This window comes from Paenarthrobacter sp. CCNWLY172, assembly GCF_037402035.1.
Taxonomy (GTDB): Bacteria; Actinomycetota; Actinomycetes; order Actinomycetales; family Micrococcaceae; genus Arthrobacter.
On record NZ_JBBEGB010000007.1, the window covers coordinates 229,584 to 330,150 of the forward strand.

Consider the following 100,567-nt stretch of genomic DNA (forward strand, 5'->3'; position numbering starts at 1 on the left):
GGCCAGGAAGCTGCCCACGTCACCTTCATGTTCCTGGTAGTAGGCGTGGAGGGAAACGTAATCCACTTCGTCATAGGTGTGGGTCAGGACCGTCTGCTCCCACGCGCCGAAGGTGGGCATGCTGGAACTGGAACTGCCGCAGGCCACCAACTCAAGCGAGGGATCCACGAACCGCATGGCTTTGGCGGCTTCCTGTGCCAGCCGGCCATACTCGTCGGCGGTCTTGTGGCCAATCTGCCAAGGCCCGTCCAACTCGTTGCCGAGGCACCAGAGCTTGATGTTGAACGGGTCCTTGTGGCCGTTCTTGGCGCGGAGGTCGGACAGGTACGTGCCGCCGGGGTGGTTGGCGTACTCCACAATCTCGCGGGCTGCGTCCACTCCCCTGGTGCCCAAGTTGATGGCTTCCATGATTTCCGTGCCGGCCTGCTTGGACCAGTCCACAAATTCGTGCAGGCCAAACGCGTTGGTCTCTACGGTGTGCCAGGCACCGTCAAGCCTGCGCGGCCTGTTTTCGCGGGGGCCGATGCCGTCTTCCCAGTTGTAGCCCGAAACGAAGTTGCCGCCGGGGTACCGGATGACGGTGGCACCCAGTTCCTTGACGAGTTTCATGACGTCCTGGCGGAAGCCGTTCTCGTCCGCCTCGGGGTGTCCGGGCTCGTAGATGCCGGTGTAGACACAGCGGCCCATGTGCTCCACGAAGGAGCCGAAGAGCCGTCGGGGTACCTCGCCAATGGTGAAGTCGCGATCGAGGGTGATGCGTGCGCGGGACATGTATCTCCTTGGTTGTGTTTCAGGTCTGGTAGTAAGCGGTAGGTGCCGGTCAGGTTCCGGCGAGTCCCGTCGTCGCAACGCCTTTGATGATTTGGCGCTGGAAGAAGAGGAAGACCACAATCAGCGGCAGCGCGGCCAGCAGCGCGGACGCCATGTTCTGCGCGTACTGGATGCCGTAGGCGCTCTTGATGGTCTGCAGGCCCACGGGGAGGGTCAGCAGGTTGCCGTCGTTGGTGGCGATGAACGGCCACAGGAAGTTGTTCCACGCGCCGATGAACACGAAGATCGCGACGGCGGCCAGGATGGGCCGGGACAACGGCAGGATGATTTGTGTAAAGATCCGCAAGCGGCTGGCGCCATCCATCACAGCCGCTTCCTCGAGCTCGCGCGGGATCTGGTCGAAGAACTTCTTCAGCACGAACACCATGGCGGGGTGGATGACCTGCGGCAGGATGATGGCCCACGAGGTATCGATCAGGTTCAGCGCCAGCATCTGGTAGAACAACGGGATGATCAGCACGGGTGGCGGAATGATGATGGACGCGATGATCACGGTCATCAGCACCTTTTTGCCCTTGAAGTCGATCCTCGAGAGCGCGTAGGCCACCAGTGCCGAGATGACCAGGGTGATGGCCGTGATGGCAGCCGAGGTGTAGAGCGAATTCCAGGTCCAGAGCGGGATGTTGCCGTCCTGGAACACCTTGACGAACGCTTCAGGAGTGAATCCCGACGGCGGCAGCCAGGTGACGTCCGGAGCGGCGGCATCCGTCTCGGTCTTGAAAGCGGTCGCCGTGGCCCATGCGAACGGGATCAGCCACAGAACGGCAATAATAGCGGCGACCACGACGGCCGCGATCCTGCCCACCGTCAGCTTCTTGCGGGGTTGGCGGATCTCCGGGCTGTTTGTGGTGGTGCTGGGTGCGGGACGTGTCAGGGTAGGGGTTGCCATTGCTTATGCACTCCTGCGGCGGGTGATGACGAACTGCATGACGGAAACAACCACGATCAGTCCGAAGAAGATGTAGGAGATGGCTGCAGAGTAGCCCAGCCGGTAGCCGGTGAACCCGGTTTCAAAGATGTACTGCACCACGGGGCGGGTGGACCCTGCCGGGCCGCCTGCGGTCATTTGGTAGACCTGATCGAAGATCTTCAGTGACGCCAGGATCTGGAGGAGCACAATCATCACGGTGGTGGGGGTGAGCTGCGGCAGCGTGATGGAGAAGAACTGGCGCCAGGCTCCGGCGCCGTCCAAGGAAGCTGCCTCGTAGTGCTGGGCCGGGATGTTTTGCATGGCGGCCAGGTAGAGCAGGAAGTTGAAGCCCACGGTCCACCAGAGGGTGGCGATGACAATTGCCCACATGGCCACGTTGGGGTCGTTGAGCCAGGCAACCCGAGGGAGGCCGATGCCGGTGAGGAACTCGTTGATCAGGCCAAGCTGCGGGTTGTACATCCAGGTGAAGAACAGCGAAACCACAGTGGAAGCCAGCAGGTAGGGCGCAAAGTAGGAGAGCCGCCACAGCCATTGGGCCGGGAGTCCCACGTTGAGCAGGGCTGCCATGACCAGGGCTACGAGGACCAGGGGCACGGTGCTGATCACCGTGAAGTAGAGGGTGTTGCCCAAGGACCGCCACATGTCTGCGTCGGCCAAGGCCTCGGCGTAGTTGGCGAAACCGATCAGGCTGTCGTTGGCCCCGGTGAGTGACTTGCCCGTGAGGCTCATGTAGAAGCCGTAGAGGATGGGCCAGACGAGGAAAACGAGGAAGAACACCAGGAACGGGGCGGCAAATCCCCAGCCGCTCAGGTTGCTGCGGGTGCGGCTCCCGGGTTTGCGCAGACTCTCCGGCCTCGGCCGGGACAGCGTAGAGGTACTCATTCAAGAACTCCTTTGGTCGCTCGGTACGTGGGCCGGTTAGACCGGGTTGGGACGGGAGAGGAGGGTGTTGGTGCGCTGTTCAAAGGCATCCCATCCGGCGGAGGCCTTGTCCCTGCCCAAGAGGACGTTCTGCACGTTCTCCGCAAAGTAGGTCTGCCAGTCCGAGCCGGAGCCACTGAACCAGGCCTCGGGATCGTAGGCGATGATGTCCGCAGCGTTGGCGTAGTGGATCTGCGGGGTCAGTTCGCGGTACGCCTGGGATTGGACCACGGGCTGGTAGCCGGGGATGTGTCCGGCTTCTGCCCAGGACAGTGATCCCTTCAGGACGTCGGTGACAAACTTGTAGACGTCCCGGCGCTTGTCCTCGTTGACGTTGAGTTGCCGTGGGAGTACGAACGAGTGCGAGTCAGCGTAAGAGGCCGGTGTCCCATACAGCGTGGGAATGGTGGCCGCGTCAACGGGAATGCCGGCCTTCTTCATGGTGGGCAGTTCCCAAACACCGCTAAACAGCATCCCGGAACCGCCACGGGCGAACTCGGCGATACCGGTGCTGATGTCACCGGCCTGGGCTGCGATGGTGTCGTCGAACAGGGAGGCCATGAATTCCAGCGACTCAATGGCCGCGTCCCGGTCCACTTTCATAGGCTGCCCTGGCGTCAGTTCCATGTCCACGCCGTGCTGCTTGTAAAGCGTGTAGAACAAGCGCCACATCTGCGATCCACTGCCCAGATAGCCGAAGGACAGGCCGTGGGCCTTGGTCACTTTCTGCATTTCCAAGGCCATTGCCTTGAACCCGTCCGGCGAGCTCACCTCCTGGAGCAGCCCGTTGCCGCCCAGGACGCCCGCTTTGGCTGCTACGTCCGTGTTGTAGAACATGACGAACGGGTGCGAGTCCAGGGCAATGGAGAAGACCTTGCCGCCATGCTGGCTCTTCTCCCAGATTCTGGGAGCGAAGTCGGATGCCGTCACACCGTTCTCGGCGAGCAGGTCCAGGTCCCAAGGATCAATGAGTCCCCCTGGCGCGTAACCGGGCACCCTGCTGGCGTGCATGATGGCTACCTCAGGAGGGCGGCCTCCCGCCGACGCCATGGCCAGTTTGGTGTAGTAAGGCGGACCCCAGGCCAGGACTGTGGGGTGCACCTTGAAGCCGGGGTTGGCCTGGTTTGCCGCGTTGATCATCGCCTGCATCTTGATCCCGTCACCGCCGGAAAGAAGGTGCCAGAACCCGATGTCCTGGACCTCGGCGGCTTGGGCCGCCCCTCCACAACCCGTGAGGCTGGTGGCCAGGAGTCCCCCGCCAAGGAGGGCCGATCCTGTCAATAACTGTCTCCGGGACAACTGTTTCCCGGTCAAAGATTCAAACTGCTTCACCCGTCACTCCTTTGGATGGGTCCGCTGAAAGGTCACTGCTGCACTGCGGTGTTACTGCGTTGTTACTGCTGCGCTGCATAGCTGCTGCACCGCTTGAAGTCCGGCTCCGGCGCGTCTCCACACTCGGGTATATGGTGGCCCGGGGTGACGCAGGTCTCACATTACATCGATGTAATGAGCGGGGCAAGAGAAAATTGTTAGCGCACACAATTTAGTGCACGGCTCTCGTTTCAGGCCCTGCTGCTGCCCCGCTCCACGATGCTGTAATCCACACTGACAACCCGCTGCCCATGGGCCCTGTCCCCCATGCGCTCCGTCAGCAGACGCAGGGCTTCGCTGGCAATGGTTCGCTTATCAAAGGAAACCGTAGTCAGCGAAGGGACGGCGTAGCGGCCATCGGCAATGTCATCGAAACCCGCGACGGCGATATCTTCGGGTATCCGCAAGCCTCTCTTCCAGAGAACGCTCAGGGCACCAATCGCCATGGAGTCGGTGAAGCAGAAGAGAGCTTCTGGAACAGGGTGCTGATCCAGGTAGGCGTCCAGGGCTTTGGCGGCCGTTTCGGGCGTCCACTTTTCGCAAGGAATCAGCAGTGACTCATCTTTGGGGATACCGAGGATGTCCAAAGCGGCCTCATACCCCTGAGTACGCTGGATAGCTGCCGCAGATCCTCGTCCCTGGGTGGTTCCAAGGACCGCAATGCGCCTCCGCCCGGGCTTGGCCAGTGCCAGCGTCATGTCCCGGGCCGCCGTCAGGCTGTTGACAAAGACCCGATCGGCCAGCTGCTGCGTCACCTCGCCCAGAAGAACCACTGGAGGCAGAGCAACTCCAACCTTGACCGCACTCTCATCCAACACCACGGGGTTGAGGATCAATCCGTCGATCAGGTTGGAGCGTGCCCGCGTCATCAGCTCCTGCTCGCGGTCAGGGTCCGAGCCCGTTTCCTCGATCTGGACAATCCAGCCCTGCTCGTGGGCCACCTCCACAATATGGTGGGCCACCTCCGCCGAGTACGGTGTTGCCAGGTCCGGCAAAGCGAGGGCAATAACCCCTGAGCGGCCATTCCGCAGTCCGCGCGCCGAAAGATTTGGGACGTAGTCGAGCTCCGCCATAGCCTGCTCAACCCTGAGCCGGGTGGGTCCACTGACCGGCACGACGCCGTTCATCACGTTCGAGACTGTCTTGGGCGATACCCCTGCACGGCGCGCCACGTCCTTGACCGTTGCGCGCAATACGCCCCCTAGCTACAGTGTTGACCGGCGATGCGATTGACCGGTTTTCCTTGATGCTACGCGAGTTTTGACCCGTGGATGCAGCGCTCCCGCGCAGGTACCGACCAACGCGGGAGCGTAGGGTGCCATCCCTGACCCGCGGGCGGGCCGCTCTTAGCTAGCTTTCAAAGGCCGCACGGAACGCCGCCAGCGCGGCATCCCCTGATTCCAGGTCGTCTCCCCCGGCGGCCTTCGCCTCGAGGCCTACTACCCCCGCGTATCCGGCCTTCTGAAGAGCATCTGCGACTCCGCGATAGTTGACTTCCCCGGTGCCGGGTTCGCAGCGGCCCGGGACGTCGGCCACCTGTATTTCTCCGACCCAGGGCAACGCGGCCCGGACAAGTTGGATCAGGTTTCCCTCACCGATTTGGGCGTGATACAGGTCCAACATCATCCTGACGTTGGGGTGGTTAACCGCGGAGACCAACGCCAGGGTGTCTTTGGCCCGCGCCAAAGGGATCCCGGGATGGTCCAGAATGGTGTTCAGGTTCTCCAGCGCGAAGGTTACTCCGTGCTTCTCGCCCAGCGCGCCCAGGCGCTCGAGGGTGCTTCGCCCGGTGAGCCACATCTCGCCGGTAGACCGGTGAACCGGTCGGACAGCATGGCCGCCCTCCCCGAGCTCCGCAGGGTGGACCACCATCCGCTCGACACCAAGCTCAAGCGCCACGGGAATCAACTTCTCCGCGGAAGCCAGCACCTCCTCGGCACTACCGGGATCAGTAAGGCTGCCGCCGAAATAGCCGCTCATCGACGAGAACCGGGCTCCTGTTGCTGCCAGGGCCGCGATATCCCGGCCCCGGGTGTCCCACAGCTCCACTTCGAACCCTTGCCCGTGGATCCTCTTCACCCGCTCCGTCAAGGGCAGTTCGCCATAGAGCATTTCAGCGCATACGGCCAAGCGGAAGCTCATGCTTTATCCCCCACAGTGAGCAGCGCGGGCTCCGCCGGGCGCAGTGCGGCAATCGATGCCACATCAACAGGCAGCCCCGTGTGGGCCGAACGGGTGGCAGCCAGGGCAACAGCCAAAGCATTCCGCGCGTCCGCTCCGCCGGCACCTTGGGCCACAGGAGCCTGGGTACCATCGCGGCCAGCCTTCACCGCATCCACAAAGAGGGCGAGTTCAGCCGTGTAGGCATCGTGAAAGAGATCCACGTTCAGGCGGACGGTGGCGGCATTGATGCCGGCAGCAGTGTAGCTCGTGGCCGAGCTGGCCTGCGGGCCACCCGCCGTCACCATACCCGCAGATCCAAATACCTCTCCCCGCACGTCATAGCCGTACAGCGCATTGAAGTTGGCCTCGGCCACGGCAATGGCCCCATTGCTGTAGGTCACGGTGACCACAGCGGTATCCAACAGGCCGCCCTCTTTTGCCTCAGGAGCAACCAGTGCGTCAGCCACGGCATGGACTCGCACTGGGACCGCGCCGGGGTTCAGCCAGTTCAAGGTGTCAAAGTCGTGGATGAGGGTCTCAAGAAAAATGGTGCCCGGCGGAATCCTCTCCGGATTGGCGATCCCGTCCCTGCTGCCCGGGTCCCGTGTCAGGGACCGCAACAACTGCGGGGTTCCCACAACGCCATCATCGATAAGTTGGCGGGCGGCAGCGAAATCTGCAGCGAAGCGGCGGTTGAAACCGAACTGGACCACCACACCCGCGGCCTCTGCTGCTTCCAGTGCCGCGTCAAGTTCTTCCACGGTACGGCCGCCCGGCTTTTCGCAGAAGGCATGCTTTCCTGCACGTGCGGCCGCCGAGATCAGCCCGGAATGAAAGCGGGCCGGCGCGGAGATCAGGACAGCATCCACCTCGGGATCGTTCAGTACATCCTCCGGGTCAGTACTGATCTTGCGGACACCCAGTCGGCCAGCCAGCGTCTGGACGGCGGGGAGGGCCGGATCCACGATGGCCTCCAGCCGGGCATTGGGGATCCGCTGGGCAACGGATTCGGCGTGGAAACTGCCAATCCATCCCGCTCCGATCAGAGCAATACGAACCGGCCGGTCTTCACTGACCTGGTGCTGAAGGTAAACCATGGGAGCTCCTGACGCATGTCTTCTAGATCGTTCTAGTCCGACCATACTGACATGCCGTTCACGTCCCGTCTAGATCGTTCTATACACTGGTTGCAATTGGAGGAAATGTGTCAGAACTGCAGCGCCGCCCCACCCTGATGGACGTAGCCGAGGCGGCTGGCGTCTCGCGGGCCTTGGTTTCCATCGTGATGCGGGGCGCCCCCGGTGCAGCGGAATCCACCCGGCAAAGAGTCCTGCAGGCGGCCAGCGATCTCGGTTATCGGGCAGACTCCCGCGCCAGGCTGCTGCGGAGCAGCAGGACGAAACTCCTGGGCCTCACCTTTTCCAGCTCACAGCCGTTTCACGCTGAAATCGTCGACGCCGCCTACGCCGAGGCGTCCGCCAAGGGATATGAGATAACGCTGAGCGCCGTGGCCGGCGGCAGACCCGAGGCGCGCGCCATCGAGACCTTGTTGGATGTTGGCGCCGAGGCGTTGATCATCATCGCCCCCACCCTCAGCGTGGATGATCTGGCACGGCACGCCCGACAGGTGCCGGTAGTGAGCCTCCTGCGCGAGGATGTGGGCGAGTACGTGGATTCGGTCAGCAGCGATGATCACGCCGGCATCGTACTGGCCGTTGACCATCTGGTGGGTCTGGGTCATCGCCGGATCGTCCACGTGGATGGCGGCGAGGCTGTCTCCTCGGACAAACGCCGGGAGGCGTACCGCACTGAAATGGTCCGGCACGGCCTGCAACCTGTGGTTGTTTCCGGCGGCCCCGGGGAGGAGGACGGCATGAGCGCGGGGCCGATCCTTCAGGCTGATCTGCCAACGGCAGTCATCGCCTTCAACGACAGGTCGGCCCTCGGAATCATGGAAAGCTTCAGGGCTGCGGGAATCAGCATCCCCTCAGATGTATCGGTGCTGGGCTATGACGACAGCAACTTCGCCAAGCTGAGTTACGTCCAGTTATCCTCTGTCAGCCAGGACGCTCCGCTCCTTGCGGCAGCCGCCGTCGGCCGCGCCGTGGACCGGATTGAAGGGGCAAAGTCGCCGGGCAGCGTGGTCCGGACCCCGCACTTGGTCATCCGCAAAACCACGGCCCGAGCTCCTGAAGGAAACAGCGACACCTGACCTAACCCGCAGCTCTTAGTGACAGATCACTGTAAAGTGTCTATATGCCCAGGATCACGGCCGCCACGAATGCTGCCCAACGCGCCGAGACCCAACGGAGGATTCTCACCGCCTTCGGTGAACTCCTCTTCACCCATGGCCTCCCCGGCCTGACCATGACCGACGTCGCCCGGCATGCGGGGGTGGGCCGTACCGCCGTCTACAACTATTACGCGGACATGGAACAACTGCTGATCGCGTACGCCTTGGACGAGACCGAGCGCTTCATTGTTGATCTCCGGGAGTCACTGGCCGCGCTGGAAAACCCCGTGGACAGGCTGGCCCTCTACGTCCGTGCGCAAGTGGAGGACCTCAGCCGCCGCCATCTGCCCCCGGGGCCGGCCATGGCCGCCGTCCTCTCCCCCGGCTCCTTCGCGAAGCTCGCGGACCACGTGGGCGACCTCAACATCCTTCTGCAGGACATCCTTCAAGACGGTGTCCACCAGGGCTACCTCCCTGACGTCGATGTCGCCCAGCTGGCGCGACTCATTCACGGAACGCTGTCTGCCAGCGCCGCACGACGCAACCGAACGCCCGACGGCGAGACTCCCCCAGCGGCCCCGGCCACCGACGTCGAAGTCCGGACGGCTATTGAAGCAAACACGGCCGTCGAGGCGCACACAGCGCAGACGGTGCACTTCATCCAGCTCGGGGCAGGAGCACGCTTCGACGACGACGGCCGGCCGATCCGGTTGGAAGCACCCGTCCACAACGCCCCCATCCACGACGCCCTGGCGGGCTAGCACAGGCGCGCGGCGCTGGTCTTGCTGCGGCCGTTATTGCCCCGCCGGAAGCGTCGGAATGATCGGCCACTTGGAGTTGTCAGCGATACGCAGGTCTTCGCGCGGACACAACAGCTTTCCAGGGGTCTGATCCACCAGTTCGGGCTCCACCAGGCCTTCGTAGCCTGAGGTGAGGATGACATCCACGGACTCGTCCTCACGGTTGTCCTGGAAGTAATCCGTGCCGGCAAGGTTGCGCTGGACGTTGAACGCAGCCGCCTGGCCCTTGACGCCGGAAACTACTACGGCCACTCCGGCGTAGGCGGTCTCGCTGTTGTCCACCGAAGCCACTTTGAAGCCCCGGGCAGTAAATTGCTCAGCCACGGTACCTGCCAGGCCGCCGCGGGAGGTGGCATTGAAGACGTTGAGGTTCACTGTTTCGTTCGGAACGTAGTCGAACGTGGTGGTGGGGCACAGGCTGACGGGGGCTTTACTGGCGATCGCGGTGGGGACTTTGATCACGCCATTCATGATCGCCCAGGCGCCTACGGCCCCGGCAGCGATCACACCCACCAGCAGGACCAGGACAATTCCGTGAAGCAGCCGGCGCCGGAAACGGCTCTTCTGGGCCGCGGCATCCTCGGCAAAGGTGGCCCGGAGCTCCGGGCCGGTGACCACGTGGTGGCCATGGAGCAGCGTCACATCCTTGGGACGCTTACGTTTTTTTGCCGGGGACGCTTCCGGATCGGCGGGACCCGTCCGCCTAGCCATCGATCACCAATACACGTGCGTGAATTGCGGTTCTCTGGTGGAGCGCCGTGCGGACGGCCCGGTGGAGCCCGTCTTCGAGGTACATGACGCCCTGGTACTGGACAACGTGCGGGAACAGGTCGCCAAAGAAGGTTGAGTCCTCAGCCAACAATGCCTCCAAATCCAAGGTCCGTTTGGTGGTTACCAATTCATCGAGGCGGATAGGGCGCGGGGGCAAGGCAGCCCAGTCCCGCGGCGCCGAGTATCCATGGTCAGGGTACGGGCGTCCCTCGCCCACAGCTTTGAAGATCACCCTGCAAGCCTATGGAAGTTGGCGCCCTAACGGAACTTGTGACCCGCGGCACAGGCAGGTTGTAGCCAAAAGGTGACTTCCGGCTTCTGCTCCTACGGCCCCGGACCTGGACGCCCGCAGATCGCCTGACTTGAGCAAGGCCCTGATCTGGTTCCCGGGGGTAGCAAAATAGCCTCTCCACGGGCACGGTAATGGTTACAGCGGCCAAAGACGGTAATGGTTACAGCGGCCAAAGAGGGAATCAAGAAACGTTGAATCGACTGCTGATGCCGTCTAGGTCCAGGCGCGACCTTCCCGCCGCGGCGATCATTCTTCTCACCCTGCAGGGTGCGGGACAACGCCTGGCACCAACCCACCTACCAGCACCGCGGAGCAGACCATGGACCCAGAACAAGCCCGCACAGAGTACTTCGACCTCTTCAACAAGATTCAAGCCCTCGCCCCCGGCGACTGGACAAAAGTCACTCCAGAGGCTCCGGGGGACGTCTGCCATCTGCCTCTGGGCATGGAAGGGACTCAATTCAGCTTCGACAGCATGCACGGCGGCGTTGTTCAAACCCAGCCTTCGGGGGCCAACCGGGACCAGACCACCACTGGCTTTGGCGATGGCAAATTCTCCATGCAGCTTGGAACCAGCAGCTTCGGCACCACGCTCGGCGGCAACACTCGATGCGCTCCGGATCCCGAGGGCAAATTCCAGTAGGAAGCAGTGACCAGCAAGGTCCGCCGGTACTGGCGCGTACTTTCCACGAGTGCCGTCTAAATCCTTCGTGGGGCGTCACAGACGTCATAGCTGTGAGGGTGGCCGCGGGGACTGACAGAATAGGGTCATGACTCAACCGCTCCAAGGTACTGACCGGACCGCTGCCCACGCCACGCCCGCCCTGGCGTTGCTGTTGGATGTCGACGGCCCCATTGCCAGCCCTGTGACGCGCGACGTCAAGCCGGACATCATCGCGGACATGGTGGCGCTGGCCTCGGCGGGCATTCCCGTCATTTTCAACACAGGCCGCTCTGACGCGTTCATCAGCGAGCAGGTCATGGAGCCCATGATCGCCGCCGGAATGCCGGCCAACACCGTCATCCACGCCATCTGCGAGAAGGGTGCTGTGTGGTTCAGTTACACTTCGGAAGGCCCCGGTCCCATCCATGTGGACCACGAACTCGCGGTACCCAAGGCCTACGGCGACGATATCCGCCGATTGGTTGCCGAGGACTACTCGGCGCACATGTTCTTTGACGAGACCAAGCGCGCCATGGTTTCCGTGGAGCAGCACCTGGACGTGGCCAGCGCGGACTACCTGGCCGAACAGAAACTCTTCGACGCCGACGCCCTGGAAATTATGGGACGGCACGGCCTTAACGCGGCGATCCTGGACCACCACGCGCCGGAATCCGATGACACGGCGGACTACCGCCTGGACCCCACCATCATCTCCACGGACATCGAATCCGTCCGCCTCGGCAAAGACCTCGGCGCGAGCCGCGCCGTCGAACTGCTCGCGGCCCAGGGCATTACTCCGCTCTCGTGGCGGACTGTGGGTGATTCCCGCACGGACTATGCCATGGCAGACTGGCTTCACCACAACGATCACGACGTAAAGCACGTGGATGTCCGGCCCGCAGACGGCGTACCGGTGAAGCCCTACACCATCCTGACGGCCTCGGACCTCCAACTGGCGGACGACGTCATCCACGACGAAGCCGGCGGCGCTTTCCTCCGCAGCTGGCGCGAGGCCCTTTCCATCTAACAACCAGCGAGTCCAGTTTCACGCACCGACGATCCCGGAGATACAGCCATCACACAAGCACAGGTCGATCCGATCTACCACGGCAGCCCGTCCATTGAAGAGGACACGATTGCTGAGGCGATCTCGCCTGCCGTCGTCGCGCACCTTAAGCACCGGTCCGACGTCGTCCGTCACCGTGGGCGGTACGCCCTGATCAACGCCGACCTCACCCCGCAACAGGCCATGGTGTCCGATCTCCTGGCTGTCAGGGCGGCATTGGACGCTGCCGGCGTCGATTTCATCCTTGTACGCGGCAATGACGAGAGGCCGGTTGTCGCTGTCGACTGGGAGTCGCGCAAAGAGGTCCGTGAGGCGCTGGTGTCAGCGTTCCGCAACGAGCCCTTCTACTCCATGACAGTGGACGCCAAGAAGAAGACCTCGGTCCTGGTGGCTGACGGCGAGCTGTCCGCCAACCGGAAAGCCCGCATCTTCCGCCTGTACCGCCCGCGTGTCGAAACGGGCGGTGGCCTGTGGTACGGCCCGGCGTTGGGTGTGCAGCTGGAACTGTGGCGGTTTGAAGGCGACCATCTTGAGTTGCCCGTGGAGAACTCGCTGACACGCCGCACCATGCTGCGGCAAGACGCTGTCCGTGGAACCGTCCAGCGGCACGGCCTGACCTGGCCCACCATCGAGAACATGTTCGCGGACCACGCCAGCGACATCGACTTTGATATCGACATGGTTTTCTCGTGGGTGGACGGCAGCGACCCCGAGTACATCGCCAGGCGGCGCGCGCAGCAGGCCGGGGCAGTTCTGGGCGAGGGTGACGACCATGAGGCCCGCTTCCGCCAGATCAATGAACTGAAATACGCGCTGCGTTCGGTGCACATGTTCGCGCCCTGGGTCCGGCGGATCTTCATCGCCACGGACTCCCCCGCCCCGGAGTGGCTGGCCGATCATCCGTCAGTCACGATCGTTCGCAGCGAGGAGTTCTTCGCCGATACCTCAGTCCTGCCCACGCACAACTCGCAGGCCGTAGAATGCCAGCTCCACCACATCGAGGGGCTTTCCGAGCACTTCCTGTACTCCAACGACGACATGTTCTTTGGCCGCCCCGTGGGCCCGGACATGTTCTTCACTCCCGGCGGCATCACCAAGTTCATCGAGGCTGACACCCGGATCGGGTTGGGCGAGAACGACGCCGAACGCAGCGGCTTCGAGAACGCGGCACGCGTCAACCGGAAGCTGCTCTGGGAGCGCTTTGGCCGGATCACCACCCGGCACCTCGAACACACCGCAGCTCCCCTGCGCCGCAGCGTGGTGGCCCGCATGGAGAAAGAATTTCCGGCGGAATTCGCCAAGACCGCCGGGAGCCGTTTCCGCGCTGCGGACAACATCTCGGTCACCAACTCGTTCTACCACTACTACGCACTGCTCACGGGCCGCGCCGTCACGCAGACCAACGCCAAGGTCAGGTACGTGGACTCCACCATGTGGGCAGGCCTGCATTACCTGCCCAAGCTCCTGGCGAAGCGCCACATGGACTTCTTCTGCCTGAACGACGGCAGCTTCCCGGAGGTTGAAGCCAACGAGCGCGCGGACCTGGTGACGGACTTCCTGGAGAAGTACTTCCCGGTTAAGGCGCCTTGGGAGAAGTAGAGACACCCGGAGCAACAAGCGGCATCGACGAGGTGTGCGTGCCAGGCGATGTGTGGGCACCCACCCGCGATTCGTGGGGAATGCGGATGCCGGCTTCAGCCAGCCGACGCTGGACCTCGTCAGCGTCCACGGGCTCGCCCACGGTGACGCCGCCGGACATTGGCACCACCGAATGCACAATCGTGTGCTCGTACACATGGATCATGTTGTACGACTGCGCGCCGTCCCTGCCTCGCTGCGCGCCTGCGCGGACACCAAGGTCCTGCGTGTAGCACGTGGCCGAGGCCACCGATACCGGGATGCCGGCGAAGCCCGCCGTCGTGGAGTAATGCAAGTGTCCACCCAGGATGGTGCGGACGTCAGTATTACGGACGACGGCGGCCAGTGCGGCTTGGCCGCGCAGCTCCACCAAAACAGCGAGGTCCTGGACGCACGGGACTGGAGGGTGGTGCAAGGCAAGGATGGTGCCGTCGGGTGCAGGGGTGGCCAGTTCGGCAGCCAGCCATTCGAGCTGGGACTCTGACAGTTCACCGTAGTGGTGGCCAGGGACGGTGGTGTCCAACGTGATGATGCGGAGCCCGTTGACGAAGTAGCTGCGGTCCACCGGGTCGTGGGGCTTGCTGGCCTCGGAGGCATCCACAAAGGCGGAACGGAAGTTGGCACGGTTGTCGTGGTTGCCCATGGCCCAGATGGCTTTGGCCCCGAGCGCGTCGCAGACTGGTTCGATCATGTCGCGGAGCCGCTTGTAGGCTTCCAGCTCACCCTTGTCCGCGAGGTCTCCGGTGAAAATGATGGCTTCCGGCCTGATCCGGGAGGCGATGATCTGGTCGCAGATTTCCTGGAGCCTGGTGGCACTGTCCACAGAGCCATAGAGCGTGCCCGGACCACCCACCAGGTGCAGATCGCTCAGGTGCAAAAGCACATGACCTGGTTTGGGGTACTCGGCCTCGATGAGCTCCATAGCTTGCCTTAGCGTTTGGTGGGAGACGGCGCCTCCCGTATCAATCCAGTAGGGCCAATCCAACCAGACAACTAGCCAACAACTGGCTAACATCCGGCGGAATGTTGGAAAATTACTTTCCTCCCTTCAGAATTGATGGCTTTACGCCAGCGCCTTTTCCACTGCCTTCACAAGGTCTTCGGAGTCAGGCTCCACTGTGGATGGGAACCTTGCCACGAGATCTCCGCCCCGGTTTATGACGAACTTCTCGAAGTTCCACTTCACCTTGGCAGGCTGGCCGTCCTCATCCTGGGTCAGCTTCGCGAACAGGGGGTGCTGCTGCTTCCCCAGGACGTTCGCTTTGCTGGTCAGCGGGAACGTTACGCCGAAATTCCGCTCACAGAATTCCGCGATCTCCTCATCCGCGCCGGGTTCCTGTCCCCCGAACTGATTGCAGGGAACGCCGAGGATCTCCAGGCCCTGTTCGCGGTATTTGCCGTACAGCTCTTCGAGCCCGGCGTACTGGCGTGTGAAGCCGCACTCGGACGCCACGTTGACCACCAGGACCGCTTTCCCCTCGAACCGGCCGAAGTCCGCTTCTGAGCCATCGTTGAAGGTGAGGGGAATGCTGTACAGGCTGGTCATGGGATTCGCTTCCTGACGACGTCGGCTGGCGGGCTTGCCGCCATCGAGCTTACGGGAGCTGGCTTGGGGGCGCGAAACGCAGACGTGCCGGCGTTTCGCGTGCCCTCGGCGTAGGGACCTTTAGGGCGTCGGAGGAAGGACCAGGGTGGACAACAGCACCACCGTGCCGTTGGGCAGCCGGACCTTGTCCGGTGCTACCAGGACATATCCGGGCGGAAGAACCACCACTGGGAGCGTTGACGGCAATACAGCAACGGGCACCGGAGCAGGCACAGGAGCCACCGGCGCAACGGGAGCCGGAGCCGGAGCCACGGCCTGCGTCACGGCCGGCGCAGCAGGTGCTGGAGCCACCACTACAGGAGCCGGGACTACTGCGGCCGGCGCTGCCGGAGCGGGCGCGGCCGGGGCAACCACCGCAGGTGCCGCCGGCGCTGGTGCCACAGGAGCGGGGGCTGCCGGCGCTGGAGCGGCCGGAGCCGGTACCGCAGGAGGCACGACGGCGGTCGGCGCCGAAGCGTCCGACGACGTCACTGGCGGTGCAACAGTTTTCGTGGCCGGCGCCGTGGTGGTCGGCGAAGGCGTCGGAGTTGGGGTAGCTGTCTGCGTAGGTGCGGCCGTGGGTGAAGCAGTCGGCGTCGCAGTCTGTGTAACGGTCGGCGTAGGCGTTGCAGTCGGGGTCGGAGTCGGCGTCGCCGTCACGGACGGTGAGGCGGTCGCCGTCGGACTCTGCGTTGGCGCCGGCGTCTGCACCGGCGGCGTGGTGGTACCCGGAGTCGTGGTGCCTGGCGTGGTGGTACCCGGAGTCGTGGTGCCTGGCGTGGTGGTACCCGGAGTCGTGGTGGTAGGCGGAACCACCACCGGCAGTGGCTCGTGCTCTTCGTGCTCTCCACCGATGACGGCGCGGTTGGTGCCGTCGGCCACCGGAACGGCCCATTCCGGAGCCGCGGACGTTCCCGTTCCAACGCCGGGCTGGTAGTTGACCATGGAGATGTTCTGCAGCGGATCAATCTGCCGCATGGGCAGGTAGGTCCAGCCGTTGGGATTGGTGTGCAGGCCGTTCACGATTGTCTCGAAGTGGAGATGGCAGCCCGTGGACCAGCCGGTCGTGCCAACCTGGGCGATGACCTCGCCAACCCGGACTGATTGGCCTTTGATGACGCCGATGGCCTGCAGGTGGTTGTAGGTGGTGACCAAGCCGTTGCCGTGTTCGATCTCCACGCGGTTTCCGCCACCCCACAAGTGCCAGCCGACGGCCCGGACCACACCGGCGTCGGCCGCGTAAACGCGCGTTCCGCAGGCGGCGGCGTAATCCTGGCCCCAGTGGAACTCGCCTGCCAAGCCCGTCAGGGGGCTGTAGCGGTAGCCATAGTTGGAACTCAGATTGAGGACCTCTAGGGGTGCGTACAGGGCACCGGTGGGCGGACGGGACAACCCGGCGGAAGCTACCGTGAGGCCTGTGGAACCGTCTTTGCTGACGGTTCGGACCATGGCGCGGTCAAAGTAGACCATGGGCGTTCCGGGAAGTTGTTCCGGAGGTTCGGGCATGGGATCGATGACGAGTGTCTCGGCCTCCGGCGGCACCAGGGTGCCCAATGCCGTCGGTTCAACCACGCCCTGCGCCAAGGAACCGCCCACACCACTGGTGGAAACGGCACTGAGAGGCTGGAACCCGAAGGCGAAAAAGGCCAGGATGGCCAGGCTTCCCGCGATCAGGACGCGATGGAATCCTAATGCTCGGATCAAGTTTATTGCCCGGTCTGAATCATGATGCTTGCCCACAAAACACTCCCCAAAAGCCAGCGGCACCAAACCCCAGCCTGGCGTGCAAGCACCATTGTTGCGGGAATCACAACAGAAATAAAGGCTTCCTGCGTCGTTGCCGAAGAAAGGTTCCATCAGTTTTTGCTCAAGATTCTTGAGCCTGAGGTCAGGCAGCCGTAGGCCTGGCTGCCTTTGGGGAGTTGTAGGACAGGCACGCCTCAGCTAAACAGCAGGCAACTCTGGACGGGCGGACTAGCCGACGAGCCTCTGTACGTTTTCCATGATGGTTTCGCGACGCCGTTTGAGGCTCGGAAGCTTGGACCGGGCCATCTCGGGAGTGAGCGTATGCCAAGTCATGGCCAGTGCACGCACGCTTGCCAGCAGTTCGATGGGTGTGAGATCAGAGCGAAGGTGGCCGGCTTTCTGGGCGCTTTCGATCCGGGAGAGCTTTTCCTGGTGTGAGGTCACCAGGGTTTCAAGGTCCGCCGCCTGGCCGCGTTCAAGGATGTACCAGTTGGTGAGCCTGAGGACATTGGGATCCTTCTGGTAAAGGTCAAAAGCACGGGCCGCGTACGCCGGCAAGTCCAGTGCGTCGAATTCGGTCTCCTCCACTACTGCGACCACCCGTCGGGAGAAGACCTCGTCAAACAACTGTTCCTTGCTGCCGAAATACCGGTACAGCATCGCCTTGTTGGCCAGTGCCTCGTCAGCAATACGGTCCACCCGCGCCCCGGCTATGCCATGGCTGGCAAACTCCTCCTCTGCCGCCTTCAGGATCCGCTGCCTGGTTGCTTCTGCATCTCTCGCCATGCCCTCACCATAGCAAGTAACTGGTTAGTTGACAGCGATGCATTTCAAGAGCATGGTTAAAACCAACCAGTTAGTTACTTAGAAAGGGCCCGGCATGTCAGCAACGCACATGGAAACAACCCCTGCCACGCGATTCTCCAGAACCATAACCTTGGCGGTCATCTTGGGCTGCCAGCTGATGATGGTGTTGGACACGTCCATCGTCACCACGGCACTGCCGCACCTTGAACGCGAACTTGGCTTCAACAGCACAACGCTCTCGTGGGTCCAGAACAGCTATGCGCTGGCGTTCGGAGGGCTGCTGTTGCTGGGCGCCCGCATCGGAGACCTTCTGGGCAGGCGCCGGGTCTTCATGGTTGGCGTAGGAGTGTTTACGTTCGCATCCCTGCTGGCCGGGGTCGCCTTCAACGCCGAGGCCATGATCGGTGCCCGCGTACTCCAAGGCGCCGCATCGGCTTTCGCCATCCCGGCAACCCTGGCGCTCTTGGTGCAGACCTTCCCCCAGCCCGGGGAACGGTCCCAAGCGATCAGCATCTACAGTGCCGTGATCGGGGCCGGGGGCAGCGTGGGCATCATCGTGGGCGGCGTCTTCACAGACCTGCTGTCGTGGCGATGGGGCTTGCTGATCAATGTTCCGATCGGAATTGTCGTCTTGCTGCTGAGCCCACGTTTCCTACCGGAAACCGGAAGGGTCAAAGGCAGTGTAGATATCGCGGGCGCGTTGACAGTTACAGCAGGAATGTCCGCCTTGGTCTATGGCCTCGTGAACGCGGGTGAGGCCGGGTGGGGGAACCTGACGACGATCGTTTCACTCGCGGCAGCCGTGCTCATGCTTCTGGCTTTCGTACTCGTCGAGCGTCATGCCGAGCGGCCCATCACTCCCCTGCGTCTCTTCAAAGACATGACCCGGTCGGGCGCCCATATCATCCGGATTCTGATCGTGGGGGCCATGTTCTCCACCTTCTATTTCCTCAGCCAGTACCTCCAGAATGTGCTGGGCTTCAGCGCGTTCGCGGCCGGAATCGCCTACATTCCGCTCACGCTCCTGTTCTTCCTCATGGTCTACGCGATCAAACCCCTCAGCGCCTTGCTGGGCAAGCCGGCGCTGCTGGTGGCCTCGTTGGTCATCGCCGGCCTGGGCATGCTGTGGCTCAGCTCCATAGGCCCGGGCACCGCGTATTTCCCGGACGTCCTGCTTCCGCTGATCGTGCTCGGAATCGGCCAAGGAACAGCAATCATCCTGCTGACCGAGTTTGGCATGTCAGGCGTGGCGCCTGCGGATAACGGCGCCGCCTCCGGACTGGTCAACACGGCACATCAGCTCGGCGGGTCCATCGGCTTGGCACTGTTGACGGTGGTGTTCGCGGGCTCCGGCGGAACAGCCCAACGGATGGCAGGAGCCGAGGCCTACGGAGCAGTATTCACCTCGGCCACCTGGTTTTACGCCCTGGCCGTCCCCTGCGCTGCACTGATCTACCTCGCCCAACGCAGGGCGGCGGGAAACGCGTCAGCTACCCGACCGTGACCCAACGGGCAGGGAGGGCAGCTCGGTGAGTGACCCGTCATGGTCCAGGCCCAGCACCAAGTCCAGATCAAGGCGGGCCAGGAACCCGTCGTCGTGGCTGACCAGGATGACGGCACCGCGGTAGGCATTCAACGCTTCCACGAGTTGGTCCACACTCTGTATGTCGAGGTTGTTTGTTGGCTCATCGAGAATCAGGACCTGTGGCGGCGGATCGGCAAAGAGAAGCTTGGCCAAGGAGACCCTGAACCGTTCACCGCCGGAGAGAGTCCCAACGGGACGGTAGACGCTATCACCCCGTAACAGGAACCGGGCCAACTGGTTGCGGATTTCCCCGACAGGGACACTTGGTGCGGCCGCCTGGACATTTTCCAAAGTTGTCGCGGCCTCGTCCAGGCCGTCGAGTCGCTGCCGCAAATACCCGGACCGCTCGGTCAGGAGCCAACCACCTGCGGTGCCGGATTCGACGTCGTCATCATCCTCTGTCCACGGTTCCCCGCTGACCAAACGTTCGAGCAAGGTGGTTTTTCCCACCCCGTTGGCGCCGATGATGGCCACCCGTTCCGGTCCTTCCACCACAAAAGCACGATTGGTTCCCCGCAGCTCGGCGATCCGCCGGCTGCGGGGAACATCCGGATCCGGAAGGTTCACGCTGATCCGTTCGTCTTCCCTGATTTTGGAAGAGGCCACATCCAGCGCAGCCTGGGCAGCGTCCACCTTGTCATCCGATCCTGATCGAAGCTTGCCCGCTGACACCTGCGCATCGGAGGCCCGCTGATTCATAAGGATTTTGGAGCCCTTCTTGTTGTCATAGCTGGTTTGACCGGTGCGGGCACGCTGCGCCAGCTTCATCTCAGCTTCCTGGCGCTGGCGCTTCTCAGTCTTCACGGCCTGCTTGGCAGCTTGGGCAGCCTGAACCGCAGCGGCCTGCTGCTCATCAACATACGACCGCCAAGCACTGTACGGACCGCCGAACACTTCGAGTTCTCCACCATGCAGTTCCGCTGTGCTGTCCATGATCTCCAACAGTGTCAGGTCGTGGCTGACCACCACCAGCGTTCCCGGCCACGTGGACAGGAGAGCGGACAGTTTGGTTCTCGCGTCCCGGTCCAGGTTGTTCGTTGGCTCGTCCAAGAGCGTGATTGCCGTCCCCTGAAGCCGGAGCCCCGTGATGGCAACAAGCATCGCTTCGCCTCCCGAAATTTCGCCCACGTTGCGCTCCAAGTCCGCCCCCGAAAAGCCGATATGGCGCAGGGATTTGTCAGCCCGGGCTTCGATATCCCAGTCATCGCCCACCGCATCGAAGTTCTCCACCGAAACGTCACCGGCTTCGATGGCCCGCAATGCTTTCACTTGAGGGCCGATACCCAGCAGGTCCGCCACCGTCGAGTCAGTCACGAGGGTGAGAGTCTGCGGAAGGTATCCGACATCACCGTTGGTCGTGATACTGCCACCCGTAGGGGCAAGGCTCCCGGCAATGAGGCGCAGCAAGGTTGATTTTCCGGCACCGTTGGACCCCACAAGGCCTGTACGGCCCGGTCCGAATGTTCCGGAGATCCCGGCAAGGGCAGTGGTACCGTCGGGCCACTGAAGGCGCACGTCGGTCAGGGTGATGGACGGGTTTTTTGTTGTAGACATGATGTTCCGAAGGCTCCAGTGGTTTCAGCGAATGCGCTGCAACCACCGGCCCACGAGGGCATCAGGGCAAGGTCAGCGCACGGTTGGCGTCGTGAAACCTGTAATGCCCGTCAAAACATCGGCCTAACACTGGGGAATAGAGGACTACAGTCTTGCAAAAGCCCTCAATGAAGGCAACTTGCCTCCCGCAGGCTCCTTCGCCGCCACCGATGCGCACGTCACCACCTTCGTCGTGACGTCCTGGACCGCCAGGCCGATCAGCCGAGGTTTTCCTTGAGCAACGCACGGTGCTCGACGGCGGCAGTTGAGTGGAGTGCGCGGCCGGCGTCCGTCAATTCCAGGAACAGGGAGCGGCGGTCGTCAACGCAGGTTTGGCGCGAGACCAGGCCTGCTTTTTCGAGCCTGTCCACCACCTTGGAGACGGCGCTCTGCGTCATGGGGGTGCGCTCTCCCAGTGCCTTCATCCGGCATGCCGATTCTTCGCTTTCAGCCACGAGATCCAGGATTTCGAACTCGTTAAGGCCAATGTCGAACTTGGCTTCCAGCGCGCGGTCGATAGCTCCCGCGGTTCGGAAGTAGGAGTTCTGGATGCTGCGCCACTGCTCAACCAGTTGACGGTCACGCGTCGTTGCCATGTGCCGATTCTAGTTCATTACGCGATTTGAATCCACGTCATAAAATTCTGCGTCATCCAATGACATGTCATCGTAGTCCTTGTCATTGAATGACACGTCATATAGATTGAGGCGCATGACATCACCCACCACCCTCAAAACTTCCGCCGAGCCACCCTTGGCCTCAGCCGTCCATTGGACCCGGGCGCAGTGGCTGCTGCTGATGGTTGTCTGCACCGTCTTGGCCCTCGACGGGCTGGACGTTTCCATGGTTGGCGTTGCCCTGCCGTCCATTGGACAGGAACTCAATCTCGGAACCGATTCCCTGCAGTGGATCGTTTCCGCCTACGTCCTGGGCTACGGGAGCCTGTTGCTCCTTGGCGGCCGGCTCGCGGACCTGTTGGGCCGCCGTCGCATCTTCCTTATTGCTTTGACCGTTTTCGCCGCGGCGTCGCTCCTGGGCGGACTGGTGGACGACCCCGCCATCCTGATCGCCACCCGGTTCATCAAGGGACTTGCGGCTGCCTTCACCGCGCCCACCGGCTTCTCCATCATCACCACCAACTTCGCGGAGGGACGCGAGCGCAACAAGGCGCTGTCCATCTTCACGACGTTCGGTGCCAGCGGCTTCTCGTTGGGCTTGGTGGTGGGTGGCCTCATGACCAGCCTCAGCTGGCGCTGGACGTTCCTGGTTTCGGTGCCGATCGCGGTGGTGGTTGTCCTCCTGGGCATGAAGTTCATCCCCAAGGACAAGCCCTCCGTTGAGGACAGCGGGCACGACGTTTGGGGCGCCGTCACCCTCGCGCTGGGCATGCTTGGCCTCGTTTACACCTTGGTTTCAGCACCGGAACAGGGCTGGGGATCTGTGGCAACAATCGCCGGATTCGCAGTTTCCGTTGCCGTGCTGGCAGCCTTCGCGGTGATCGAGAACAAGGTCAAGCACCCGCTGATCCGCTTCAGCATCCTTAAAGAAGGCTGGGTGGCACGGGCCAACCTCAGCGCGGTGGGGTTGTTCGGGTCTTACCTGAGCTTCCAGTTCATCGTCACCATGTATCTGCAGGCGGTGCTCGGCTGGACGCCGCTGGGCATGGCGTTGGCCTTGCTGCCCGCCGGGCTCTTGGTTGCGACCAGCGCGCCGTTCGCGGACAAGCTCATCGAAAAGTTCGGCGCTACCCAACTCATCCTCACCGGACTCACAGCCCTGGGATTGGGCTACGTCCTGTTCCTCCGCGTCGGCACCACGCCCAATTACGTGCTGGATATCCTGCCGTCGGTGGTCCTGCTGGGAGTCGGGTTTGCGCTGGCCTTCCCGTCCATCAACGTACAAGCGACCGCCGGGATCAAGGATTCAGAACAGGGACTGGCGGCTGGCCTGATCCAGACCAGCACACAAGTTGGAGCCGCACTGGTTCTGGCAGTCACCACAGCGTTGGTCAGCGGCCACGGCCAAGCCGCCGGAACCGTCAGCGCCCAAGCCATGCTGGAACAGTACCGGCCGGGACTGATCCTTAGTGCCGCCGTCGCCATCGCCGCCCTGCTGGTGGCAGCGGCTCCCTCCCGGCGCCGCATCCGCGCCTGAGTCCCGGGTTTCTGGACAGATAAAGCCCTGATGCATCCGTCATCAGGGCTTTATCTGTCCACAATCTGCTCTGTACACCTCCGCTAAATGGAGGTCTCATGGGATCTATGAGGAATTACCTCACGGAGTACAGGCACGAGCTGCAGCGCACCTTCACGGGAACGTCGGGCACGCCTCCGGAGTGGGTGCCGCGGCTCGCAGACGGGAACGACGCCGGATATCACCTCCCGGGGTCGGCCGTCTGGGCGGTGCACGGCCACGTGGCCACCATCGTGGCGGGCATCCGCGTCCTGCTGATGCAGGCCCTCCATCCCGGCGCGCTCGCTGGCGTCTACGAACACTCCGGCTTCCAGAAGGACCCCTTGGGGCGTCTCGCGAACACCGTGCGGTGGATCTTCACGGTAACGTACGGCTCCACGGAGGCCGCCGAAGCCGCGACCGCCCGGGTCCGGAAGATCCATGAGCGTGTCCGGGGAACCTACCGTGACGGACAGGGCGTGGAGCGCGAATACGCCGCCAACGATCCCGAACTCCTCCGCTGGGTCCACGTCACCTACGCGGACTCCTTCCTCACTGCCAACCGGATCTGGGGCAGGGCCATCCCGGGCGGCCCCGATGCCTACGTCCGCGAATGGGCAGCGGCAGGACGACTCATGGGAGTTCTGGACCCGCCACTCACCGAGGCCCAGGTCCGTGACGAACTGGAGCAGTGGTACGCCTCGGGGATACTCCGGGCCGATGAGCGGCTTGCCGAGACGGTGTCCTTCATCCGCTATCCTCCCCTGAGCCCACTCCTCAAGCCCGGTTACCGCATACTGTTCGCGGCCGCCGTCGCAAGCCTTGAGCCCAAGTACCGGGACTTGCTCGGCCTCCGGCCCGCCAGGCTTGGCCCCGTGCCCTTGCCGGCCATCCTGGCGGCGCGTGGCGTGTTGGGGATGGTCCGATTCGCCCTGGGCTCCCACGGTCCCAGCGAGCAAGCAGCGCTGCGCAGGCTGCAAAGGCTGGGCTATGCGGAGGCCTGAAGTGCCTTTCGCCGAGGGGCTGGCTTTCAACCCTTCGCTCTTCGCCGAGGAGTCAGATCTCAACCCTTTGAGCCTCCCATAAAGGCGAAAGCCAACCCCTCGGCGGGGACCCACGTGGTGTGGACTTCGCCGAGGGGCTGGCTTTCAACCTTTTGGTGCGTGCTTAGTGCCGAGAGGTCACCCCTCGGCGCACAAACTAGATCAGGTGATCCGACAGGTGGTTCGGTGTGCCGAAGCGGTGGGCCGTGATGGAAACGGCCTGCTCGCGGAGGAACGGCAGCATCTCGATCCGGCCTGCCTGGGTCACAGCACCGTGGTAAACAGCCACATCCGGACGGCCGCCCATCGCTGCGCTCAGCGCTGCGAAATCGCCACCGATCAGGCGGATCCGGCCGGCGTCGAAGTTGGCCGCACGGCCCAGCCACGCGGCGTCGTCCTCGATCCGGACGCTGACGCCCAGGTTCGCAAACACGGTCACAACGGCATCAGGAAGTACGACGGCGGAGCTCACCTTGAGGGCCGAGCCCGCCACTGCTCCGGCTGCTGCCACGCGCAGCAGGTCAGCGAGCCGCTCACCTTCGGAGAGGCGGATGGTGACCGGGAGGGAGCGGTAGCGGAAGACGTTGCGCTCTGCGGAGAGGGCGGAGACGTCCTTGCGGGTGCCGAACTCGGATTCCCAGGCTGCGGCGTCGCTGAAGAGCGACTGCTGCAGGGTCTGGAGTTCTTCAGCGGTAACGTCGGCGGACTTTGCAGCAGCGAGGAGCTGAGCGGCTGCGCCCTGGAGCACCGTGCCGCGCTTGGCCTTGGCTTCGGCGGGGAGCCAGCTGCCCAAGCCGATCAGGTAGTTCGGTCCACCGGCCTTGGTTCCGGCACCGACTGCCGACTTCTTCCATCCACCGAACGGCTGGCGCTGCACGATTGCACCGGTGATGCCGCGGTTGACGTACAGGTTTCCGGCCTGGATGGTGTCCAGCCAGACGCCCATTTCAGCGGAGTCCAGGGAGTGCAAGCCGGCGGTGAGGCCGTACTCAATCTCGTTCTGGATGGCGATGGCTTCCTCCAGGGTCTCTGCGGTCATGACACCCAGGACCGGGCCGAAGAACTCGGTCAGGTGGAAGTAGGAGCCACGCTTGACGCCGGAGCGGATGCCCGGGGACCACAAACGGCCGGTTTCGTCGAGGCGCTCGGGCTTGATGGCCCAGGTTTCGCCGTCGCCCAGGGTGGTAAGGGCATTGAGGAGTTTGCCGTTGGCCGGTTCGATGATCGGCCCCATCTGCGTGGTGGCGTCCTCCGGGTAGCCCACGGTCAGGGAGCGTGCGGCGTCGATCAGCTGGTTGTGGAAGCGGGCGCTCTTGGCGACCGAGCCCACCAGGATCACCAGCGATGCGGCGGAGCACTTCTGGCCCGCGTGACCGAACGCCGAGTACACAACGTCCTTGGCAGCGAGGTCCAGGTCAGCGCTCGGGGTGACGATAATGGCGTTCTTTCCGGAGGTCTCCGCGAGCAGCGGCAGGTCCTGGCGGAAGGAGCGGAACAGCTCGGCGGTTTCGTAGCCGCCGGTGAGGATGACGCGGTCAACGCTCGGGTGCGAGACCAGCTGGGTGCCAAGGTCACGCTCTTCGAGCTGCACCAGGGCCAGCACTTCGCGAGGCACGCCGGCTTCCCACAGCGCGTCCACCATGACGGAACCGGAACGGCGGGCCTGCTTTGCAGGCTTGATCACGACGGCGGAGCCTGAGGCGAGCGCTGCGAGCGTCGAGCCTGCGGGGATCGCCACCGGGAAGTTCCACGGCGGGGTCACCACGGTGAGGTTGGCTGGGACGAACGTGGCGCCGTCGACCGTTTCCAGGTCCTTGGCGCGCTCGGCGTAATAGTGCGCGAAGTCGATTGCTTCGCTGACCTCGGGGTCGCCTTGGTCGATGGTCTTCCCGGTCTCCGACGCCATGACTTCCAGGAGTTCAGCACGGCGGGCTTCAAGGATGTCGCCGGCGCGGTGCAGGATCGCTGCACGCTCCGCGGCGGGACGGGCGCCCCATGCCTTGCCGTGTTCCACGGCGGTAGCGATGATCCGGTCCAGCTCGGCGGCGTCGGAGACCTTGGTGGACTCCACGATCTTGTTGCCTGCGGTGGAACCGGGGATGCGCTTGAGGATGTCGCGCCCCCAGGCACGGTTGGCCGGGAGGGCAGGGTCGGTGTCAGGGGTGTTGTGGAAGCCCTCGAGCGGGGCAGGCTCAGCCGGGAGGCGGCGGTCCTGTTTGCGGTTAGGGCCGGGAACTTCGTCCGTCATTCCGGCGAGGGAGTCCAGGAAGCGCTGCTGCTCGCGCTTGAACAGGGCTTCATTTTCGCTCAGTTCGAAAACGGCCGACATGAAGTTTTCCTGGCTGGCGCCCTCTTCGAGGCGGCGGATCAGGTAAGCGATGGCGACGTCGAACTCGCCCGGGTGGACCACCGGCGTGTAGAGCAGGAGGCTGCCGACGTCCTTACGGACTGCGGTGGCCTGGCCGGTTGCCATGCCCAGGAGCATCTCGAATTCGATGGCTTTCGGTCCCTGCTGGGCAATCCCACGCTGCTTGGCGAGCAACCACGCAAAGGCGACATCGAACAGGTTGTGGCCTGCGACGCCGATGCGGACCGCGTCAATGCGCTCCGGAGTGAGGGCGTAGTTGATGACGTTCTTGTAGCTGGTGTCCGAGTCCTGCTTGGTGCCCCACGTGGCCAGCGGCCAGTCATGAAGGGAAGCTTCAACCTGCTCCATGGGAAGGTTGGCGCCCTTGACCACACGTACCTTGATGGGCGCGCCTCCCTGGGCGCGGCGTGCGGTGGCCCATTCCTGCAGTTCCTGCATGGCACCGAGGGCGTCGGGGAGGTATGCCTGGAGGACGATGCCGGCTTCCAGGTTCTTGAACTCCGGCATGTCCAGGATGCGCTTGAACACCGCGATGGTCATGCTGAGATCCTTGTATTCCTCCATGTCCAGGTTGATGAACTTGGGCTTGGGGAAGGACGCGGCAAGACGGTACAGCGGGGTGAGCTTCTCCACCACGTGGTCGACGGCTTCGTCGAAGGCCCACGGGGAGTGCGGTGCCACGGTGGAGGACTCCTTGATGGAAACGTAGTCCACGTCATCGCGGGCCAGGAGTTTCAGGGTGCCTTCCAGGCGACGCTGCGCTTCGTGCTCGCCCAGGACGGCTTCGCCGAGGAGGTTCACATTCAAGTGCACACCGTCCTGGCGGATCTTGGCGATGGCCGGGCCGAGCTTGGCGTCAGTGGCGTCCACGATCAGGTGGCCCACCATTTCGCGGAGCACGCGGCGGGCGATCGGGATAACTACCTGCGGGACGATCGGAGCCATGACGCCACCTACGCGGACCGCGCTGCGCATGTACCACGGGAGGAATTTGGGGACCTTGGGTGCCAACTCTGCGAGTTTACGGCCGGCGACCGACAGGTCCTCGGGGCGGATGACGCCGTCGACGAATCCAACCGTGAAGTCCAGGCCATTGGGGTCTTTCAAAACGCCGGCGAGGCGCTGGGCGGAGACATCCACGGGGATCTTGCCGGCTTCTGTGAGCCAGTGGCGGACCAAGGCGATGGCTTCCTGCGCCAAAGCATCGAACTGTCCGGAATCCTGGCTGCTCGGGGCGGTGGCATCCGGGATGGTGCTGGTCATGGGGGCTCCTTCTGGGACGGAGAAGTTTGTTTGTTTCCATCAGTATGGATCTACAATCACGTTAGGAAAAGCGATCTTTTCTGACGAATATTGATTACCCATCCCGATCTTTTGGAGGCCCCCGTGCTGGACGTCCGCAGGCTGCGTTTGCTGCACGAGTTGAAGATCCGCGGGACCCTCGCGGAGGTGGCCGATGCCATGCAGTACAGCCCATCTTCGGTGTCCCAACAGTTGACTCTCCTGGAGAAGGAAGCCGGCGTGGAATTGCTGCGCAAAGCGGGGCGTCGCGTGCAGCTGACGCCACAGGCAGAGATCCTCGTGGCACACACGGCGGCGCTGCTGGAAACGCTGGAGCGTGCGGAAACCGAGCTCGCCGCCTCGCTTTCCATGGTCACGGGAACGGTTCGCTTGGCCGTCTTCCAGTCCGCGGCCCTGGCCCTGCTGCCGGATTTCCTCACCATCATGCGGCACGAGTATCCCGAGGTGCGCGTGGAAATGACCCAACGCGAGCCCGAGACTGCCCTCTACGAAACATGGGCGCGGGACTTCGACCTTGTGGTGGCCGAGCAATACCCCGGCCACGCTGCTCCGCACCACAGCGGGTTGGACCGCGTCACCCTCACCAGCGACGCCATCCGCCTGGCCACTCCCCCGGTGGGACTCGGCGGCGAAACGGTATCGACGCTCGCGGACACCGCGTTGATGCCGTGGGTCATGGAACCCCGCGGCGCAGCCTCAAGGCACTGGGCAGAGCAAGCCTGCCGGTCCGCGGGCTTCGAACCCGACGTCAGATACGAAACGGCCGATCTCCAAGCGCAGATCCGGCTCATTGAATCCGGGAATGCCGTGGCACTCATGCCGGACCTTGTGTGGACCGGGCGCTCGCGTACCGTTCAACTGCTGGATCTCCCGGCCCTGCCAAAGCGCACCGTGTTCACCTCCACCAGGACAGCAGGCCGCATCCACCCCGCAACCGCAGCCTGCCGCGAAGTGTTGGAAAGGGTGGCGGCGGCGCAGCAGCAGGACGCCGAGCAGCACGCGGACGCGGGCTGAGCCGCGGACGCGGGCTGAGGCCGCGGACGCGGACTAGCTTCAGGAAACGCAAAAGGCCCCAGTCCAAGGACTGGGGCCAACCGCGGAGAATGGGGGATTTGAACCCCCGAGGGCGTTAACCCAACACGCGTTCCAGGCGTGCGCCATAGGCCGCTAGGCGAATTCTCCTTGCTTCCGATTCGAAAGCAGATACTACTGTACCTGAGAATTTCGGCAACGTGTAATCGGGCCGAATGACCACCCCTGGAAGGCCTCGGAAACACGTCCGTTAACGGAAAAATGGACGCCCCCAACGCGCCCATTCTTGCGGTACATCGTTGAGCTGCCGGGTCCGGCCCCTCGCTCCCAGGCCCCGCAGCTCACAATCTTGAGATTGCCCCAATCGGTGTACATACCCATAGTCCGCTGTGATACCGGCTTTTGCAATGGTTGAGACCTGTTTGTAGCCGAAGTTTATTGACAGGATGTTCCCATGACGCAGCTCCACGCCTTGGTCGTTTACGTTCCTGAGACGCATATCGAAGAAGTCCTCCTGGCCATTGGCGACGCCGGCGCCGGGCGGATCGGCAACTACTCCCACTGCGCCTTTACGTCGCCAGGTACTGGCCGCTTCACGCCCCTGCCCGGAGCGCGACCCTCCGTAGGTGAGGTGGGGAATGAGGAGCAGGTGCCGGAAACCCGGGTCGAGTGCGTGGTGGAGGAGGACATGCTCGACGGCGTGGTGCAGGCCCTGCGGGCCGCCCACCCCTACGAGGAACCGGCTTTCATGACGTGGCCGGTGAATGGGTGACGGTGATTCACGCAACCCAGCCACCCGCCGTCGAGCCTTATCCACAGGCCTTCAGGCCGATTCGAACCCCAACCCAAGTTCGGGTAAGCTTGTCGACGGCCCCTCATGTGGCGTCATCCTGTTGAACTCCCCCAGGACCGGAAGGTAGCAAGGGTAGATGGGCTCTGGCGGGTGCATGAGGGGTCACTTATTTAAATGTCAGTCTCTATAGGTAGGTTTCACTTGTGACTGTTACAACTGCCCTGTATCGAAGGTATCGCCCGGACTCTTTCGCGGACGTTATCGGGCAGGAACACGTCACGGAGCCGCTGATGACGGCGCTCCGCAAGAACCGCGTGAACCACGCCTACCTCTTCTCCGGCCCCCGCGGCTGCGGCAAAACCACTTCTGCCCGCATCCTTGCCCGCTGCCTGAACTGCGCCGAGGGACCCACCGACACCCCTTGCGGCAAGTGCCCCAGCTGCATCGAACTTGCACGTGGTGGTTCCGGCTCCCTGGACGTCATCGAGATCGACGCCGCCAGCCACGGTGGCGTTGACGACGCGCGGGATCTCCGCGAACGCGCAACCTTCGCCCCGGTCCGCGACCGCTACAAGATTTTCATCATTGACGAGGCCCACATGGTCACGTCGGCCGGCTTCAACGCGCTTCTGAAGATCGTCGAAGAGCCGCCGGAACATATCAAGTTCATCTTCGCCACCACGGAGCCGGACAAAGTCATCGGGACCATCCGCTCCCGCACGCACCACTACCCCTTCCGGCTGGTGCCACCCGAGCCCCTGATGCAGTACCTCGAGCTTCTCTGCCAACAGGAGAACGTGCCGGTGGCTCCCGGTGTGCTCTCGCTGGTCATCCGCGCCGGTGGCGGCTCGGTCCGCGACACCCTGTCGGTGCTGGATCAGCTCATGGCTGGCGCCGGACCGAATGGCCTGGACTATGAACTCGCTGTGGCCCTGCTCGGCTACACACACGCTTCCTTGCTGGACGACATCGTGGATGCCGTTGCAGCCTCCGACGCCGCGGTGGTCTTCAAGGCCGTGGATCGCGTTATCCAGACCGGGCACGATCCCCGGCGATTCGTTGAAGACCTGCTGGAACGCTTCCGCGACCTCATCATCGTCCAGGCGATGCCCGAGAGCGCACAGGCGATCCTCCGTGGCATGCCCGCGGACCAGATCGCCCGCATGCGCAACCAGGCCACCAACCTGGGCGCTGCCGAACTCTCCCGGGCGGCCGACGTCACCAACACCGCCCTCACCGAGATGACGGGCGCCACCTCGCCCCGGCTGCACCTTGAACTGCTGTGCGCCCGAATCCTGCTGCCCAGCGCTGAGCAGACCGAGCGAGGCATCGCTGCCCGCATCGACCGCGTGGAACGTCGCCTGAATTACGCGGGCGACGGCGGCGCGCCGGCCGTTGCTGCCGGCCCGCCTGCTGCGGCGGCTGCTGCGCCTGTTGCACAGCCGACGCCGGCCCCGGCCTCTGCGCCCGCGGCACCGGTTGCCGTTGAGCCCGCACCTTCCGTGCCGGCACCCGCTGCATCGGCACCTGCTGCGCCGGCTGCTTCGCCGCAGACGCCTGCTTCGGCACCTGCCGCTCCCGCGCCGGCCGCTGACGCCGGGTCGCGCGACGCCATCACAGCACCACGAGTGTCCACCAGCGACTGGCCTGTTGAGGACCGCCAGGCTTCCGGTCGTGCTCCGCAGGCTGCTGCACCTCAGGCTGCCCCCGCCCCGGCTGATCGCGTCCAGGCCCCCACCTCGCAGCCCAGTCCTGTTCAAGCGCCGGCGCCAGAACAGTCCCCGGCAGCACCACCTGTTCAAGCCCCACCGCAGGCAGCCCCAGCGCAATCGGCGCCCCAAGCTCCGCAGCCCGCTACCGCGGGAGGACCTGCTGGTTCTGGAGGAAGCGGAGATGTGGAGGCTCTGCGTCGCGCATGGCCCGACGTCTTGCAGACCCTGACCAAGATCAAGCGCAGCACGTGGGCGCTGGTGGAGCCTAACGCCCAGGTTGCCCAGTTCGACGGCCAGGTCCTGACTCTGGCATTCACAACGGGCGGCCTTGCGGGCGCGTTCGGCCGCGCAGACCACGCCGAGAACCTTCGCCAAGCGATCCACAAGACCCTTGGCATCGACTGCCAGATCGTGGCAGTCGCTGGCGGCAACAGCTCAGCGAGCTCTGAGCCAAACCCAAAAGCGCCTACTAGCCGGGAATCTCCGGCTGCTGCAGCACCAGCGGGCGCCCTGGCGTCGGCGCGTGCTGAATCCCCCGAGGCAGCAGCCGCAAACGTCACGTCGTCGCCTGCGGAAACAGCATCGGGGCCGGCACCGGTGTCAGCTGTCGACTCCGCGTGGGGTCTGGCACCTGCTGCCGCACCGGCAGCATCTGTTCCAGCAGCAGCATCCGTGCCAGCGAGGGCCACCCCTGCCCAGGCGGAACCCATCGCACCGGCACCCACAGTCCCAACGCCGGCTGCCCACATTCCGGAACCGGCTGTTTCAACGCAAGCACCGACCACGCCGACCCCCGCCTCAACGCCGACTCCCGAGCCCTCCGGCGACTACTCGTACCCTGACGACGACTGGGGTCCGCCGCTCGACGAGGACGCTCCGCCCCTGGACGAAGAGCCACCTGCGGATTGGGAGCCCCCGTCGGGTTATGGCCAACCAAGTACTGCACCCGCGGCGCCTGCAACTGCGGCACCGGCACCCAGTGTCCCCGCTTCCCCTTCGAGTGCCTCGGCGCCGTCAGCGGCCACCACGTCGGCCCCAGCAAGCAGCGCAACTACGGCTGCATCTTCGCCATCAGCGGGCACCGCCAAGCCCACAGCATCGTCCGACGACCCGTGGTCCAGGGCCGTCGAGCAAGCGCCGGGTACTTGGGTCGTGGGCACAGAGTCCAACGTGGGCAAGAAACCCGCCGAAGCGGCCGAAGAAACCCCAACGGCGCCGGACGCTCCCGACTACGAGCCGGCCGCAGCCCAGGTTCCGGAAGCAACCACCGGCACCTACGGCCACCCGACCAACGCGGAACAGAACCCAAGTTCAAGCTGGGACGTCGCACCGGCGTCGAGCTGGCCCGCAACACAATCGATGCCCGAGCCCGTCAGCAGCGGCGCCCCCGCAGGAAGCAGCAACGCCGCCGCGCCGACCTGGCCCTCCTTGGCGGCCCAACCCGAGGAAGCGCATGGTTCGGTTGCCACGCTGGAGGAGGCCGCGCCGTCGGGCAATCCGAATGGCCGCCAGAGCCTGTACCAGCGGCTGACCAACAGCCCCGAAGCCCAAGCGGGTCGTGTCCAAGCGCCGGTAAGGACCCCGATGAAGCCGGACTCCTTGCCGGAGGACATCCCCAGCCCGGAGGACGAGACCATCGAGGAATCGAGGGTCTTTGGGCGGGCAGCTGTGGAGCGTATTCTGGGCGGAAAGCTGATCGAAGAGCGCGCCTTGGACGGTTCTCCCCTGCACAACCGCTGATTCCAGCATTGATTTCAACCAAATGAGGACATTGTGTACGAAGGTGCAGTTCAGGAGCTGATTGACGAGCTCGGCCGGCTTCCCGGTGTGGGCCCCAAGTCAGCGCAGCGCCTGGCATTTCACATCCTGGAGGCTGATCCAGAGGACATGAAGCGCCTGGTTACGGCCATCACCACGGTCAAGGAACGCGTGAAGTTCTGCTCCGTCTGCTTCAACGTGACCGAGCAGGAAAAGTGCAACATCTGCCGCGACCAGCGCCGAGACCCGTCGGTCATCTGTGTGGTTGAGGAGTCCAAGGACGTCCTGGCTGTGGAACGCACCCGGTCCTTCCGCGGCCGCTATCACGTGCTGGGTGGGGCCATCAACCCCATTGCGGGCATCGGTCCGGAGCAGTTGCGGATCCGGGAACTCCTCACACGCCTCAATGATGGCGCCATCCAGGAGATCATCATCGCCACCGACCCCAACCTTGAGGGCGAAGCGACTGCAACGTATTTAGCCCGCATGCTCAAGTCGATCGGAATCACGGTGACACGACTCGCGTCGGGCCTGCCGGTGGGTGGAGACCTGGAGTACGCCGACGAAGTTACCCTCGGCAGGGCCTTCGAGGGCAGGCGCAACGCCTTGTTGTAGTCTCGCAATCACCAACAACAACCGTGATGGGGGTCCCGTGCGAGAGCTTGTGTACTACGTTGCCGTCAGCCTGGATGGGTACATTGCCGGTCCGGGAGGGGAATTCGACGCGTTTCCGGTGGAAGGTGACCATATGGCCGCCCAAATTGAGCGCTTCCCCGAAGCCATACCCACAGTGGCCGCGGACGCCATGGGCATCGAACAAGGCAAAGCGACCTTCGACGCCGTCGTGATGGGCTGGAACACTTACGCCGTTGGTCTACCAGCTGGCATGACCAGCCCTTATCAGCATCTTAAGCAGGTGGTCTTTTCCCGGTCGCACACCAAGGCGGACATCCCGGGCGAGCACCCAAACCTGGAGCTGACCCACGAGAACCCGGTGGACGTAGTCCGCAGATTGAAGTCCGAGCCAGGTAAGTCGATCTGGCTATGTGGAGGCGGCCATCTGGCTACGCAGCTTTCCGGTGAAATCGACAGACTGGTTCTGAAACGAAGCCCACTCCTGTTCGGCGATGGCATACCGCTCTTCGCGCCGGGTGCCTACCAGCCAAGCGCCTTCGAAGAGGTTACGACGACGACGTTCGGCTCCGGCGTCGTGATTTCCGAGTACGTGCGCCGAGGGGCCTAGCCAGAGCCCGTCGCCAGTCGCCGGGCCCTCAGCCGCCGGCCAGGTACCAGCACCAGGCCGGCCACCAAGGACTGCAGCGCGAGGCCGGTCACGAAGACAGGAACCGACGGTGCCAGCCCGTCACTGGATTCGCCACCGAGGCACGGCACTTCGCGTGAGGGCCCATCGGCGGCCCACTGCAGGCCGGCCAGCAGCCAGCCAAGTTCATTGTCCGTAGGCACCACGTCGGCGCCCACGCTCCCAAAAAGCAGGGCCGGGTTGGCTGCCGCAATCCAGGCAACCCGTTCTGTGTGGACCACTTCAACCGGGCGGAGATTGCCCACGCACTCGTAGGCAATGATCCTGCCGGAATCGTCGCGTTCCACGTTCACCGGGACGGAAGCCTGGTCCATCACCGTGGTCCCGGGAAGGAGCAGGATGGTGGCCACCACATTTCCAACGCACAGGAAAGCCACCACCAAGGCGGTCAATGCCGCCCCCGGCGCCGCTGCAGCAAAGCATGCCCGCGCACCCGCACCGATCAGTCCGAACAGGGCCACTTCCAGGATAATAACGACGACGGCGGCAACGGCCAGTGCCGTCGGCCCGCCGACGCTGGCGCCCACCACGAGCAAAACACCACCCGCGAGCGCTCCCAAAGCGACTCCTCGAATACCTCCGGCCAGCAACAGGACAAGAAGGCGCCCTTGGGAATGTCGGAAGCCCCACACCGCTCCCAGCACAGCGGCGGCGAGCGCAAGGAAGACCGCCGTGATCAAGTAGATGGCACTTGCAACCCTGGTATCGAACCATCCTTTGGCTTCTGCAAAAGAAACCACGGCCGCGGCCAAGCCCCAGGCGGCGGCAATCCCCAGTGCGCAGCCAAGCCAGAACCACCACGAGGTGAAGGATGTCCGGGCACTCCGCCATGCCTCCGCTGCGGCAGCCCCAAAGTTTCCCGCGGTTCGGGGCGGGGACCCGGCTCCTGGCACAGGGCGGGCCAAACCGGAGGGCTGATCGTCGATCACACCGCCGATCACTTCGTATTCGGGCTCGTTGCCCGCCGGACCCGATGCGTCCGTGTGGTCAGATAAGCCGGCCATCGCCTGCCGAAGTCCTCATGAAGTGGATGGTACGCCGGGCACGCCGTCACCGATACGGCGAAACTTCACGGGGAGATCCCAGCCGAGGGTGCCACCATGGGTGCATGGTCTCCCATCGCAGTGTTTCCGGTGTCTTTCGGCGTCCCCGTCCCATCAAGCCGGCCCCCGGCCAGGAATCGGTATGGGATTACCCGCGGCCGCCCAGAGTGGAGCCTCGATCCGAGCGGATTGTGGTGCGGCTTGGAGGTCAGGTGATTGTTGATACCACTGACTCCGTCAGGGTCCTGGAGACCAGCCATCCTCCTGTCTACTACGTGCCGTTGGACGCCTTCCCGGACGGTGCGCTGGTCCCTGTTGGGGGAACCACTTTCTGCGAGTTCAAGGGCGAGGCCAGTTACTTCACCATCACCGCCGGCGGGACGGTGGTTGAGCGGGCAGGGTGGACCTACCCAAGCCCCGCACGGGGCTTCGAAGCGCTGGGCAGCAGAGTGGCGCTTTACCCGGAGCATATGGACTCGTGTGAGGTGGACGGCGAGCGGGTGACGTTCCAGGAAGGCAACTTCTATGGAGGGTGGATCACACAGCAGATCGTCGGCCCGTTCAAGGGTGGTCCGGGCACTGCCGGGTGGTAGTCATCGCAGGTAGCCGCCATGTGGTCACAATTCCTGCCCGAACTGCACACGGCGATAAACTGGGCAAATAAGCTACGCAGGCGTGCCCGAATTGGAGCATGCCGCGTTCGAACCCTATTGATGCAGTGAGGGTGCGCGCATGACTATGCCCACTACCGAAGTGAAGATCGAAGAGCTCTCCAACGAGGCTGCCATTACCAAGCAGCTGATCGTTCAGAAGTTCGGCGGTTCCTCGGTTGCCGATGCCGATGGCATCAAGCGGGTCGCACAGCGCGTCGTGGATGCGCAGAAGGCCGGCAACGAGGTTGTGGTTGTTGTCTCCGCAATGGGTGACACCACCGATGAACTCCTGGACCTCGCGGGTCAGGTCACTGACTCCGCTCCCGCCCGCGAAATGGACATGTTGTTGTCCGCCGGCGAACGAATTTCCATGGCCCTCCTTGCCATGGCCATCAACAAGTTCGGCGCTTCCGCGCAGTCCTTCACGGGATCCCAGGCCGGCATGATTACCGACGGCATCCACGGCAAGGCGCGAATTATCGACGTCGACCCCCACCGCATCCGCACCGCACTGGACAAGGGCCACATCGCAATCGTGGCCGGTTTCCAGGGCATGAGCCGCAGCACCAACGAGATCACCACGCTTGGCCGCGGCGGCTCGGACACTACCGCCGTCGCGCTGGCCGCAGCGCTGGAAGCCGATGTCTGCGAGATCTACACGGACGTGGACGGCATCTATACCGCTGACCCGCGCGTGGTGACGTCCGCCCAGAAGATCGACCGAATCTCCAGCGAGGAAATGCTGGAGTTGGCCGCTTCCGGCGCCAAGATCCTGCACCTGCGGTGTGTGGAGTACGCCCGCCGTTTCGGTGTGCCGCTGCACGTCCGTTCCTCATTCAGCCAGCACGAAGGCACGTGGGTCATCCCGGGCGCCGACGAAAAGTTCAACATTCAAGAGGGAGTTGCCTTGGAGCAGCCAATCATCTCCGGCGTTGCACACGACCGGTCCGAAGCCAAGGTCACCGTAGTAGGCGTCCCGGATATCCCCGGCAAAGCTGCGGCGATTTTCCAGGTGATTGCCGATGCGCACTCGAACATCGACATGATTGTCCAGAACGTCTCCACCCACGGCACCGGCCGCACGGACATCTCGTTCACGCTGCCCATCGTTGAGGGTGCCGACGCCCTGGCCGCCCTGCGTGCTGCCGAAGGCCAGATCGGCTTCGAAAGCATTGAATACAACGAGCACGTCGGCAAGCTCTCCCTGATCGGCGCGGGCATGCGTTCACACCCGGGTGTTTCTGCCACGTTCTTCAAGGCCCTTTCCGACGCCGGGATCAACATTGACATGATCTCCACTTCGGAAATCCGCATCTCCGTGGTCACCAGCGCAGACGCACTGGATGACGCCGTCCGCGCCATCCACAATGCGTTCGAGCTCGACGGCGACGCTGAGGCTACCGTCTACGGCGGCACCGGCCGCTAGGGTCACCAAGGGCAACGCCCCCAAGTAAGTAACAGATAAGGCCGTTCTGAGCGCTCAGAACGGCCTTATCTGTTACTCAGTTGGGTGGGATGGCGCCAGCAGCACCTCGATGAGCTGCCGGAGGCCATCGGCCATGTCCACGTTCTTGTCGTACAGCCACTGCAACTGGAGTCCGTCGAAGGCAGCGACCGTCAACCGTGCCAGCATCACGGAGTTGACGTCTGACCGGACCTTTCCGGTGGCTTGGCGCCGCTCAATGTCAGCTGCGATGTCCCGCACCACGGTCTCGTAGCGCTCTTTGAAGTAACCGTGGGAATCGTGGTGAGGGTCGTTGGCCGTGGCTGAGGCGACCGCATAGAGGGTGGTCAGCCCAGGCTCACGCTCGTTCCGTTCAGCGATGGGCGCCATCAGGTCAAGGCCCACCCCGATGTCGCCGCCAACGGCAAGCGACCGACGGTCGCGTTCGGCGAGGACTGCGGTGAGGAGCTCCTGCTTGCCTTTGAAGTAGTGGAAAAGTGTGGCTTCCTTAACGCCCACGAGTTCGGCGACCCGCTTCAGCGCGGTCCCCTCGAACCCTTCCGTAGCGAAAACGTCAGTGGCCGTCTGGATGATCTGTTCGCGGCGCTCGGCCCCCTTGGCGTACTGGCCCCGGGCCCTCGTCGTAGACATCCGTTCAGTCTATTTCACGGTTTAAATATCGAAGGTCACTCGACTTTTTTATCAAAAACCTAGTCACACTAGATTTTTAGGGCTAGAGTCATTGCAGCGGCCCAACGGTGGGCCACCCGTTCATCAGGAGGCAATGTGGCCCTCAATATCGATCAGCAGAAGGCAGGCGCGGAAACTGCCGCCCCGGGTACCGGAAGCACCCCGCCCCAATCGGCTTCGCGCGCCTACGTCATCGGCATGCCGATCGCGAGCGCAGGCTTGTGGATGGCAGTCCTCGCCCCAGCCCTGGTGGTCCTCGCCATCAAGGTTTCAGAGATCACCACCCCGGATACCCGCGCGGGTGCGCTCAGCCTCGTCGCAGGAGTGGGAGCGGCCGTTGCACTCCTGGCGAACCCGTTCTTCGGCCGATTGAGCGACCGCACCACCTCCCGCTTCGGGATGCGCAAACCGTGGATCGTAGGCGGCTCCCTGGTCGGCCTGGCCGCACTCTTCCTGCTGGGCTCCGGGACCAACGTCGGAACCGTCCTTATCGCCTGGGTTGTAGCACAGCTGGGCTTCAACGCTGCCCTGGCTGCCCTCGTAGCCACGCTCCCTGACCAGGCTGGCCCCTCGGAGCGCGGACGCCTGTCCGGCCTGATCGGCATGACGCTTCCCATCGGCCTCGTGGCGGCAGCCTTCTTCGCCCAGATGTTCGACAACGCCCTCCAGATGGCTGTGGTCCCCGGCATCGTGGGAACGGCGGTAGCCATCGCCTTCGCCTTCACCTTCAAGGACCGTGTCCTCACCGAGAAACCGGCACCTCTGAACGTCAAGGAGATTCTGGGCTCGTTCTACTTCAACCCCAAGGCCTTCCCGGGCCTGGGCTGGGCCTGGTTGACCAAATTCATGGTCTACGTCGGATACTGCGCGGGCCTGCTCTACCTGCCGTACTTCTTCACCGACCACCTCCACGTAGCCGAAACACAGGTGACCAGCCTGGTGTTCCAGGCAACCCTGGTGAGCTCTGCCGGCACGGTGATCACCAGCCTCGCCGGCGGCTGGATCAGCGACCGCCTTGGCAAGCGCAAGAGCATGGTGATCATGTCCGCGCTGATCATGATGGCCGGCCTGATCGTCATCGCCACCAGCACGGGCACCGGCCAGGTTTTGGTAGGCCAGGGCATCCTCGGATTGGGGCTTGGCATCTTCAGCGCCGTGGACGTCGCCCTCATCACGGACCTGCTGCCAAAAGACCAGTCGGAGAATGCCAAAACCTTCGGTGTCTTCAACATTGCACAGGCCCTTCCCCAGTCCCTGGTGCCTGCCATTGCCTTCCCTGTCATCGCACTGGGCGGCTACCCCGCATTGTTCCTCGGTGGTGCGGTAGTCGGCATCATCGGCGCCCTCCTCGTCACACGTATCAAAGGAGTCAAGTAAATGAATCCCACCCTCCCGGCAGCTGTCACGGCGCCACAGGCAGGAACACAGGATGCGGAAGCCAGAATTCAGGAACTGGCCCGGAATCTGTCCCTGGAGCAGCAGGTGCAGCTCCTGACCGGCGCGGACGTGTGGTCCACGCACGCCATCCCGGAGATCGGACTGTCCCGCGTCGTCATGTCCGATGGGCCCGCAGGCGTCCGCGGCGAAGACTTCGATGAGCGTCACGACTCCGTCTCCTTGCCGTCGTCGTCGGCTTTGTCCGCGACATGGAGCGTTGAAACTGCCCACCGCTACGGCCAGGTCCTGGGCCAGGAGGCCCGCCGCAAGGGCGTCCACGCCGTCCTGGGCCCCACCATCAACCTGCACCGCTCCCCGCTGGGCGGCCGCCACTTTGAGTGCATGAGCGAGGACCCGCGGCTCACCGCCACCATGGCCGCGGGGTACGTTGCCGGCGTGCAGTCCATGGGGGTCGGCGCCACTCCGAAGCACTACCTGGCCAACGAGGCCGAAACTGAACGCTTCACCGCCGATTCAGTAGTGGACGAACGCCCGTTGCGGGAGCTCTACCTGGCAGCCTTCGAGGACGCCATCACCGAAGCCCGCGCGTGGCTGGTGATGAGCTCGTACAACTCCATTAACGGCACCACCGCCAGCGAGAACACGCTCCTTGAAACACCACTGTCCACCGAGTGGGGTTTCGACGGCGTCGTCGTGTCGGACTGGACCGGTGTCCGCTCGGTCGACGCCGCCAACGCACACCAGGACCTGGAAATGCCCGGCCCGGTGGGCCACTGGGGTCCCAAGCTCCTGGCCGCCGTCAACGATGGCCACGTCAGCCGGGAAGCGATCCTGGAAAAGGTCACCCGGATCCTGCGCCTCGCAGCCCGCGTGGGCTCGCTGGAAGGTTTCGAACCCGCGGTGACCCAGCTCCCCGCAGAACTGAACGGGGCCGCCGTCGCGCGTGAAGTTGCCGTCCGTGGTGCCGTGCTGGTTCGCAACCAGGGCCTGCTACCGCTGGATGCCAAGACGCTCAGCAGCATCGCAGTGATCGGCCACAATGCCGACGAAGCCCGCACCCAAGGCGGCGGCAGCGCCACCGTGATGCCCAAGTACACCGTCTCGCCGCTTGAGGGGCTGCGGAAAGCACTGCCCGATGACGTCACAGTCACCTACGCCCGCGGCGCCAAGGTGGCAGAAGGCATCCAGGCTTTCCCCCGCACCTCGCTGCATAACCCGGTCTCCGACGTCCCCGGAATCCGCGTGACCTTCCTCGCCGAAGACGGCACGGAAATCTCCGGAGAAGACCGCCTTGCCTCACACCTCATCTGGTTCGGCGTAGGAATTCCCGACGGCGCCGCCTCCATCCGTATGGAAGCGGACTGGACACCCGAAACAGCAGGCGTGCACCACCTGGGCGTGGGGACCGTGGGATCGATCCGCTTCGTTCTGGACGGCACGGAAGTCTTCAACGGTGAACTTGAGGACGACACCGAGGTCCTCGGGGCCGCCCTGTTCGACCCGCCCAAGACTGTCCACGCCTTTGAAACCGCGGCCGGCCAAGCGGTCCGCATCCAGGCCGAGTACCAGCTGCCCAAGGAGCAGGCCATCCCCTTCACCGCGATCCTGTTGGGCGAGGAAACCGTGGTTCCAGACCCGCAGGCAGAGATCGACGCCGCGGTGGAAGCCGCCCGTGCCTCCGACGTCGCAGTGGTTGTGGTGGGCACCAACGCCGCCATTGAGTCCGAGGGCTTCGACCGCAAGGACCTGGACCTCCCTGGCTACCAGAACCAGTTGGTGGAGGCCGTGGTGGCAGCCAATCCGCGCACGGTGGTGGTGGTGAACTCCGGCTCGCCAGTGCTCATGCCATGGTTGGCCAAGGTGGATGCGGTACTGCTGGGCTGGTTCGGCGGCCAGGAGTTCGGCAGCGCCATCGCAGACATCCTGCTGGGCATCGAAGAGCCCGGCGGACGCCTGCCCACCACCTGGCCTGCCGCGCTGGAAGACGTCCCGGTGTTGAACACCACGCCCGTTGAGGGCAAAGTGGTCTACGCCGAAGGAATCCACATCGGCTACCGCGCCTGGCTCAAGCAGGAAGCAGAGGGCGGAGCAGCGCCGGCCCTCCCATTCGGTTATGGCCTCGGGTACACAACGTTCGAGCTCGGCACAGCGCACGCACCGCAGGCGGTGACCGCCGGGAACGACGTCGTGGTCCACGTGCCCGTCAAGAACACCGGCACGCGCACCGGCCGGGAAGTGGTCCAGGTCTATCTGGACCGCGCCGATTCCGCCGTCGAACGTCCCGTCCGCTGGCTTGCCGGCTACGCCGGAACGCACCTTGCATCGAACGGAACCGAAAGCGTGGAAATACATATCCCCGCCAAGGCGTTTGCACATTACGACGGCGGCTGGCAGTTTGAGCAGGGCACGTTCCGCCTGCTTGTGGGTCGCCACGCGGCCGACCACTTCCAATCATTGGACATCGAACTCCGGTAACACATGGGCGAAATCACGCTGGGTGGCGGGTTTTTTTGCCCGTCACCCACGTGGTTTTCGCCACAAGCGGGAGAACTGGGGTATGGTATGGAATTTTCGTGGCATGCTGTACGTTGCATACCCGGTAACCCCCTAACACGAAGAGGCATTAAAAAGTGGCAGCCGATTACGACGAACTCCGTACCGATGTAAAAGAGAACCAGGAGCAGTCGCTCCAGGCTCTTCAATCCGCCAGCGCTCCCACGGCCAAGAGTGTCGTGCTTGAACTGGACGAAACCGATGGCCTCGACGCCAACGGCCCCGGTGGCGAAATCGTCGCCGAAGAACTGGTTATCCAGGTCATTCCGCAGGCAAACGACGAGTTCACTTGTCACTCCTGCTTCCTGGTTCGCCACCGCTCGCAGATCGCACGCGAAAAAGATGGCGTCGCCTACTGCACCGACTGCGAAGGCTAAGACAGCCCACCACCCCGGCGGAATCAACATCGTCAGGGAGTGCCGCCGTCGGGATTAAATTGCGGAAGGACCGGAGCAAGCGCTCCGGTCCTTCCGCAGTTAACAGCTGGCAGCCTCGAGTCCCTACGGCGCCGCTCCCGGGCCGCCCACCGTCTTCTTGCGGCGGTGGTTGACCATTCTGAGCTGGAGGATCCGCGCTCCTCCGGCAAGGGCCACCAGCACGCCTCCGCCCACGGCCGCGATAAAGAGGGTGGTGCCCAGCGCGAGGGTTCCCTGCAGCCCGAAGAAACGGACCGTGATCATGTCCTGGTTCTGGACAAAGAACACGATCAGCATCACCAGGACCACCAAGCCAACGGCCACTGCCACCCACAAGGCGGCCGTGCGGGTGGGCCTGGACGCGCCGGCCACGGGAGGTGGGACAGCCCTGTCCTGACGGGGAGCCCCGGCGGGAACCCCTGCTGCATCATCCTGGAAACTCATTGACGACCCCCTCTTGTCCCGACATCACCCTGCTCCTACATACTAAGCATGCTGACGAGTTGGGCGATAGTCAGTGACGCATGGAGTAGTCCGTTGAGGTAGGGCCTGGATCGTTGTTACGGACCGCGTAGTGATGGCCTTCAGAGTCCGTCTCGATGTCGAAATTCTTCAGATCGGCTTCGGAGGCTGTCTCGAAGTCATCATGCTTGTGTACCACAGGGCTGTCCGCGTCGCCGTGGGTGGCCGGTCCAAAAACGGACTGCAGCCGCTCGGTCACATGGACGAAGCCTTCCATTCTGCGTCCCATGTTCTTCCACCTCCTTTCCTACAGGAGAGAAAGAGCGGCAGGGTCAGTGCGTGCCGTTCAGTGAGGTAATTTTACGCCCATAATCCAACGCCGAGATAGAGGGGGTTTACCGCAGGGACTTGTCGTCCGGGTTGCGGGGCACTACGTAGGTGCTGCCGTCGGGGCGGCGGAGTGTTTCCCACTGCTGGGTTTCGGCCTCGCGCTGGGCGAGCAGCTTCCGGTTGGCTTCAGTCATTTCATGGTCGAGGGAACTGCTGTGCGCGGGGCCGAAAACAACCCTGAACTTGCCTGTGGCGCGCATGAACTTCCGGGTGAGGGATTCCTTGGCCACTCGGATCGACTCCTTTTTAGACGGTTCAATGAGTCCATAGTACGCTAATCATTAGTGCACTAACTAATTGAACGACGCGAGCGAATGCAAGCACAGGAGGCAGCCATGACGGCCACGGACCAGAGCACCCAGGAAGTCGACGACCTCCTTTTGGAACGCCAACTGTGCTTCGCCCTCACTGTTGCTTCCCGCAGCGTGGTGGGCGTTTACAAGCCCATACTGGAACGCCTCGGGCTAACGCACCCCCAGTACCTGGTGATGCTGGCCCTCTGGGAGCGGAGTCCCCGTACGTTGAAGGACATCAGCGACAGCCTCCTCCACGAGCCCGCAACACTCTCCCCACTGCTGAAACGCTTGGAGGAAGCCGAACTCATCACCCGGGAACGCGTTCCCGGCAACGAACGCGCCCTGGCCATCACCCTGACGGAAAAAGGCGCCGCCCTCCGCCAGCAGGCCACCGCCGTCCCCGGTGAAATCCGCGAGCGCCTTCAACTCAGCCGGGAAGAGGTAGCCGAGCTGCACCAGGCAATGACGGGCCTGATCGCTGCCACCCAGCGGGACAACTCCCTCTAACGGACCAACCCTGCAATCCAGGCAGACCACCCGCGTGCCCCCTAGCCAAGCGCACTGCCCCGGTGGTGTTCTTGAAGCGAACAGAGAAACGGGCACCACAAGTGCCACGTAAAATGGACGCAACCTAGGAGATTCCATGCGCATGCGATTTGTTCGGCCCCTGTTGGCAGTCCTGGCCGTCGTCGGCCTGGCCGCATGCTCAGGCACCCCAACCCCAGGTACCACAGGCAGCGCAAGCCAAGCCCCGTCGTCGTCCCCTTCAAGCAGCAGCCCAAGCAGCAGCCCCGGCAGTGCAACTCCCAGTGCGTCAGCAGCCACCGGCACCGGCAGCGCCGAACTCTCCATCACGCTGGTGGAATCCCCCGACGCCGCGCCCCAAACTTTCACGCTCGTCTGCGCGGACGGCGTCCCGGCCGCTGAAAGCAACCATCCAACAGCCGCCGAAGCCTGCACGTCCATCAAGAACAACCCCGCCATCCTGAATCCTGCCCCCACCAAAACGGACCAGGCCTGCACCATGCAGTACGGCGGCCCGGCAACGGCCAAGGTGACCGGCGCCGTGGACGGCAAGGAAGTCACCGCGGCCTTCAACCGCACGGACGGCTGCCAGATCGCACTGTGGGACGCCGCAAAGAGCATCCTCGGATCAGATGGCGGACTCTAGGCTGCGGCACCTCCCCCAGGAGCAATGGCTCGGGCTGGAGGCAGCCCATCACACCCGGGTGGCGCGCTACGCGGACCCCTACCTGGCCAGGCGTTCGGCGGGCCGGAAGCACCCTGTTGAGGATTTCCTGTTCACCTATTACACGCAGAAGCCGGGCCAATTGCTGCGCTGGCATCCGGGCGACGGCACTGTTCTCAGCGGCCCAAGCGCCCTTGCGCGCGCCACATGGAAGTTCTACCGAACGCTCGACGACGGCGAGCTCACCTCACTCGGGCTGCCGGCGGGAACGCCGGCGGTTACCTTTGATCGCCGCGGCTTCCTGGCCGACCGCTCTGAAGCTGTCCGCTTCGCGGGAATCATCCTCGCGGGCACGGCGAAGCGCCCGGCCCAGTTCGGCTGCTTTGGCCTGCACGAGTGGGCCATGGTGTACCGGCAGGAGAAATTTGAGCTGCGGCACGAATACCTGAAACTGCGACTTGGTGGTGAAGGCACGGACACCGTGGTGGAGGAGAACCGTATCCGTTGCTCGCATTTCGACGCGTTCCGGTTCTACACTCCGGACGCCATTCCCCTGAACGAGCTCGAACCCACCCGTGAAAACCAGCGGACCATGGAGCAGCCGGGCTGTTTGCACGCCAACATGGACCTCTACAAGTGGGCGTACAAGCTGACCCCGGCGCTGCCCAGCGAACTGGTGATGGACTGCTTCGAACTCTCATGGAGGATCCGCGTCATGGATATGCAGGCCTCCCCCTATGATCTCGAAGAATGGGGCTACCCACCCATCAGGATCGAGACACCGCAGGGCAAGGCCGAGTACGTTGAATACCAGCGGGCTTTCGCGGCCGAATCCCAGGAGCTGCGGACCCGCGTGCTCCAGGCAGTAGATCCGCTCCTCCATGAGCTGAGTGGATTGGCCGCCTGAGCACCCGCCGCCACCAGCGAAAGGTCACTATGGTTTCCCCCACGAGCGAGTCACCCAACAGCGAGTACGACGTCGACCTCACAGTCACGCTGACTGAGGCACCTGGCGCTGAGAGCCACGAATTCCACCTCCGGTCCGTGGCCGGTGTCCTCTCCCCGGACCCCGACTCACTGGACTCAAACTTGCCGGACGCACGGGCGGCGCTTGCCGCCGTCGAGCAGTTTGGCGAGGAGATCTTCTTCCCGGAACCCCGGCCGGACCGGATCTGCACGCAACAATACGGCGGCCCGCAGGTAGCCGTCGTCACGGGATGGTTCCGTGGTCGCAAGGTTAACAGCCAGTTCAGCAGGACCGACGGCTGCGAGATCGCGCGCTGGAAGACCCTGGCATCGTTGCTGGGGAACACCGGAGGTTCGACGGGAGCTGTCTAGGACACCCTTTCCGGTCTACGACATGCAAATGGGCTGGGGACGCCCGAATTCGGGAGTCCTCAGCCCATTTGCGTGTCCGTCAGAGGTTTAGCCGGCGTTGTTGCCCTGCGTCGGCTCGTCGGCGCGGATCTTGCCGCCGTGCTTCTTGTCCTTCTTGTCCTTCTTGGGGTCTTCCTCGTCCGGAACCACTACGGTTCCGCCCGGGTTGACCAGGACGGTGACGAAGCTCGGCTCACTGGTTCCTGCGAACGTCAGGCGGCCAATGTAGGAGCCGGGCTCCAGGTTCTTCCAGTTCAGCGAAATCTGGCCCGTCTTGCCGTTGGCCAGGCGGATCGGATTCGGCGTCACGGTGGCGTTGCCCTGGTTGGCACCCAGGACCGCGGCATCAACAGTGGCCTTGGTGGCCTGGTTGTTGGGGCTCGCGTAGAGGTTGGCGAACACGTAGTAGTCGCCCGGTGCCGGGTTGGGAACGGACAGGGTCTCGCTGGCGGACGCCGTTGCGGCCGGCAACTGCTGGCCGGACGGGGTGAGCACCAGCATGTCGAAGTCCGCGGCCTCGTTCGAGGATATGACCGAGAATTTAGCCAGGGCACTGCCCTCGCCAACGGTCACCTTCTTCACGTAGTTGGAGGCATTGGTCTCACCCGCGAACGGACCGGGAACCAGCTCAACAGCCGAGGAATCAGCCTTGGACAGGCCATCAACCGTAACCCCGACCGGCAGGTTGGTGCCGGAAGTGATGTTGATGGTGGCGGAGCCATTGGGGCCGGTTCCCGTGAAGGCCAGGGCCTTGTCCGCGATGACGGACTGCGGCCGGACGGCGATCGGCGAGGTGACGGTCTTGTTGGCACCCTGCCAGCTCAGCGAACCCATGGCGAACTTGCCCAGCTCAGCGTTTTTGTTTTCGAACTGGACCTTGAAGGTCTTCTTCTCACCGGGAGCTCCGAAGGTCAGCACGGACGGCGTGACCTTGACGTTGACACCTGGAACGTTGACTGATGCCCGGTAGGTTCCCGCGGTCAAGGCGGTGAGCGTGCGGGTGACTTCGATCTTGCCTGCGAGGTTGCCGAGGGCGAAGGAGGGAACGTTCATGTCGCGTGGTGCGGTAGTGCCAAGCCCTTCCATCCCCAGGTCCATGCCCGTGCCTTGGATGAACTTGAGGTAGTCCTCGGTGGTTGCGTCATACACGAGGCCGGGCGAGAGCACCTTTGCGGGGTCAACCTGTCCGGCGCCGGTGGCGAAGACGTCCTTGTTGACGGCGCCGTTGGCCAGCTTGACCGGTCCGGCGGTGGTCATCATGGCGGACTTCACGGTGGCCGGGGACCACTGCGGGTTCTTGCCCAGGATCAGTGCGCCGAAACCGGCAACGTGCGGTGAGGCCATGGACGTTCCGGAGAGGAAGCCGAAGTTGTCTCCACCGGTTCCGATCGGCGAGACACCAGCGAGGATCGCGACGCCGGGAGCGGAGACGTCAGGCTTCAGCAGGTCAGAGTTGGTTGCGAGCAACGGACCGCGCGACGAGAAGCCGGCAATCTGCGGCTGCGCTTCGGCGGGCAGGCCAGTGGTGTCCCGGTTCAGCAGGGAGACGGTGATGGCCGGGTTGGCTGTCACCTTGTCCTTGATGGTCTGCGTTGCCGGCGGGTTCACGTGGACCGTGGGGATGACGTGCTTGTCCGTGTCCAGCGACGAATCCGTCAGGTTCACCAGGATCATGCCGACGCCACCACCGCGCAGTACTTCGGCGCTCTTGGCGGTGCGGTCAACCACGCCGCGGTCGCAGACTACGACCTTGCCGGCTACCTTGGCCGGATCCAAGGAGCCCGGAGCACACAGAGCCGCGTTGCCTTCACCGCTTGCAGCGTTGGTGGACAGCACGACGCCGGCCCCGCTCACCTCGCGGTTCATGATGCTCGCTCCGCGGAACTTGCTGCCATCGGAAAACTCAACGGTTCCCTGGAGCTCCTGCGAGAACGAGGTCGCGGCAACCGTGGTCAGCCAGGGGGCTCCGTGGTTCACGGTGCTGGCGGTCGGTCCGGAGTTGCCTGCCGAGGTGGCCACGAAGATACCTGCCGATGCTGCCGAGAGGAAGGCCAGCGAAACAGGATCCGTGGTGGACGTGGTGGAACCGGAGATGGAGTAGTTCAAGACGTCCACGCCATCCAGGATTGCCTGCTCGATCGCGTCCACGGAAGCGGAGCCGTAGCAACCACCCGTGGCAGGATCTGTATCTTCCCAGCAGACCTTGTAGACGGCGAGCTTGGCGGCGGGTGCGATACCGCTGGTGGTTCCGAAGCTTCGGCCGTCCACAACGGCGTCGACGTTGGCGTTGCCTGCCGCGGTGCTGGCTGTGTGGGTGCCGTGGCTGTCCACGTCCACGGGAGAGATGACTTCTTCCGGGGCACGGTTTTCCGGGGGAACAGTCTCCAGGAAGGCGTCTGCGAAGTAGTGGGTGCTGAGGACCTTGGAGTTGCAGGCGCTGCCGTCATAGTCCGCGCCGGTGTCGGTGCCGGGCTGGCATTCACCGACGAAAGTATCGCCGTCGGCCTTGAGCATGGCGATCTTGCCATCTGCCGTGCGGTAGGGAACGCCGACCTGCGGGTTGCCTGCCAGTGGGCCAACGGGCTCACCCGCGAAGAACGGGTTGGAGGGGGTATAGCCGGTGTCGATCACGCCAACAACGGTGCCCTTGCCCGCGTTGTCCTGGCCACCGTACTGGGTGGCCCAGGTGCCGTTGGGGCCGCTGAGCTTCAGGAAGTCGGTGGTGGAGTAGTCCGGGGCGTACTGGGTGTCCGGTGCCACCATGAGGACCTTGGGATCCTTGGCCAGATTGATGGCCTGGTCTGCCGTCAGATTGGCGCTGAAGCCATTGACGGCGGTAGTGAAGTCACGCTCGATAGTGATGTTTTCCTGTTTCGCGACTTCCTGCTGCTTCTGCTGCAGGTGCGATTGGTATTCCTTCACCTCGGCGCTGTCGGCGTCGAGCTTCTTGCCCTCTTCCGGCTTGGTGGGCGCGAGGCCCGCCGTGCCGCCGTCGTACGTTGCTGCAGGCTTTTCCGCCAGGACAACCATGTAGCGGCCGTCCTTGTAGGCACTGGGGTCAAGGTTCTTCTTGGCCACGCCTGCAACGGTCCCGGGCGTCTCCGGCGTGGGAGCGGCCTGGGCCGGCATCGCCATCGAAGAGAGAAGCAACGGCAAGCCAACGGCCAGTGCCGCGGCCTTTCGAAGCCCCCCGCTTCTGACGAAGCTCTTTCCTTGTGATTTCACGAGTGGTTGCACCTTTCACTGAGGGAGGACCAGGCTCCATCGCCTGGACCTGTCAACTTTTAGTTGGTTGAACCTTTGACAGTTCTTGTCAAAGCCGCGTAACCAGCCGAGTCACAGAGTACCTAGTGATAGCCGAATATGACATACAGCACATTTCAGGAATTTTGTCTTGTCACAGCGGTGGCGGTTCGTCATGGAACTACCCACAACGGACCGCAGGAATGTCCTGCGGTCCGTTGTGTGAGCCTGCCGGGAAAGATCAGCCCTTCGGCGTCACCTGAAGCCGGTCAAAGGACACCTGAAGGCCATCCTGATCCAGGACTACGACGTCGTCCCGGCCGTTTTGCACATCGGAGGGAAGGATGAACTCAACGGTGTTGCCTGTCGTGGGGAAGATCCATCCCAGGCGATGCCCCGTCTTGTTCAGGTACACGTAGTACCACTGGCCGTGGTCCAAACCCTGCAGCACTACCTTTTGGCCCGTGCGGTATTTATCTGCGGTGCCCAAGTCGATCGGCGCCGTACCCAGCTCCTGGACCTTGAGTTCGGGAGCGCTTTCGGGCTTTTCCGGCTGGACCTTCAGCTCGAGGGGATCACCCGATGCCGACGTTGCCGCCTCCAGCGCTCCGTTGCGGGCCGTCGCCTCAAAAGAGACCGCGCCCAGGCTGCCTGCAGCAACATCCACGGCCGTCAAGACGTAGTCCCGGGTGGCGGTAACAGTCTCACCGGCAGCAAGGGTGGCTGCAGAGATGCCGGCATCGGGGGCTTCCAGTCCGGTCACTGCAACGTTTCCGGCGTTGCCCACGGTGTACGTGTACGTCACCGGATCGCCGACGCTGGCGAAGCGGTCACCGTCGGTGTCGATCCACTGGGCAGAAACGGTTCCCTCAAGCTTGGGCTCGCGGACTTTCAGGTCCACTTCGCCGCCGTTCACCGTGATGGTCTTGGTGGTTTGGCCGGCCGAGCTGACTTCCCACGTGCTTGTCGGAACGAAGAACCCCTGCTCAGCTTCCTGTGCAGTCACCGTGTGGCGAGGGGTGGTGCACTGGTAGCTCTGGCCGGCCGGCAGCACGCTGTAGCGGCAGTTGCCCGGCCCCTCCGGAAGGAAGGGGCTGAAGTTACCGGCGGTCGGGACCACCTTCTCAACCAGCGGGCTCGTGTTCTTCACCGTGAAGGTGTACGGGACCAGGTCCCCTGCCGCGTACGGCTGGGTCGCAAGGTCACGCCCGACGTCGGCACGCGCCCCGCTGATCCCGGCCGTCAGCAGGCCGTCGCGCAAAGCGACGGCAGCGCCGGTGAACGGCACCGTCTTAGTGAGCGACGGCGTCGAGCTGGCTGTGATGCTGAAGCTGGCTTCCGGCACGAAGTAGCCACGCTCGATGTCGGCTGCCGTGATCACATGTTTGGCGGTGGTGCAGGTGTAGCTGGCACCTGGGGCCAGGTTGTTGAACCGGCAATTCGGGGCAGACGGTGGCAGGAAGCCGGAGTCGAATGTCCCGGAAACCGGTACTGAATTGGCCGTGACGTTCGCGGTGCTCTTGACGTTAAGCGAGTAGCTGAGGACGTCGCCCACCTGGTAGGGGCTGGCCACGACATCCCGGGTGGGTGCCGTTCCCGTGATCGTCAGGCCCACCTGCGGCGCAACCGGCACGGTGGCGGTGAAGGTGAATTGCGAAACCCGGCCATTCGCCGTCGTAAATGCTGCGTTGAGATTCTGCGGGCCACTGGCGTTGGCCGGTGCCGTCAGGGCAACGTTGACGGTCACCGAGGCTCCGGAGGCGACGTCGGGAACCGGCACCGTGGTGGCCGACCATCCGCTGGGTTTGTAGACGGTGGCTGTTGCGCCGGACAGTGTGGCGGCTTCCTGGTTGGTCACTGTCACGGGCACCTGCTGGGTGGCCCCCGGCGCGGTGGTGACGGCCTGGACGGAGAGCGGAGCGCAGGCGTAATTCAGCCAGGCGTCGTCGAACTTCGCGAACGGCATGTTGTCCGTGTAATTGCCTTCGTAAAGCACCCCGAACTTGCCCTCTTCCAAGCGGGTGACCGTGGAGTACGCGGAGAAGCCGGAGCGGATGGTGCGGACGCCCGGCCAGGTGGCACCGTCGTCGCAGGAGACACGGGCCGAGACATTTTCACGTCCGGTCTTGGAGTTCGCGTTGGTGAAGATGAGTTTTTTCGCGTCGGCCGAGCCCTGCGCCGCGTTGGGGAACATGCGTGCAATGGCCCCGTTGTTGGCGGGATCCGGGAGTTCCGTGTCCTGCGTGACCGGCCCGTAGGTAGCGCCGCCGTCCGTGGAAATGGCCACTTTACGGTAGCCCTGGTTGGCGTTGTCCCGGGAATTCAGCAGCACCCGGCCATCGGAGAGTTCCACGGTCTTGTTCTCGTCCATCCGGTCACCGACGTTGGCGCCCTTCTTCCACGTCACCCCATGGTCGTCGGAGTAGACACTGTAGGCCTGGATCTTGTTGGTGCCGTCTGCCTGGCGGATATCACCGGCGTACTGCTGGATGAGGCGGCCCTTGTACGGGCCGTACTTGAGCTGGATGCCCTCGCCCGAGGATGCGAAGTTGGAGCGCACGTCGCCGGCCACCGGGCTGGTTTTGCTGGTTCCGGGTTTGGTGACATTCGTAATAAGCCGCGGCTGGCTCCAGGTGACGCCGCCGTCCGAGGACTCGATGACCGCCGAGGAAATCACTGACCTGTCGGCATCGTTGTTACCGAACTGGCTGCCGCCGAAGCCCTGGTCCTTGGAGTACACAAAGAAATTGAAGACCTTGCCGGCCTCGGCGTCGTAGACGTAGGAGGGGTCGCTGTAGCCGTATTTGGGACCGCTGGCGTCGCCCACGTGCCCGGCGGCTATAACGGTGACAGGTCCCCAGGTCTGTCCGCCGTCAGTACTGCGGCGTTGGACTATCGAGTTGGGGTTCGGAGCATCCGCGGCTGAGCCCGGACGACCGTCCCATGATGCGAGCACCACGTTGTTGCCCAGATACGTCAGGGCGGGGATCCGGTAGAAAAAGTTGGCGGCCGTGCGGTCAGCCGCGATGTTGGCCTCAGTGAAGGTACCCGGCGCTGTCGCAGGGTTGTTGGGTGGGAGGGGGGCGGCGGTGGCCGGAAGAGCGAGGCCTCCAAGGAGGCCAAGGCTCAGTGCGCCGGCGGCTGCGATGCGGGCGAGCGATGGTGCAGGGGGTATGGATTTCAAATCCAAGGTCCTTTCGAATCGGCGCGAGGGACGTTCGTGTTACGTGCTACGTCGAACGTCCTACAACCATAGGGTGTTCGCCGTCACATTGCTAGGGATGACTTTCGGGCGCACCTCCCCCCGCGCTGAAGCGGTAGCCTCAAGGGCACACCGCCCACCGCTTTTGAACCTGGAGTTGCCGTGAAAATCCTCGTCCCGGACACCATCGAATTGAACCTCGCCGATCTCGCCACTTCAGGGGACCACCCGGTGGTGTACGCGGTGGACGAGCCCATCCCCGCCGAACACCGGGATGCCGAGGTCCTGGTGGTGTGGCGGAACACTCCGGAGAACCTCTCGGACGCCGCCGAGGAACTTCCGAAACTCAGGCTGGTCCAAACGCTCGCGGCAGGCCCGGACTCCGTTCTCGCTGCCGGATTCGCCGACAACGTGGCCATCACCTCCGGCCGCTCACTGCACGACGGTCCCGTGGCTGAACACGCGCTCGCGCTCGCGCTGGCAGCCATCCGCCGGCTGGATGTCCTGCTCGAATCCCAGAAGGACGCTCGCTGGAACAGCCCGTACAACGAGGCACAGTCCAACCCCGCGACCGAACAGCTCTATACACTCGACGGCGCCAACGTCACCATCTGGGGCTTCGGTTCCATCGCGGGGCGGCTGGCTCCCCTGCTGGCCGCTTTGGGCGCGAAGGTCACCGGCGTGGCCAATTCCAAGGGGGAGCGCTACGGGTTCCCGGTCGCTTCAACAGAAGAACTACCCGATGTTCTGCGCACCACGGATGTCCTGATTTCCATCCTGCCCGCGACGGCCGAAACCGCGGATGCCCTGAACGAGGACGTCTTGCGGGCCCTCCCGAAGACCGCCGTATTTGTGAACGTGGGACGCGGGGCCACGGTGGACGAAAACGCACTCCTGGCCGCGCTTACCGAGGGCCGACTGCGCGCCGCCGCCCTGGACGTCACCAAGGTTGAACCTCTCCCCGCCAGCTCACAGCTGTGGAGCGCCCCGAACCTGATCATCACGCCCCACGTGGCGGGTAACCGGCCCAAGGGCTCCGCCCGGCTGGTCACGGAAAACATCTCCGCCCTCAAGGAGGGCAAGCCGTTGACCAACCAAGTGGCCGGATAACCGATCCTCCGATTCCTCACGGGATTTCATTGCCACCGAATAGTAAGCATGCTTATGGTGGGTGGGTCCGGGGTGGCCAGCAGAGGGTTTCCATCCCACGCATAGCATGAGACAACGTGAGGAAACGTATGTACCTGCACACCCAGCTTCTCATCAATGAAATCGCTGCCGACGAGCCAGATCCCGCAGCCGCCAACGCCCTCCAGGAGGGTCTCGGCGGTCAATTCGGCGAGATGCGCACCATGATGCAATACCTCTTCCAGAGCATGAATTTCCGGGGTGACGCAGCTTCGAAACCCTACAAGGACCTTCTCCAGGGCATTGGCACGGAAGAGATCAGCCATGTGGAGCTCATCGGCACCACCATTTCCCAGCTCCTCGATGGTTCGCCCCGCTACCAGGGCAAGAAGTCCGATCCTGTGGACCAGCCAGGCGCGGGGGGAGCTACTCCCCTGAAGATCGCGCTGGACACCAGCAACATCCACCACTACCTGGTAGGTGCCCAGGGCGCTTTGCCGGTGGACGCTGCCGGCAATCCGTGGAGCGGCTCCTACGTCTACAACAGTGGCAACTTGGTCCTGGACCTGCTCTACAACCTGATGCTGGAATCCACAGGCCGGCTCCAGAAGTGCCGCATCTACGAGATGACGGAGAACAAGACGGCGCGCTCCACCATTGCGTACCTGATAGTCCGTGACCAGGCGCACGAGAATGCCTACGCCAAGGCCTTGGAGAGCCTGGGCGTCAACTGGGGGAAGGTCCTTCCGATCCCCAAAACCAACGCCGAGCAGTTCCCGGAGGTGAAGAAACTGCTGGACAAGGGCCTGCAAAGTATCCAGTACACCTTCAGCGCCGACAACCTGAGCGAAGCCGGCAAGCTCTACCGCGGAGCTTCGCCATCCAACGACGGAACCGAGCTCAGCACCGATGTGATGCCGGACGGATTCCCCATCACCATCTCCCCTGAACGCAAGGAAGAGTTCGCCCCCGGCCTGGATCCTGAGCTCCTGGCGCTCATCCAGGCCACAGCGGAGCAGGAACTAAAAGACGCGGACAGCCCCAAGGAAGGCAAGTCCGCGGCTGCCAAGACTGCAGCAACCAGCAAGAAGTAAATCCGCACGAAAAAGCGGGCCTGTCCTCGAAGGAGGACGGGCCCGCTTTTGGCGGAACGAGGAATTATCAGGCGTGCTCGTACGTGAGGCAATCGGCGGCTTCCCGGCCCGGGCCGACCTTGACGTCGTGGGCCTCGCACATGAGGTTGTTGTTGTGGACGCACTCCGAGCGCTGGCAGGCACCTACGTGGGCGAGGACCTTGGGAAGGCCGCCCATGGCATTGGTGTCAATGAACGTTGCACAGGATGCATGATCCGTGCTTCCACCGATGGTGATTCCAAAGGCGGTGCAGCCATCATGGTTGAATCCGCAGCTGCCAACGCTACAGGCGGATACTTCGGCAATGTGTTCGGTCATTGTTCCTCCTGGTGTGGATCCTGAATAGTACTGGGGCTGAACCCCGCGTGTACTTTCCAAACTACGCCGGAATCACGCCGGTTGACCCAATTTAATAGCGCATTTGTATGTGCCCTAATCCGCGCCATTCCGCGGAAAAACGGCAGATGCAAGGTGAGGCTTCACTTACTTGGAGTACGCAATGCGTCACTGATTTTAGCCCGCGTTTCGGCGTCCAACGGAGCGGTCACATGGCTGCTCCGCCCAGCCCTGTCCGCCAGGATTTTCTGGATCACCATGCGGCCCAATCCAGCAAAAACTGCCGCGGCGACAACGCCCAGCACCATGGATTTCGGTTTCTCAGCCATGCCGCAATCCTAGTGACACCGGACACCCCCTGCCAGTGCCGGCGCAAGCCCCGCCAGCAGGCACAAGCAGCCGCCGCCGTCGAGCCTTCAGTTGGGACTTTTGCACCGCCGCGGCGGGGTGTCCTCGCGCAATCCGCCTGAATAGGGTATGTGCGCCACTCCCGGTAGAATAGGTGTGCAAGCTCGCGGAGCGCCCCCCATGCCGTTCAAACATTGCAGTTCACCACCGTGTTTAACCCTGTGTTCAAGACGCTGTTTGAATGCGGCTGAATGGCGTGAGACGGCACCTCCGCGGCAGCCTTATTTAAGGTTCACCCAACTCACGCACAGGAGTTACCGGATGCCCCGGATCGTCGTTGACGTCATGCCCAAGCCCGAGATTCTGGACCCCCAGGGGAAGGCCATCGTGGGTGCACTGCCCCGCCTCGGCTTCAACAGCTTCAGCGCAGTCCGCCAGGGCAAGCGTTTTGAACTGACCGTCGACGGCGAGGTGACCGACGCTATCCTGGCCCAGGCCCGTGAAGCTGCCGAGACCCTCCTGTCCAACCCGGTGATCGAGGATGTTGTCAACGTCGAGGTCGTCGAGGCCTGATATGACGTCGATCCCCCTGATTGGCGAGGCTGTCGCCGTCGCCGCCGAGCCCCGGCTGGCAGGCGCCAAGGTTGGCGTCGTCACCTTCCCCGGTACCCTTGACGACCGCGACGCCGCCCGTGCAGTGCGGCTCGCAGGCGCCACGGCGGTGCCCCTCTGGCATGCCGATTCCGAACTCGGCGATGTTGACGCAGTCATCATCCCCGGCGGTTTCTCCTACGGTGACTACCTTCGCGCCGGCGCCATTTCGCGCTTCGCGCCGCTGATGTCCAAGATCATCGATGCCGCGAACTCCGACGCGAAGCTCCCGGTGTTGGGTATTTGCAACGGCTTCCAGATCCTCACCGAGTCGCACCTGCTCCCCGGTTCCATGATCAAGAACGACCACCTGAAGTTCATCTGCCGCGACCAGACGCTGCGCGTGGAAAACGCCAACACCGCCTGGACCGTGGACTACACCGACGGCCAGGAAATCATTGTGCCGTTGAAGAACCAGGACGGCCAGTACATCGCTGACGAGAAGACCCTCGATGCCCTTGAGGCTGAGGGCCGCGTGGTGTTCCGCTACGTCGGATTCAACCCGAACGGTTCCCGCCGCGACATCGCGGGCATCTCCAACGCCGCGGGCAACGTGGTGGGCCTCATGCCGCACCCCGAGCACGCAGTGGAGACCGGCTTCGGCCCGGAGGCTGGCTTGTCCGGCTCCGCCGGCGAACCCCGCGACACCGACGGCCTGGGTTTCTTCACCTCCGTTTTGACCAAGATTGTGGGAGGCGACAAGTGACCACGGAAACCACCAAGAAGTTCAACATCGACACCGTTGAGCATGCTGCCAAGACCCCGGACACGGAACTCCCGTGGGCCGAGCTGGGCCTGAAGCAGAACGAATTCGACGAGATCGTCAAGGTCCTGGGCCGCCGCCCCACCGGCGCCGAGCTGGCCATGTACTCGGTCATGTGGAGCGAGCACTGCTCCTACAAGTCCTCCAAGAACCACCTCCGCCAGTTCGGCGAGAAGGTCACCGAGGAAATGAAGAAGGACATGCTGGTGGGTATCGGCGAGAACGCCGGTGTCACCAACCTGGGCGACGGCTGGGCCGTGACGTTCAAGATCGAGTCCCACAACTCGCCGTCCTTCGTTGAGCCGTACCAGGGTGCCGCTACTGGCATCGGCGGTATTGTCCGCGACATCATCTCCATGGGCGCCCGCCCGGTTGCCGTGATGGACCCGTTGCGTTTCGGCGCAATCGACCACCCGGACACCGCACGCGTCATGCACGGTGCTGTCGCCGGCATCGGTGGTTACGGCAACTGCCTTGGCCTGCCGAACATCGGCGGCGAAATGGTCTTCGACTCCGTCTACCAGGGCAACCCGCTGGTGAACGCCCTGGCTGTTGGCGTCATGCGCCACGAAGATATTCGCCTCGCCAACGCCTCCGGCAAGGGCAACAAGGTAGTCCTGTTCGGTGCCCGCACGGGTGGCGACGGCATCGGCGGCGCTTCGGTGCTGGCCTCGGAGTCCTTCGATGACACCAAGCCATCCAAGCGTCCTGCCGTCCAGGTGGGCGACCCGTTCGCGGAGAAGGTCCTGATCGAGTGCTGCCTGGAGCTCTTCAAGGGCTCGCTGGTTGAAGGTATCCAGGACCTCGGCGCCGCAGGTATTTCCTGCGCCACGTCCGAGCTCGCCTCCAACGGCGACGGCGGCATGGAGGTGGAGCTGACCTCGGTCCTGCTGCGCGATCCCACGCTGACGCCGGGCGAGATCCTCATGTCCGAGTCGCAGGAACGCATGATGGCCGTGGTCACCCCGGAGAACATCGAAGCGTTCGAAGCTGTCATGGACAAGTGGGCCGTCGAGTACTCCTGGTTGGGTGAGGTCACCGACACCGGTCGCCTCATCATCACCTGGGAAGGCGAAGTAATCGTCGACGTCGATCCCCGCACCGTTGCGCACGACGGCCCGGTCTACGACCGTCCGTTCGCCCGCCCGGAGTGGCAGGACTCGGTGCAGGCCAACGCCTTCACCGGTTCCGTTGAGGATGCCGGCCGCCCAGCAGCTCCGTCCGAGCTGGCAGCAGCCGTCACCGAACTCGTTGCATCGCCCAACATGTGCAGCAAGGCCTGGATCACCAACCAGTACGACCGCTACGTTGGCGGCAACACGGCCATGGCCTTCCCGGATGACTCCGGCGTGGTACGCGTTGACGAGGAAACCGGACTGGGTGTTGCCCTGGCTACCGACGCCAACGGCCGCTACACCTATCTGGAGCCGTACCAGGGTGCACAGCTTGCGCTGGCCGAGGCCTACCGCAACGTCGCAACGTCCGGCGCTGTTCCGATGGCTGTCAGCGACTGCCTGAACTTCGGTTCCCCTGAGGACCCGGACGTCATGTGGCAGCTCGCCGAGGCCATCCGCGGCCTGTCGGATGCCTGCATGGAGCTCGGCATCCCGGTCACGGGCGGCAACGTCTCCCTGTACAACCAGACCGGCACCACACCCATCCACCCCTCCCCCGTGGTGGCAGTCCTGGGCAAGCTCGACGACGTCGCCCGCCGCACGCCGTCGGGCTGGCGCGAGGACGGCCAGGCCATCTACCTGCTGGGCACCACCGCAGCAGAGTTGGACGGTTCGGAATGGTCAAACCTCCGCGGACACCTCGGTGGCCTGCCCCCGAAGGTCGACCTCGCAGCAGAGCGCGCCTTGGGCGAGATCCTGATCAACGCTTCCCGCGATGGCATGGTTGACGCAGCACACGACCTCTCCGAAGGTGGCCTCGCTGCTGCCTTGGTAGAATCCTCGCTGCGCTACGGTGTGGGTGCCCGGATCGCCCTTGAAGAACTCATGGAGCGCGATGGAGTGGACCTGTTCACAGCCCTCTTCTCCGAGTCCCAGGCCCGTGCGATCGTGTCCGTGCCGCGCTCCGAGGAAGTCCGCTTCAAGGACATGTGCACCGCCCGCGGCTTCGCCCACCTCCGGATCGGCGTTGTTGACGCTGCCGGTGGAAAGCTGGAGATCAACGGTGTGGACGAGCTCTCCTTGGACGCTCTCCGCGAAGCACACGAAGCCACCCTGCCGAAGTACTTCGGCTAAACGACTGGCCAAGCAAAAGGCCCCTGCACGCGCCCGCGAGGACGATTGCAGGGGCCTTTTGACGTCTTACAAGGAGATTACGCCGGCCAGGTCCGCAGCCGGGTCAACTGCTCCGTGAACTCAGCCCCGGGCAAGGGCCTGCCGAAGTAATACCCCTGGCCGCTGGCGCAGCCAATGCTCTGGAGCGCCGCTGCTTCCTCGGCGGTTTCGATGCCTTCCCACACTCCTTCCAGCCCACAGGACCGGATGACCTCCTGGATGGCCGCCAGGAACGCGAGCTGGGAGGGGTCCCTTCCGAGGTCCTTCACAAATTGCCGGTCCACTTTCACCCGGTCCACGGGGAGTTTCCGCAGGTAGCCCATGGACGAATATCCGGCACCGAAGTCATCGATTTCAAGTCCCACACCCAGCCTGTGCAGGCTCGCCAGGGTGTAGCGGTCCAGCTCATTGTTCTGGATGATGGCGCTTTCGGTCAGCTCCAGGACGAGCGATTCCGGCCGCAGGCTTTCCTCGGCAAGGGCTTCGCTGACGTCGTCCACGAACTCGAGGCTCTGCAGGTCCGCAGCGGAGACATTGATGCGCATGGAGAAGTCATGCTGGGCCGTGGCCGGGTTGTCCCGCCACTGACGCAACTGCCCCACGGCCGTGCGCAGGACCCACCTCCCCAGTTCCGCGATGAGTCCCGTAGCCTCGGCCACGGGAATGAACTGGTCCGGCATGATCAAGCCGTGCACAGGGTGGTTCCACCGGACCAGGGCTTCGCAGCCTTCGATCCTTCCCGTGGCCAGCTCCACGATCGGCTGGTAGTTCAGGACCAACTGATCTGTACGGATGGCTTCGCGGAGTTCACCCACAATCTGCCGCTGGAGCTGCCGGGCGTGCAGCGTGGCGGGATCGAACACCCTGAGCTTGTTCCGGCCCTCGCTCTTGGATTCCTCCACAGCGATATCGGCTTCCTGGAGCAGGTCCTCGAGGGTATGGTGTGGCTCTGCTGTCCGCAGTCCCATGCTTGCACCGCAGCGGACGCTGTTGTTCCCAAGGTCGATGTTCGGTTCCAGCGCGGCCAGGATGCGGTTGCCGACGGCGGTGGCCCGGTGTTGCGGGGTGGCGGGCAACAGCACCGCATATTCGTCGGCACCCAGGCGGGTGACGACGTCGTTCTCCCGTGCGGCCGACTGGATTCGCATCGCCACGGTGACCAGGACTTGGTCCGCCGCGGCAAGGCCGGCGGAGTTCTTCAAAGCCTTGAAGCCGTCCAGGTTCACGAGGAGGAGCGCAGGTTGAGCCGAACCGTGGGCCGCGGCGTTCCGTGCCGCAACGAAGGCCTCCACCAAGGCCAGACGGTTGCCGAGTCCGGTGAGTGCATCAGTGAGCGCTTCGCGGCGCTGCTCGTGGCGGACATGGTGGAGCTCTTCCATGAGCGCTTGGACGTGCCGTTCCAGTTTTTCGATGCGGGAGTCAGCGTCAGCGGGGACAAGTCTTCGGGGCTTGGTGCTGGTCACGATTCTTCCAGGCGCCGCAGCGTGGTATCAGCGACAGCCTGCGGCTTGGCGACGGGATTGCGGCGCTCGTCCAGGAACAGCCGGTAGGAGGCGACGTCCATCCTGCCATCGGGCTCCACCCTCTTGCCCGCGCGGTACACGTGGGTGATCCAGGAGCCGCCGAGGATGGCCTCGATCCAGGCGTCGCATTCGGCCAGAGGGAGGTGGACGCGGGTCCCGGTGTTCCTGCGGTGACCCGCGATGGACACCGTGATGCAACTGCCCAGCAGGCCTTTGTCAGCAGTGAACCAGGCCAGACCTTCCACATCGGCCACGATGGTCAGGTTGGCGTTCCCGTCCTCCACCGATTGAACGGGACCCATCCGGACTGACCGGCGGTCCGCATTCAGGGACGTCGGCGTTCCAGCCATGTAGGGAGCGCTGGTGATGTTTTGCCGGAAGGCGGACAGCTCCTGGGTGTGCTGGATCTGGATCCTGGTGGTGAGTTCGTTGAAGGTCATGATCGTGCCTCATCCGCGATAATGGCCGCCTGATGGCGGTCAGCTCCTACAATCCGGTTTCTTCCTTGCGCTTTGGCGCTGTACAGGGCTGCATCCGCCACCTCAATCATGAATTTCATGTCAGCACCAGCGGGGATGCTGGAGGTGACTCCATAGCTGATGGTGGGAAAAGCGACGCCCTCGGGCGCCGGGGTGGCTGCCATCCGGCGGCTGATTTCGGCTGCGATGTCCTCGGCCCGGTCCTGCGTGGCCCCGGGCAGGAACAGGATAAATTCCTCACCGCCGTAACGCCCGATCAGATCGGTGGACCTGACCGAGGCACCGCAGGCCTCGGCAAAGGCCTGGAGAGCCTTGTCCCCGGCTCCGTGACCGAATTCGTCGTTGACGGCCTTGAAATGGTCAAGGTCCGCAAGGACTATGGCTGCGCCGGATCCTGCGGACTGCAGGCGGTGGAGTTCAGTGGTGGCCATGTCCAGGAAGGTTCCCCGGTTAAGGAGGCCGGTCAGGTGGTCGCGGTCGGCCCGTTCCTTGAGTCCCTTGATGAGTTGGTCGCTGGTAAGTGCGGTCATGCTGAAGGACACGGTGACCAGAAGCACCATGGATATCAGTGCCGAAGGTGCAGGTCCAAAGTACGTGGTGAACGTGTGGCTTGACGGGCCTTCCAGTACAAAAACGAGCCACCTGCCCAGGTAATAGCCGGCAAGCAGGCCCGCCGCGACGGACAGGGCTTTGTGGACCTGGGAGTGCGAGGACTTGATGAACCACAAGTCATAGGCGGCCAAGGCAATGCCCACGGTCATCATCGCCAGATAGACGAATCCGCCGGACCATACATTGGTCCCGGGACTATCCAGGAAGGACGCGACGGCGGTAACGGCGGGACCGATGGCCAACTGCCATGGTGCCGCTTTCCGGTCCCGAAGGGTCTTTGCGCCTGCCCAAACGCTGAACGCTCCGGCCACCACCAGGATGTTGCCCACGGGGTTGGCCCATTGCTGGTGAGGGGTGCCGTTGAGCAGGAAAGCTGCGTTGCCCACCATGAATTCCAGCAGGGCCAGGCTCCACCAGCCCGCATAAGGTGAGCGGGTGCGCTGGAAGGAGATACAGAACAGCACCAAGAGCGTCACCGTGACTACGCCTAAACCAACCCGTACCGAGAAAGCATCGAGCACCGTGTCCAACCCCCTCAGCTGGTCATCCTGCGGCTTTGAGTTCAGTGTGGCGAGGCTTACTCAATCCCACTGCGGCATTTGCTCAGGATTTGCTCAAGATCAGGGGCGGATCCAACCGGCCGCGCTTCAACCAACCCAGTGTCCGTCGTCGTGGTATTCGGCCTCCAGCCCGTGCGGCGTCTTCTCCCACTTATGCGGGCTGGTAAGCATCTGCCAGGCCGCCCGCCAGGCCGCTACTGAGTGCAGCACCCAATAGAACGGGTTGAGCAGGGCGAAGATCGCGATCCTCCATCCGTGCCGGCGAAGGGTAGCGAGACCGGAGACGATGATCATCATGGCGTTGCCGAACAGCATGGACACCACTCCGCCCACCAGCAACCATTCGGGCAGGACCAGGCCAACAATGTCGTAGCCGATGTACGTGACCACGGTGAAGCCCACCACGAGCGGGTAGGCAAGGAACGCCAGTGGGGTTCCCAGGATCAGGCCGAGGAACCCGACGGCGCCGGCAACACCTGTGCTCTTGATGTAACGCACCGTGTTCCGGGTATTGACGGCCGAGGTGACCATGTATCCCTTGATCCAGCGGGTGCGTTGCTTGATCCACGCCGGCACCTGCGAGCACGCTTCTTCCCACGTAGTGGAGTTGATGACGCCCACGCGGTATCCGTCCACGGCCGCCCGGAGTCCCAGATCGGCATCCTCCGTGACGTTCCATGGGTCCCACGCACCGACTTCCTTCAGCAGCGAGGTCACAAAGTGGTTGGAGGTCCCACCCAGCGGCAGCGGGATCCCTGAGTTGTCCAGGCCAGGGAGCATCGAGTCAAACCAGTGCGTGTATTCGATGGTGAACATCCGGGTGAGGACGTTCTGGTCCGCGTTGAAGTAGTTGAGCGCAGCCTGGACGCAGATCAACGGTTTGCGGTCCGGGTTGAGGTGTTCCCGTTCAAAGGCGTCCTGCTTGAACGCGGCGATGGAAGCACGCAGCTGGCCGGGCTCGGGGCGGTCCTCGGCATCGTAGATGACCACGTACTCACCGCGGGCGAACGTCAGCCCGTAGTTGCAGGCCCTTGGCTTGGTCTGCGGATCACCCTTGGGCACGATGAGGATTCGGACGTATTCCGGCGGCCGCGAAGCCTTCGCCGCGGCGATGGTCTCGGCGTCGTCTTCTTCCAGGAGGACCAGGACATCCAGCTTGGAACGTGGGTAGTCCAGTTGGCCCAGGTTGGCCAACAATTTGTCGATGATGTTCGCTTCCCGGAATACCGGAACCAGGATCGTGTAGACAGGCAAGTCGCCATCGGGGACCCGTTCCTCCGCCAAGGGAGGCAGTCCACGCGTGGCCCTCTCCTTATCCCTGGCTTTGGCCACTGCGGCGTCACGCATCCGGTCGAAGGGGCTGCGGAGACTGGCGAGCGTCTTGAAGCCGATGCTCACCAGGAATACGACGTTTGCTGCTGCCAGAAGGACGATCAAAGCCGTCAGCGGAGAGAGCACGAACGCAGTGATTAGTCCCGTGAGCAGGACCACCGGGAGGTAGCGCTGCCATGGGGTCAGGGCGGTACGTGCGGATTCGCCGGGCCGCTCTTCGGCAAGGCGCTCGGCGGATTCGTAGAGGAGGTGGCGCCGGAAGGAACGCTGGATGGACTGGTTGATGTCCCAGTCGGTGGTGGTGCGAAATTCAACAGATGCGGCGCCGAAAAAACGCGCCGCTTCCTCTGCGATGGCCGTTGACGGAGCCACCGCAGTGGCCACCGTCAATACGTCACCGTCCATCTTCCATGGCAGCCACTGCGGCTCGCCCACATCGCTGTACCCCAGCACCTCCATCAGCTGGTCGTCCACCGGTTCAGCCACCAGGTCCACCAGCGGCGCGTCCCAATGCTGTGCCAGGACTTCATAAATCCGACGGCGGTCCAGCCCGGCCTCCAGGATCAGGTGCCTGCCCAGCAGCCCACCTTCGCTCGCCGCTCGATCCAGCGCACGCTGCAGCTGTTCCGGGGTGATGAGCCCCGCCGCAAGCAGCGTCTGGCCAATCGACTGCCGGTTGAGCGTGGAGTCCGCCAAACGTGAAAGGGAAGTCATCAGTGGGAGGACCTTTCATAGATCCGGTGGGTTGGAGTCGAGAATGCCACGGAGTAGCGGACAGTGAACGACGGGTTCGCCACGATCGCCTGGTACACAAGGTCCGTGGGACCCGAGTCCCGTGCTCCCTTTCCGGCTTCAACGTTGACGAATACCCACTGCGCGTACTTGGCAGGGTCCTTCAGCGCCGGAGCAAAGTAGTCTCCGGAGGCGCGGTTGTAGATCTCTTTAAGGGGAATGCCCATGACAGGAAGCACGGCATTGCCCCGGGCGCTCTCGTCCATGAGGATTCCACCGGCCTGGTAGTGCTCTTTAAGCCAGCGCGCCGCGGCCGTGGAGTTAGTGGTGGATTCCGCTGACATCCGCCCCTCCGCCAGGACCGCGAGACGACCAGTGGGATCCTCCCCCCACCAGAGGTTCTGCACCACGAGTCCAGCAAGCAACACGCCGATCAGCACGGGCTTGATGCGGGCCGGGCGGGTGAACTCCTCCACCACCACAGCTGCCAGGATGGCCACCAGGGGCAGCGCCGTCAGCGCGAAGCGGTTGTTCCACCACGTTGACGGCAGCGAATGGTCGTTGTTGATGGCCGTCTGCCCCAGGAAGAGGCTCAGCACCGCAAAAGCATACGCACTGCCGGTCACCGCCACCAGCAGGGTGCTGTTGGCAAAGCCCCGCCTGAAGACCAGCACGACGGCGCCACATGCCGCCAGCGCGAGGACCACCACGCCGACTGTCTCCAACAGGGACCAATGGAAAGTAGTCAGCGTGAGTCCCAGGTTGCCCTTGGTGGGCAACAGGCCGCCGTCGGTGATGTTCTTCTGCTGCGCGTAGGCGGAGTACTGCCCGAACATAAACTCCAGCGGGTTGCCGTAAATGGCCCAGTTGTAGGAAATCCACCAGAGGACCGCCGCGGCCGGAATCATCACGTAGCCACCGGCCATGATGAATGCCTCCCGCCACGCACCGGTGCGGCGCTTGGCGACGATCAACACCAACAGGGTTCCGGTCATCACCAGCGCCCAGCCTTCGTAACGGGAAAGCACTGCGGCGGCGGACGGAATACCGGCGAAGACGGCCAGCTCTCCGGCACTCATTCGACGGCGGCTGGTGGCCCAATGCGCCAAGCCAGCCATGCCGCCCACGATGCACATGATGAGCACCGGTTCCGTCAACGCCGTGGTGTAGACGTACAAAACCGCCGGGTTGGCCAGGACCACCAGGGTCGTGGCGAGACGTCCGGCCCTGCCCAATCCGAGTCGGGCTGCGATCAAGTACAGGCCGGTGGTGGTGGCGGACAACGCCAGGATCCCCAGGATTCCGGCAGCCCAGCCCGTGCTGAACAGCCACATATTCAGCACGAACGGCGCCAGCAGCAGGTGCGGCATGGGCAGCCACACGGTGCCCAATTGTTCAAAGCCGGGCGCCTTGCTGTCGAAGATTCGCCGGGCGATGGTCAGGTGGCTTTGGGCATCCGAATAGTCCAGGTTGGTGCCCTGGCCGATCGTGTACAGGCACGCGAGGTAGCCCACCAGCAGTGAAACCACGGCTACCACCCTGGTGCCGGGAACCTTGCGCCCTGCCACGGGCGCACCGAGGCGCGCCCAGGCCCACGTGACCAGCCCGGTCACCGAACGCAGCAGTGTCAGAGGCCCCGGTGTCAGCGACCGCGCCGCCGGACGCCGGTGGGCGGCCCGCGGACGAGCGGCGGCGCTAGTTGTCATGACCCGGTTTCGCAGGTCCTGTGGCATCTGCCGGTTGTCCCGCCATTTGCTCAGCATCCACATATGCCCGTGCTGCCCGGGCACGACGCCGCAGGAGCACTGTCCGGGCGGCGAACGCCAGGCCCAGGACCACCACTGCCCCGCCGATCCACCAGGCATAGGGACGGTAGTCATCGGTTACAGCCTTCTGCGGAACCAGCACATTGCTCTCCAGCAGCACGGGAGTTCCCGACGGCTGGGTCACCAGGAGGTTCCGGGACAGCGATGCCCAGCCGCCTTCAACTGCACCAACATGGGAGGCCAATGAAGACTGGAGCGTGGACGCGGCGGCAGCGTCATTTTCAGGTGCCCAAGCACCCAGGAGCAGCAGATTCCGGCCGCCTTGCTCAAAAGCCTCCAATACGCCGTACGGAGCCGAGGCGCCTACGCCGTATTCGACCTCGTCAGGCGAGATGGTGCGGAACTCCGCCAACCGCAGCGGTGCGGACAGCTTATTTGCGACGTCGGCGGTGGCACCCACCACCAGCCCGGACTCGCTGGAGCCAGCCAAGGCGTCTAGGCCCACCACGCGGGTATCCAGCAGGGAGGCACTGTCACGCTGCAGGGAAGCCAGCAGCGTCGCTGCGTTGACGGTGTTGGCTTGGGCGTTGCCATCGCCGAACGCTACCTGAACGCTCTGTCCAAAAGCCTGGGGGAATCGTTCGAAGCCGGCTTTCGTGGATCCGCCACGGACCGCCGTGAGGGTGCTGCCAGAGGTATCCAGGGTGACTTCCATGGGCATGACACCTGCGGGCCCGGTGCAATCGCCGCCTGCCGGGAGGGCGGCCAGACGGATCCGGAGGCCATTCTTCGCCTGTAGCTGGCCCGCTGGAACCTCAGCATCCACCGTGAAGGTGTCACCGCCGTCGAGGTTCTTGGAACTGAGCAGGTAGTCATTCCAGAAGACCGAGAGCTGCGCCTGTGCGTTGTCCGGGACAGCCGTGTGCGTGCCCTTGAGCTGGACTTTCACCGACAAAACCGGGCCTCCGAACTGCGACTGGGAGACGCCCACAAAGGATTCCGGGGTGCCGTAGCCGGAGAGTTTCAGGGTTGTGCTGCCCAGGTCCTTGAGGCTCTGGACCAGGCCCGGTGCGGCAGGCAGCGCCGAGGTCAGGCCGGTCACGGAGGAGGTCACGGCCAGCGCGGTTTTGTCGCTGGCAAGCGCCCGGGCGGCGGTGCGGAGTTGTTCGTCGTGGCCGCTGAGGATGAGCTGCGGGAGGTCCGCTGCCGTGGCCAGCTTGGTGGCGGTTTCTCCCGGGTCTGCGGTGACGCTGAGGATCCGGCTGCCGGCCGGGAGAGTGGCAGCGCGCGCCACCAGCTCGGCTTCCGGAAGCACTGCGACGGCGGCGTCCGGATAGCGTTGGGCCATGGCGGCCGAGGCGGTCATGATGGCGGCGGAAACATCCGCGCCGGGATCCGCGGGGACGGGAAGCACGACGGCGGGCACGGACGCCGGGAAGAACTCGCCCACCGTGGTGGGTGCTTTGGCGGTCCCGCTGAAGTCGACCGTCATGTTGTTCAGGGTTGCCGTGGCGTTGGAGACCACGCACATGGTGTGGGTTACCGGTATGAGCTGCAGCCCCACCGTAAGCTGCTGGCCAATAACGTCGGCATTGCTGACCGCTTCGTCCAGGGGAACCGTGGCTGCAGCGTTCGTTTCGAGGATGACCCGGCCGTTGACCGTTGCCCGGACCGTACCCTCAGGTTTCCCCGACACCGCGATGGTCCCCTTCACCCGGGTGGGTTCCAACCCTGCCGTCACGGGCACCACTACCATCTGCTCAGTCTGGCCCGAGAGCGCTGAAACACTGGAGGATGCCCGGACAGCCGTTCCCTGGCCCGGAGAGGCATCTCCCGGTGAGGCGGAGGCAGGTGCAGCGCCGATTCCCAACACACTGACGGTGGCAAGTGCAAAGCTGGCGGTGGCGAGCAGGATCCGGACCGGATGAGAGGGGGCGTGGGTGCGCGGGCGTAGCCGGGAAGGGGTTTGGGGCACGATGTCAGTCCTGAGTAACTAGCAGCGAATGAGTCCGTGGGCCGGTTGGGCCAACCTCATAGACACTGCCGAACGGAACTCAAGGCGCCTTGCTGCGTTGGCTCAAGATTTGATCAAGTCCACATGGCATACGTCACCTGACCTGCGGTGATAATGGACCATGTGGATCGGATGGATTGAGTTCGACGTCCTTTTGGGCGATGTCCATAGTCTCAAAGAGAAGCGCTCCATGGTCCGGCCCCTCGTGGCCGAGCTCAAACGCCGCTTCGACGTGTCAGCTGCCGAGACCGGGCTCCAGGACCAGCATCGGCGTGCGCTGATTGGAGCCGCGTTGGTGGCCCCGGATCACGCCCACCTGCAGCAGGTGCTCGACGCCGTTGAACGGTTCGTGGCTGCCCGGCCTGAGTTTGAGCTGCTCAGCGCACGGCAACGGGAGCTGCACAGCGAGGACTAGTACCCGATCACTGCCAGGCGTGTGGAGTCCAGGTGCGCGTCGATGGCTTTGTGCGCTTTGTCGAGGCTTCGGCTGCGGAGTGCGTCGACGATCAACTGGTGTTCCCGGAGGACGTCCCCGGCCCGATCCGTGGCCTGGCTGACGGCTTTAACGCCGATCCTGAGTTGTTTTTGCCGGAGTGACGCGTAGAAATCAGCCAGGACGGGGTTGCCGCCCGCACGCACCATGAGGGTGTGGAACTCGGTATCCAGTTCGATGAACCTGGCGGGATCGTCCCGGGCTTCCTGCTGCTGGTCTATCACGCGCTGGAAGGCATCGATCTGGGCATCAAGCATGGTTTCCACCGCCGAGACGGCCCATTTCTCCACGACGGACCTGGCCTGCAGGATGGCCCGGACGTCGGGATCAGAGATGGGTGGCACGTAGGCGCCCTTGTGCGGGATCCGCTTGACGAATCCTTCAGCTTCAAGGCGCAACAGTGCCTCACGTACGGGCGTTCGTGAAGTACCCGTGGTCTTGGCCAGGACTCCCTCGTTCAGGAAGGTTTCTTCCTCACGCGGCAGGGCTGCGATGTAGCTTTTCATCCACTGGTAGGCCACTTCTGGCTGCGACTGTGCAGTGGGGGTCATCTGGATCATGCAGAGCCTTTCTCGCGTAGCCCAGTATACGAGTTGCATTCAGCAGCTTGGGGGACATCCAAAAAACTTCTGCTTTAAATATAGACAGGTTGTATACAACACGTCTACAGTGATCTTAGTGACTCCGCTCACGCATCGGAAATACCCCAATTTTCCTGGGAGTTCGCGGCCCGGCCCACCGGAAGCTACGCGGCTGCCAATCGCAAAGGATCCCCACATGACCGATATGAAGAAAGCTGAACCCAAGCAACAGAAGCACTCCAGCCTGCCTGTTGTAGCTGCTTCGAGCCTGGCCGGCACAGCCGTGGAATGGTACGACTTCTTTCTCTACGGCACGGCAGCAGCGCTGGTATTCAACAAGCTCTACTTCCCCACCGACGATCCCATGGTCGGCACCATGCTGGCACTCGGAACGTTCGCCGCGGGCTTCCTGGCACGCCCCATCGGGGCCATAGTCCTGGGGCATCTGGGCGATAAGCACGGCCGGCGCGCCACGTTGGTGGCCAGCCTGATGCTCATGGGTGTCGCCACCACCCTCATCGCCTTCATCCCGTCGTATGCAGCGATCGGCCTCACAGCGCCGCTGTTGCTCCTGCTTCTCCGCTTGATCCAGGGGTTTGCCTTGGGTGGTGAGTGGGGCGGAGCTGTCCTCCTCGTCTCCGAGCACAGCAATGAGAGCGCACGACGCGCATTTTGGGCTTCCTGGCCCAATATGGGACCGCCCCTGGGCAACCTGATGGCCGCCGGCGTCCTGGCCATCCTCGCTGCCACCATGCCGGAGAGCGAGTTCCTGGCCTGGGGCTGGCGGATAGCCTTCGGCCTGTCCGCACTCCTGGTGGTTATTGGCCTGGTCCTGCGGCTCTACGTGCAGGAAACCCCGCTGTTCAAGGAAGCACAGCGGAAGCGCGAAGCCGAGGGCAACAAGGAACGCAAGATGCCCCTGACTATCCTGTTCCGCCGTAACTGGCGCGAAATCCTCATCGCCACCGGCAGCCGGATGGGCGAGAACGCGGGCTTCTACATCTATTCGCTGTTCATCATCACCTACGTCACCCAGATCATGGGACTGCAGAGGCAGACAGGTCTCACCGCCGTCATGATCGGGCAGGGCGTCGCCGTCGTCGCTATTCCCATCCTGGCGCTTTACGCGGACAAGGTGGGCCGCAAACCCATCCTGATCGGGGCCTCGATTGCCACCATGGTGTGGGCCTTCGCGTTCTTCGCCCTGCTCAATACCGGACAGACCTGGGGAATCATCGCGGCCGCCGTGGGTGGCCTGCTGATCTTCGCGGCGTACAGCTCGGTCATCGGCGCTTTCTTCTCCGAACTCTTCCCAACGGACGTCCGGTACAGCGGCACCTCAGTGGCCTACAACATGGCATCGCTGATCGCCGGTTCGTTGTCACCGATCATTGCCTTGGCTCTCTACAGCGCTTTCGGCACCGGCTATGCGATCGGCATTTACCTGGCCGCCATGGGCCTGATCTCCATGGTCTCGGTGATGTTTGCCAAGGAAACCAAGGGCCTTCGCCTCAGCGACCTGGACAACGAACCCGCAAAGGAAAAAGTATGAAAATCGCCCTCGTCCAGGTAGCCAGCCCGGACTCCGAAACCCGCGAAGACCGCATCCACCGCGTCGAAGACATCCTTCGGGGCATCAACGGCGCCGAGCTGATCGTCTTGCCGGAGCTGTGGAGCGCAGGCTACTTCCACTTCGACGAATACGAGGCCTTGGCGGAGACACTCACAGGCCCCACGGTGACCATGTGCTCACGGGTAGCCAAAGACCTCGGCGTCTACCTTCATCTGGGCAGCATCATCGAAGCGGGCGACGACGGCCGGCTCAGCAACACCTCCATCCTGCTGGGCCCCGAGGGCAACGTGGTCCACACGTATCGGAAGATCCATGTGTTCGGCTACCAGTCCAAGGAGGCGAGCCTGCTGACGGCAGGTTCATCCCTTCCCGTCGCCCCCTTGCCTTTCGGGTCTGTCGCAGGCATCACCTGCTACGACCTCCGGTTCCCAGGGTTGTGGATGGAGCTGAGCGAACGCGGCGCTGAGATCGTGATCGTTCCTGCTGCCTGGCCGGCCGCCCGGCGTGAGCACTGGCGCCTGCTCACCACGGCCAGGGCACTGGAGCACCAGATCTTCGTCATCGCCTGCAACGCGGCGGGCACCCAGGAAGGCGTGGAACTCGGAGGGCACAGCCGGGTGGTGGATCCCGCCGGCAACATCCTTGCCGAAGCGTCCTCCGACGAAACCGTACTGATGGTGGACATCGATCCTGGCCAAGTCAACGCAGTCCGCGCCGAGTTCCCCGTCATCGGCGACCGCCTCGCGGCCTACGACACACTCACCGTTTAGAACCAACACCGTTGGGAAGCACTTAAGGAGACGGAATGGAAACAACAAGGCAAGTCCCCCTCACCTTCCGGGTAGTGGGCACAGAGAAGACCATCATGGTCACGGATTTCCACGGTGTGGTGGCAGGTTACACAGGCCGGGATCCGAAAGCGGTACAGCACCACATCGATGAACTGGCAGCCATTGGGGTGGCTCCACCGCCAGAGGTCCCCATGTTCTATCGGATGGACTCGGATCTGTTTGAAACGGCGGGCGAGCATGACACCTCGGAGAACCTGACCTCCGGTGAGATCGAGCCTCTCTATATCCGCCACAACGGCAAGTACTACCTCGGTATCGGCTCAGACCACACGGACCGGGACATTGAAGCCCGGGACATCGGCGATTCCAAGCGCGCCTGTCCCAAGCCTGTCGCAGCAGAGGTCATCGAGGTGGAGTCGCTGGAAGACCTTGACCTCGACCAGTGCACCGCACGCTCATGGGTGGACGGCGAGTTGTACCAGGAGGGTTCGCTGAGCGGCCTGCGCAAGCCGGCCGACGTCGTCGAGCGCCTCCTCGCACGCACCGACATCGGTGACGCCGACTTCATGTGCCTTGGGGGCACCCTGCCACTGCTGAACGGGAAGTTTGTTGACGGAACTTCCTGGAAGTTGGAGCTCTCCTTCCCGAATGGGACCACCATTGAACATAACTACAAAATGAAGAAAGGCTCACTCTGATGAGGACCGGAAATGAGTATCTGAAGTCCCTGAACGACGGCCGGACGGTGATCCTCGATGGCGAGGTAGTCGGCAACGTCCTGGAACACCCGGCCTTCGCGAAGGTTGCCCGGACCATGTCCGAGCTGTTCGACATCGCAGCCGATCCCGCCAACGGAATGCAATTCCACTCCGAGGAGATCGACGGGACGGCCAACCGGACCTTCGCCGCCCCCCGCACGCAGGAAGAGCTCGTCCTGCGCCGCCAGGCCATCGAAAAGTGGGCCAAGCACACCCACGGCTGGGTAGGCCGCAGCCCCGATCACGTGGGGACGTTCTTCGCCGCGTTCGGTTCCCACCCGGACGTCTTCAAGAATGAGGAACGTGACTTCGCCGGGAACGTTGAACGGTACTACAAGAGGATCCTGTCCGAGAACCTGTACCTTTCCTACGCGATCATTCCCCCGCAGGTTTCCCGCGCAACCACAGCGTCCGGTTGGGAAGGCGAATACCTGCAGGTCGGCGTCGTGCGTGAAACCGAGGACGGCATTATTGTCCGCGGCTCACAGATGCTCGCCACGGGCGCCGCGATCGCCGACGAAGTCTTCGTCACCTGCATCAAGCCCCTGGGCCCGGACGATGTGGACTTCGCCGTCAGCTTCGCCATCCCCGTGGCCACCGACGGACTGAAGCTCTACTGCCGCCGCCCGTTCGCACCGGCCGCTACCAGCGACTTCGACTACCCACTGACCAGCCACTACGACGAACCTGACGCGCTGGTGGTCTTCGATGATGTGCTCATTCCTTGGGACCGCGTGTTCATCAACCGGAACATCGACACCTTGCGCCGCCAGTTCTTCGACACCGGTGCCCACGCCCTGGGCAACTGGCAGGCCCAGATCCGGTTCTCCACCAAGCTCAAGTTCATCGCCTCGGTGGCCCGCAAAGTGACGCAGGTGAACGGGACGGACAAGATCCCCGGCGTCCAGGAGAAGCTCGGCGAACTCGCTGCAATCGTGCAGTCCGTTGAGTCGGCGGTTCTCGCCGCGGAATACACGGCAACAACGGACGACGCCGGCATGAGGGTCCCGGGAAAGAGCGCACTGTACGGGGCCATGGGCTTGCAGTCCGAAACGTACCCCCGCGTGATCTCGATCCTGAGGGACCTGGTGGGTGGTGGCGTCCTGCAGTTGCCGTCCAGCATTGCCGACATGACCAGCAGCGTGACCCGGCCGGACATGGAACGCTACGTCCAGTCGCCCGGCGTCAGCAGCGAGGAACGCGTCAAGCTCTTCAAGCTCGCCTGGGACATCATCGGTTCCGAGTTCGCCGGCCGCCATCAGCAGTACGAAATGTTCTACGCCGGTGCGCCCTTCGTGGTCCGCGGCGCCTACACCTACCGGAACTACGGCTACGACGCCCTGGTTGCGGAGCTGGACACGTTCCTGGGCTCCTACAGCATCGACGGCACCACCGCATCGGAGGGGATCTGACCATGGCAAAGCCCGAATTCGAGTTCACTCCCGTATCGACGGTGGACTTCGCACCCTGCACCCCGCACATCGAGGGCCTGTCCGAGGCGGTCCTTGCCCGGGATTCCGACAACGACAGCGTTACCCGGATCCTCAAGTTCGAGCCCGGCACGGATACTTCCCCCAACGGCGTCCTCACGCATGACTTCTGGGAAGAGGTCTTCATTTTCGAGGGCTCGTTCGTGGACCAGCGCCTCGGCAGGACTTTCAAAGCCGGAGACTGGGCTACCCGTCCTCCTGGAATGGAGCACGGTCCTTGGATCTCGGAGAATGGCGCAAAGATGTTCGAAGTCCGGTACTACACGGATCCGGTACCAGCGGAGCGGAGCAACTGACATGAGCCTGGCACCAGCCTTCACCATCCCCGACGCCATGGGGATGCGCCGCGCCATGGGCCGTTTCGTCACCGGCGTCGCTGTGGTCACCACCCAGCACGAGGACGAGCAGTACGGGATGACCATCAGCTCGCTGACGTCCATCAGCCTTGAACCACCCATCCTGATGATCTCGCTGAACTTCAGCACCCGGACCGGCGAGGCCTTGATGGAAAGCGGCAAGTTCGCGGTGTCCATCCTCGGCGCGAAGCAGGAGTCAGTTGCCCGGCGGTTTGCCGTCCGTGGCGGGGACCGCTTCGGCGACGGCGATTTCGACGTCACAGACAGTGGCCTTCCGGTCATCAAGGGTGCCCTCGCCCAGGCGGACTGCAGTGTGGTGCAGCAGTACGACGTCGGCGATCACCAGGTCTTCTTCGGCCAGGTCACCACGTGCCGGGACCGGGACGGCGAGGTGCTGGCGTTCAAGGCGGGACGTTTCGGCTCGTTCAGCGACTTCGGCCATGCCGAGATCCCCTGGATGTTCTGAGCAGTCCTTAAACACGTGGTGCCCGGTTTCTTGAACCGGGCACCACTTTTGTTTTGGCTAGGCGATGGTCAACTCGCCCATGCGGTCCCAGCCGCTGCCTTCGAACTGGCGGCTGATGATGTGCGGAGTTTCCACGAGGGCCTGCGGCATGTCCGCCATGGCCTTCTTGAAGTGGGCGCTGTTGACGTGGGCTTCGGCGGCATCGTCCTGGAAGGCTTCCACCAACACGAACTCGTTGGGGTTATCCACGCTGCGGGACCAGTCGAACCAGAGGTTGCCCGGCTCAGCACGGGTTGCTTCGGTGAAGTCAGCCACGAGGTCCAGCCAGCGCTCGGACCAATCAGGCTTGACGTTGAATTTGACCACAATAAAGATCACGGGCTGCTGCCTTTCGTTGCACTACAGATCCGTTCCATCTTTACAGAAGTTAAACCCGACGGCGGCCGCCACCTCAGGTGACGACCGCCGTCGAACGCTGTCTTTGGCTCGGTTGAACTACTTGGACGTGCCCTGCGAAACGGAACCCTGCAGCTGGCGCTGGAAGATCACGTAGACGATGAGCACCGGGATGACCGTGACGCTGACGGCTGCGAACAGCGCGCCGTAGTCCACTGCGTAGCCCATCTGGCCGGCGAAGGCCGCGAGTTCCTGCGAGAGGACCCGCGGGCCGGCGGCGTTGATGGACACCGGAATCAGGAACTGGTTCCAAAGGCCCAGGAAGTTGAAGATGGCAACCGAGGCGAGGCCCGGCTTGGCCATCGGCAACATGACCTGGAAGAACGTCCTCCACTCCCCTGCGCCGTCAAGCGCTGCTGCTTCGGTGATTTCGTGCGGCAGAGACTTGAAGAAGGAGAAGAGGAAGAACACCGTGAACGGAAGCGCGAAGCCCACATACACCAGGATCAGGCCCGGCAGGGTGTTCAGCAGTCCCATGTTCTTCAGCACGAAGAACAACGGCACCATGGCAAGGAAGATCGGGAACGTCAGTCCGGCGAGCATCAGGTAGTAGATGGCCCTGCTGCCCCGGAAGGTGTACCGGGCCAGGACGTAGGCACACATCGCACCGAGGACCATGACGATCACCAGTGCTGCGGCCACAACGATGATCGAGTTCAGGAAGGCGCTGCCGATGCCGGCTTCGCTCCAGGCCTTGACATAGTTGTCCAGCTTCCATTCACCAGGCAAAGCGAACGGTGAAGCGAAAATCTCGCTGGAGGTCTTGAAGGAGGACATGAACGTCCACAGGAGCGGCAGGATAACTATCAGCGTCCAGATGGTCAGCGCGGTGTGGGACACCGCTCCCACCACTTTGTCGCCCTTCGTGGTTGCCGGGGTCCGGGGCTGGAAGTGCAGTGACTTCATTTCCGGGGTTGAGACTTTGGTACTCATTACAGGCTCACATCCTTATCGCCGCCGGTGAGCCGGTTGACCAAAAACACCAGTCCGGAGAAGATCAGCGTGGCAATGGCCAGCACAACGCCCATGGCGCTGGCGAGACCGAACTGTCCCTTGCTGAAAGCCGTGAAGAACAGTTGTTGTGCCATGACCAACGTGGAATTGTCCGGACCACCGCCGGAGTTCAGCGCGGCCATGTAGACGAACGCGTCCAGTGCCAGGATGCCCATGTAGATATAGGCGGTCTGGATGTTGTCGCGGATCAGCGGGATGGTGATGGACACTGCGGTGCGGAAGCGGCCCGCGCCGTCGATCCTGGCGGCCTCGAAAAGCTCCGCAGGAATGCCCTTGATGCCGGCGACGAACAGGACCATGTAGAACCCTACGAAGCCCCACACAATTACGAACATCGTGGCGATCATTGCGGTGTTCTTGTCACCCAGCCAGGCGAAGTCCTTGAACTGGTCCAGGCCCAATCCGGTGAGGATGCCGTTCAGCAGTCCACCGGAGGGATCGTAGATCTGCCCCCACATGATGCCAATGGCCACAGCGGGAATGGTGTACGGGAAGAACGAGACCACACGGTAGAAGCTGGAATTGCGCAGGCCCTTGATCTGGCCTTTGCTGCTTCCACCCACTGTCACCAAGGAGGCAAGGACCAAACTGAGGATGATGGTGATGATCGGGAGGAAGATCACCAGGACGATGTTGTTGGACATCGCCTTCATGAAGATGTCGTCCGTGAAGATCTTCACATAGTTTTCAAGGCCGATGAAGTTCTGGTTCGGCGAAAAACCGGACCAGTCCGTCAACGAATAACCGAAGGCCTGGATGAACGGCCAAATGACGAACAAGAGGTAGATCGCCAACGGCAGTCCGAGGAAGACGGCAAAGAAACTGACCTTGTCCCACGTCAACGGCTTCCGCCGCCGCTTAATCACTTGCGGTGGAGCCGGCGCCGGAACGACGGCGGCCAGGCCGTCGTCGTTCCGGCTCTGCTGAGTTTTCACTGACGTCACTTCACTTCGATCTTCTTGACCGAGCTGTCATTGCGGACCTTGTCGGTGATGTTCTGGAGTGCCGAGGTGAGGGTTGCGACGTCCGACTTGCCGTCCAGGAAGGTGTTCCAAACCACCAGCTGGTCCTTGTTGGTGCCGTACAGGTCGATGAAGTTCCAGGTGTAGATGTTCTCGCCGGCGTCACTGAGCATCTTCGTCTGCGAAACCAGGGCTGTGGACCCGAATCCATCGGCCGGGACGGTGTCCTTGACGATGGTGGGAGCAAGCTTGGTCTTGGCGAAGTTGGTGGCAGCTTCCTTGGAGAGCATGATCCGGAGCAACTCCTTGCCGCCGGCGGCGTTCTTGCCCTGGCTCGGAACAATGAACGGCTCGCCTGCAGCGCTGTGAAGTGCTGTCTGCGGCATCTTGGGGCTGGCGCTCACGGACGGGGCCGGGGCACCCATCATGTTGAAGCCGGCCTTGGTCTGGTCCTTCATTTCGTTCTCGATCCAGGAACCCGAGGGGTAGAACACAGCCTCCTGGGCGTTGCTCCACTGTGCCTGGGCGGCCGTGAACTGGGTGCCGGAACCGCCGGGCTTGAAGAAGCCGGCCTTGACGATCTTGTCCAAGGCCGTGAAGACGGACTGGATGGCCGGGTGCGACCAGCAATCGGCCTTGAGGTTCTCCAGGGCGAGGCGAACGTCGTCGCCGCCTTCCTTGATGGCAGAGGCAATGGCCAGTTCCTGGTAGTACGTGGCAGCTTCCTTGCCCCAGACAAAGAGGTACTTGCCCTTGGCTTTGGCCTGCTCGCCGAGTGCGTACATCTCATCCCAGGTCTTCGGAACGGTCCAGCCGTTTTCCTTGAGCAGGGAGTCGGAGTACCACACGGCAAAGACGGTCAGGACGTAGTTCAGTGCAGCAAGCTTGCCGTCGAATGTGCCCGGAGCCAGTACGCCTGTGTACAGGGTGTCCTTGATGACCTTGCCTTCAAGGTTCTTGGCCTCCACAACGCTGGTGAGGTCCTCGAGCTGGGCAAGGATGGTGCTGAAGCCGATGGCCTTGGCGCCGGAGTTGTCGATCAGGTCCGGCGGGTTGCCACCGACAAAGCGCGGCTGAAGTTCCTGGGCGATATCCGTGGACGGGGAGATCTTGGCCGTGGAACCCTCATGCGCCTTCTCGAAGGCCTTGCCTGCGAACTCGACGTAGTCGATCCCGTAGCCGCCCTTGAAGATCACGGCGTCCACTGTGGACTTGTCTGCCATGCCGAACGGGTTGGTGTCGGAGACAGTGCCTGTGGGGCCGGCGGTGGTGGTGCCGCCACCTGCGGCACATGAAGCAATGGTTCCCCCCATGGGCACGAGCACGGCTGCAGCGAGTGCTCCGCGCAGGAATCCACGGCGACCGACGGACTGGTGCTGAACGTTCATTTCTAAACCCTCCAGTGACTCGTAGTGTCGACTGTTGCGGCGGAAAAGCCGGTCAGTCAGACAGTCTGGGTTGGCGCTCTGGCAGCACCAACCTTCTGTGACATAATTCACCACGAATGATCGAAAATCAATATTTCGCGGCAGTTTCGATCAACATATGTCAAAGCGTGATCTTTCTATGGTCCTTCGGCGAGGGCTTTTCCGCACTCCGTGATGGCTTCCCGGGCCAACGCCTTCTGCCCCTCGGATCCCAGTCGTTCCGCCCATTGTTCGGCCAATTGGAACTCCACCATGGCCTCCGTGAGCCGCTTTTTACCCCTCAGAAACGTCCCGAGGCCAACGTGCAAAGCAATCATCCAGCGCTTGGTCCGCTCATCACGTGCTGTCGAGGCATATTCGAGGGCACTTCGCATCCAAACCTCGGCGTGCGCGGCATCCGCGAGCGAGAGCATGTGGAGTGCATCGACGGCCAGGAATTCCTCACCAAGGTGGTCCGCCAACTCGGCAGCCTGCTCCAGGAGGGGAACAGCCATGGCGGGGCGTCCGCCGGCGTTCAAAACCCGCCCGCGCTCCAGGAGGATGCGCACGCCTACGGTGGGCTCGTCGTCGTCGATGTCGTCCAGCAGCGCATCGGCTTCCTCAAAGCGTCCTTGCAAACTGATGGCCCGCCCAAGCTGGGTTGCCAACTCAGCACGTTCGTCGGCGTCGTACATTTCCTCGATCATCGCGGCACGGAATCTGGCCTCCGAGGCAGCCGGATCGCGAAAGTTCCATAAGTGGTCCAGTGTCTTCTGATCCAGCATCAAACCGCTCCTGACCAGCCCATAGCTGAGGTCTTTAGGTATGCAGTATCAATCTAGCCCCATGTCAGCGCCGTGGGGAGGGTGTGCGCGGGCGTGTCAGTTGCCTTGCGGCTTTGCGAGCCGGGCCCAGCCCAGTTGCTCCTGCTGCTTCCGGCTCAACGTTGCCACCACCAGGTCATAAGAGTCCTCCACCATGTCCCGCACCATTTGGTCGGATAGGCCACCATCCAGGCGAACACCGTTCCAATGGGTCTTGTTCATGTGCCAGGCACCCGTGATTTCAGGGTTTGCCGCCCTGAGCTGCTCTGCCAATGCGGGCTCGCACTTGAGGCTCACGGACCAGTTATCCGGATCCATCGTGGAAAGGGCGAACATCTTCGCCTCGTGGCGGGCACCCCCGGCGACGGCGGCCCGCACCTTGAACACGGACGTCTCAGGCCCGAAGGGGAAGTCTTCAAAGGCGCCCGGAAAGCCCAGGCAGATGTCGCGGAGGGTGGAAACGTCCATGGAGCGAGCCTACTGGCGCTCCGGGCGCGGGGCCACGTCTACGCCGCTGCCTACGCCACGCCCAGGAAATCCTCCAGCAGCACTACTTCCAGCCCCGCAGCCAACTGGGCCGCGCGGAAAGCAGCGAGGTCGGCGGCGAATTCGGCTCGGAAATGCATGAGCACAATGTCCCCCGGGCGCAGGGAGTTCCCCACCTGATAGTCCATCTTGCCCGCGTTGGCCTTGGCTTCCCAGGTGACGATCGCCTTCATGCCCGATGCCGCCACGGCTTGCCGCATCACGTTGGAGTAAGCCCCTCCAGGCGGCCTGAAGAGCGTGGGCCGGCGGCCGTAGTGCTGGAACGCGTACTCCTGCATTCCCACCATGTCGTTGACCTGCTGCTGGTAACCCCACTGCCGGACCATGTTGATGTTGTGCGTGACCGTATGGTTCTCAACCAGGCTTCCCTGGGCTTTGAAGGCGTTGAAGAAAGCCGGGTTGTCCGCCACCGTGTCCTTGGTGAGGAACAGTGACGCGGGGTAGTCGTACTCCGCCATCAGCTTCACGGATTCAGGCGTCTTGATGTTGCCGTCATCGATGGTCAGGAACACCACCGGGTGCTTCGTCTCGATCTTGCTGATCACTGGCGCCAGGCCGCCCACGATCGGCGGGAGTTGGTAGTCCGGAATGAAGGTGCGCCGGATGCGCTTGGTGGGGGTGGGCGTGGTGCCAGGCGTCGGCGTCGTCGAAGCGGACGACGCCGGAACCTCGCCTCCGACCCCCAGTGCACCGTTCTGCCCCGGCGCCTCGGGCGACCCGGCGGCTCCAGTGGGCGTCAGCGCCGGCGTCGAACTTTCCGCTGCTGTACAAGCTGTCAGGCCGGCCACCACGGAAGCGCCAAGGATGCCGAAAGCGGCCCGCCTGCTGGGAGTGGAAATTGGCACCGCAGAATGGCCGCCGAACATGGTTGTCCCCCAAGACTCAGGAATTGATTCAGCTGAAATCTAACAGAGGAACCGGGCCTGGAATCACAAGCCGTAGTGCCAGCCTTCGCGCGCCGGGCAGGAGTTCACTACCACTTCGAGCCCCGCGTCCTTGGCACGCTGGGTAGCTTCGTCGTCGAATACGCCCAATTGGAGCCACACGGCCTTGGCGCCGATCGCAATCGCTTGGTCGATCACCGCGCCAACGCGCTGGGAGTTGACGAAACACTCAACAACGTCGATGGGATGCCTGGCTGCCGGAATATCGGCAAGGGTTGGGTACCCTTTCTCGCCGTGAACGTCCTCCCCCTTGAGATTTACGGGAATGATTTCCATGCCCATGGTGTCCCTGACATAGAGCGAGACCTCATACGCGGAACGCCACTGGTTGGTGCTGAGACCGACGATGGCCCAGGTGCCCTTTGTTCGCATCAAGCGTTCCACGACGTCAGGATCGTTGACATGCATCATCCCCCCAGACTACCTGCCCACCGACGGGCCTTCTGGCCGAATATTCTGCGTCTGTGCCCAGATGGCGGGTGTCTAGCGGTGACCCTGCTTCAGCCACTTCTTCCACTGGTCCGTCACGGGCTGGAACTGTTCTGGGGTGCGTTTGTCGGACAGCGCCGGAAGCAACGCTCCTTGCTTGCCGCTGAGCCCGGGCTTTGCCGGCTTTCCGGTGTCGGTTTTTGACGCTTCAGCCTTAGGGCTATCCGCGCTCTGCCGCCCGAACTGGTCTTCCTTGGCCTGCGGCCCTTGGGCTGCGCCGCCAAGTGATTTGTTCGGCTTGGCAGTTCCTGGATGGGCAGAGCTTGCGTCGGCAGCGCCCGGCTGGGCAGCGCCGGCGTGGGCAGCGCCGGCGTCGGCAGGTTTAGGTACTGGAACTGCCGGGACGGCGTCGGGCGCATGCGCCTGTGCCTGTGCCTGTGCCTGTGCCTGTGCCTGTGCCTGTGCCTGTGCCTGTGCCTGTGCCACATTGTCGGCATCAGCAGCCGCGGGGAGTGGAATGGTTGCCGCTTCCAAGGCAGGTGGAATCGCCGCGGGGTCTGCAGCAGGAGCCGGTTCCGTAGTGACTCTGGGAGCGTCAGGCGATGGCAGTTCGGGTGCCGCGATTGATGGCCGGGGGTGGAAATTGCTGATGAGCTGGTCAATGAAGGAAGGGTTCCGGGTGAATCCCGAGCTGGCCGCGGCGACGCCGCTCACCCCAAGTCCCATTGCAGCCACTACCGCGATGCTGACCACTGTGGTCCGGTGCTTGTGACGCCAGCGATGCTTGGACAGTTCATCGTGTGGGCCGGCGATCATGGCAGCGAGTTCCGGGCTGGGAGCCGGAGCCGGAAGGTTGGCGAAGGTACCCAGCGAAACCAGCGCTTGGCGGACGTCTGAAGCGTCGGCGAGTCCGGCGTCGAGCAGTAACTCGTCCACGATCGCTTCGCGTTCTGTATCCCTGCATGTCATGGCGACACATATTCCTTTACTGCCGAATGCTCACGGAGCGCAATGAGGGCCCGGCGCTGTAATTGCTTGACTGCGCCGGCAGTTTTCCCCATGATGTCGGCTACCTGTTCAACCGTCAGGCCGGCCACGATGCGGAGATGCAGGACCTCACGCTGCTCCTCGCCCAGGTTGTCCAGAAGCGCCGCAACCTCATATGGCGCCAGTCTGGACAAAGCTTCGGCCTCTGCAGAACTCGTTTCGCGGGTGTCCCGTTCGGGCTCGAACTCGTGCTGTATCGGCGCCCGGTTTTGCTTCCGGTGCTCATCCACCATGCGTGCATGGGCCACCGAGAAAATGAAAGTCCGCAAGCCATTGACGCCACCGCTGAGGTCATCGAGCCGCGGCAACACCGCCAGGAACACGTCCTGCGTACTTGCTTCAGGATCGGGCACGCCTTTGGCCGTCAGGTATCCGAGAACCTGGCCCGCGTAGGCCTGGTAGACGGCGCTGAACAGTTCCGCGGTATTGCCCTTGAGCGCATGAAGCGCTTCGTCGGTCAACGCGTCGGTCACAATTGTGGGACTTTCGATCGGCGGCAGGTCCGTGGCTTTCCAGCCAGGTCACCCGCGTTGAACGACGGACAACCCCACCAAGGGTATCTGCTCTGCCGGGCCATCCCCAGGGAGGACCCGCTTGTCCGGGAAACTACTTTGGACAACTCCTCCGAACAAGGAAGAGCCGAGCTGGAACATGATGGGGGACAAATTCCAGCTCGGCCCTTTCACAGACGTAATCGACCACGGACGCCAAAGGGTTACGCGAGGTACAGATTTTTTTTGAAAACTTTTTGAGGGCAGCTGTTGTTACCTCCCTGCATCATGTTCTGGGGGCCGGTGTGGGAAGAGCCGGGCTCCCAACTAGGTAACAGTAAACGTCCCAGTGAGCGCTCAATGGGACATTTACTGTTACCTAGTTGGGCTGTTGGTCCGGCGCGTCCGTGGGGGCTTCGTAGCCTTCGGGAATCATCGGCACTGCGGCATCCAGCGCTCCGGTGTAGACACGCGCTGAGCTAAGGCGGCCGCCGCCACCCTTACCGCTTAGTTTCACGTGCAACCTTTTTGCGGTGACAACGGGCATCTGGTGAATGCGTCGGTGCCCCACCGTCTGCCCCTCAACAAGCCCCGCTCCACCATCAAGCCCCGCTCCCCCAACGCCGTCATCACCAAACACCGTGTGCTGAGTGATCCGTTGCCCCGAACTCAGGTCCTCCGTGAGTTCCACATGGTTGAACGTCACGGCAGCAGGGAAGCTCAGGGTCGCTCCGCCGTCGTAATGGTCAATAGTGGCCTCAACCGCGCCGGAGAGGCGACGGTCCAGCTCGGCCTTCCACTCCTGGAGCGTCGCGACATCCTGCTCCGGAAGCAGCCCCCGGGTGTCTGGAGGAAGGTTCAGCAGGAGGTTCGCACCCATTCCCACGGATTGGTAATAAATCGCCAGCAGGTGTTCGGTGGATTTGGGCTCGTCGTCCGGGTGCCAGAACCAGCCGCGGCGGAGGGAAACATCGCACTCCGGCGGTAGATAGTGTTCGATCCCCAGCCCTGAGCTGGACTCCGTGTACTGGGTGTCGGACGTGCGGTCCACCACGTAGTTCACGGGGTCCGACGCCAGCCCATTCTCATTGCCTACCCAGCGGATGGTGGGCTGGCCCATGTTGAAGATCATGGCGTCAGGCTGGTGCTCCTTAACAACAGCGATGATCCGTTCCCAGTCATACTCCCGGCCCACTGAACCCGCGCCGTCGAACCACAGTTCCATAAGCGGGCCATAACCGGTGCAGAGTTCCGTGAGCTGCTGGACGTAGAAGTCGTCGTAGGCCGCGGGATCGCTGTAACAGCCCGCGTTCCGGTCCCAGGGCGACAGGTAGAGCCCCAGTCCGACGCCCTGTTCTGCGCAGGCCTCGGCAACGTCGCGAACAACATCCCCTGACCCACCGCGCCAGGGCGAGGACGCGACGGAGTAGTCAGTTGTCGCCGTGGGCCAGAGGCAGAATCCGTCATGGTGCTTGGCAGTGAGGATCAAGTACCTCGCGCCCGCCTCCTTGGCCGCACGAACCCAGCTGCCGGCGTCGAGTTCTGTGGGGTTGAATTTCGACGGCGGTATGGTGCCGTCGCTCCACTCCTTGCCGGCAAAGGTATTGATGCCGAAGTGGATGAAGGCGCCGAATTCGAGTTGCTGCCAGCGAATCTGCGCGGGCGTGGGCGTCAGGTGGTTCACTGGGCGGTTTCCTGTCCGTGGATCAACCACTGCGCGGTGCGGATGATGGCATGATCGCCTTGTTCGGTTCGTAGCCCCGCGATGTCGGATCGTGTCACGGCCGCTCCCTCAAAGAGGCTGACGATAGCGGCCGCCACTCCCCTCAGGGACGGCTCCGACAGTTCCGGCCGGCCCCGCCGGACAACACCTTGAACGTGCGCAGCGTATTGGTGGTAAAAAGACCGCAGAGCACCGGCCGCCTGATCATCCGAGGCGGCCAGTGCCCAAATCTCCAAGTGCATCCTCACATCAGCCAACTCCGAATGCTCCAGAAGCAGCGCGGTGAGCAGACGGCCGGAATCGTCCCGGGACAACGTGCCTGACGCGTCTGAGCCGAGGTCGAACCCGGCTGTCTCCTCAAGCCGCCGCAGCGAGCGCTCCAGGGCTCGCTCAAGGACGGCGCGGATAAGGTCTGAACGGGTTGGAAAGTAGTGCTGCAGATGTCCGATCCGCACCCCTGCGGCAGCGGCAAAGTCCCGCATTGCAGCGTTCGCGTTGCCCTTGGTGACCAATACTTCTTCAGCAGCGTCAAGGAGCGCGGCCTTCCTGAGGGCGCCCTTGCTTTCGGTCATGACCTCAATATTGTCACACCGTGCGATTCAAGTTCCGCGAGCCGGGATGCAGGATCCGGCGCGGATTCGGGGAAGGAAACACCGGGCCGTGCACCCTCCGCGAGAACTGCGCGCAGCCCCAGCAATCCGCCCAACGCGGTCAGATGGGCCTGTCCCTGCGGATCTGAAATGACGGCCGTTCGTGTTGTCCCCGGTCCTTTCACGTCAACACGGATGTGGGCCGTGCCGCCCGCGCCGGGCGAGTACAACAGGGAGCGTCGCAGCGGCGTCCACCGTTCCCCACTCCCCCAGCGGAACAGTCCCACCGCACGTGCGGCGAGCAACGCCGTCGTGGACGTATTGGAGCTGAACCCAATCCGGGTGGCCACCGATCCGGCACCAAGGGTGAGCGGCAAAGTGAACTGTTCGGGAGTGTCGAGCCGTGCCACCTTGGTGCGGTGCCCGGCAATGTCTACCCAGCGGGTGTCGCTCAACGGACGTACGACGGCGGCCTTACCGCCTTTGCGTACTTCAAAGTCCAGTCCCAGCCGGTCCATGAAGTCCACTGAATCAACTCCAGCGCTGTCGTTGATGTCGTAACGGATGGCGACGTCAATCTGGTCACTGCCGCCCGCGTCCTGGGCCAAGGCTGCTGCCACGATGTTGATCACGCCACCCATCCAGCCCGAGCTCAGCAATACAGGAGCAGTGGGCCGCAGGAGTGTTGCCAGGGTGGCTGCCCTGGTGACGCGGCTGGTCCAGCGGGTGACGTCGACGTACGGAATGCCGGCACTGACGGCAGCGCGGAGAACTCTGTCGTCGGGGTCGTTGACAGTGCTGATCACCGCCCTGACCTTGGCTTCGAAGGGTTCCGGGCGGCTGAGGTCCCACCTTTGGAGGGTCACATTTCCGCTTGCCAGGTGGCTGCCGCGGTCCGGATTCCTGCCTGTGAGGAGCAATGGCCATTGGGTACCGGCGAGTCGCGTGAGTGCCGTACCGACGGTGCCGTAGCCGCCGACGATCAGGACGGGACCGGTGGGGTCAGATTCAAGGAGATCATTCATGACACTCACTTTAGGTCATTTGACCTAGAAATTCACAAACGCTGGAAACCCTATAGCTGCCACGCAACGGGGAGTAGGCTGCAAGCATCTGCCCGGAGCACTACACCGCGTACGCAAAGGAGAGATCATGACCCTTCCTCCCACTCACGAGCCCGAGCCATTCCCCCCGGACCCGGGTCCGGTGCCACCGCCACCGGACCCCACCACACCGTTTCCACCCAGCCCTATTCCGGATCCAAACCCCACACCCGGGCCATCGCCGGTTCCCGACCCAGGTCCGGTACCACCGCACCCCGATCCGACGCACTAGGAAGCCGATCCGGCACACTAGGAAAGGGCATTAGTCAGTAGGCTTATGTTTGATCAGGTCGGTTGACCGATGCGAACGAACAGGAGCCCCCATGACGGCACACGAGGAAACAGCGCCCGTTTCCGTCCGCAAGCAACGCAAGCCCGACCCCTGGAAGGACTCCTTGGGCCGCGCGTCCGTCCGGGCAGCGCAGGTACTGCTCATTCTGACCCTGACGGTGGTGGCGATCTTCGGGCTGCTTCAAATCCGCCTGCTCGTCATCCCGGTGCTCATATCCCTGATCCTGGCGGCGGCCATAGGGCCATTCGTCAATATGCTTCGACGGCGCGGCTGGCGCGGCGGCCTGGCCACCGGCGTCGCTTTCCTGGGCCTCCTGATAGTGCTCGGCGGGGTCATCACGGTGATCGTCCTGTCGGTGCGCAGCCAGTGGGACGAACTGATCAGCCAGGCCGCGGCCGGACTGGATGAGTTGGAGAACTTCCTGCTGACCGGGCCGTTTCCCATCGATCGGGAGCAGTTGAACCAGGCACGTGAAGCGGCAGTGGAGTTTGCCCAGAGCAGTCAGGTACGTTCCGGGGCGGTTACCGGGTTATCGGTGGTGACGGAGTTCCTTGCCGGCGCCAGCCTGGTGGTAGTGATCCTGTTCTTCTTCCTCAAGGACGGCGCCAAGATCTGGGAGTTCTTCCTGCGACCCTTCACCGGCCTGAGGGAAGCCAAGCTTCGCCGGGTTGGAAAGCGAACCATGGAGGTTCTGGGCGGCTACGTCCGGGGCACAGCGATCGTTGCGTTGGTGGACACGGTAGCGATCGGCACGGTCCTGCTCATCCTCCAAGTGCCGCTGGCCATCCCCCTGGCAATCATCGTGTTCATTGGAGCTTTCATACCCTTGGTTGGGGCGACGGTCGCCGGGATCCTGGCAGCTTTGGTCGCGCTTGTCGCCAACGGCCCCATCGTGGCGCTGATCGTCGTGATCGCAGTGATCGCCGTCAACCAACTTGAAGGTGACTTCCTTCAGCCAGTGGTCATGGGCAAGTCCCTGGAACTGCACGCACTGGTCATCCTGATGGCGCTGACGGCAGGCACCATCCTCGCCGGGATCATCGGCGCAGTGTTGTCGGTTCCCATTGCGGCGGTCGCATGGGCCATTGTGCAGGTATGGACGGCAGAAGATCCGGACCTGGAACCCATGAATCCGGATCTGCCGCCGGCCAACAGCCAACCGGCTTAGGGCCAAGGAAGAGGGCCCCGGAAGCCCGTGATTATCCGAGCGCCTTCTTGAGCAACTCCACGATCCTTGCCTCGACCCCCGGCGTGATTTCCTTGAGGGCAAACGAGGTGGGCCACATGTCGCCGTCGTCAAGCTTGGCGTTTTCTTCGAACCCGAGCGTGGCGTAGCGGGCCTTGAACTTGTGGGAGCTTTGGAAGAAGAGAATGTTCTTTCCGTCCTTGGCGTAGGCCGGCATCCCGTACCAGGTCTTGGGCGTGAGCTCGGGCGCATGCTCCTTGACGATCGCGTGAAGCGCTTCGGCCATGGCTTTGTCCCCCTCGGGCATCTCAGCGATTTTGGCCAGGACGTCAGCCTCGCCGTCGGCTTTGGACGCCTTCTTGCGCGGAGCCTTCTTCAGTTCCTGCGCACGCTCCTTCATCGCCGCGCGCTCTTCCTCCGTAAATCCGTCGTAGGACTTGGTCTTGTCGGTTGTTCCGGTCTCAGCCATGGTGGATTCCTTCTTCTGTCCTGCGTAACTGTGCGGTTAACCCCCAAGTTACGGTGCCAGCGGGACGAAAACTTCTCCGAAACTGCTCAGTTGGGGTTGCGGCGGGTCGAAGGGAAGCCGTCAGCTGACGGCGGTCAGGGCGTCGTCGTAGATCGCCAACGCCTGGCGTACTTCTTCGGGAGTCACGACGGCGGGAGGCACCACGTGCACGCGGTTGTCGGCGATGAAGGGCAACAGTCCGCGGTGGAGCAGTTCCGTTTTAAGCTTGCCCATGAACGCCGGGCTGACCGGCGTCCGGGTCTGGCGGTCCTCCACGAGCTCGAGTGCCCAGAACACACCACGGCCCCGGACTTCACCGATGGCGTCGTGGTTGGCAGCCAGGGCGTTCAGGCCGGGCTCCAGGTGATCGGCGCCGATCCGGGCCGCGTTCCCGACGATGTTCTCTTCCTCGAAAGCCTCGATCGAGGCAACGATGGAGGCCGCAGCCAGCGGATGGCCTGAGTAGGTGAGGCCGCCAGGGAAAACCCGTTCGTCAAAGGTGGCCGAGATGTCCTCGTTGATGACGACCCCGCCTACCGGGACGTAGCCCGAGTTGACGCCCTTGGCGAAGGTGATGAGATCGGGCCTGACGTTGAAGGCATCCAGGGCGAACCAGTCCCCGGTGCGTCCGAAGCCGGCCATGACCTCATCGAGGATCAGGACGATTCCATGCTGATCGCAGAGTGCACGAACGCCCTCGAGGTAGCCAGGCGGCGGGAGCAGAATGCCGGCCGTCCCGGGAACGGTCTCGAGGAGCACAGCGGCAACGGACTGCGGCCCTTCCAGTTCAATGGTGCGGCGCAGGTGCTGCAGGGCGCGCTCCGCTTCCTGTTCCGGAGTCTCGGCCCAGAACTCGGAACGGTAAAGGTACGGCCCAAAGACGTGGACGTGTCCGCGGGAGTATTCGTTGGGGATGCGGCGCCAGTCTCCGGTGGCCACGATGGCTGCGCCGGTGTTGCCATGGTACGAGCGGTAACGGGAGATGACCTTGTCCCGCCCTGTGTGCAAGCGGGCCATGCGGATGGCATTCTCGTTGGCGTCCGCACCGCCGTTGGTGAAGAACACCTTGTCCATAGTTGACGGCGCGTGGGACAGGACCTTCTGGGCCGCCAGGGCGCGGGTGTGATTGGCATGCGCGGGAGCAACCGTGGTGAGCGTGTCCAGTTGCTGCTTGATGGCTTCGATGAGGCGCGGGTGCTGGTGGCCGATGTTCGTGTTGACCAGTTGGCTGGAGAAATCCAGATATGTCCTGCCCTCGTGGTCCCAGACAGTACTGCCGGAACCACCGGCTATGGCCATAGGCTTCAGCGTCTTCTGGGCTGACCAGGAGTGGAAGACATTGCCAGTGTCCAACGCGGCAACCTCTGCGTTGGAGGTGGGAACAGCCAGGGCGGTCCGGGTGGGAGACATTGAGGGTCCTCTCGAAAGGGCGGGTGGGGCTTCCCCTTCATCTTGAACTTTTGAACAGAACAACACCCCAGGACATTTGTATAGTTGGCAGGGTGTGGAACTACTTTTTTCCAAGGAGTGCCTGAGTATGCCGCCAACCATTAACACCATCCTTCGCAACAGCTCACTGAACCTGAGGCTGGTGACCCCGAAGGCAGGTGATCCTGCGCTGGAAGCGTCCGTGTCCTGGGTCCACAGTTCCGACCTTGACGATCCCACGCCGTTCCTCGATCCCGGGCAGCTGCTGCTGACAGACGGAACGCAGTTCCCGGTGGGCGACGGTCCCGTGGCGCTCTACAACGACTACGTGTCGCGGTTGGTCAAGCACGGGATCAGCGGCCTCGGTTTCGCCACCCAAGTGATTCACGGGGTGCTGCCACCAGGCCTGGTAGAGGCATGCCGCAACCACGCGTTGCCTTTACTGGAGGTCCCCGACAGGACGCCGTTCATCGCTGTCATTCGATTCGTTGCAGATTTGCTGGCGAGGGAACAGAACGCACGGTCCGAATGGTCGCTCCAAGCACAACGGGCCATCGCGCGGGCTGCCCTGCGTCCCGACGGACTGCGCTCCATCCTGGCCGAGCTTGAGCGGCAGCTGCATGGCTGGGTGGCGATGTTCGACGCTGCGGGAAACCATATCCTGATGCCCAACAACCGTCCCGTGCCGTCGTCGATCATGCCCGGCGTGATGGATGCCGTACGGAAATCCTTGGACCAAGGCTCGCGATCGGTCTCGCAACTGACGGTCGACGGCGAGCAGATCACCTTACAGACGCTGGGCCGCCGGCATCATTTGCGCGGAGTGCTGGTCCTGGGTGCCATCGAACCCCTGGATCCGGCCCGCACCGACATCATCAACAGTGTGATCGCGCTGGCCAGCCTCGCCCTGGAGCAAACGCGCACCCTCGATACCGCACGCCGCCACCTGCGTGCAGGCGTTTTCGAGCAATTGCTGGCAGGAAGCACGGATGTTGCCGAGCGCACGGCCCGCCAGGTCTGGGGCAGGCTGCCCGCCGACCCCGTTGTGGTGACCATGGCCCAACCTCCCGGGCAAGGACAGAACCTCCTGGAGGCGCTGGAACTGTTGTCGGACGACCACCGCGGCGCCGTCTTCTACGCCCAACGGAACGAGAACATCGTGGTGCTGGCAGGTCCGGCACTCCAACAAAAGGTCACAGTCCTCCTGGAACGGTACGGCGCAACGGCGGGCACGTCGGTGGAGACGGACTTCGTTCACCTCGCCAAGGCGTTGAAGGAAGCAGAGCGATCACTGCAAAGGGCTCGGGAACTCACCCGCCCCCTTGTGGCCTTCGAGGAAATCTCCCGGGGCGGGATGCTGGGCCTGCTGCACAGCGATGAAGCCGGATCCGTTGCCCGGCGACTCATTCAGCCGTTGGCCAAGCACGACGAAACCGAACAGACCCAGCTGCTGCCAACAGTTTCGGCGTGGTTGGCGAACAACTGCGTCTGGGATCGGACGGCACGGCAGTTGGGGATCCACCGGCACACTCTCAGGAACCGGATCGATACTGCGGGCACCGTCCTGGGACTCAACCTGGACAGCCTGCGCGACAGGCTGGAACTGTTCGCCGCAGTCGAGTTCCTGGAAGAGCGTTAGCCCCCACTCCCCTCTAGTTCTGGGGGAAGCCGAGGTTGATGCCGCCGTGGCTGGGGTCGAGCCAGCGTGAGGTGATGGCCTTTTCGCGGGTGAAGAACTGGAATCCTTGCAGACCGTAAGCCTTCGAACTGCCGAAGATGGAGTCCTTGAACCCGCCGAACGAGTAGTAGGCCACCGGCACGGGGATCGGCACGTTGATGCCCACCATGCCCACCTCCACCTCGGTTTGGAAGCGGCGGGCGGCGCCGCCGTCGTTCGTGAAAATGGCCGTGCCGTTGCCGAAGGCGCCCGAGTTGATCAGGTGCAGGCCCTCTTCGTAGCTCTTGACGCGGACAACGGCCAGGACCGGACCGAAGATTTCCTCTGTGTAGACGCGCGAGGTGACCGGGACGTCGTCGATCAACGTGGGGCCGAGCCAGAAGCCGTTCTGGTCGCCGTCCACCTCAATGCCGCGGCCGTCCACCACAACCTTGGCGCCGTCCTCGATGGCCACGTCGATGTAGGAGGCCACTTTGTCGCGGTGCTGGCGGGTGACCAGTGGGCCCATGTCGCAGTTGCGGCGTCCGTCGCCGATCCGGAGCGTGGACATGCGGGCGGTGATCTTCTCGATCAAGGCATCGGCGACAGGCTCGACGGCGACCACCACGCTGATGGCCATGCACCGTTCGCCGGCGGAGCCGAAGCCGGCGTTGATGGCGGCGTCGGCAGTCAGTTCGAGGTCGGCGTCGGGCAGGACCAGCATGTGGTTCTTGGCACCGCCGAGAGCCTGGACGCGCTTGCCGTTGCGGGCCGCGGTCTCGTAGATGTACTGCGCGATCGGGGTGGATCCAACGAACGAAATCGCCTTCACATCCGGGTGCTCCAGCAGTCCATCGACGGCTTCCTTGTCTCCATGCAGGACGTTGAAGACCCCATCCGGAAGTCCCGCCTCGGTGAAGAGTGCAGCGAGCCAGTTAGCCGCCGTCGGGTCCTTTTCGCTCGGCTTCAGCACCACGGTGTTGCCGGCCGCGATGGCGATCGGCAGGAACCACAGCGGCACCATGGCGGGGAAGTTGAAGGGGCTGATGATGCCCACCACGCCCAGCGGCGACTTGGTGGAGTAAACATCGACGCCGGTGGAGACATTCTCTGAATGCTCGCCCTTGATGAGGTGCGGGAAGCCGGTGGCCAGTTCCACGACTTCCTGGCCGCGGGTGATTTCCCCGAGGGCATCGGAGATCACTTTGCCGTGCTCGGAGGTGATGATCTCCGCGAGTTCGCCCTTGCGTTCATTCAGCAGTTCCCGGAAGCGGAAGATGATCTGCTGGCGCTTGGTGATCGACATGTCGCGCCAAGCCGGGAAAGCCTTGTTCGCCGAGGCGATGGCCGACTCGATGTCCTCGGCATTGCCAAGGTTGACCAGCTTGGTTTCCCGGCCAAGGGCGGGATCGAAGACGGGGGCCGTGCGGTCTCCGGCCGACGGCGCCTCAGCGCCCCCGATCCAGTGCGGGACCACCTGGAGTTCGTTGATTTCAGACACTGCGTACTCTTCTCTGCTGACGGGATCGATGTGAAGCATCTGGTTCAACCGTAGGGAAGGGTCCGGCGGTAAGGGGCACTACATTGAGCGAAAATTCACCAGCAGGGTCGACATGTGTACAGGGAAGCACGAGGTGTTCAGACCCTTGGCTATACAACTTGGAGCCGCGCTTGCCGCCGGAGATCGGCTCACCCTCCGTTAAAGGTCACCAAACGGCCAACCTGTCATGACAAGTTGGCCATGGTTACTTTGCCCGCAATTCACCGGACGAATCTACATTCTGAGGGTCAACGCATCCAGTATGAATGAAAGGTTCCATCATGATTTCCCCCAGCCGCCGCTCTGCCATCGCAGCATCAATCGCAGGGTTGGCCACCATCGGGGCCACGGCCGCCGTAGCATCTCCCGCGCAAGCCTCTGAGAATGGACACGGCAGCAACCGTCCCTCCGGCAAGGCCACAATCTTCACGGTCATCAGCGATATCCAGGGCGATCTGGCCGATTTTGACCTCGCGCTCAAGGACATCGAAAGTACCAATCCGAGCAAGCGAAGCGCAGGCCTGGTGGTCAACGGAGACATCACGCCGCGGGGCTACGACTTTGAGTACGATGCCGTGCGGAAAGTGCTGGATGCCAACACCCACGCTTCCAACGTCCACTGGGCCATCGGCAACCATGAGTTCTACGTCCCGAAGTACTCCAATCCCACCACGCTCGCCCAGGCCACGTGGCCCAACGGAACTACTGAAGCTTCGCTCTTCGAAAGCTTCTTCACCTTCACCGGCCGGGACAAGGTCTACGCCGAAATTGACCTTGGAGGCGTGCCGGGACTGATCCTGGGTACCGAGAAGTACATGCATTACCACGATGCGAAGCTGTGGGACGAGGTCTGGCTCAGCGAGGAGCAGATCACCTGGCTCGAGCAGCGTCTGGCTTATTGGGCCCGCAAGGGAAAACCTGTCATGGTTTTCACCCACCACCCGTTCCCGGACACGGTCTCTGGGACCCGCAACAACCTGTACAAGAACGACTACCTTCAGGCGGATCGGCTACTGGGCATCCTGGGCAAATACAAGAACGTCTTCGTCTTCACGGCCCACACCCATTGGGCGCTTCAGTTGGCTGACTGGGAAGTTCGCCGCACGGTTCCAGGCACGGGCAACCTGCAGGGATTCCAAGTCATCAACACCGGCGCAGTCCAGACGCTCTGGGAGGACAATGGCGCGGGCGGTGAACGCCCCTTGGATGGCCGGGAAGCCAGTGGGTTGCAAGTTGAGGTCTACAACGACTGCGTAGTAGTCAGGGCCCGCGACTACCGCCGGGGCGAATGGATCAAGGAAGTTCAGATTCCGCTGTTCTAGCCGGACCGCCTCCCCCAATCGTTCCAGCCCGGTTAACCTTCGTGCCACCCAGCTTCCCTACTGTAATCCCGCTGGGGGGATCGGAATCGACAGAGGGAAGCGCTATGTGCACTGGAGAAGAAATGACGACCACCCACAGCCAGAGTGTGAAGCTGGCCGATGCTGAACTAGGAGCATGGGGCTGAGCCGCCGGCGCATCCTGCAGTCGGCCGGCATCATAGCCGCAGGCACCGCTGCCACGGCTGCCACGGCCCGGCCGGCGATGGCGAACCCGGGCGGGAACGACCCCCAACTGAAGTGGCTCGTGGGTGACCACCACGTCCACACGCAGTACAGCCACGACGCGAAGTACATGATCAAGCAGCAGCTGGACACCGCGCAGGCCTACGGCGTTGACTGGCTGGCATTAACGGAACACAGCAACTTCGGCCACGCCAACAACGGCGGCGCAGTCAATGCCAACAAGGAAATCAAGGCGCAGCGTGCAGCACGTCCTGAGCTACTGATTTTCCAAGGACTCGAGTGGTACATCCCGGGTGCGGAGCACGCTTCGGTGCTGGTGGCACCGGGGCCCAACGAAGTGAACCTCCTGCGCACGTTCGAACTGGTGTGGGACGGCAAGCTGAACCAGTGGGAAAAACCGACGCCGGGAACGGCCCAAGTGGAAACCTTTGAACGCAAGGCTGTGGAAGCCATCGCCTGGTTGGCCAACCAGAAGCGCTCAGGCTACATCGAGGACGTGGTGGCTTTGGCCAACCACCCCATGCGTCTGGGCATCGATTCCCCGCATGAGCTCCGCGCCTGGCGCGACGCCGCCCGCGACGTCATGATCGGCATGGAAGGTGCACCCGGGGCCCAAGGCTCGGGAGTCAGCCAGTTCTCCAGGGCTGGAGACCAGCGCGGCGAGTACACCAACAACCCCACCCAGTTCAGCTTCCCCGGTTACCCGGCGGACGCCTTCCGTCCCTACGGCGGTTTCGACTGGGCCACGGCAACCGTGGGCGGCGTGTGGGATTCCATGCTCGCCGAGGGCCTGCCGTTCTGGATCACGTCCAACTCGGACAACCACCTCACGGTCAAGGACACGTGGAAGACCGGACCGTACCCGGCCGAGGAGCCCTATCTCAGCCTGCCCAACGAGTTTGACCGGTGGTCCGTCACCGGCAAACGGCCGGACCCGTTCGACGCCGGCGAAAAGCAGGGCGGCAGCGACTACTGGCCCGGCCAATTCAGCCGCCTGCACACCGGTGTCACCGAGCGCTCCTACACCGGCGTATTGGAAGCCATGCGCCGTGGACGCATGTGGGTGGACCACGGACACCTGCTGCAAGGGTTGGATGTCCGCGTCCGCGAAGTCCGCGGCAATGGCGCAGGCAGCAGCAACGGACGCAACGGGGTCACCCTCGGTTCCCGGCTGCAGGTTCGGCGAGGCGCCGACGTCGAAATTTCCATCACCATTACGACGACGGACTACCGCAACTTTGCGGGGATTCTTCCGAAACTCGCCCATGTGGATGTGATCGGCGGCGCTGTGACCGGTGCTGTGACGGATCGCGACACGTTGAAGGCGCCGGGAACCACTGTGTGGAAGCAGCTGGACGTTTCAGGCCGCACCGGCACGTTCACCATCAAGCACGTCATCAAGGACGTCCAAAAGTCCTGCTACTTCCGTCTTCGCGGGAGTGATGGAAACCGGCACGGCGCTGGATATTACGGCGCATCCGTAGACCCCGCCGGCCCCATCCGGCACGGTGACAACCTCGGGGATGCTGATCCGTGGACGGACACCTGGTTCTACGCCAACCCGGTGTTCATCGACGTCGTGTAGTCATCACTGCGATGCCGTGCCCACTTCGCCTTCCTCAGGGTCATCGGCCGAACGGACCTCACTGCGGATAACGCCCAACTCCTCAAGCTGGGCCGACATCCCTGCGCCATCCGGAGCATAAATCCACGGCACGCCGGGTGTCGGCTGGCCGCCGGACTTTGAACGGCCACCCGCAAGCACCGCTTCACCGGCAGAGAGTTGTCGGATGGCGATGGCCTTGACGTTCTCAGGATGACGCTGGGCAAACTCCGAGTAAATGGCTTCGTCATGTTGTCCGTCGTCGCCCACCAACAACCATTTGATGTGGGGGAACTCTTCCGCGAGTCGCTCAAGGGAGTTCCTCTTGTGCTCCTGGCCGCTGCGGAACCAGCGGTCAGGAGTAGGGCCCCAGTCAGTCAGCAGCTTAGGACCCGCGGGATACAAATTACGGGAGAGGAACCGCGACAGCGTCGGAGCGACGTTCCAAGCTCCGGTGGACAAATACAGCACCGGCGCAGACGGCGCCGTCCGGGCGATCCGTTCGTACAACACGGCCATTCCTGGCGTCGGGGTCCTGGCATGCTCGTTAAGGACGAACGTATTCCAAGCGGCCAGGAAGGGACGCGGCAGGGCGGTCACCATCACTGTGTCATCAATGTCGGACACCACGCCAAAGTCGGCATCGTCCGCGACGATCTCCACGGGAGCCTCCACGATCCGCGATTCCCCGGACCGGAGGGTGATGGTGTGCCAGCCGGCGTCAAGAACGACAGGAATCCGCGCGTCCACCACACCTCCACGGTCGGCGACCACCTCGTGAACGGTCCCTGCAATCGTCACCTGCACGGATGCGTTTGCCACGGGCGCACTCGTGAAGTTGCGCCAACCACGCATGCTTTCCTGCAGCGGTTTGGCGTGGCCTGCCGCATCCCTGGGATCACTGCGGACTACGCGCGCCAACACCCGAACCCAGGATGTGGAGCCATAGCCGGTGTACGGGATCACGGTCTCCACCCGGCCACGCCGGATGGCAAGACGTGTCTGAAAACCAAGCCACGCGTCGTCGAGCCTCAGCGCGAGGTGGCGCCGCCCGCTGCTCTGCGGTTTGCCTTGACTATCAACGGCATGGGATTGGGGTCGCGGTTTCATGGGACGGGGAGACATGCGTCCAGTCTTCCACGGCTGCCGACGAGTTTCATGCCTAGACAGCAGTGGTTGGTGCGCGGCCTTCGTCGCCATGTTGTTTGCGCGCTTCGGCAACGCGCAAACGGTCCAGTCGATTCATCAAGGGCGCAGTGGTGGCGCCGTGTACCACGATCGACAAAGCCACTACCAAACCGACCATGGCCCACAATTCGCGGGCCTCTGTCCCGAAGTTTCCATGGCTCAGCGCAAAGGCAACGTAGAACAGGGAGCCGATCCCGCGAATTCCGAAGTAGGAAATAGCCAGGCGTTCGCGGGGACCGGTCTTTCCGCGCATGAGCCCGATCCATCCGGCCACGGGGCGGACAACCAGAAGGAACGCCAGGGCGACCAACAGCTCCGCCCAGCCGATCCCCTCCAATAAGCCGCGGGCTATGGCGCCCCCAAGGAGGACCAGGATCACTACTGTCATGAGGCGTTCCAACTGCTCCACATAGCTGTGCAGCACTTGGTGGTACGCGTGGTTGCGTTCGGCGGATCGAATGGTCAAGGCGCAAATGAAAACTGCAACGAACCCATAGCCGGACACCATCTCCGTTGCACCGTAGGCCAGGAACGTCGCCGCCAGGGCCACAAATCCTTCGGAATGCTCGGACAAACGAAAACTCTTGCGTTTGGCTGCGAAAAAGACCAAGCTCAGCAACTTGCCCGTACCGTACCCAATGAGCACACCGGCAACAGTTCGCCATAGAACGTCCACAGCAACCCACTCCCCCAGCCAACCGGCCGGGGAGGCCCCCACGAGGCTGATGAGGATGGCGAGATAAACGAAGGGGAAGGCAAGCCCGTCATTCAAACCCGCCTCGGAGGTCAAGGCGAAACGAACCTCGTCTTCGTCCGGGTCCTCCTCGCTGTCCGCGGGCCTGCCAACCTGCACTTCCGACGCCAGCACAGGGTCCGTGGGTGCGATCGCGGCTGCCACGAGGATGGCCGCGGCGAGCCCCAAGCCCAGCACCCACAGCCCCAGGAGCGTCATCACAAGGATGCACAAAGGCATGACGATGCCGAGCAAGCGCCACGTGGTGGACCATCCACGCCAACGGAATGGCCGGTCCAACGCCAAACCGGCCCCCATAAGGGAGATGATGACGCAGATCTCGGTCAGGTGCGTGGTGAACTCGCCATACTGAACGGGATCCGGGTCCGGCAGCTCGGGAAGCAAGGTGAAGGCGAGGATGCCGCTGCCAAGAAAGACCATGGGCATGGACAGCGGCATGCGTCGCAACAACTTTGGCAAGACAGCAGCGGCCAACACCGCAACGCCTGCCGAAAGGAACAGGATGCTGGGGACTTCAAACACGGATGGTCTTCTTCCTGATGCGCCGTTCGGCGCATCCCAGAAGCCTAGTCCCGGCAGCGCCGTTCTGCTATCCCGCCCCTCCAGCCGGGCAAGATCCGGCCAGACCTCATCCAGCCCAGGCGACGCCCAAGGCCGCGTCGATGAGGACCTCAGCCGCTTGACGCGCTTGCCCGGCGGCGTCGGACGTTCCGGCGATGGCCGCTGTCGTCTGGGCGCCTTCGGCGAGGATGGCCAGTTGCGGCGCCAAGTAGCCCGGAGCACCGGCCTCCACCGCCAGGCGGGCGACGTATTCCTGGAATGATTCTTTGTGCTTCCGCGCATACTCGGCGACCTCGGGGCTCACGGCACCCAGCTCGGCGAAGCTGTTAATGAAACCGCACCCGCGGAATGAGTCCTGGCAGAACCAACCGGCAAGGTAGTCGAAGATGGCAAGGAGCCGCTCCCGCGGCGCCCCGGCTTGTTGGACTGTAGCGTCCAGCCCTTCGGTCCAGGACTGATGCCGGTACTCCAGTACGGCCATGACAATGCTGCTCTTTGACGGGAATTCCCCGTAAAGCTTCTTCAGCGAAACCCCGGCAGCGGAACGCAACTCGTCCATCCCAACAGCCTGGATTCCCTTGGCATTGTAGAGCTCGTCAGCAGTGGCAACGATGCGTTCGCGGACTTCGGAAACATTCATGCATCCATTCTACTTGCAAAGAGAACGAACGTTCTCTACGATGGTAAACACCAGAAGAGAACGATCGTTCTCTACTCGCAGAAAAGGGACAATATCATGGGTTTCATCAAGGTCGGCACCGAAAACACCACTGACATCGAGCTCTACTACGAAGACCATGGAACAGGTCAGCCCGTAGTCCTGATCCACGGCTACCCGCTGGACGGCGGCTCCTGGGAGAAGCAAACCGCAACCCTCCTCAACGCCGGCTACCGCGTCATCACCTACGACCGCCGCGGGTTCGGCAAGTCCAGCAAGCCGACCACCGGCTACGACTACGACACCTTCGCCGCCGACCTCAACACAGTCCTCGAAACCCTGGACCTGAACAACGCAGTACTGGTGGGCTTCTCGATGGGTACCGGCGAAGTAGGGCGCTACCTCGGCACCTACGGCGAAGGCCGCGTTGCGAAGGCCGCCTTCCTGGCATCCCTCGAGCCCTTCCTCCTCCAGACGGACGACAACCCCACCGGCGTCCCGTCCAGCGTGTTCGACGGCATTCGCAACGCAGCCATCGAGGACCGCTACGCCTGGTTCACCAACTTCTACAACGACTTCTTCAACACCGATAACTTCCTTGGCAACCGTCTCAGCGAGGAGGCCCTGCGAAACTCGTGGAATGTCGCCGCAGGATCGTCCTGGTACGCATCCTTCGCCGTCGTGGATTCATGGCTCACGGACTTCCGCGCCGACATCGGGAAGGTCACCGTCCCGTCTTTGATCGTTCACGGCACCGACGATCGCATCCTGCCGATCGACGCCACCGGACGGGAATTCACCAAGCGGCTCCCCTCCGCCGAATACGTCGAGATCGAGGGCGCACCCCACGGCATGCTGTGGACGCACGGCGCTGAGATCAACGAGATCCTGCTGCGCTTCCTGGCGAAGTAGCCATCTCCCGCCCCGCACCACGCACAACTTAAAACCGTTACGACGGCGGCAGGTCACCTTGGTTCCAATCGAACCGGCGGTTTCTAGGAGTCGTTGCAACACCTGTTGGTTAGGTGGTTAGTAGTAAATCACGTAGGCGCTCGGCTGGGGTT

90 protein-coding genes, 1 tRNA gene and 1 other RNA gene (1 of these 92 running past the window's edge) are annotated in these 100,567 nt (G+C 63.3%); 40 read left to right on the top strand and 52 right to left on the bottom strand.

Annotated features, from left to right (window positions below):
• From arfA to WBN73_RS13215, 7 genes are all read right to left on the bottom strand, one after another.
• Positions 1–771 carry the 5' portion of an arabinosylfuranosidase ArfA gene (arfA, locus tag WBN73_RS13185; protein WP_337340470.1) on the bottom strand. The gene continues 768 nt to the left of window position 1, outside the view, so only the first 771 of its 1,539 coding nucleotides appear in the window; the start codon lies at positions 769–771; its stop codon lies beyond the left edge, outside the window.
• Positions 772–820: 49 nt separating this feature from the next.
• A complete protein-coding gene (locus WBN73_RS13190) occupies positions 821–1,720 on the bottom strand; it encodes a carbohydrate ABC transporter permease (protein WP_207596203.1) in 900 nt (299 codons plus the stop codon).
• A gap of 3 nt (positions 1,721–1,723) precedes the next feature.
• Positions 1,724–2,644 carry a carbohydrate ABC transporter permease gene (locus tag WBN73_RS13195; RefSeq protein ID WP_089593642.1) on the bottom strand — a complete coding sequence of 307 codons (921 nt, stop codon included), beginning with the start codon at positions 2,642–2,644 and terminating at the stop codon, positions 1,724–1,726.
• Between the two features lie 36 nt (positions 2,645–2,680).
• Positions 2,681–4,015 carry an extracellular solute-binding protein gene (locus WBN73_RS13200; RefSeq protein WP_337340471.1) on the bottom strand — a complete coding sequence of 445 codons (1,335 nt, stop codon included), beginning with the start codon at positions 4,013–4,015 and terminating at the stop codon, positions 2,681–2,683.
• Positions 4,016–4,245: 230 nt separating this feature from the next.
• Positions 4,246–5,247, bottom strand: a complete 1,002-nt coding sequence (locus WBN73_RS13205; RefSeq protein WP_337340472.1) for a LacI family DNA-binding transcriptional regulator — start codon at positions 5,245–5,247, stop codon at positions 4,246–4,248.
• Positions 5,248–5,404: 157 nt separating this feature from the next.
• Positions 5,405–6,196, bottom strand: coding sequence for a TIM barrel protein (locus WBN73_RS13210; protein WP_280626564.1), 792 nt, complete (start codon positions 6,194–6,196; stop codon positions 5,405–5,407).
• On the bottom strand, positions 6,193–7,314 hold the full coding sequence (locus WBN73_RS13215) for a Gfo/Idh/MocA family oxidoreductase (RefSeq protein WP_337340473.1): 1,122 nt from the start codon (positions 7,312–7,314) through the stop codon (positions 6,193–6,195). Before WBN73_RS13215 ends, WBN73_RS13210 begins: the two co-directional genes overlap by 4 nt.
• 107 nt (positions 7,315–7,421) lie before the next feature.
• On the opposite strand from WBN73_RS13215, the gene WBN73_RS13220 reads away from it, so the two are divergent.
• Together WBN73_RS13220 and WBN73_RS13225 are read left to right on the top strand one after the other, a co-directional pair.
• Positions 7,422–8,429 carry a LacI family DNA-binding transcriptional regulator gene (locus WBN73_RS13220; RefSeq protein WP_280626560.1) on the top strand — a complete coding sequence of 336 codons (1,008 nt, stop codon included), beginning with the start codon at positions 7,422–7,424 and terminating at the stop codon, positions 8,427–8,429.
• A gap of 44 nt (positions 8,430–8,473) precedes the next feature.
• Positions 8,474–9,211: a TetR/AcrR family transcriptional regulator gene (locus tag WBN73_RS13225; RefSeq protein ID WP_337340474.1), complete on the top strand. Its 738-nt coding sequence runs from the start codon at positions 8,474–8,476 to the stop codon at positions 9,209–9,211.
• Positions 9,212–9,244: 33 nt separating this feature from the next.
• On the opposite strand, the gene WBN73_RS13230 is transcribed toward WBN73_RS13225, so the two are convergent.
• Together WBN73_RS13230 and WBN73_RS13235 are read right to left on the bottom strand one after the other, a co-directional pair.
• Positions 9,245–9,892 (bottom strand): LytR C-terminal domain-containing protein, encoded by a 648-nt coding sequence (locus tag WBN73_RS13230; RefSeq protein WP_026541840.1) that lies wholly within the window; start codon positions 9,890–9,892, stop codon positions 9,245–9,247.
• A gap of 61 nt (positions 9,893–9,953) precedes the next feature.
• The gene (locus WBN73_RS13235; protein WP_011773432.1) at positions 9,954–10,253 is read right to left on the bottom strand and encodes a type II toxin-antitoxin system VapB family antitoxin; all 300 of its coding nucleotides are present in this window, start codon (positions 10,251–10,253) and stop codon (positions 9,954–9,956) included.
• A gap of 379 nt (positions 10,254–10,632) precedes the next feature.
• Between WBN73_RS13235 and WBN73_RS13240 the strand changes: the two genes are divergently transcribed.
• The 3 genes from WBN73_RS13240 (at position 10,633) to WBN73_RS13250 (ending at position 13,642) form a co-directional block, all read left to right on the top strand.
• Positions 10,633–10,956, top strand: coding sequence for a hypothetical protein (locus tag WBN73_RS13240; protein WP_337340475.1), 324 nt, complete (start codon positions 10,633–10,635; stop codon positions 10,954–10,956).
• Between the two features lie 127 nt (positions 10,957–11,083).
• Positions 11,084–12,004, top strand: a complete 921-nt coding sequence (locus WBN73_RS13245) for a hypothetical protein (protein WP_207596195.1) — start codon at positions 11,084–11,086, stop codon at positions 12,002–12,004.
• A 222-nt stretch (positions 12,005–12,226) separates the two neighbouring features.
• On the top strand, positions 12,227–13,642 hold the full coding sequence (locus WBN73_RS13250; protein WP_369745986.1) for a stealth family protein: 1,416 nt from the start codon (positions 12,227–12,229) through the stop codon (positions 13,640–13,642).
• Here the strand turns inward: WBN73_RS13250 and WBN73_RS13255 are convergent.
• The 4 genes from WBN73_RS13255 to WBN73_RS13270 all read right to left on the bottom strand — a co-directional run bounded on the left by WBN73_RS13255 (position 13,620) and on the right by WBN73_RS13270 (position 17,798).
• Complete coding sequence (locus tag WBN73_RS13255; RefSeq protein WP_207596194.1) at positions 13,620–14,603, bottom strand: phosphodiesterase; 984 nt, start codon at positions 14,601–14,603, stop codon at positions 13,620–13,622. The two genes, WBN73_RS13250 and WBN73_RS13255, sit on opposite strands and share 23 nt — an antisense overlap.
• Before the next feature lie 141 nt (positions 14,604–14,744).
• Positions 14,745–15,227 carry a glutathione peroxidase gene (locus WBN73_RS13260; RefSeq protein ID WP_280626551.1) on the bottom strand — a complete coding sequence of 161 codons (483 nt, stop codon included), beginning with the start codon at positions 15,225–15,227 and terminating at the stop codon, positions 14,745–14,747.
• 120 nt (positions 15,228–15,347) lie between these two features.
• Positions 15,348–16,970, bottom strand: a complete 1,623-nt coding sequence (locus tag WBN73_RS13265; RefSeq protein ID WP_337340476.1) for a M23 family metallopeptidase — start codon at positions 16,968–16,970, stop codon at positions 15,348–15,350.
• A gap of 270 nt (positions 16,971–17,240) precedes the next feature.
• Positions 17,241–17,798: a TetR family transcriptional regulator gene (locus WBN73_RS13270; protein WP_207596191.1), complete on the bottom strand. Its 558-nt coding sequence runs from the start codon at positions 17,796–17,798 to the stop codon at positions 17,241–17,243.
• Between the two features lie 94 nt (positions 17,799–17,892).
• Here WBN73_RS13270 and WBN73_RS13275 point away from each other — a divergent pair, with 94 nt between their 5' ends.
• Positions 17,893–19,323, top strand: coding sequence for an MFS transporter (locus tag WBN73_RS13275; protein ID WP_337340477.1), 1,431 nt, complete (start codon positions 17,893–17,895; stop codon positions 19,321–19,323).
• On the opposite strand, the gene WBN73_RS13280 is transcribed toward WBN73_RS13275, so the two are convergent.
• Complete coding sequence (locus tag WBN73_RS13280; protein WP_337340478.1) at positions 19,306–20,958, bottom strand: ABC-F family ATP-binding cassette domain-containing protein; 1,653 nt, start codon at positions 20,956–20,958, stop codon at positions 19,306–19,308. The genes WBN73_RS13275 and WBN73_RS13280 overlap by 18 nt on opposite strands.
• 257 nt (positions 20,959–21,215) lie before the next feature.
• Positions 21,216–21,593: a MarR family winged helix-turn-helix transcriptional regulator gene (locus WBN73_RS13285; protein WP_172324606.1), complete on the bottom strand. Its 378-nt coding sequence runs from the start codon at positions 21,591–21,593 to the stop codon at positions 21,216–21,218.
• 115 nt (positions 21,594–21,708) lie between these two features.
• On the opposite strand from WBN73_RS13285, the gene WBN73_RS13290 reads away from it, so the two are divergent.
• Both WBN73_RS13290 and WBN73_RS13295 read left to right on the top strand, forming a co-directional pair.
• A complete protein-coding gene (locus tag WBN73_RS13290) occupies positions 21,709–23,151 on the top strand; it encodes an MFS transporter (protein ID WP_337340479.1) in 1,443 nt (480 codons plus the stop codon).
• A 98-nt stretch (positions 23,152–23,249) separates the two neighbouring features.
• The gene (locus WBN73_RS13295) at positions 23,250–24,173 is read left to right on the top strand and encodes an oxygenase MpaB family protein (RefSeq protein ID WP_207596188.1); all 924 of its coding nucleotides are present in this window, start codon (positions 23,250–23,252) and stop codon (positions 24,171–24,173) included.
• Positions 24,174–24,369: 196 nt separating this feature from the next.
• Here WBN73_RS13295 and WBN73_RS13300 read toward each other — a convergent pair whose 3' ends face one another.
• Entirely contained in the window at positions 24,370–27,843 is a 3,474-nt protein-coding gene (locus WBN73_RS13300) for a bifunctional proline dehydrogenase/L-glutamate gamma-semialdehyde dehydrogenase (protein WP_337340480.1), read from the bottom strand.
• Between the two features lie 123 nt (positions 27,844–27,966).
• On the opposite strand from WBN73_RS13300, the gene WBN73_RS13305 reads away from it, so the two are divergent.
• Positions 27,967–28,896 (top strand): LysR family transcriptional regulator, encoded by a 930-nt coding sequence (locus WBN73_RS13305; protein ID WP_207596186.1) that lies wholly within the window; start codon positions 27,967–27,969, stop codon positions 28,894–28,896.
• A gap of 83 nt (positions 28,897–28,979) precedes the next feature.
• Here WBN73_RS13305 and WBN73_RS13310 read toward each other — a convergent pair.
• Positions 28,980–29,064, bottom strand: a tRNA-Ser gene (locus tag WBN73_RS13310).
• Positions 29,065–29,368: 304 nt separating this feature from the next.
• Here WBN73_RS13310 and WBN73_RS13315 point away from each other — a divergent pair.
• From WBN73_RS13315 to WBN73_RS13335, 5 genes are all read left to right on the top strand, one after another.
• A complete protein-coding gene (locus WBN73_RS13315; protein ID WP_337340481.1) occupies positions 29,369–29,686 on the top strand; it encodes a hypothetical protein in 318 nt (105 codons plus the stop codon).
• A 94-nt stretch (positions 29,687–29,780) separates the two neighbouring features.
• Positions 29,781–29,877, top strand: an RNA gene (ffs, locus tag WBN73_RS13320) — signal recognition particle sRNA small type.
• A 33-nt stretch (positions 29,878–29,910) separates the two neighbouring features.
• Positions 29,911–33,159 (top strand): DNA polymerase III subunit gamma and tau, encoded by a 3,249-nt coding sequence (locus tag WBN73_RS13325; RefSeq protein ID WP_337340482.1) that lies wholly within the window; start codon positions 29,911–29,913, stop codon positions 33,157–33,159.
• Between the two features lie 33 nt (positions 33,160–33,192).
• Positions 33,193–33,792 carry a recombination mediator RecR gene (gene recR, locus WBN73_RS13330; protein WP_089593619.1) on the top strand — a complete coding sequence of 200 codons (600 nt, stop codon included), beginning with the start codon at positions 33,193–33,195 and terminating at the stop codon, positions 33,790–33,792.
• 37 nt (positions 33,793–33,829) lie between these two features.
• On the top strand, positions 33,830–34,420 hold the full coding sequence (locus WBN73_RS13335) for a dihydrofolate reductase family protein (protein WP_207596183.1): 591 nt from the start codon (positions 33,830–33,832) through the stop codon (positions 34,418–34,420).
• Here WBN73_RS13335 and WBN73_RS13340 read toward each other — a convergent pair.
• A complete protein-coding gene (locus WBN73_RS13340) occupies positions 34,417–35,502 on the bottom strand; it encodes a hypothetical protein (RefSeq protein ID WP_337340483.1) in 1,086 nt (361 codons plus the stop codon). The two genes, WBN73_RS13335 and WBN73_RS13340, sit on opposite strands and share 4 nt — an antisense overlap.
• A gap of 251 nt (positions 35,503–35,753) precedes the next feature.
• On the opposite strand from WBN73_RS13340, the gene WBN73_RS13345 reads away from it, so the two are divergent.
• The gene (locus WBN73_RS13345; protein WP_337340484.1) at positions 35,754–36,134 is read left to right on the top strand and encodes a DUF427 domain-containing protein; all 381 of its coding nucleotides are present in this window, start codon (positions 35,754–35,756) and stop codon (positions 36,132–36,134) included.
• Between the two features lie 139 nt (positions 36,135–36,273).
• Entirely contained in the window at positions 36,274–37,620 is a 1,347-nt protein-coding gene (locus WBN73_RS13350; RefSeq protein WP_011773413.1) for an aspartate kinase, read from the top strand.
• A 72-nt stretch (positions 37,621–37,692) separates the two neighbouring features.
• On the opposite strand, the gene WBN73_RS13355 is transcribed toward WBN73_RS13350, so the two are convergent.
• Complete coding sequence (locus tag WBN73_RS13355) at positions 37,693–38,289, bottom strand: TetR/AcrR family transcriptional regulator (protein WP_207596182.1); 597 nt, start codon at positions 38,287–38,289, stop codon at positions 37,693–37,695.
• 135 nt (positions 38,290–38,424) lie between these two features.
• On the opposite strand from WBN73_RS13355, the gene WBN73_RS13360 reads away from it, so the two are divergent.
• The 3 genes from WBN73_RS13360 (at position 38,425) to WBN73_RS13370 (ending at position 42,656) form a co-directional block, all read left to right on the top strand.
• On the top strand, positions 38,425–39,705 hold the full coding sequence (locus WBN73_RS13360) for an MFS transporter (protein WP_242703512.1): 1,281 nt from the start codon (positions 38,425–38,427) through the stop codon (positions 39,703–39,705).
• Positions 39,706–42,201 carry a beta-glucosidase family protein gene (locus WBN73_RS13365; RefSeq protein WP_337340485.1) on the top strand — a complete coding sequence of 832 codons (2,496 nt, stop codon included), beginning with the start codon at positions 39,706–39,708 and terminating at the stop codon, positions 42,199–42,201.
• A 155-nt stretch (positions 42,202–42,356) separates the two neighbouring features.
• Positions 42,357–42,656: a DUF4193 domain-containing protein gene (locus tag WBN73_RS13370; RefSeq protein WP_011773410.1), complete on the top strand. Its 300-nt coding sequence runs from the start codon at positions 42,357–42,359 to the stop codon at positions 42,654–42,656.
• A gap of 123 nt (positions 42,657–42,779) precedes the next feature.
• On the opposite strand, the gene WBN73_RS13375 is transcribed toward WBN73_RS13370, so the two are convergent.
• The 3 genes from WBN73_RS13375 to WBN73_RS13385 all read right to left on the bottom strand — a co-directional run bounded on the left by WBN73_RS13375 (position 42,780) and on the right by WBN73_RS13385 (position 43,777).
• Positions 42,780–43,139 carry a LapA family protein gene (locus tag WBN73_RS13375; protein ID WP_337340486.1) on the bottom strand — a complete coding sequence of 120 codons (360 nt, stop codon included), beginning with the start codon at positions 43,137–43,139 and terminating at the stop codon, positions 42,780–42,782.
• 70 nt (positions 43,140–43,209) lie between these two features.
• Positions 43,210–43,446, bottom strand: coding sequence for a hypothetical protein (locus WBN73_RS13380; RefSeq protein WP_207596179.1), 237 nt, complete (start codon positions 43,444–43,446; stop codon positions 43,210–43,212).
• Positions 43,447–43,552: 106 nt separating this feature from the next.
• Entirely contained in the window at positions 43,553–43,777 is a 225-nt protein-coding gene (locus tag WBN73_RS13385; protein ID WP_337340487.1) for a hypothetical protein, read from the bottom strand.
• A 105-nt stretch (positions 43,778–43,882) separates the two neighbouring features.
• Between WBN73_RS13385 and WBN73_RS13390 the strand changes: the two genes are divergently transcribed.
• From WBN73_RS13390 to WBN73_RS13405, 4 genes are all read left to right on the top strand, one after another.
• Positions 43,883–44,350 (top strand): MarR family winged helix-turn-helix transcriptional regulator, encoded by a 468-nt coding sequence (locus tag WBN73_RS13390; RefSeq protein ID WP_337340488.1) that lies wholly within the window; start codon positions 43,883–43,885, stop codon positions 44,348–44,350.
• Between the two features lie 136 nt (positions 44,351–44,486).
• Positions 44,487–45,014 carry an SSI family serine proteinase inhibitor gene (locus WBN73_RS13395; protein WP_337340489.1) on the top strand — a complete coding sequence of 176 codons (528 nt, stop codon included), beginning with the start codon at positions 44,487–44,489 and terminating at the stop codon, positions 45,012–45,014.
• On the top strand, positions 45,001–45,939 hold the full coding sequence (locus tag WBN73_RS13400) for a 3-methyladenine DNA glycosylase (protein ID WP_280626518.1): 939 nt from the start codon (positions 45,001–45,003) through the stop codon (positions 45,937–45,939). The genes WBN73_RS13395 and WBN73_RS13400 overlap by 14 nt, the downstream gene beginning before the upstream one ends.
• 29 nt (positions 45,940–45,968) lie before the next feature.
• On the top strand, positions 45,969–46,370 hold the full coding sequence (locus tag WBN73_RS13405; RefSeq protein ID WP_207596175.1) for a serine protease inhibitor: 402 nt from the start codon (positions 45,969–45,971) through the stop codon (positions 46,368–46,370).
• A gap of 87 nt (positions 46,371–46,457) precedes the next feature.
• Here WBN73_RS13405 and WBN73_RS13410 read toward each other — a convergent pair whose 3' ends face one another.
• A complete protein-coding gene (locus tag WBN73_RS13410; protein WP_443193264.1) occupies positions 46,458–49,634 on the bottom strand; it encodes a S8 family serine peptidase in 3,177 nt (1,058 codons plus the stop codon).
• A gap of 259 nt (positions 49,635–49,893) precedes the next feature.
• Positions 49,894–52,836: an exo-alpha-sialidase gene (locus tag WBN73_RS13415; protein WP_337340490.1), complete on the bottom strand. Its 2,943-nt coding sequence runs from the start codon at positions 52,834–52,836 to the stop codon at positions 49,894–49,896.
• A 180-nt stretch (positions 52,837–53,016) separates the two neighbouring features.
• Between WBN73_RS13415 and WBN73_RS13420 the strand changes: the two genes are divergently transcribed.
• Positions 53,017–53,964, top strand: a complete 948-nt coding sequence (locus tag WBN73_RS13420) for an NAD(P)-dependent oxidoreductase (RefSeq protein WP_207596173.1) — start codon at positions 53,017–53,019, stop codon at positions 53,962–53,964.
• A gap of 128 nt (positions 53,965–54,092) precedes the next feature.
• Entirely contained in the window at positions 54,093–55,076 is a 984-nt protein-coding gene (locus WBN73_RS13425; RefSeq protein WP_207596172.1) for a manganese catalase family protein, read from the top strand.
• A 67-nt stretch (positions 55,077–55,143) separates the two neighbouring features.
• Here the strand turns inward: WBN73_RS13425 and WBN73_RS13430 are convergent, their stop codons facing one another.
• Both WBN73_RS13430 and WBN73_RS13435 read right to left on the bottom strand, forming a co-directional pair.
• A complete protein-coding gene (locus tag WBN73_RS13430; protein ID WP_207596171.1) occupies positions 55,144–55,434 on the bottom strand; it encodes a DUF1540 domain-containing protein in 291 nt (96 codons plus the stop codon).
• Between the two features lie 161 nt (positions 55,435–55,595).
• Positions 55,596–55,781 carry a hypothetical protein gene (locus tag WBN73_RS13435; protein ID WP_207596170.1) on the bottom strand — a complete coding sequence of 62 codons (186 nt, stop codon included), beginning with the start codon at positions 55,779–55,781 and terminating at the stop codon, positions 55,596–55,598.
• A gap of 340 nt (positions 55,782–56,121) precedes the next feature.
• Between WBN73_RS13435 and purS the strand changes: the two genes are divergently transcribed.
• The 3 genes from purS to purL are packed head-to-tail and all read left to right on the top strand — an operon-like array spanning position 56,122 to position 59,463.
• Positions 56,122–56,373: a phosphoribosylformylglycinamidine synthase subunit PurS gene (purS, locus tag WBN73_RS13440; protein WP_011773385.1), complete on the top strand. Its 252-nt coding sequence runs from the start codon at positions 56,122–56,124 to the stop codon at positions 56,371–56,373.
• A gap of 1 nt (position 56,374) precedes the next feature.
• Positions 56,375–57,157 carry a phosphoribosylformylglycinamidine synthase subunit PurQ gene (gene purQ, locus WBN73_RS13445; protein WP_337340491.1) on the top strand — a complete coding sequence of 261 codons (783 nt, stop codon included), beginning with the start codon at positions 56,375–56,377 and terminating at the stop codon, positions 57,155–57,157.
• Complete coding sequence (gene purL / locus WBN73_RS13450; RefSeq protein ID WP_207596168.1) at positions 57,154–59,463, top strand: phosphoribosylformylglycinamidine synthase subunit PurL; 2,310 nt, start codon at positions 57,154–57,156, stop codon at positions 59,461–59,463. Before purQ ends, purL begins: the two co-directional genes overlap by 4 nt.
• A 77-nt stretch (positions 59,464–59,540) precedes the next feature.
• Here the strand turns inward: purL and WBN73_RS13455 are convergent, their stop codons facing one another.
• The 6 genes from WBN73_RS13455 to WBN73_RS13480 all read right to left on the bottom strand — a co-directional run bounded on the left by WBN73_RS13455 (position 59,541) and on the right by WBN73_RS13480 (position 68,481).
• Positions 59,541–60,965 (bottom strand): putative bifunctional diguanylate cyclase/phosphodiesterase, encoded by a 1,425-nt coding sequence (locus tag WBN73_RS13455; RefSeq protein ID WP_337340492.1) that lies wholly within the window; start codon positions 60,963–60,965, stop codon positions 59,541–59,543.
• Complete coding sequence (locus WBN73_RS13460) at positions 60,962–61,465, bottom strand: hypothetical protein (protein WP_207596166.1); 504 nt, start codon at positions 61,463–61,465, stop codon at positions 60,962–60,964. Before WBN73_RS13460 ends, WBN73_RS13455 begins: the two co-directional genes overlap by 4 nt.
• Positions 61,462–62,646 carry a GGDEF domain-containing protein gene (locus WBN73_RS13465; RefSeq protein ID WP_207596165.1) on the bottom strand — a complete coding sequence of 395 codons (1,185 nt, stop codon included), beginning with the start codon at positions 62,644–62,646 and terminating at the stop codon, positions 61,462–61,464. Before WBN73_RS13465 ends, WBN73_RS13460 begins: the two co-directional genes overlap by 4 nt.
• A 117-nt stretch (positions 62,647–62,763) precedes the next feature.
• Positions 62,764–64,722 carry a glycosyltransferase gene (locus WBN73_RS13470; RefSeq protein WP_337340493.1) on the bottom strand — a complete coding sequence of 653 codons (1,959 nt, stop codon included), beginning with the start codon at positions 64,720–64,722 and terminating at the stop codon, positions 62,764–62,766.
• A complete protein-coding gene (locus tag WBN73_RS13475; protein WP_337340494.1) occupies positions 64,722–66,446 on the bottom strand; it encodes an ArnT family glycosyltransferase in 1,725 nt (574 codons plus the stop codon). The genes WBN73_RS13470 and WBN73_RS13475 overlap by 1 nt, the downstream gene beginning before the upstream one ends.
• Positions 66,436–68,481, bottom strand: coding sequence for a cellulose biosynthesis cyclic di-GMP-binding regulatory protein BcsB (locus WBN73_RS13480; protein ID WP_337340495.1), 2,046 nt, complete (start codon positions 68,479–68,481; stop codon positions 66,436–66,438). Before WBN73_RS13480 ends, WBN73_RS13475 begins: the two co-directional genes overlap by 11 nt.
• A gap of 160 nt (positions 68,482–68,641) precedes the next feature.
• Here WBN73_RS13480 and WBN73_RS13485 point away from each other — a divergent pair, with 160 nt between their 5' ends.
• On the top strand, positions 68,642–68,935 hold the full coding sequence (locus WBN73_RS13485; RefSeq protein WP_207596162.1) for a DUF503 domain-containing protein: 294 nt from the start codon (positions 68,642–68,644) through the stop codon (positions 68,933–68,935).
• On the opposite strand, the gene WBN73_RS13490 is transcribed toward WBN73_RS13485, so the two are convergent.
• A complete protein-coding gene (locus WBN73_RS13490; protein WP_089593584.1) occupies positions 68,932–69,573 on the bottom strand; it encodes a GntR family transcriptional regulator in 642 nt (213 codons plus the stop codon). The genes WBN73_RS13485 and WBN73_RS13490 overlap by 4 nt on opposite strands.
• Positions 69,574–69,790: 217 nt before the next feature.
• Here WBN73_RS13490 and WBN73_RS13495 point away from each other — a divergent pair, with 217 nt between their 5' ends.
• The 6 genes from WBN73_RS13495 to WBN73_RS13520 are packed head-to-tail and all read left to right on the top strand — an operon-like array spanning position 69,791 to position 75,028.
• On the top strand, positions 69,791–71,146 hold the full coding sequence (locus WBN73_RS13495) for an MFS transporter (RefSeq protein WP_337340496.1): 1,356 nt from the start codon (positions 69,791–69,793) through the stop codon (positions 71,144–71,146).
• Positions 71,143–71,937, top strand: coding sequence for a carbon-nitrogen family hydrolase (locus tag WBN73_RS13500; RefSeq protein ID WP_280626469.1), 795 nt, complete (start codon positions 71,143–71,145; stop codon positions 71,935–71,937). Before WBN73_RS13495 ends, WBN73_RS13500 begins: the two co-directional genes overlap by 4 nt.
• 35 nt (positions 71,938–71,972) lie before the next feature.
• Complete coding sequence (locus WBN73_RS13505) at positions 71,973–72,656, top strand: DUF2848 family protein (protein ID WP_207596159.1); 684 nt, start codon at positions 71,973–71,975, stop codon at positions 72,654–72,656.
• Positions 72,656–74,128: a 4-hydroxyphenylacetate 3-hydroxylase family protein gene (locus WBN73_RS13510; protein WP_337340497.1), complete on the top strand. Its 1,473-nt coding sequence runs from the start codon at positions 72,656–72,658 to the stop codon at positions 74,126–74,128. The genes WBN73_RS13505 and WBN73_RS13510 overlap by 1 nt, the downstream gene beginning before the upstream one ends.
• Before the next feature lie 2 nt (positions 74,129–74,130).
• Entirely contained in the window at positions 74,131–74,502 is a 372-nt protein-coding gene (locus WBN73_RS13515) for a cupin domain-containing protein (RefSeq protein ID WP_207596157.1), read from the top strand.
• 1 nt (position 74,503) lies between these two features.
• Positions 74,504–75,028 carry a flavin reductase family protein gene (locus tag WBN73_RS13520; RefSeq protein WP_337340498.1) on the top strand — a complete coding sequence of 175 codons (525 nt, stop codon included), beginning with the start codon at positions 74,504–74,506 and terminating at the stop codon, positions 75,026–75,028.
• A 57-nt stretch (positions 75,029–75,085) separates the two neighbouring features.
• On the opposite strand, the gene WBN73_RS13525 is transcribed toward WBN73_RS13520, so the two are convergent.
• The 13 genes from WBN73_RS13525 to WBN73_RS13585 form a co-directional block, all read right to left on the bottom strand.
• Positions 75,086–75,406 (bottom strand): putative quinol monooxygenase, encoded by a 321-nt coding sequence (locus WBN73_RS13525; RefSeq protein WP_207596155.1) that lies wholly within the window; start codon positions 75,404–75,406, stop codon positions 75,086–75,088.
• Positions 75,407–75,523: 117 nt separating this feature from the next.
• Positions 75,524–76,417 carry a carbohydrate ABC transporter permease gene (locus WBN73_RS13530; protein ID WP_026541797.1) on the bottom strand — a complete coding sequence of 298 codons (894 nt, stop codon included), beginning with the start codon at positions 76,415–76,417 and terminating at the stop codon, positions 75,524–75,526.
• Positions 76,417–77,433 (bottom strand): carbohydrate ABC transporter permease, encoded by a 1,017-nt coding sequence (locus WBN73_RS13535; RefSeq protein WP_242703509.1) that lies wholly within the window; start codon positions 77,431–77,433, stop codon positions 76,417–76,419. Before WBN73_RS13535 ends, WBN73_RS13530 begins: the two co-directional genes overlap by 1 nt.
• A 5-nt stretch (positions 77,434–77,438) precedes the next feature.
• Complete coding sequence (gene ngcE / locus WBN73_RS13540; protein WP_089593576.1) at positions 77,439–78,848, bottom strand: N-acetylglucosamine/diacetylchitobiose ABC transporter substrate-binding protein; 1,410 nt, start codon at positions 78,846–78,848, stop codon at positions 77,439–77,441.
• Between the two features lie 176 nt (positions 78,849–79,024).
• A complete protein-coding gene (locus WBN73_RS13545; protein ID WP_207596153.1) occupies positions 79,025–79,651 on the bottom strand; it encodes a hypothetical protein in 627 nt (208 codons plus the stop codon).
• A 96-nt stretch (positions 79,652–79,747) separates the two neighbouring features.
• Positions 79,748–80,158, bottom strand: coding sequence for an MmcQ/YjbR family DNA-binding protein (locus WBN73_RS13550; protein WP_207596152.1), 411 nt, complete (start codon positions 80,156–80,158; stop codon positions 79,748–79,750).
• A 50-nt stretch (positions 80,159–80,208) separates the two neighbouring features.
• Complete coding sequence (locus WBN73_RS13555) at positions 80,209–81,081, bottom strand: polysaccharide deacetylase family protein (protein WP_337340499.1); 873 nt, start codon at positions 81,079–81,081, stop codon at positions 80,209–80,211.
• A gap of 84 nt (positions 81,082–81,165) precedes the next feature.
• Positions 81,166–81,591: a CoA-binding protein gene (locus WBN73_RS13560; RefSeq protein WP_207596150.1), complete on the bottom strand. Its 426-nt coding sequence runs from the start codon at positions 81,589–81,591 to the stop codon at positions 81,166–81,168.
• A gap of 72 nt (positions 81,592–81,663) precedes the next feature.
• Entirely contained in the window at positions 81,664–82,578 is a 915-nt protein-coding gene (locus WBN73_RS13565; protein WP_337340500.1) for a hypothetical protein, read from the bottom strand.
• Positions 82,575–83,129 (bottom strand): RNA polymerase sigma factor, encoded by a 555-nt coding sequence (locus tag WBN73_RS13570; RefSeq protein WP_337340501.1) that lies wholly within the window; start codon positions 83,127–83,129, stop codon positions 82,575–82,577. The genes WBN73_RS13565 and WBN73_RS13570 overlap by 4 nt, the downstream gene beginning before the upstream one ends.
• 397 nt (positions 83,130–83,526) lie before the next feature.
• Positions 83,527–84,831, bottom strand: a complete 1,305-nt coding sequence (locus WBN73_RS13575; protein WP_337340502.1) for an alpha-L-fucosidase — start codon at positions 84,829–84,831, stop codon at positions 83,527–83,529.
• Complete coding sequence (locus WBN73_RS13580) at positions 84,828–85,442, bottom strand: TetR/AcrR family transcriptional regulator (RefSeq protein WP_207596146.1); 615 nt, start codon at positions 85,440–85,442, stop codon at positions 84,828–84,830. The genes WBN73_RS13575 and WBN73_RS13580 overlap by 4 nt, the downstream gene beginning before the upstream one ends.
• Positions 85,439–86,485 carry a saccharopine dehydrogenase gene (locus tag WBN73_RS13585; protein WP_337340503.1) on the bottom strand — a complete coding sequence of 349 codons (1,047 nt, stop codon included), beginning with the start codon at positions 86,483–86,485 and terminating at the stop codon, positions 85,439–85,441. The genes WBN73_RS13580 and WBN73_RS13585 overlap by 4 nt, the downstream gene beginning before the upstream one ends.
• Before the next feature lie 401 nt (positions 86,486–86,886).
• Here WBN73_RS13585 and WBN73_RS13590 point away from each other — a divergent pair, with 401 nt between their 5' ends.
• Positions 86,887–88,023, top strand: coding sequence for an AI-2E family transporter (locus tag WBN73_RS13590; protein ID WP_280626444.1), 1,137 nt, complete (start codon positions 86,887–86,889; stop codon positions 88,021–88,023).
• Positions 88,024–88,054: 31 nt separating this feature from the next.
• Here WBN73_RS13590 and WBN73_RS13595 read toward each other — a convergent pair whose 3' ends face one another.
• Complete coding sequence (locus tag WBN73_RS13595) at positions 88,055–88,510, bottom strand: iron chaperone (RefSeq protein ID WP_207596143.1); 456 nt, start codon at positions 88,508–88,510, stop codon at positions 88,055–88,057.
• 120 nt (positions 88,511–88,630) lie between these two features.
• Complete coding sequence (locus WBN73_RS13600) at positions 88,631–89,959, bottom strand: aspartate aminotransferase family protein (RefSeq protein WP_337340504.1); 1,329 nt, start codon at positions 89,957–89,959, stop codon at positions 88,631–88,633.
• 127 nt (positions 89,960–90,086) lie between these two features.
• Between WBN73_RS13600 and WBN73_RS13605 the strand changes: the two genes are divergently transcribed.
• Positions 90,087–91,616, top strand: coding sequence for a PucR family transcriptional regulator (locus WBN73_RS13605; protein ID WP_207596141.1), 1,530 nt, complete (start codon positions 90,087–90,089; stop codon positions 91,614–91,616).
• A gap of 13 nt (positions 91,617–91,629) precedes the next feature.
• Here the strand turns inward: WBN73_RS13605 and WBN73_RS13610 are convergent, their stop codons facing one another.
• Positions 91,630–93,135 (bottom strand): CoA-acylating methylmalonate-semialdehyde dehydrogenase, encoded by a 1,506-nt coding sequence (locus tag WBN73_RS13610; RefSeq protein ID WP_369745955.1) that lies wholly within the window; start codon positions 93,133–93,135, stop codon positions 91,630–91,632.
• A 320-nt stretch (positions 93,136–93,455) separates the two neighbouring features.
• On the opposite strand from WBN73_RS13610, the gene WBN73_RS13615 reads away from it, so the two are divergent.
• Together WBN73_RS13615 and WBN73_RS13620 are read left to right on the top strand one after the other, a co-directional pair.
• Positions 93,456–94,496, top strand: a complete 1,041-nt coding sequence (locus WBN73_RS13615; RefSeq protein WP_337340506.1) for a metallophosphoesterase family protein — start codon at positions 93,456–93,458, stop codon at positions 94,494–94,496.
• Between the two features lie 175 nt (positions 94,497–94,671).
• Entirely contained in the window at positions 94,672–96,324 is a 1,653-nt protein-coding gene (locus WBN73_RS13620; protein WP_337340507.1) for a PHP domain-containing protein, read from the top strand.
• Between the two features lie 3 nt (positions 96,325–96,327).
• Here the strand turns inward: WBN73_RS13620 and WBN73_RS13625 are convergent, their stop codons facing one another.
• The 3 genes from WBN73_RS13625 to WBN73_RS13635 all read right to left on the bottom strand — a co-directional run bounded on the left by WBN73_RS13625 (position 96,328) and on the right by WBN73_RS13635 (position 99,485).
• Entirely contained in the window at positions 96,328–97,467 is a 1,140-nt protein-coding gene (locus WBN73_RS13625) for an App1 family protein (protein ID WP_337340508.1), read from the bottom strand.
• A gap of 37 nt (positions 97,468–97,504) precedes the next feature.
• On the bottom strand, positions 97,505–98,806 hold the full coding sequence (locus tag WBN73_RS13630; protein WP_337340509.1) for a cation:proton antiporter: 1,302 nt from the start codon (positions 98,804–98,806) through the stop codon (positions 97,505–97,507).
• 106 nt (positions 98,807–98,912) lie between these two features.
• The gene (locus WBN73_RS13635) at positions 98,913–99,485 is read right to left on the bottom strand and encodes a TetR/AcrR family transcriptional regulator (protein ID WP_207596135.1); all 573 of its coding nucleotides are present in this window, start codon (positions 99,483–99,485) and stop codon (positions 98,913–98,915) included.
• Between the two features lie 96 nt (positions 99,486–99,581).
• Between WBN73_RS13635 and WBN73_RS13640 the strand changes: the two genes are divergently transcribed.
• Entirely contained in the window at positions 99,582–100,415 is an 834-nt protein-coding gene (locus tag WBN73_RS13640) for an alpha/beta fold hydrolase (protein WP_207596134.1), read from the top strand.
• Positions 100,416–100,567 lie beyond the last annotated feature (152 nt).

Bases quoted from the DNA above. Each gene is read 5' to 3' on its own strand.
- WBN73_RS13190 (WP_207596203.1), bottom strand. From the start codon at position 1,720: ATGGCAACCCCTACCCTGACACGTCCCGCACCCAGCACCACCACAAAC.
- WBN73_RS13195 (WP_089593642.1), bottom strand. From the start codon at position 2,644: ATGAGTACCTCTACGCTGTCCCGGCCGAGGCCGGAGAGTCTGCGCAAA.
- WBN73_RS13210 (WP_280626564.1), bottom strand. From the start codon at position 6,196: ATGAGCTTCCGCTTGGCCGTATGCGCTGAAATGCTCTATGGCGAACTG.
- WBN73_RS13215 (WP_337340473.1), bottom strand. From the start codon at position 7,314: ATGGTTTACCTTCAGCACCAGGTCAGTGAAGACCGGCCGGTTCGTATT.
- WBN73_RS13225 (WP_337340474.1), top strand. From the start codon at position 8,474: ATGCCCAGGATCACGGCCGCCACGAATGCTGCCCAACGCGCCGAGACC.
- WBN73_RS13240 (WP_337340475.1), top strand. From the start codon at position 10,633: ATGGACCCAGAACAAGCCCGCACAGAGTACTTCGACCTCTTCAACAAG.
- WBN73_RS13245 (WP_207596195.1), top strand. From the start codon at position 11,084: ATGACTCAACCGCTCCAAGGTACTGACCGGACCGCTGCCCACGCCACG.
- WBN73_RS13250 (WP_369745986.1), top strand. From the start codon at position 12,227: ATGGTGTCCGATCTCCTGGCTGTCAGGGCGGCATTGGACGCTGCCGGC.
- WBN73_RS13255 (WP_207596194.1), bottom strand. From the start codon at position 14,603: ATGGAGCTCATCGAGGCCGAGTACCCCAAACCAGGTCATGTGCTTTTG.
- WBN73_RS13260 (WP_280626551.1), bottom strand. From the start codon at position 15,227: ATGACCAGCCTGTACAGCATTCCCCTCACCTTCAACGATGGCTCAGAA.
- WBN73_RS13270 (WP_207596191.1), bottom strand. From the start codon at position 17,798: ATGGCGAGAGATGCAGAAGCAACCAGGCAGCGGATCCTGAAGGCGGCA.
- WBN73_RS13275 (WP_337340477.1), top strand. From the start codon at position 17,893: ATGTCAGCAACGCACATGGAAACAACCCCTGCCACGCGATTCTCCAGA.
- WBN73_RS13280 (WP_337340478.1), bottom strand. From the start codon at position 20,958: ATGTCTACAACAAAAAACCCGTCCATCACCCTGACCGACGTGCGCCTT.
- WBN73_RS13285 (WP_172324606.1), bottom strand. From the start codon at position 21,593: ATGGCAACGACGCGTGACCGTCAACTGGTTGAGCAGTGGCGCAGCATC.
- WBN73_RS13290 (WP_337340479.1), top strand. From the start codon at position 21,709: ATGACATCACCCACCACCCTCAAAACTTCCGCCGAGCCACCCTTGGCC.
- WBN73_RS13295 (WP_207596188.1), top strand. From the start codon at position 23,250: ATGGGATCTATGAGGAATTACCTCACGGAGTACAGGCACGAGCTGCAG.
- WBN73_RS13300 (WP_337340480.1), bottom strand. From the start codon at position 27,843: ATGACCAGCACCATCCCGGATGCCACCGCCCCGAGCAGCCAGGATTCC.
- WBN73_RS13315 (WP_337340481.1), top strand. From the start codon at position 29,369: ATGACGCAGCTCCACGCCTTGGTCGTTTACGTTCCTGAGACGCATATC.
- WBN73_RS13340 (WP_337340483.1), bottom strand. From the start codon at position 35,502: ATGGCCGGCTTATCTGACCACACGGACGCATCGGGTCCGGCGGGCAAC.
- WBN73_RS13350 (WP_011773413.1), top strand. From the start codon at position 36,274: ATGACTATGCCCACTACCGAAGTGAAGATCGAAGAGCTCTCCAACGAG.
- WBN73_RS13355 (WP_207596182.1), bottom strand. From the start codon at position 38,289: ATGTCTACGACGAGGGCCCGGGGCCAGTACGCCAAGGGGGCCGAGCGC.
- WBN73_RS13365 (WP_337340485.1), top strand. From the start codon at position 39,706: ATGAATCCCACCCTCCCGGCAGCTGTCACGGCGCCACAGGCAGGAACA.
- WBN73_RS13375 (WP_337340486.1), bottom strand. From the start codon at position 43,139: ATGAGTTTCCAGGATGATGCAGCAGGGGTTCCCGCCGGGGCTCCCCGT.
- WBN73_RS13380 (WP_207596179.1), bottom strand. From the start codon at position 43,446: ATGGGACGCAGAATGGAAGGCTTCGTCCATGTGACCGAGCGGCTGCAG.
- WBN73_RS13390 (WP_337340488.1), top strand. From the start codon at position 43,883: ATGACGGCCACGGACCAGAGCACCCAGGAAGTCGACGACCTCCTTTTG.
- WBN73_RS13395 (WP_337340489.1), top strand. From the start codon at position 44,487: ATGCGCATGCGATTTGTTCGGCCCCTGTTGGCAGTCCTGGCCGTCGTC.
- WBN73_RS13400 (WP_280626518.1), top strand. From the start codon at position 45,001: ATGGCGGACTCTAGGCTGCGGCACCTCCCCCAGGAGCAATGGCTCGGG.
- WBN73_RS13405 (WP_207596175.1), top strand. From the start codon at position 45,969: ATGGTTTCCCCCACGAGCGAGTCACCCAACAGCGAGTACGACGTCGAC.
- WBN73_RS13425 (WP_207596172.1), top strand. From the start codon at position 54,093: ATGTACCTGCACACCCAGCTTCTCATCAATGAAATCGCTGCCGACGAG.
- WBN73_RS13430 (WP_207596171.1), bottom strand. From the start codon at position 55,434: ATGACCGAACACATTGCCGAAGTATCCGCCTGTAGCGTTGGCAGCTGC.
- WBN73_RS13435 (WP_207596170.1), bottom strand. From the start codon at position 55,781: ATGGCTGAGAAACCGAAATCCATGGTGCTGGGCGTTGTCGCCGCGGCA.
- purS (WP_011773385.1), top strand. From the start codon at position 56,122: ATGCCCCGGATCGTCGTTGACGTCATGCCCAAGCCCGAGATTCTGGAC.
- purQ (WP_337340491.1), top strand. From the start codon at position 56,375: ATGACGTCGATCCCCCTGATTGGCGAGGCTGTCGCCGTCGCCGCCGAG.
- WBN73_RS13460 (WP_207596166.1), bottom strand. From the start codon at position 61,465: ATGACCTTCAACGAACTCACCACCAGGATCCAGATCCAGCACACCCAG.
- WBN73_RS13470 (WP_337340493.1), bottom strand. From the start codon at position 64,722: ATGACTTCCCTTTCACGTTTGGCGGACTCCACGCTCAACCGGCAGTCG.
- WBN73_RS13475 (WP_337340494.1), bottom strand. From the start codon at position 66,446: ATGACAACTAGCGCCGCCGCTCGTCCGCGGGCCGCCCACCGGCGTCCG.
- WBN73_RS13485 (WP_207596162.1), top strand. From the start codon at position 68,642: ATGTGGATCGGATGGATTGAGTTCGACGTCCTTTTGGGCGATGTCCAT.
- WBN73_RS13490 (WP_089593584.1), bottom strand. From the start codon at position 69,573: ATGATCCAGATGACCCCCACTGCACAGTCGCAGCCAGAAGTGGCCTAC.
- WBN73_RS13495 (WP_337340496.1), top strand. From the start codon at position 69,791: ATGACCGATATGAAGAAAGCTGAACCCAAGCAACAGAAGCACTCCAGC.
- WBN73_RS13500 (WP_280626469.1), top strand. From the start codon at position 71,143: ATGAAAATCGCCCTCGTCCAGGTAGCCAGCCCGGACTCCGAAACCCGC.
- WBN73_RS13505 (WP_207596159.1), top strand. From the start codon at position 71,973: ATGGAAACAACAAGGCAAGTCCCCCTCACCTTCCGGGTAGTGGGCACA.
- WBN73_RS13510 (WP_337340497.1), top strand. From the start codon at position 72,656: ATGAGGACCGGAAATGAGTATCTGAAGTCCCTGAACGACGGCCGGACG.
- WBN73_RS13515 (WP_207596157.1), top strand. From the start codon at position 74,131: ATGGCAAAGCCCGAATTCGAGTTCACTCCCGTATCGACGGTGGACTTC.
- WBN73_RS13520 (WP_337340498.1), top strand. From the start codon at position 74,504: ATGAGCCTGGCACCAGCCTTCACCATCCCCGACGCCATGGGGATGCGC.
- WBN73_RS13530 (WP_026541797.1), bottom strand. From the start codon at position 76,417: ATGAGTACCAAAGTCTCAACCCCGGAAATGAAGTCACTGCACTTCCAG.
- ngcE (WP_089593576.1), bottom strand. From the start codon at position 78,848: ATGAACGTTCAGCACCAGTCCGTCGGTCGCCGTGGATTCCTGCGCGGA.
- WBN73_RS13545 (WP_207596153.1), bottom strand. From the start codon at position 79,651: ATGCTGGATCAGAAGACACTGGACCACTTATGGAACTTTCGCGATCCG.
- WBN73_RS13550 (WP_207596152.1), bottom strand. From the start codon at position 80,158: ATGGACGTTTCCACCCTCCGCGACATCTGCCTGGGCTTTCCGGGCGCC.
- WBN73_RS13560 (WP_207596150.1), bottom strand. From the start codon at position 81,591: ATGATGCATGTCAACGATCCTGACGTCGTGGAACGCTTGATGCGAACA.
- WBN73_RS13565 (WP_337340500.1), bottom strand. From the start codon at position 82,578: ATGACATGCAGGGATACAGAACGCGAAGCGATCGTGGACGAGTTACTG.
- WBN73_RS13580 (WP_207596146.1), bottom strand. From the start codon at position 85,442: ATGACCGAAAGCAAGGGCGCCCTCAGGAAGGCCGCGCTCCTTGACGCT.
- WBN73_RS13585 (WP_337340503.1), bottom strand. From the start codon at position 86,485: ATGAATGATCTCCTTGAATCTGACCCCACCGGTCCCGTCCTGATCGTC.
- WBN73_RS13590 (WP_280626444.1), top strand. From the start codon at position 86,887: ATGACGGCACACGAGGAAACAGCGCCCGTTTCCGTCCGCAAGCAACGC.
- WBN73_RS13595 (WP_207596143.1), bottom strand. From the start codon at position 88,510: ATGGCTGAGACCGGAACAACCGACAAGACCAAGTCCTACGACGGATTT.
- WBN73_RS13600 (WP_337340504.1), bottom strand. From the start codon at position 89,959: ATGTCTCCCACCCGGACCGCCCTGGCTGTTCCCACCTCCAACGCAGAG.
- WBN73_RS13605 (WP_207596141.1), top strand. From the start codon at position 90,087: ATGCCGCCAACCATTAACACCATCCTTCGCAACAGCTCACTGAACCTG.
- WBN73_RS13615 (WP_337340506.1), top strand. From the start codon at position 93,456: ATGATTTCCCCCAGCCGCCGCTCTGCCATCGCAGCATCAATCGCAGGG.
- WBN73_RS13620 (WP_337340507.1), top strand. From the start codon at position 94,672: ATGGGGCTGAGCCGCCGGCGCATCCTGCAGTCGGCCGGCATCATAGCC.
- WBN73_RS13625 (WP_337340508.1), bottom strand. From the start codon at position 97,467: ATGTCTCCCCGTCCCATGAAACCGCGACCCCAATCCCATGCCGTTGAT.
- WBN73_RS13635 (WP_207596135.1), bottom strand. From the start codon at position 99,485: ATGAATGTTTCCGAAGTCCGCGAACGCATCGTTGCCACTGCTGACGAG.
- WBN73_RS13640 (WP_207596134.1), top strand. From the start codon at position 99,582: ATGGGTTTCATCAAGGTCGGCACCGAAAACACCACTGACATCGAGCTC.